A 110,866-nucleotide genomic window follows, 5' to 3' on the forward strand; every position below is an offset into this window, starting at 1 on the left:
TTTTACGCCGCCAATCGTTGTGCCCTGCCACCAGTCGAACTGCTGCACCTTGGCGGCCGGTACGCCCCATTGAATCAAGGTATCACCCACGCCCAGCGGCGCAATGAAGTGTTCGGTCTTGGCGGCCAGCTGCAGCACAGCGGCATGGTCGAGGTGATCGTAATGGTCGTGCGACAGGATGACGGCCTTGATCGGCGGCAAGTCCGCGATGCTGATCGGCGGCTGGTGAAAGCGCTTCGGCCCCGCCCACTGTACGGGCGAGGCGCGCTCGGAAAACACAGGGTCGGTGAGGAAGAATTCATTGTTCAGTTTCAGCAGCAGGGTCGAATGGCCGAGGCGAAACAGGCTGTTGTCCGGTGCGGCCAGCAGCTGCGCCCGGCTCAAGGCTTGCACGGGCACGGCAGCGGCAGGCACTGTGCTGTCCGGCTTGTCAAAGAAGAATGTCCACATCAGCTTGAGCGTTGCTGCCGTGCCCAGCTTGTGCATCTGCACGGGATTGCGGAACTTGCCTTCGAGGCGTTGTGGTGACGGGACAGGCGAAGAAACTGGCGCGGCGCGCAAGGTGCAAGAACTCATGATGATCAGGACTCCCAGAAAGAAGAGACGACGTGCGACTCGGTGCAAGTGCATAGGCGGCCCGGTAAAGAATGAACAAGGATTAAATTACACTACACAGTGTAGTTCCTATTTCTGGCAAAGTAAACCAAGAGGTGTAAAATATTGTTTTCAAAGGAGATTTCCCGCCATGGCCGCACCGCAACGCCTCACCGACCGCAAGCGCGTCGCCATCGTCGATGCCGCCATCGCCGAGTTCCGCGAGCACGGTTTTGACGCGACCAGCATGGACAGGATCGCCGCCACGGCCGCTGTTTCCAAGCGCACCGTGTACAACCATTTCCCCAGCAAGGACGAGTTGTTCGCGGAAATCCTGCAGCGCATGTGGGAAAGCAGCATGGCCCAGCCTGCCGTACCCTATGTCGCCGACCAGCCGCTGCGCCCGCAAGTGCTGGCCCTGGTCGAGCAGAAAATGGACTTGCTGTGCGACGCGGCCTTCATCGACCTGGCGCGCGTGATCTTTGGCGAAACCATCCACTCGCCCGAGCGCGCGCAAGCCATGGTGGCGCGCCTGAATGAAAAGGAAACGGGCCTGAATATCTGGATCCGCGCGGCGCAGCAAGATGGGCGCATCAAGGCGGGCGAGACGCTGGAAGTGGCGCACCTGCTGATGTCTCCACTGAAGACCTTTGCCTTCTGGCCGCAGATCACCATGGGTGAGCCCCTGCTGGGCCCGGCACGCCGACGCGAAGTGACGGAACTGGCCGTCGATATTTTCCTGTGCTATTACGACGTAGCAAAACAGACGGCATAAACGGGCGGCAAGTGGGCAGAGATGGTCTGCCAATGCTCACCTTCGTCGCCGGAATACCAGGCGCCACCCGTCGTCGACGCCATCAATAAACTGCGCCCATCGTCGGCCAGCGCCAGCCCATGGCGGTACACGAGGTCGTAGCAATGCTGCTGCGGCAATCCCGCGCGCAATACCTCAAACGTCTTGCCGCCATCGCGCGTGCGCGTCACGGCCAGCGCGCCGTCCAGCGGAATGCGCAGCACGTCCGCCTGCGCCGGCACGAACCAGGCCGTGTCGCCATCGCGCGGATGCACGGCCACGGCAAAACCGAAATGCGACAGCGGCGCCGTGCTCACTTCCTGCCAGTGCCAGCCCGCATCGCGCGAACGCTAGATGCCGTTATGGTGCTGGCACCACAGCGCGTCCGGCATGCCGGCGCTGCGCACGATGCGGTGCGGGTCTTGCACGGCTTCGTTTTCATCGAGCTCGGGCGGCATGTAGTCGGCGCGCATGCCCGTCGCGCTCAAGGCCCAGCTGGCGCCGCCATCGACCGTTTGCCAGACGCCGCCGCAGGACACGCCGACCAGCACTTTATTGCTGTCGCGCGGATCGACGCAAATGCTGTGGATGCCGGGCACGTCATAGCCACCGCCAAACCACTGCGCCCGCTGCGGCACGTTCCACAAGGATTCCACCAGTTGCCAGCTATCGCCACGGTCGCTGGAACGAAACAGGCCGCCTGGCAGGGTGCCCGCCCACAACACACCGGGCTGGTCCGCGCCACCGGCCGCCAGCGACCAGATTTGCCGCAAGGTCCAGTCCACCGTATCGGTGCTGTCTTCCGGCTTGGCGGGATAGGCGGGCACGGCGATCTCTTGCCACGCGCGACTGCCCACATCGAGGCGGTGCAGCTTGGCGCCGAAGTGCCCCAGGTTCAGGGCCGCGTACAAGCTGCCGTCGCGGCTATCGTGCAGCAGCATGGAAACGGGGTCGCCTGCAAACTGCACCAGCACCAGCTGCCAGGCGCCGGCCGCATCGACATCGAACTGGAACAAACCCTTGCGGGTGCCGAGATACGCGCGTTGAGCCATGCCTGGTGCCATGATTAACCTCCTGAAAGTGCGTGCAAGATATACACCTGGCTGTCGGGCTGCAAAGCATCGTCAAGCACGCGCCGTTCGCGGCAGCGCGCGCCATCGATGAAGATCACCACATTCGGGCGCAACCCCCCCTGCTCGTCGAGCACGTAGCCGCGCAGGCGCGGCTGCTGCGCAAATGCGGCATCCAAGGCGGCGCGCAGGCGTGGCGCTGCCACGACCACGGTGGGGACGTCGAGAAAACGTGCCAATTGTTGGGTAAAATGCAAGTGCGCCATGCTGCCTTCGACGTCATCGGCCTGGACTCATTCTAGTCCGCTTTGCGGACGATACAATGGCGCATGGCCTAAAATAGAGGCAAGCACACAAGGAGGCCAGGCATGACGATTACCCCGGAAGAACTAGCGGTGCTGATGCAGGAAGTGGAAGTGGCCGATCCCATCGATTTTGCCGATCTGCCTTTCGACGAGCAGGAATTGCGCGGACTGATCGCCAACCACTTGTGCGAGATGGCCGATGCCATGGAAAGTTTCAGCCCGGAAGACCGCAACCTTGCCCTGTTGGCTGTGGCGGCCAAGCTGGTGCTGGAAAACCTGGTATTGCACGTGCAGTTGCTGCGTCGCCACGGCTTGCCCGTGAGCGACAGCGTGGACGCGCTGCTGCAGCGCCTCAAGGGCGGCAAGCCGTCGTGAGAGCCTATTCCGGTAGGGAGCGTCTGCTGCTGGCAGTGTATTCGGGAGCGCGGACAAGGCGTGAGGAGGACGCGTGGCGAGCCACGCGACGACGAGCAACGCAGTCCCCGCTTCCGAGGCGCGCCAGCAGGAGATGTATTCATCTACCGGGACAGGCTCAAAGTCAGGCGCCCGTGCGCATGGCCCGCGCCTGCAGGGAAATATCGCTTTCGGCCACGGCCACGCAGGGCAGGATGTAGCCATCGAGCCGTTCATCGGGGCTGATGCCCGGCCAGTCCACCGTGTAGCGCGCTTTTCCCTCGGGCATGTGACAGATACAGGTGCGGCAAGTGCCGTTGCGGCAGGAACTGAGCAGGCGGATGCCGGCCAGTTCGGCGGCGGCCAGTATGGTGGTGCCGGCTTCGGCTGTGAATTGCCAGCCTTGGGGGACGATGGTGATAGTAAAAGGTGCGCTCATGCGCCCAGTTTAACAGTCAGCCAAGGTCGTCCACTGCGCGCCAGCCGCATGGCTGCGCAGCACGGCTTCGGCAAAGGCCAGGCCCGCCACGCCATCATTGACGGTAGGCAGCCAGCGCGCCGCCTCCGGTATGGGTGCCCCTGCCTGCAAGGCGCGAATGCTCAATGCGGCATCCAGATACAGCTGTGCGAATGCTTCCAGATAACCCTCAGGATGACCGGCCGGCACGCGCGTGGCGTGGCGCGCGGCCGCGCTATCGACCCGCCCCGGGCGCAGCAGCTGGCGGTTGCCGCCCTGCGGCGTAAACCACAGCGCATTCGGTTGTTCCTGGTCAAAGCCCAGCTGCGCCTTGCTGCCGAACAGGCGCAATCGCACCGTGTTTTCGCAGCCCGTCGCCACCTGGCTGGCCCACAGGGTGCCCCTGGCGCCATTCGCATAGCGCAGCATCACCTGCACATGGTCGTCCAGTGTGCGATTCGGAACGAAGGTCGACAATTCCGCCAGCACGGAGTGCGGCGTCAAGCCGCTGACAAACTGCGCCAGGTGATAGGCGTGCAGCCCCACGTCGAGCAAGGTACCGCCGGGTCCGGCCTTGTGCGGGTCGTTGTGCCAGTTGCCCTCGCTCATGCCGCCAGCCGCGATGGCGTCGGCCAGCCAGTCCTGCGAATACTCGACCTGCACGAGGCGCAGCTCGCCGATGTCGCCCGCCTCGACCATGGCTTTCGCATGGCGCAGCAGCGGGTAGCCGCTGTAGGTATGCGTGAGCGCAAACAGCAGATTTTTCTGCTGCGCCAGCGCCGCCAGCGCCTGGCCTTCCGCCAGCGAAATGCCCAGCGGTTTGTCGCAGATCACGTGGATGCCCGCTTCCAGGAACGCCATGGCGACGGGCGCGTGTAAATGGTTGGGCGTGACGATGGCCACCGCTTCGATACCGTCCGCCCTGGCAGCCTCCGCCTGCGCCATGGCGCGGTAGTCGCTGTAGCAGCGTTCGGGCGCCAGGTACAGCGCGGCGCCGCTGTCGCGCGCGCGGTCCGGGTCGGACGACAGGGCGCCCGCCACCAGCTCGTACTGGTCGTCGATGCGCGCCGCGATGCGGTGCACGGCGCCGATGAACGCGCCCTGCCCGCCCCCTACCATGCCCAGCCGTAAGCGTCGCTGCATGTTTTTTCCTTATTTCAAGCCAAGCAAGTGATGAATTTGATCCTGGTCAACCGCACTGCCCGCAAAATCATCGAAAGCGCGTTCAGCCACATGGATGATGTGTTCGCGGATGAAGCGCGCCCCTTCGGCCGCCCCATCTTCCGGGTGTTTCAGACAGCATTCCCATTCCAGCACGGCCCAGCCGGGGAAGTCGTACTGCGCCATCTTGGAAAAGATCGCCTTGAAATCGATCTGCCCGTCACCGAGCGAGCGGAAGCGCCCTGCCCGGTCTTGCCAGTCGCCATAGCCGCCATACACGCCCTGGCGCCCGTTGGGCCGGAATTCCGCATCCTTCACATGGAAGGCCTTGATGCGCGCATGATAAATGTCGATAAAGGCGAGATAGTCGAGCTGCTGCAACACGAAGTGACTGGGGTCGTACAAAATCGATGCACGCGGGTGATCGTTGACGGCGGCAAGAAAGCGCTCGAAAGTCACGCCGTCATGCAAATCCTCACCCGGATGCAGCTCATAGCACAGGTCCACGCCGGCCGCGTCAAACGCATCGAGGATGGGCAGCCAGCGCTTGGCCAGTTCCGCGAATGCCGTCTCCACCAGTCCCAGCGGGCGCTGCGGCCACGGGTACAGATACGGCCAGGCCAGCGCGCCGGAAAACGTCACGTGCGCCTTGAGACCCAGTCGTTGCGAAGCGGTGGCCGCCCACAGCAATTGCTGCGTGGCCCAGGCCGTGCGGGCCGCGCTATCGCCACGCACGTGTTCGGGCGCAAAACCGTCGAACAGGGCGTCGTAAGCGGGATGCACGGCGATCAGCTGGCCCTGCAAGTGCGTCGACAATTCCGTCACCTGCAAGCCATGGCGCGCCAGCAAGGCGACCACGTCGTCGCAATACTGCTGGCTGTTGGCCGCTTGTTCCAGGTCAAACAAGCGCGGCGCCGTGGGCAGCTGCAAGCCCTTGTAACCCAGGCCGGCCGCCCATTGCGCCAGGTGTTCGAGCGAATCGAACGGTGCTTCATCGCCGAGAAACTGGGCCAGGAAAATGGCCGGGCCCTGGATGGTGTTCATATCAATGTCCTGTTAGCTAAAGCCGGGGTCAGACCCTCAATGCCGCTAACGCGCAGTTCATTGCTAGCGGGCGAGGGGGTCTGACCCCAGAATTTAAAAAGGCGAGTTCGGAAAGTAGAACTGCTTGGCGTTCTCGCGCGTGATCAGCACCGAGGGAATGATCGTGTTGGCCGGCAATTTATCACCTTTCAGGCGCGCTTCCGTCGTCAGCTTGATGGCGTCGTACATGAACTTGGGCGAGTACGACACGTCAGCCACGATCAGCGGGTCGGAGCCATCCATGATCTTCTTCACGGCGCCCTTAGCACCCGCGCCGCCGAACACTTGCTTGATGTCCGTGCGCTTCGCTTGCGCGATGGCCTTCTGCACGCCGATGGCCATGTCGTCATCGGCTGCCCAGACAGCGTCGATGTGCTTGAAGCGCGTCAGATAATCCTGCATGACCTTGAAGGCATCGTCGCGGTTCCAGTTGCCATACTTGGCATCCAGGACCTTGATCTCGGGATGGCCCTTCATCACGCCAGAAAACGCATCGTAGCGTTCGTTATCGAGGGTGGTTGGCATGCCGCGCAGCACGACGATATTGCCCTTGCCGTTCAGGCTTTTCGCCAGATATTCGGCCGGCAGCTTGCCAAACGCCGTGTTGTCACCTGCAATATACGCATCCTGCGACTGCGTATTCGTCAAGCCACGGTCCACCACGGTCACATACACGCCCTTGTTTTTGACTTGCGCCACGGGCTGCGTCAGGGACGCCGACTCGATGGGGAAGATCACCAGGGTGTTGATCTTGTTCACCGTCAACATATCCTGCAACTGATTCGCCTGCTCGGGCGCCGTGGCGGCCGTCTTGACGATAATTTTCAGGCCCGGATGGGCTTTTTCCAGCTCCGCCTTGGCCTGGTTGGCCCACCACACGATGCCCGAGGTAAAACTGTGCGTGGCCGTGGGTATGGCTACGCCCACCACCAGCTTGTCTGCGGCCTGCGCACTCGGCAGCGCCCACGCCTGCATCACCAGTACTGCCATCCCTGCGACCCGTATAAAGCTCTTCATGCTGCTCTCCTCCAAGGTTGTGGGCGCCCGTTGGCTGCCCTTTCAGAACGCCGCTGTGTTTTTATTTGCGGCCTCGCTGCAGGAAGGCGACGGCGATGATCACCACGCCTTGCACTGCGGCATTCAGGTAGACACTGATGATGCTGGTCAAATTCAGGATATTGCTGATCACAGACAAAAGAATGGCGCCGATGACGGTGCCGACGATGCGCCCTTCCCCCCCTTTCAGGGCCGTGCCGCCCACGACGACGGCGGCAATCGCTTCCAGTTCCCACAGCAAGCCCGTGGTGGGCGTGGCCGAGCCCAGGCGCGGTACGTACAGCACGGTGGCGATGCCCACGCAGACGCCCAGCAGCATGTAGGTGGCGACCTTGACCCTGTCGACATTGATGGCCGCATAGCGTGCCACTTGCTCGTTGGAACCAATCGCCTGCACGTGGCGGCCAAACGTCGTGCGGTTGAGGATAATGGCGCCCGCCGCCGCGACGAACAGGAAAATCCAGATCGGTATCGGCGCGCCCAGCACGCTCGTGTAATAGACGGGGCTGTACAGCTCGGACAGGGTCGCGTCCAGGGTCAGCGCGCCGCCATCGGCCAGGTAAGTGAGCACGGCGCGGAAAATGCCCAGCGTTCCCAAGGTGACGATGAAGGGCTCGATATTGCCCTTGCTGATCAACAAGCCATGCATCAGGCCGAAGCCCGCGCCCAGCACCAGCGCCATGGCGATGCCCAGCACCAGCATGGTGATGGGCGCCAGGTTACCGCCCGCCCCTTGCGCCAGCGCATTCATGAAATAAATCATGCAGCCGGCGATCAGGGCGGCCATGGAGCCCACGGACAGGTCGATGCCGCCGGAAATGATGACAAAGGTCATGCCCACGGCGATGATGCCGATGAAGGCCGTGCGCGTCAGCACGTTCATCAGGTTGTCCAGGGTGGCGAAGTCGCCGTTGAGCAAGGTGCCCGCGATGCACAGGGCCAGCAGGCCCAGCACGGGGCCAAAGCCCTTGATGCGCGCGCCAAAGCTGGCAACGGCGGCGGCAATCGGGGATACGGTGGTGTCAGTGCGTGCCGGTTGCATGGGCAATCAACTCCTCTTCAGTCAGGTGGTCAGCAGCCAGGGTGGCTTGCAGGGTGCCGGCGCGCATCACCGCCACGCGGTGGCACAGGCCGATCAATTCGATCAGTTCGGACGAGATCACGATCACGGCGCGCCCTTCGGCGGCCAGGCGGTGGATCAGAAAGTAAATGTCGCGCTTGGCGCCCACGTCCACGCCACGGCTCGGCTCGTCCAAAACCACGACCCTGGGGTCCGAATGCAGGTATTTGGCCAGCGCCAGCTTTTGCTGGTTGCCCCCGGACAGCATGCGCGCTCGGCTGTCGAGGTCGCCCGTGCGGATATTGAAATCCTCGACGGCCGTGGCCAGCGCCTGCTTCTCCGCCTTGACATCGAGCCAGGGCCGCGCATAGCGTTCCATCGTCATCATGGTGAGGTTTTCGCGCAAGCCCAGGTTCACATGCAAGCCCTTGCCCTTGCGGTCTTCGCTCAGGTAGGTCATGCCATGCTGCATGGCTTGCCTGGGCGTGCGGATGTCCACGGGCTGGCCATTGAGAAAGATCTTGCCCGCGCTGCGCGGGCGCAAGCCCAGCAGTGCCTCGAACGATTCCGTGCGCCCCGCGCCCACCAGGCCCGCAAAGCCCAGCACTTCACCGGCGCGCACCTCGAACGACAGGTCTTTCGACCAGCCGGGAACGCACAGGCCGTCCACTTTCAGGAGCACAGGAGCTTCTTTCGCCAGCGCCACCTTGGCGGGGAACATGTCGGACAATTCGCGTCCCACCATCAGGTTCGCCATCTGCTGGCGCGTCAGGCTGGCCGTCGGCTCGCGCGTGACGAAACGCCCGTCGCGCATGACGATGACCTCGTCCGTGTTGCGCTCCACTTCGTCGAGCTTGTGGGAAATATACAAAATCGTGACACCATCCGCTTTCAGCTGGGCCATCACGGCGAACAGGCGCTGCGTCTCGGACGACGTCAGGGTGGCGGTCGGCTCGTCCATGATCAGGAAGCGGGCGCGGCGCGACAGGGCCTTGGCGATTTCCACCAGCTGCTTTTCAGCCACGATCAGGTCGCGGATTTTCGTGTCGGGCGACACGTCCAGGCCCACCTGCTTCAGATAGCGCGACGCTTCTTCGCGCATGGCGGCCTCGTCGAGCAACCAGCCGCGCGTCTTTTCGTGACCCAGGAACATGTTTTGCGCTACCGTCAGGTGCTCGGCCAGGTTGAATTCCTGATGGATCAGCACGATGCCGGCGCTCTCCGCCGCGCGCGAGCTGGCGAAGCGCCGGGGCTGGCCATCGATCAGCAGTTGCCCCTCGCTCACGCTTTCGTAGCCGGCGAGGATTTTCATCAGGGTCGACTTACCGGCGCCGTTTTCGCCCAGCAAGCCATACACGCGCCCGGGCGACAAGGTAAAACTGACGCCATGCAAGACGCGCACGGGGCCGAAATCCTTGCACACCCCCTCGAAACCGACGGCAACGCTCACTATGCACTCCCTCGCAGAATTAATCGGTGTTGCAGCAGCACGCCCGGCACGCTGGCCACAGGGTTGGCCAGGCGCTGCAGCAATAATCGGGCCGCCGTCTCGCCCAGTTCGCGCATTGGCTGCGCGATGGTGGTGAGACCGGGAGCTATCTGCGCGGCGATGGCAATATCGTCGAAGCCGATGACGGCCACGTCTTCCGGCACCCGCTTGTTCAGCTGGCGCAGTGCGCTCAGCACGCCAATGGCCAGGGTGTCGGAGACGGCAAAGATGGCCGTGGGCGCGTCGGGCTGCGCCATCATCCGCAAGGTGGCGGCCGTGCCCGCTTCGTAATCGAGGCTTTGCACCGTGTGCACCCAGTCTGACTGCACGGTCAGGCCGGCGGCCGCCAGAGTGTCCAGGTAGCCTTGCTGGCGTTGCCGCGCGTACAGATAGCGTTCATCGGAGTTGATCAGGCCGATGCGCGTGTGGCCGCGCGCCAGCAAATGCGCGACGGCGTCCGACGCGGCCCGGTGGTTATCGATGCCGACATAGGGCACGGCCACGGCAGGGTCGAACTCGCAGCACGCCACCCAGGGCAGGCTGATGGATTCATGCAACAGGGCATGCTGCACCGTGTCCGGGTCCAGGCAGATGGCGCCGTCGGCGCGGTGCATGCGCAGCAAGTCGAAATATGAGCGCTCGCGGCCCGCATCGGCGCCCGTGTCGCACAGCAGCACGAAGTAGCCGTGTTCGCGCGCCACCGTGTCGATGCCGCGCACGATCTGCGCATAGAAGGGATTGCCCACGTCGGGCACCATGGTCAGCAACATGCGGCTCTCGGCCGTGCGCAGGCTGCGCGCCAGATGGTTCATGCGGTAGCCCAGCGCGGCCACGGAAGCGAGCACCTTGTCGCGCGTGGGCGCCCGCACTCCGGCCTGCTCGTTCATCACGCGCGAAACGGTGGCCACCGACACCCCGGCATGCGCGGCAACGGCGCTGATGGAGACGGTTTCTGTCGGCAAAGGGGATGGAGCGACTGGCGGCATGGGGTTTTCAAATAAATGTAATCGATTACATTTATATGCCAGCACGCCGCCTGATGCAAACATTATCGATGCTGCAATGCGCAAAAAACAGGCAGGAAAGTCTACAAAAACGGCCCTGCGCGGGCCGTCGCAAGCTGCTATTTCTGGGCTTGCCCAGCGCTCTGCTGCACGGCAAAACCGGCACGCACGGCAGAAAGGGCCGCCACCCACAAGATCAGGCCGGCGCCCAGGCAGCCGACGGGATGGATGGGGCCGTGGCGCAAGGTGAGCGGATAGCCGATGGCCCACACGCACAGCGCCATGCCGATCGCCAGGTGGCGGCGTGCCTTGAACAGCCAGGCCAGCGGGAAGAAATGCAGACCCACGATCAAAATGACGGCGGGAATGAACCACGCCTGCAGCCCCAGGTTTTTCAAGACGTTGCCGACTATGAAGATGGCAATCCACTGCCCCGCATTCACGATATGGAACAGCCGGCCCACGCGTTTTGCCTCCGGCGACTGTTCCGCCGCCGCATGCGCGGCGCGGTGGCGGCGAAACTGGCGCCACGCCAGCATGAACAGCAAGACGGTGATGCCGGCAACCGGCAGCAACCTTAAGGGATGCGCGCCATACGTCTGCACGCACCAGGCGGCCACCCACAGGCCGCCAAACAGGGAAAAGAACATGGCGCCGATGGCGCTACGGGCAAGCGCGGCGGCACGGTCGGGCTGAGGCAGGATCAAGGCAGGGTCTCCCGGCACATAACGTGATTACTTCATCATCGCGCAAAACGTTTCTGGATTGCCGTCAAGAATGACGCCGCTGGGCCAGCGGTGGCTGCGCTGCTGGGCACGCAGCAAGGACGCGGCCAGGGCCGAGTCGCCATCGACGGCGTAGACGAAGACGGGCATGCTCAGGCTGGCCGCGTCGGCCAGCAAATTCGGATTGGCGTCGAGGCTGCGCGCATCCACGTGCACGCCGGCGGGCATGCCGATCTGCTGCTGCACACGCTGCAGCCACGGCTTGTCGAGCTTGGGCGGGCGGGCATTTTTCGCGATATAGCGGCTGACCCGGTTCGCGCCGGCCGCCTGCGCATTGCGCGCGTCAAACACGAGCAGGCCCAAGTAGCCCTGCGGATCGGCGCGGCGCGCGCAGGCGAGGTTGTTCGGCACGCCCGAAGTGAGAAACCAGTTGCCATGCTTGATGTTCGCACGCAACTGCCCCACCAGGGTGTTGATGGGCGCGCACGAGGAAACGACATCCTTGATTTCCGCATTCAGGGTCTTGTTCGGGAACGCCGTCGCCAGGTCGGCGATATCGCTGACGAAGGGCGGCGTTTCCGCCGTCAGCACGCCGCGGTTCTTCATGCTGGCGGCGCGCCAATCGTCGGTCGTCAATTGCTTCACGGTGCGCGGTGATCCCGTGTCGACGACTCTCCCCGTCAACAGATCGTGGTGCACCACCCAGCTGCCGTCGCCCAGCAGCTGCAAATCCGTCTCGACGCCGTCCCAAGTGCCGAAATACGTGTTGCGCAGCGCGCTCAGCGAGTTTTCCGGCGCATTGCCCGCGCCGCGGTGGGCGTGTACCTTCATGCCCAGGCAGTCGGCCTGTACAGCCGTGCTGGCCATGCAGAGCAGCAGCGCCAGTGCGGCCGCCTTATTTTTGTCCCGGATGATAACCATAATGAACTCCCTGCAAAACGTGGATGCGGATGGCTTCGTTGACGGGGTAGCTGTAACCCTGCCCCACCGCCACGACGTGCGTGATATTGGCCAGCAAGCCCTTGCCGGCGATTTGCCAGCGCGTGCTGTCGTCAGCCGCCTGGCGGTTCCAGTCCAGCATCTGGCGAAACAGCTCGCTCTTCGTGACATTATTGTCCGAGAGGCTGAAGATGCCCCAGGTTCCCAGGAAGGCGCCGGCCAGCACGCCCGTGGCGATCCAGGCGGAACGACGGCTCAGCTGGCCATCTGCGCCCGCCTGCTCGCCCCGGCGCGCCGCCAGCACCAGCAAGCCCACCGTGGCGATCAGGTACAGCAGTTTCGAGAAGTGGCCGATGGCGCCCAGCAAGGAGAAAAACAGGGCCACGGGCGGCACGATGGCCGCGCGCGCCGCTTCCTTGCCTTCGTCAAAGTACTTGCCGCCCACTTCAAAGTCATTGCGGCTGGCGCGGTACTCCACCAGCTTCTCCGCCGTCTGGCGCGCGGCGAACTGGTCGAACAACCGGCTGAACTCGGCAGGGCTCGCATACGCGTCTTGCACCACGGCGCCTTTGGGCAGCCGCAAACCCTTGCTCGCTTCGCTGCCGTCGCCGCCGTCCGGCCCGTCGCGCAAGACGGCCTGGATGCCGGGGCGCGCCACGAAGGCGGGGAAGGACAAGCCAGGCGGAATACGCTCGCCCTTGATGCTCAAGCCCTTGCTGGCCGCTTCCGACGCATAGCGGCGCTTGACTGCCAGGCGGAACGATATCTGGTCGGCCGGGTGCCAGTTGGCCGATACCGGCACTTTCTTTCGCACATTGTTGACCACGGCCGCGCGCCGGCGCGCCGGCACCGACTCCGGTTGCCAGCCATGGCGGGACAGGCTTTGCCGGTAATCGCTCCAGGCCGATTCCTGCTGCTGGCGCAAGCCCGCATCGTCGTCGGGAATCATGCCCGAATACAATTTCCACTTGTCGCGCACCTCGCCGATCGCCTGCTGGTACTTTTCGTAATACCCGGCCGCGCCGCCAGCGATCTTGCGGACGTTGAAATTGATCAACTGCTCCTTGGCGGGTTCCATGCGCTCGTCGAGATGGCCGACCGACACTGCCAGGAAGGGGAACAGGGCCAGGAAGGCCTTGCCTTCGGGCTTGGCAAACAGGGTGGGATCATCTACCAGACCCTGCAATTGCAAGCTGCCGCCCACCAGTGAGCGCTGCATCAGGGTGGTGTTGAAGGCCAGGCGGCGAAATTGCGCGTCGCGTGTTTCAACCAGCACCGTGACCGTGGTCTTCAAAATGCCGAACACGACCGCAGCTGTGGCGATGCAGCAAAAGATGATTTTTTTCCAGCTGGGGCCGCTTCCATTGTTCTTCAGGCGGCGGCGCCACATCAGCTGCAGCACCACCAGCGCGGCGGCGATGCCCGACAGGCTGCGGCCATAGAATTCCACGCCCTCCACGTCGTGCGGCTTGACGTCGCCGCCCACCACGTCGAGCAAACGGGCATTGAAGCCCAGCTCGAAGCACAGGTAAATGATCGTCAGGACGATCAGGATCAAGGTCTGCCGGATCTGCAGACTGCGCAAACTCGCGGCCATCTTATTTCCTCAAATCGATGACGACGGGCTTGATCTCTTCGGCCTGGAAGATCATCGGCGCCGCCGGCGCAGAAGTGGCGGTACGCGGCGCGGGCAGGCTGATGGCGGCGGGCGCCGCCACCCTGGCCTGGACCTCCTGGCGGCGCGGCTTGGCGCTGGCGCGGCTGCCCGCTTTCGGCGCGCCAGCGGGTGCCGGGGTGGCAGCCGGTGGCGCAGGGATCACGCGGCCGCTGTCGTTGCCCGGCACGGTGGCCAACGCCGGGCCTGTGGCGCGCAAGGCATCGTCGGCAAACGGCTGGGCGCGCGTATCGACGCCGGGCGGCACGGCCACGCTGGCGTTGAGCAGGCGGTTGTCCGTGTAAATCATGCGCGACAGGCGGTTGTAGTTGGGAAAATCGATATTCAGCGATTTCGCGTCCGCCGCCAGTTCCACGCGGGGGCGGTCCTTGCAATTGCCTACCGTCCACTGCAGCACGTCCGTCCCCTGGAAGGCCAGCACTTCATAGCGGTAGGCGCAGCCGCGCTCCTGCGTTTCCACGATCACCACGGTACGCTCGCCCACGTTTTCCACCCTCGCCACGCGGGCCGTGATGGCGTTGGCCAGCGGCACGACGCGAAACGCCTGCGACAGTTTGATCGAATACTTGCCTTGCGGGTCCTTGCGCAAGGTGCCTTCCATGCCGTCGCGCAGACGGAAGGTGGAAATCGGCGTGCCGAACAACTCGGCAGTATCCAGGCCCACCATCACGCCGCCACGGCCATTCGGCGTCATGGCGCAGCCCGTCAACAGGACGCCAGCAGCCAGACCCAGGGCCAGCTTGCGCCCATGAGTAGATAGAAAATTCTTATACGTTGTCATGCTGGATAACTTTCTCTAATTTCTGAATTCAGGGATTGATCACGGCCAGGGGATTGCCCGGGCCTGGCGGCGGCAAGACTTTCTGGCGGTCGCGCGACAGCAGGGTGTAGGCGCCCAGGGTGTCCGGGCCGGCAACGATTTCCAGTTGCTCGCGTTGCAGCCAGGTGCGGATTTCCGCCTCTGTTGCCTCGGCACGGAACAGCACGCGCGTGCGCACACCCGTCTCGACGCCACTGCCGCTGCGGAATTCCGCATTGCCGACGACAGCATTCTCTTTCGGCAGGAACAGCCACGCAGATTGCACCACCATCACGCTGGCGGCCACGGCCGTGACGAGCTTCAGCCAGCGGTTTGAATTTGCCGCCTTCACCGGGGTCTTTAGCTGTGGCGCGGTGGCATCGGCGGTAGCGATCTGCAACTGCTGCAGCCCCTGGCGGAGCAATTGCCGGTAAGCCACGCGGCCATCCTTGCCCAGCTCGCTCGACAAGGGCGTGCCCGTCAGAACATAGTCGTCGCCGGGCAAGGCCACGCGGGCGATCACGCCGGGCGCCGCCGTGGCGGCATTGGCGCGGCCATGCGTTTCCAGCCAGCGCGCCGCCTGCAGGCGCTCCTGGCTGAACACGCCCAGGCAGGCGCCCAGGTCCGTCAGGTCCAGGGTCACGGGCATGTCGCACAACACCAGCCCCGCCCGGGGGTCGGCGGGCGCGTCGCGCTCCTCGACCACCAGGCCGCAGGCATCCGCATACGCTGTGTCGGGCGTGACGAGCCAGGCTCGCCAGCGCTGCCGCGAGCTGTCCCAGGCATCGAGCAGCACGGCGCCAAAGCCGGGGCGGCGCGCCAGCAAGTGAATCTGTCCGCCCGCGATGGGCCGCGCGGCCAGCGGCGCGGCGTCGCTGCGGCGCGCGAAACGCTGCAGCAGGTATTCCGGCACGGCAATGCCGCGCCAGTCGGGAGTATCGCCGCCCACCTCCGCGTCCAGCATTTCGGCGGAAGATGGGGGAGATGGCAGGCGCGCGGCAACGATGGCCAGTGTGGGCGTCAATGCAGTCATGCCGGTGGCCTTTCATCAGTGCTCGGGTGGGTGGACGCGGGGTCCAGGTGCAGGGATAACGCGGCCACGCATAAGATATCCAAAACTATTTGCGCCGCCTGCATATCGCGCGCGGTCAAGGCATCACCCACGCGCAGCTTGAGCAGGGTCAAGACCCAGTTGCCCAGCAGGGTAGAGCGGTGGGCCGGTTCGACGATCTGGCGTCCCGCGCTGAGGCTATCGCCCTTCTGCCTGTGCACCAGGCCCAGCTTGCCGCCGTGGTAATGCGCGGAAGCGATCTGCTCGGCCAATTCCTTGACAGGCATGCCGCCGCAGCCACAATGGCGCAGCAGCAAGATCAAATCCTGCGGCAAGGTGGTGATAAAACCGTCGGCCGCTACGCGCACTTGCTGCGGCGTGAGCTGGTAGTCGCGCAGCGGTTCGGCATAGGCGTCGGGCGCGCGCAGCTCGCAGCCCTCTTGCGCATCGGCATCTTCGTCATCGCGCTGCTTGCGCAGCTGGTCGATGATGAAGCGCTTGAAGTATAAAAACAGAGCGCCCACGTGATGGGGCGCGGCGTCGCTATCGCTGTGCAGGACTTTTTCAATGAAAAACTGGTGGCGCAAATCAGCCAGGGAATCGCCCAGCGACGCCGCCTCGCGCGGGCGGCACGGCGTCAACGCGGCGATGACGCGCTGGTAAAACTCGCCCAGTTCGCCTTGCGTCAGCTGCGGGCGGCGGGTCCAGAAAGCATGAATCCGTTCAAATTGTTCCGAGTGCACAGCCGGTCCGATCGTGTGTTGGGCGGCACGCGCCACTGGCCGGCGGCGAAGCGCACCGGCAATCAAGCAATGCGCTGGCCAGACAAGAGAAACTTGTCAGTAAGGTAAAATGCATTTAAGCAATTTTCGCATATCACAGTAAAAATCGCTAACTTTTGTTACTTTCACGACAATTCCCGAGACGCCCATGCATCGCCTGATTCTCCTGTTCTTGAGCCTGTTCTTTTTGCTGGGCAGCAAGGTAGCGCACGCTGCCGTGCCAACGCCTGTGCAAGCGTCTCCCGGCAAGCGCATCGCCCTGGTGATCGGCAATGCGGCCTATCCGCAGCCGCTATTGAATCCCGTGAACGATGCGCGCGCCATGGCCGAACGCTTGCGCCGCCTGGGCTTTGAAGTACTGCTGCGCACGGACATCAATGCGGCGCAGCTGCAAAAAGCGTCGGCCGAGTTTTCCACGCAGGCGCGCGGCGCCGATATCGCCCTCGTGTTTTACGCGGGCCACGGCGCGCAGGCGGGCGAAGCCAATTACGTGCTGCCGCTGGGCGCCAACATGAATGCGCTCAGCGCCGCCGCGATTGCCGCACAGGGCGTGTCCGTTTCCAGCCTGGCGGGCGATTTGCAGCGCACGGGCGCGCGCGGCGCCGTGCTGATCCTCGACGCTTGCCGCCAGGAATATACGCGCGGCGGTGCAATGGTGCCCGTGCCCGGTGGCAGCAATGCGGCCAGCCACGGTTTTGCCGACACACAAGCACCACGGGGCGTGGTGATCGCCTATTCGGCGGGACCGGGCGCCCTGGCCCGCGATTTCTGGTCGCCCGATTCGCGCAACAGCCCCTACACGAGCGCCCTGCTCGACGCGCTCGATGCCCCGGGCTTGCCGATGGGCGATGTGTTCTCGCAAGTGGCGGCCAGGGTGGCGGCCATGACGCACGATGTGCAAAAGCCCCGCGTCTCGTTCGGCGAAACGTCGGCGCGCCTGGTGCTGAACATGGGCAGCGGCAAGGGTGTCAGCCCGCCGGTGCCAGGCGTGCAGGCTTCCGGCAACAGCGGCATGCGCGCTCCCCTCCCGGCGCCGGCGCCAGCCGCCGCCCAGCCAGCCGCGACCACTGCTTCGGGCGCGAAAGTGTGGCCAGGCAATGTATTACAGGACATCAACTATGAAATCCGCATGCAGATCGCGGCGCGGCCATTTCCCCGCCAGCAGCTGGAAAAACGCGCGCGGGGCGGCGACCTGGTGGCGCTGACGGCGCTCGGCTATGGCATCGGCGGGGGCGATGCCGGCATCAAACAGCCGAAGGCGGGCATGCAGTGGCTGGAAAAGGCAGCCGCGAAAGATTTTCCCATCGCCCAGACCTATCTGGCCGAATTGCTGATGGTCAAGGGCGACCCGGCATCCTTGAAACGGGCCGGCGCGCTGCTGGATGCCGCTTCGCAAGCGGGCTACAGCCCCGCCCACGCATATAAATTCGACCTGGCCCGGCGCACGGGCGCGCCGCCGCAGGAAGCGGCCCGCCATTTGCAGGACGCCTTCATGGGCTTGATGAAGGATTACCAGGGCGCCGCCAAGGACTTGATGCAGCCGCAAAAAAATAACTCAAAATAATTTTAGATTTCCCTGAACTGCCCCCGTTATCCGTGGGTACATGCAATACAGCATGACAGTGACCAGGGAAATCCCATGCAAACATCGATCCCAGCAGCAACCATGACCACCGGCCAACGGGGCCGCATCCTCGCCTACCAAACAAGCGGACAAGGTTCCGTCAGCGTGGCCGGCATTCAGCATGTTTTCGACGTGGCCACGCACTGGCGCTCGGACGTGGCGCCCGCCATCAACGCCGTCGTCGACGTGCGCTTCGATGACGCGGGCAGCCTCGTCACCGTCAGCGCCGTGGCGACGCAGCAACTGGCGCAGGAAGAGATGGCCGGCGCGGCGAAACTGGCGCGCGACAAGGGTCAGCAACTGTGGGGCCAGGCCGTCGCGGCCCTGGGCATCAAGGTGCTGGCCAGCCTGGGTGTATTGATCGCCGGCGCCTTTGTCTTCAACACCATCGGCATCCGTTTGTTCGCTTCCGTCTCGCGCACCTATTGGCAGTTGCTGGGCCTGTCCGCCGACAGCCTGGAAAGCTTCGCCCGCGATGGCGGCGGCGGTTTTACTTCCGCACAATTTTTCTTCCTGCTGGCCATTGCCGGCTGCTGCGCCACCATGGCCAGCAGCCACCCGAAAGCGGCGCTGGGCAAGTGCGCGCCGCTGCTGTTCGTCGTCATCCACAGCAGCTTGCTGTTCATCAAAATCAAGGGCGCCGTCAGCGATGCGGGCAACGCCATGGGCGGCATCATGGGTAGCCGCGCGGCCCGCATGGCCGAGCAGATGGCCAGCGAAATGCTGGGACAAGTGTGGCAAGGCTTGTCCTTCGGCATCGGTTTTTACCTGGTGCTGGCCTCTTCCATCGTCCTGGCCGCTTACGGCGTCGGCGAGTACAAACGCAAGACCATCGGCTAATCCCGACAACCTCCCGCACACTCATCCTGAAGGAAATATCATGCAAGCTACCCTGCGCACCCTGCCCGCCCTGCTCGCCATCGCCCTGATCCTGTCCGCCTGCGGCAAGACCGAGCACAATAACGCCACACCGACCGTCGCAGCACCCGCCACCAGCGTGGCCGACCTGGCCGCCAAGGCGCAAGTCAAGGCGGCTGCCGCCAGCCTGCCACAAGCGGACACTGCCACGCCAAGCGCCAGCTATGTCGACATCAGCAGCGGCAACCAGTTGATGTACAGCTACATCGCCCTGTCCGGCGTACCGCCCGACTATGCGGCCGTGGCGCAGCGCGTCTCGCGCGAATATGCGGGCAGCAACGACGCCTTCCGCAAGCAGGAAGTGCTCGACGCGCTGAAACCGCAGATCGACGCCAAGGTCAGCGAAGCGAAAACCAAACGCTACCTGCGCTACCAGATCAATGGCCAGGGCGCGCTGTCGCCGTATGCCATGGACAAGGCCGCCTTCCCCGCCAAATTCGCCGAAGCGGGCACGTATTACTACATGTACGACAACGGCGACTACAAGCTGGCGTTCACGAATGGCGACGGCTACTCGCTGCTGAAAGTGGACCAGGAGGCGGCGCGCAAGATCGAGGCGGCGCGCAGCGGCTACAAGGACTTCGCCATCATCGTGTATGCCTACGCCCAGGAAGCGGACATGGCCAGTAACCAGGTCAAGGCGCAGATCGTCAAGGTGGCGATCAAGCTGAACGGGCAGGAAATTCCTGTGCAGCAAGCGCTGTAAGCACCGGGGCCTTTGCGTTACACTGTTCGCCACATTGCATCGGGATCGGGACATGGGCGAACAGACACTGGCGGAACAACATCTGGCAAACGGGCAACGGCTGCACCAGGCGGGCAAGCTGATTGAAGCGATCAATGCCTACCAAGCCGCCTATAAACTGGACCAGGCCCTGGTGGAAGCCCAGCATTTCCAGGGCCTGGCCATGCTGGAACTGGGCCAAGCCACCATTGGCCTGGGCTTGCTGAAACTGTCGCTCAAGCAACAACCCGACAATGCCCTGTTCCACTACAACCTGGGCAATGTGTTGCGCGGTACGGATAGCGAAGCGGCGCTGGCCAGCTACGCCACGGCGGCGCGGCTGGCGCCGCACGAACACGATTTCGCCATCGTGCATTCCGAATTGCTGCTTTCCAAGCTGCGCCTGCCCGAAGCCATCGTGGAACTCGAACGCGCCCATGCCTTGCGTCCCGAACGCTGGCAAAACCTGCAGGGGCTGGCCGAGATGTATTACCGCACGGGCCAGCAGGAACTGGCGCTGGCCCGCTATGCGCAGGGTATCGCGCTGCACCCGGCGCTGGCGCAAATATGCAGCATCGGCTTTGCCAGTCCGCAAGCGGACCACGCGGAAACGTTGACACCGATCGATGCCGCGCCATCGCTGCAGGACTTCCTGCGCGAAACGGACTTGCACATCCTCGACGATTTCCTGCCTGATCCGGCCGCCTGGCGCGCGCAGGCGCTGGCTTTACCATTTGAGCAGCAGCGCTATGCGGGACAGAACTATCCGGGCAGCCAGACGGCGGGCCAGCCTTGCCAAGCCATCATGGAACGCATCGCCACGGCGCTGGACCGCCCCATCCGTTTCATTTCGCCCGACAATGGCTCCTACCGCCTCAGCTATGCGGACGCGATGGCGCGCACGGATATCCATGTGGACAACGAGACGGGGAATAATTTCAATTTCTATGCGGGCGTGCTGTATTTGAACCCGCCCGAGCAGTGCCAGGGCGGCACCACCTTCTGGCGCCACCAGCCCAGCGGCTGGTATCGGCGCTTGCCCGAGGCGGACGTCAAGGCGGGCGGCTACGCCAGCTTCAAGGATTTCCAGAAGCGCTGGCTGCCAAACAGTAAAGTGCAGAAATTCAACGACTTGCAGGAACAGCGCGACAGTTGGCAAGCGCTGCTGCAAATACCCATGCGCCACAACCGCCTGATCGTCTACAAGGGCCATTACTTTCACTCGATCAGCAATGTGTTTGGCGACACGCCGGAGAATGGGCGATTGGTGCAGCTGTTTTTCTTTGAAGTGCCGGAGTGAACACGCCGGGCTAGTGCCGGATGACGCAGCATAAATCCGGGGTCAGACCCGGCGGGTCTGACCCCAGCTCTTCAGCCGTCAAGTCAATACATGTCAGCGGCCGTGGCCCGCACAGCTTTTAAAAGCATATCCGCGCCCGGCGACAGCAGATGATCCTGCTGGCGGATGATGCCGAAGGCATCCATCTTGCACGGCAGCTCGATGGGCAGGATGCTCAGCACGTTCAACGATTCGTAGTAATGCGCCACTTCCGTCGGCATCACGTGCAGGGAATCCGTTTGCTGCAGCAAGGACGTGATCAAGAGCAAGGCGGTGGTGTCGACCACGTCGACGGGCGGTTCCAGGCTGGCGCGGCGGAACATCATGTCGAAGCGGTGGCGCAGGATGCTGCCCTGCGGCGGCAAGATCCACGGCTGGCCCGCCAAATCCTTCAATTGCAGATTCTTGCGCGACAGCAGCGGGTGGCCATTGCGCGCCACGGCGCTGGCCGGCTCTTCCGTCAACTCCTCGTAGATGAGGCCGGCGCTGCTTTCCTTTTCCAGGATGCGCCCGATCATGAAGTCCAGCGTGCCATGCTGCAGCATGTCCATCAGGGTGTTGCTGTGCTCCAGGTGCACGCCGATGCGCATCAGCGGCGCCTGCTGCTTGATGCGGGCAATGGCGCGCGGCAGCAAGGCCATGGCCGGCGTCATGATGACGCCCACTTCCACCTGGCCTGTCAAGCCCGACTTCAGGGCCACGATATCGTCATGCGCCAGTGACAGGCTGGTCAGGGCCATGCGCGCATGGCGTATCATCGTCTCACCGTAGATGGTCGGCTCCATGCCGCGCGGCAAGCGGTCAAACAGGCGCACGTCGAGCATCTCTTCCAGGTCCTTGATTTGCTTGGACGCGGCCGGCTGCGTCATGTGCAATTCTTCCGCCGCGCGGTGGATGTTGCGCTGCTCATCCAGGGCAATCAACAGCAGCAATTGCCGCGTCTTCAGGCGGGCTCGCAAGAACCAGTTGGGGTTGAGGGTATCCATCAATAAATCATATCATGATCGATATCAGTTTTAATTCAATATCGATACTACTGATATCAGTGTGTCTGGTGCATCGTCAGCAAGCGTTCAGGATGCCTTGCAGGCGGCGCCGGGATTAGCTGCGGGCCATCCGTTTGATGGATGAACTCGATGCCGCCGTCCGGCTTGTACGCAAGTGTGTGTTACTTCAACATAAAGCTTAACTCCCCTTGGTATTTTTCTGGCCCATGGCCATCAATCTCTGCACGACGCAAAAGACGAACAGCAGGCCGCCAATGACGATCTTGGTCCACCACGAGCTGAGCGTGCCGTCGAAGGCGATCAGGGTCTGGATGGTGCCCAGCACCAGCACGCCGGACAGGGCGCCCGCCACGTAGCCGTAGCCGCCGCTGAGCAGGGTGCCGCCGATGACGACGGCGGCAATCGCATCGAGCTCCGTGCCTTGCGCATGCAAGCCATAGCCGGACAGCATGTAAAACGAAAACAGCACACCGCCCAGCGAGGCGCAAAAGCCGCTGAAGGCGTATATCAGCACCTTGGTGCGGCCTACGGGCAAGCCCATCATCAGGGCCGACTGTTCATTGCCGCCTATCGCATACACGGCGCGCCCGAACGGCGTGGCGTGCGCCAGCCAGATGGCCAGCAGCAAAGTGATCACGGCAATCACCACGCCGGGCGAGACAAAGCCGCCCAAGAGCCCCAATTGCGTCTGCGACATGGCCACGAACAGCGGGTTATCGATGGTGATGGAATTGATGCTGATCAAATAGCACAGACCGCGCGCCAGAAACATGCCCGCCAGGGTGACGATGAAGGGCTGCAATTTGAAATAATGGATCAGCGCACCCATGCCGGCACCAAAGATGGTGCCCAGCGCCAGCACGGTGGCGATCACCAGCAGCGGCGGCCAGTGCGCCACGTGGAGCAGCCAGGCGGCGATCATGGTCGACAGGGCCAGCACGGACCCGACGGACAAGTCGATGCCGCCGGAAACGATGACGAAGGTCATGCCGACGGCGATCACCAGCAAAAAGGCGTTATCGATCAACAGGTTAAAGATCACTTGCGTCGACAGCAAGCCCGGATAGGCGGCGCCGCCCAGGCCCAGCATCACCACCAACAGCAGCACGGTGACGAGCGAAGTGAAATACGGGGTGTGCAGCAAGCCCTTCATGCTTTTCTCCGTTGTAGCAATTGCTTGAATTCCGACGATTGCGACAGGCAGACGAGGAACACGACGACCGACTTGACGACCATGTTCACTTCCGGCGGCACGCCCAGCGAATAGATGGTGTAGGTGAGGGTCTGGATGATGAGCGCGCCGATCATGCTGCCCACGAGACTGAACTTGCCGCCGGCCAGGGACGTCCCTCCCAGAGTGACGGCCAGGATGGCGTCAAGTTCCAGCATCAGGCCAGCATTGTTCGCGTCCGCGCTCTTGATGTTCGAGCTGATCATCAGCCCCGACAAGCCCGCGCAGGCGGCGCAAAACACGTAGACGAAAAAGATCAGGGTCGCCGTCTTGATGCCGGCCAGGCGGGCGGCGACAGGATTGATGCCGGCAGCCTGGATGAACAGGCCCAGCGCAGTCTTGCGCATCAGCACGGCCGTGATGAGGAAGACCGCCGCTACGAGGAACAGGGAAAAGGGCAAGCCGAACAGGTAACCGCTGCCGATGAAGAAGTACGGTTGATAGTAGACGGTGACGATTTGCCCATCCGTCAACAGCTGCGCCAGGCCCCGCCCCGCCACCATCAGAATCAGGGTAGCGACGATGGGCTGCAAGCCCAGGCCGGCTACCAGCACGCCATTCCAGGCGCCGCACAGCAAGGCCGCGCCCAGGGCCGCCGCCAGGGCCCAGCCCATGGGGATGTTGCTCACATACGTCGCCACGCCATTCTCCATCACCATGGTGCCGCCGATCAGCATGGCGGCCACGGTGCCGGACAGGGCCACGACGGCGCCCACGGAAATATCGATGCCGCGCGTGGCAATCACCAGGGTCATGCCCAGCGCGGCCAGCATCAAGGGTGCGGCGCGGTTGACGATGTCGATCACGCTGCCGTACAGGTGACCGTCACGGATTTCCAGATGAAAAAAGCCTGGGATGGCAAAGAAGTCGACCAGCAGCAGCAACAGCAACGCGGCCAGGGGGCGGCTCAAAGGGTGGTGCAAGACACTCTGCAACATGGAAGCATTCGTAAGGGAAGCCGCACGCGTCAATGCCGCGCTGGAGGGTGTGGATAAACTCATGTGGCATCTCCGGCGATCACTTGCAGCACGGAACTGTCGTCCAGTTCGCCACGCACATAGTCGCCGCAAGCCTTGCGATCGCGCATGACGACGATACGGTCGCTGCAGCGCAGCACTTCGGGCAGCTCGGACGAAATGAACAGAATCGCCATGCCCTTGCGACACAGCTTGCTCACATAAGTCATGATTTCCTGCTTGGCGCGCACGTCGATGCCGCGCGTCGGTTCGTCTAAAATCAGCATGGCGGGCGAGGTCAGCAGCCAGCGCGCCAGCAAGGCCTTTTGTTGATTGCCGCCCGACAAGCTGCCGATCGGCGTCTCGATGCTGGCCGTCTTGATGCCCAGCGCCTTCACATATTCGTCGGCCAGCGCCTGCTGGCGTTTGAACGGGATTGCGCGCAGCAAACCTGTGCGGGCTTGCAAAGCCAGGATGATGTTTTCGCGCACGGACAGCGACAAAATCGCCCCCTCGTGCTTGCGGTCTTCCGAGCAAAAGCCGATATCGTGGGCAATCGCGTCGCGCGGCACGCTGAACTGGCGCGGCTTGCCCTGCATGGTGATGCTGCCGGAATCGGCCTTGTCGGCGCCGAACAGCAATCGCGCCAGCTCCGTACGGCCCGAGCCCAGCAAGCCCGCCAGGCCCAGCAATTCGCCCTGGCGGATGTGGAAATCCATGGGCAGCAAGGCGCCCTTGCGGCCCAGTCCCTGTGCTTCCAGCACGGTGGGGCCAAAGCTGGCGGCGCCCGCGTCCTGCGCCAGATCCAGCGTTTGTTCCTGCGTGTCGGCCGCCACGCCGATCATTTTATTCACCAGTGCCAGGCGCGACAGCTCACTGCACCCGTATTCCCCTTCCCGCTCGCCGTTGCGCATCACCGTGATGCGGTCGGAAATGGCGTAAGTCTGGTCCAGAAAGTGGGTGACGAACAGAATCGCCATGCCCTGCTCGCGCAGGCGGCGCAGCACGGAAAACAGCAGACTGACTTCCGCCTCGTCCAGGCTGGACGTGGGTTCGTCGAGGATCAGCACGCGGGCCGAAATGTTCAACGCGCGCGAAATGGCCACCATTTGCTGGATGGCCAGCGGGAAGCTGGACAATTGCGCCGTGACGTCGATATCGATCTGCAATTGTTGCAGCAAGGCACGCGCCTGTTGCTGCATGGCACGCCAATCGATGATGCCAAAGCGGCGTGGATAACGGCCGATAAAAATGTTTTCCGCCACCGACAGGTTCGGGCACAGATTGACTTCCTGATACACGGTGCTGATGCCGAGCGCCTGCGCGTCCGACGTGGACGCTGGGGCGATGGCTTTGCCGTCGAGCAGGATCTGGCCGCTGTCGGGCGTATAGACGCCCGTCAGCACCTTGATCAGGGTCGACTTTCCGGCGCCGTTTTGCCCCATCAAGGTATGCACTTCACCCGGATACAGGCGCAGGGCAACATCGCTGAGGGCTTTGACGCCGGGAAAGGATTTGCTGATGCCGCGCAACTCCAGCAGGGGAGCTGGCGCGGCGTTGTGATGCGCTTGCGTCTTCATCATGCGGCAAGCTTAGTACTTACGGTTCGGGAATTCCTTGGCGGCCACCTCGGCAGGGAACACGCCTTCCACCGTCGTGATGCGCGCTGGCACGGGTTTACCGGCCACCACATCGCGGGCGATGGACATCAGTTGCGGGCCCAGCAGCGGGCTGCATTCCACGGTGACATTCAGCTTGCCGGCGATCATGGCTTCGAATGCGCCTTTCACGCCATCGATGGAGATGATGATGATGTCCTTGCCCGGCTTCATGCCCGCTTCTTCGATGGCCTGGATGGCGCCGATGGCCATGTCGTCATTGTGCGCATACAGCACGTTGATCTTCTTGCCTTCGGCCTTCAAGAAAGCTTCCATCACTTCCTTGCCCTTGGCGCGCGTAAAGTCGCCCGTTTGCGAACGGATGATCTTCAGCTTGGGATTCTTGCCGATGACTTCCTGGAAGCCTTCCTTGCGGTCGATGGCCGGGGCGGAACCCACCGTGCCCTGCAGTTCGACGATGTTCAAGGTGGCGTCCGGGGTTTTCTTGGCGTGCTCAAGCAGCCATTGTCCGGCGCGGCGGCCCTCTTCCACGAAGTCGGAACCGATGAAGGTCACGTACAGCGATTTGTCCGCCACATTGACGGCGCGGTCCGTCAGGATGACGGGAATCTTGGCGGCCTTGGCTTCGCGCAAGACCGTATCCCAGCCGGATTCAACGACAGGCGAGAAGGCGATCACGTCGACCTTTTGCGCGATGAAGGAGCGCAGGGCCTTGACCTGGTTTTCCTGCTTTTGCTGCGCGTCGGCAAATTTCAGGGTGACACCGTCTTTCTTGGCTGCATCCTTGATGGAGACGGTATTGGCGGTGCGCCACTCGCTCTCGGCACCTACCTGCGAAAAGCCCATGACCAGGGGCTTGGCGGCGAAGGCGGACGAGGTAGCGAAGGTGGTGGCGGAAAAGGCCAGCAGCATGGCGCTGGCGAGGAGTGTGCGGCGTGTCAATGTCATTCTTGTCTCCAGTTTTTTTTGGAATACCATCACAGCCGGATGCCGGATGGGCGGTTTTTTATGAAGCAATGGTAGGAGAAAGCAACATAGCCATCCAATCAATTCTTTTTCGCTTGCGATACCGATTTGCGTATCACCTGGCACATATCTCCTGCCCCCGTACCGTTTGGCGGCCGCTCATTGGCGGCTTTGATAGCGGTTCAAGCCGCGCGCATTGACTTGCGGCCCCATCCTTGTCCCACGTCATGGGCAGGACCTTGCGTTTCTGCATGTAGTTGTCCGCCGTCACGCACGCGTGCAGCACGTCGATTGCGTCAGCCCTTGGTGTTTGGAATGGAAGAGTCGGGCACCACCCACATGCCTTCGCAGATACCCGTGCCCAAGTGTTCGGCGAACTGGCCGTAGTCATTCTTGTTGATTAAGTGACCGGGCTTGGCCACGTCGATGGTGACATTGACGTGCGCCGAGAAGGCGCTACCGGCGGCCATGGCCAGGCGCAGGGTCGAAGGCAGTACGCTGGTACATCAGTACGATGACATCCGACCCTGCAACAATGCCCTGGAAGTTTTGTCAGACCCAGCCGGCGTCGACGATGAACTCTTGACTGGAGCACATCGCTCCGTCATCGGAAGCGAGGAACAGCACCATGGCGGCGATGTCCTGTGGCATCAGCTTGCTTGGCAAGCATTGGCTTTTCTTGATTTCTACTTCCGCCGCCTCGTCGACCCACAGGTCGATCTGGCGCTGCGTCATGACCCAGCCGGGCGTGACCGTGTTGACGCGGATATTGTGGGCGCCATAATCGCGCGCCAGGCCCCGCGTCAGACCCACGACAGCCGCCTTGGTGGTGGCATACACGGGATAGCCGCCCGACTTCATGTGCCAGGAAATCGAGCTGACATTGATGATGGAACCGCCGCCCTTGCGTTTCATGCCCTCGAAGACAGCCTGGCAAGTAAAGAACATGGGACGTTGATTGATCGCAATGCGCTCGTTCCAGTATTCCAGGGTCACGTCCTGCGCCTGGTGGCGCTGGTCGTTGGCCGCATTGTTGACGAGGATATCGAAGTCGCCCAATTGCTCGGCCAGTTCCGCCATGACGGCTTGCAAGGAGGCAATATCCGTAATGTCGCAATGACGGAACAAGGGCGCCATCATGCCCGCTTCGGCCATGCGGCGGCACAGGGCCTCGCTCGCTTCCACTGCGATATCGACAAACGCCACCAGCGCGCCCTGGGCGGCAAACTCGGCCACCAGAGATTCGCCGATGCCGCTGCCACCACCCGTGATGAACACGCGCTTGCCCTGCAAGCTGCCATATTTCGCCAATTGCTTCATCTTGTCTCCACCTGTTTATTTTTTATGTACAACGTGCAACAGCAGCGAACCGCAATCGCATGCGGCGCGCCGTGTTGTTACTCCTTGCCCAGCACGCCATCCTTGCGGCGCCATATCCCCAGCCGATTATCATCGCGCAGCGCTTCCGGCAGCAAGTCCTGCGGCAGGTTCTGGTACGACACGGGGCGCAGGAAGCGGTTGATGGCCGCCGTGCCCACGGACGTGCTGCGGCCGTCCGAGGTGGCGGGGAACGGGCCGCCGTGCACCATGGCCGTCGACACTTCCACGCCCGTCGGGAAACCGTTGGCCAGGATGCGGCCCACGCGGCGTTCCAGCACGGGCAGCAAACGGCGCGCGTCTTCCAGGTCGCCCGCCTCCATTTGCAAAGTGGCCGTCAGCTGGCCTTCCAGGCTTTCCGTAATCGCCAGCAATTGCTCCATGTCGCGGCAAGCCACCAGCAGGGAGGCCGGGCCGAAGACTTCGTCGCGCAAGTCATGCCTGGCCAAAAACGCCTCGCCCGAAGTGACGAACAGGGCGGCGGCACCCTTGCCTTCCTCGCCCACATTTTGCACCAGCGACGTCACGTCGGCGTGCTGCGCCAGCGCGGCCACGCCCTTGGCATAGCTGCTGGCGATGCCGGCTGTCAACATGGTGGCGGCCGGGGCCGGCGCCAGCGCTTCGGCGGCAGCAGCGGCAAACGCCGTAAAGTCAGCGCCGGCCAGGCCCAGCACCAGGCCGGGATTGGTGCAGAACTGGCCCACGCCCATCGTCAGCGAGGCGGCAAAGCCGCTGGCAATGGCCGCACCACGGGCGGCCAAGGCTTGCGGCAGCACAAACACGGGGTTGATGCTGCTCATTTCAGCATAGACAGGTATCGGTTGCGCACGTTCGGCCGCCACCTTCATCAGGGCGATGCCGCCCGAACGCGATCCCGTAAAACCCACGGCCTGGATGGCCGGATGGGCCACCAGCGCCTGGCCGATACCGTTGCCCGTGCCCGTCAGCAAGGCGAACACGCCGGCCGGCAGCTGGCAAACGGCAATCGCCTTGACGATGGCGCGCGCCACCAGCTCCGACGTGCCCGGATGCGCCGAGTGGGCCTTCAGCACGACGGGGCAACCAGCCGCCAGGGCCGAGGCCGTATCGCCGCCCGCGACCGAAAAGGCCAGCGGGAAATTGCTTGCTGCAAACACGGCGACGGGACCCAGGCCTATCATGCGCAAGCGCAAGTCTGGACGCGGCGGCACGCGCTCGGGCAAGGCCGAATCGATGCGCGCATCGGTCCACGAGCCTTCGCGCAGCAAGCCGGCAAACAATTTCAATTGACCCACCGTGCGGCCGCGTTCGCCTTCCAGGCGCGCGCGCGGCAAGCCGCTTTCCGTCATGGCGCGCACGATCAGCTCGTCGCCCAGTTCGAGGATTTGCGCGGCGATGGTATCCAGGAAATCGGCACGCTGCGCATCCGTGGTGGCGCGGAAAGGGTCGAACGCCGCTTGCGCCAGACGGCAAGCCTCGTCGATTTGCGCTACGTCCACCATGTGGAAGGCGGGCGCGATGTGTGCGCGCGCGGCCGGGTCCCACGCTTCGAAGGAGCCGCCATTGCCCTTGACGGCGACGCCGCCGATCAATGCATCACCGGTGATATTGAAACTCATAATGTGCTCACTTTCGCAAATTCGGTTGGGAAGACGTCGAGGCGGTTGCGCAGGGCGGGGCCAAAGGCAGGCGCTTCGATTTCAAAGGTTTCGCCCGGCGCCACGCTCACGCCATCGGCAAAGCTCAAGGTAGCCGTGCCGAAGAAGTGCACGTGCACGTCGCCAGGGCGCTTGAACAGCGGATACTTGAAATGATGGTGTTCCAGGTTGGCAATCGTGTGCGACATATTGTCTTCGCCGCTGACAAAGGCCTTTTCCCAGCGCACATTGCCGGCCGTGTCCAACACGCGCGAGGCGCCGGCGATGTGCGCGGGCAATTCGCCCACCAGCAGGGCCGGACCCACGCTGCACATGCGCAGCTTCGAGTGGGCCAGGTACAGATAATTCTGGCGTTCCGTGACGTGGTCCGAGAATTCATTGCCGATGGCATAGCCAACGCGGTAGGGCTGGCCATCGTCGCCAATCACGTACAGGCCGGCGATTTCCGGCTCTTCGCCGCCATCGAGGGCGAAATCCGGCATGCGCAGCGACTGGCCGCTGGCGCGCACGATGGAACCGTCGCCTTTATAAAACCACTCGGGCTGGGCGCCGGCCGTGCCGGCTTCAGGCTTGCCGCCTTCCACGCCCAGGCGGAACATTTTCATCGAATCGCTGAGCGACTCCGCGTCGCCGCCTATCTTCTTGTGCATGGCGTCGCGCGCACCGGCGCTACCCAAATGGGTCAGGCCCGTACCCGTCACGTAGCAGTGCGCTTCATCGGCGTGGTCCAGCGGCGGCAGCACACGTCCGGCAGCGGCCACGTCAGCATAGGAATGCATGCTGTTGCCGACGCTGGCGTTGACCAGTTCCGCCAGACTGACCTTTTTGCGGATGGCGTCTTGCGCCAGCGCATACGTCGTGTTGTAGCCTTCGATGACGCGGATCTGGTCGTCTTGCAGCAGGCCGACGAGGCGCCCGCGATGTTCATTCGTAAATTGCAGCAACAGCATGGGATTCTCCGCTTAGTGTGAGTGGCGCGGCACGGCTGAACCGCGATTGCCGACCAGGAAGTCGAAATCGCAGCCTTCGTCAGCCTGCAACACGTGTTCGATGTACAGCTGCTGGTAGCCGCTCTTCGGCCCGGGCGCGCTGCCCAGCTCGCGCTTCGCCAGGCGCTCGGCGATTTCCGCGTCGCTGATGTCGATATTCAGGCTGCCGGCGTGGCAATCGAGGGCGATCATGTCGCCATCCCTGACGATGCCCAGCGGGCCGCCCGCCATGGCTTCCGGCGCCACGTGCAAGACGACCGTGCCGTAGGCCGTGCCGCTCATGCGCGCGTCCGAGATGCGCACCATGTCGGTGATGCCTTGCGCCAGCAGCTTCGGCGGCAAGCCCATGTTGCCCACTTCGGCCATGCCAGGATAGCCTTTCGGGCCGCAATTTTTCATGACCAGCACGGAGTCGGCATCGACATCGAGGTCCGGATCAAGAATGCGCGATTTGTAATGTTCGAAATCCTCGAAGACGACGGCCTTGCCCCGGTGCTGCATCAAATGCGGCGAGGCGGCCGACGGTTTCAGGACGGCGCCGCGAGGCGCCAGATTGCCGCGCAGCACGCAAATGCCGCCATCGGCCAGCAGCGGGTTGTCCAAGGTGCGCACCACTTCATCGTTGTAGATCGGTGCTTCGACGCAATTGTCCCAGATCGACTTGCCGTTCACGGTCAAGGCATTCTTGTGCGGCAGCAAATCGCCTTCGCCCAGGCGGCGTATCACGGCGGGCAAGCCGCCTGCATAGTAAAACTCTTCCATCAGGAAACGGCCCGACGGCAGCAAGTCGACGATGGTCGGCGTGCCACGGCCCACACGGGTCCAGTCTTCCAGCTCCAGGGGCACGCCGATGCGTCCGGCAATCGCCTTCAGGTGGATCACGGCATTGGTCGAGCCACCGATGGCGGCGTTGACCTTGATGGCGTTTTCAAACGCTGCACGCGTCAGCACTTTCGACAGGCGCAGGTCTTCGTGCACCATTTCGACGATGCGGATGCCCGACATGTGCGCCAGCACGTAGCGGCGCGAGTCGACGGCGGGAATGGCCGCGTTGTGCGGCAGGGACGTGCCCAGTGCTTCGGCCATGCTGGCCATGGTCGAGGCCGTGCCCATGGTGTTGCAGGTACCGGCCGAGCGCGACATGCCGGACTCGGCCGACATGAACTGGTGCAGGGTGATGGAACCGGCCTTCATCTGCTCGTGCAACTGCCACACGGCCGTGCCGGAGCCGATGTCCTTGCCGTTGAGCTTGCCGTTCAGCATGGGGCCGCCGCTGACGACGATGGTGGGAATGTCGACACTGGCCGCGCCCATCAACAGCGCAGGCGTGGTCTTGTCGCAGCCCACCAGCAGCACGACGGCGTCCATCGGGTTGCCTCGGATCGATTCTTCCACGTCCATCGAGGCCAGGTTGCGCGTCAGCATGGCTGTCGGACGCAGATTCGACTCGCCATTCGAGAAGACAGGGAACTCCACGGGGAAACCGCCCGCTTCCAGGATGCCGCGCTTGACGTGTTCGGCCAGCTGGCGGAAATGCGCGTTGCAGGGGGTCAGTTCGGACCAGGTATTGCAGATGCCGATGATGGGCTTGCCATGGAATTCGTGGTCAGGTATGCCCTGGTTTTTCATCCAGCTGCGGTACATGAAGCCATTCTTGTCCTGCGAGCCAAACCACTCGGCCGAGCGCAGGGCAACCTTCTTTTTTGTCTCAGACATGCCATTCTCCTGGTTGTGCCATGCCGGATCTAAGGTCGTCGGCCCGGGCAGCGATGTTGGAATACTAAAGAATCCAGCCATGCCTTTCCAATCAATTTTTAATGCGTTCCGATATCGAAAACGGTATCGGCATGTCCCAATGAAAACGCCCTGCGGGCGCGTGGCGGCAGGGCGTGGAAGATATTTGGGGTCTGCCCCGCCGGGTCAGACCCCAGGGAGCTGCGACGATTATTCTGCAGAAAAACGGTACACGGTTTGCGTCCGATACACCTGACCCGGGCGCAAAATGGTGCTGGGGAAGTGGGGCTGGTTCGGCGCATCCGGGAAATGCTGGGTTTCCAAGCACAGCGCGCCGCGGTAGCGAATGGGGCCCTGCTTGCCGTGCTGGCTGCCGTCGAGGAAATTGCCGGAATAAAACTGGATGCCAGGCTCCTGCGTGTACACCTGCATCACGCGCCCCGACACGGGATCGCGCACGCTGGCGGCCAGGTTCAGCCCTTGATCTGCCTGTTGATTGAGCACAAAGTTATGGTCGTAGCCACGGCCGATGCGGATCTGCTCATGCGGCAAATCGATGCGGCCGCCGATGACGGTGCTCTGGCGCAAGTCGAACGGCGTGCCGGACACGTCCGCCAGTTCGCCCGTGGGGATAGACCCGGCATCGACGGGCAGGTAGCGGTCCGCGTTGATCGTCAGCGCGTGGCCGAGGATAGTGCCCTGCCCCGCCAGGTTGAAATAGCTATGGTTGGTCAGGTTGACGGGCGTGGCCTGGTCCGTCACGGCGTGGTAACGCAGGCTCAGCGCGTTGTCGTTGTCCAGTTCGTACACGACGGTGACGTCGAGCTTGCCCGGATAGCCATCTTCGCCGTGCGGGCTGCTGCGGGAAAACGTCACGCCCACCGCCTCATCCCTGGTGAACGGCTCCGCCTGCCACATGACCTGGTGAAAGCCCTGGTTGCCGCCATGCAAGTGATTCGGCGCGTTGTTGACGGCCAACTGGTAATCCTTGCCATCGAGATGGAAACGTCCTGCCGCGATGCGGTTACCGAAGCGCCCGATGACGGCGCCCAGGAAAGCGCTGTTGGCCAGGTAGGGCTCGATGCGCTCGAAACCCAGCACCACGTCGGCAAAGTTACCGTCGCGGTCGGGCACGTGGATTTCGCTGATGATGGCGCCAAAGTCGAGCACTTTGACTTGCATGCCGCGGAGGTTCGTCAGGGTAAAGACGGTTACCTGCTGGCCGTCGGGCAGGATGCCGAACGGCGCTTGCGTCACAGAAACAGAATTAACTGGGGTCATGGCGTAGGGTCCAGGTTTTACAGGGTCGATGAGCGGCCAAACACGGGCATGCCTTGCGCATCCCGGCGCCGCGGTTTGACAAACGTGTGGCGAACCGGATTCCACAGCGGGTCGCCGACGATGTCCGGGTAGGTGCGGGCATGGTACACCAGCAATACGTCGCCGCCGGCCTTGGTGCAGCTGTTGTGGCCGGGGCCATAGTTGCCGTGCTCGTAGCAGGTAGCAAACACGGGCTCGGGCGACTTGTTCCACGCAAACGGGTCGGGCAAGTCGGCGGACTCCTTGGCCCAGAAGCCGCGGATTTCAGGCGGATCGCATACATACGGTGCTGGAACAATTTATCTTTGATTTCGCGGCTCGGTGCGTCGGCCAGGCCGGCGATGCTGTCGGCGCGGCGCACCCCGCTGACAGTCTCGACTGACACTTCCGCCGCAGGCTCGCCACTGGCGTCCGCCACCACCGCGTCCTGCGCCCATGCCGAAGCCGTGCTCAGCAGGCCGATACCGGCCGATGCCGTAACGGCAGCCTTCAAGTTGAACGGACGACGAGGAGAAGTGGCCGCGAGCGGGCCGATGGTGTTGCGCATCATGCATCTCCAGAGACTGTATTGATATTGTCATGCTGCTTGCATGTCGTTCGCATGTTCGGCATTGATCTTAGGGGCTGGACGATAATCCCTCCAATCAATTTTTCCACAGTTTCGATATCAATTTTGATATCGGCGTCTGACGGATACTGGCGCTTGCAAAGCGACAACGGCAAGGGCGTCAGGGGCGTTTTCGGGTAAGCGACGCACAAAGAGTGGCATCCCTGGCAAGCAGCGATAGACCTTGTCAGGCTTGCGGAAGTAATAGTGGGAGTGGGGATACGGCATGCAGCCAGCATGGCAATGCTGACTGAATAAAACGGGAGTCTTGATTTGTCTGGTGCGGCTGGCGGGGATCGAACCCACGACCCTTGGCTTCGGAGGCCAATACTCTATCCACTGAGCTACAGCCGCGTAGGGGGAATTTCTGAAGTGATGCGAAGGATACCGTTTTTCTTTACCTACGTCTACGGAAACTGTCGTATCGCTGGCAATTGCATGTCACTGCTCAATTTTTGTGCCTATAATTGTGGGTTTCATAAAGGTTTACATACAAGCATGTAAAAATGCTACCTTACACGGCCATCAGTTTCAAATCTGGACTAAGGACATCATGAGCGACGCACATAACGAACAACAATCAGCGATCAAAACGCCTAAACAACTGCTTGCCGCCGTAGCTGGCTTCTTCCTCATCACCGTCATTGGCATCATCCTGCTGGTGCAGTTCGTCACGGCGCAAAAACTGACGGGTGCGGGGACGGACAGCCAGTCGCCGGAAGCCATTGCCGAACGCCTGAGCCCCGTGGCCAACGCCGGCTTTACCTTCAAGGATGCCAGCGGTCCGAAGGTGCTGCAAGGCGGCGAAGCCGTCTACACAGCCACCTGCGTGGCGTGCCATGGCGCCGGCGTGGCCGGTGCACCGAAGTTTGGCGACGCGGGCAGCTGGTCGGCCCGTCTGGCCCAGGGCTACGATACGGTCCTGAAGCACGCCATCGTAGGCTTGCGCGCGATGCCGGCCAAGGGCGGCAATCCCGACCTCGACGATGTGGAAGTGGCGCGCGCCGTGGTCTACATGGCCAACGCTTCGGGCGGCAAATTCAAGGAACCGGAAGTGCCGGCGCCGGCCGCAGCCGCTGACGGCGCTGCTCCTGCAGCCGAGCCTGCCAAATAATTCAGCCAGCGCGCTGGACCAGGAACCGCCCGGATGGGCGGTTTTTTTTCGCCCGCAGTTTGTGCCAGATCACCCGATGTAAAAAAGCCGCCCGGCTTGCGCGGGGCGGCTGGCAACTTATGCCTGGGACAACCGTCTTACCACATGATGACGCGGTCTTTCGGTGGCAGATACATCTTGTCGCCCGGTTTCACGTCGAAGGCTTGATAGAAGCCGGGCTGGTTGCGCATGGTACCGTTGGCACGGAACTGGCCTGGCGAGTGCGGGTCCGTTTTCAGCAAGACCAGCTGCTGCGCTTCGCGCATCTTCATGCGCCAGACCTGAGCAAAGCCCGCATAGAAGCGCTGCTCGCCCGTGAAACCGTCGATGACAGGGGCTTTCTTGCCATTCAGCGACAATTTATACGCTTTGTAGGCAATCGCCACGCCGGAATTGTCGGCGATGTTCTCGCCCAGGGTCAGTTCGCCGTTGACGAAGTGGCCCTTGACGGGGCTGAAACTGTTGTACTGCGCCACCAGCTGCTTGGTTTTCTTGGCGAAGTTTTTATGGTCGGCCTTGGTCCACCAGTCGCGCAGATTGCCGTCCCCATCGTACTGGGCGCCCTGGTCATCGAAGCCGTGGCTGATTTCATGACCGATCACGCCGCCGATGGCGCCATAGTTGACGGCATCGTCCGCATTGGCGTCGAAGAACGGCGCTTGCAGGATGGCGGCAGGGAAGACGATTTCGTTCAGTTCCGGGTTGTAATAAGCATTCACGGTTTGCGGCGTCATGCCCCACTCGTCGCGGTCGATAGGCTGGCCCAGCTTGTTCAATTCGCGGTTGTAGTTAAGCAAGTGCGAACGCTGGATGTTGCCGATCAAATCGTCCGGCGTTACCGTCAGGCCCGAGTAATCGCGCCATTTGTTCGGATAGCCGATCTTGGTGGTGAACTTGGCCAGCTTGATCTGCGCCTGTTTCTTGGTGACAGGGCTCATCCAGTCGAGCTTGTCGATGCTTTGCTTGTAGGCCGTCATCAGGTTTTTCACCAGCGCTTCCATACGCACCTTGCGCTCGGCCGGGAAATATTGCTCCACGTACAGCTGGCCCACGGCTTCGCCCAGCGCGCCTTCGACGGCGCCCACGCCGCGTTTCCAGCGCGGACGCATTTCCGTCACGCCCGTCAGGGTGGTGCCATAAAACGCGAAGTTTTCATCGACATACGCTTTCGGCAGGTAGCCGGCGTTGGCGTGCAGCAAGTGCCACTGGAAATACGCTTTCCATGTGTCCAGCGGCGTCTTGTTGGCGATCTCGGCAAAGCCTTTCAGGTAGCTGGGCTGGCTGACGATCACATAATTGACCTTGCCGGCAATGCCCGTGTCCTTCAGGTAGCGGGCCCAGTCGTAGCCTGGCGCCAGGGCGGCCAGTTTCGCCAACTCCACCTTGTTGTAGGTCTTGACGGGATCGCGGTTCTGCACATTGCTCCATTGCGCCTTCGCCAGTTCCGTTTCCAGCGCGAGGATAGCCTTGGCGTTGGCAGCAGCATTCGCATCGCCGGCCAGGCTGAGCATTTTTTCCACGTGGGCCAGGTACTTGGCGCGCGTATCGGCCTTGCCTTCTTCCAGGTAGTAATCGCGGTCAGGCAAGCCCAGGCCGCTTTGCACGATGTCGGCCACGTATTTGGTGGAATCCTTGGCGTCCTGGTGGATGCCGAAGTCGTAAGGCGAGGTCACGCCCAGCTTGCTGAAATGAGCGATGACGGCAGGCAACTCCGCCTTGTCCTGCAGCGCGGCGATCTTCGCCAGCTCCGCGTTCAAGGGGGTCAGGCCCAGGCTTTCCAGCTTGGCTTCATCCATGAAGCTGGTATAAAAATCACCGATTTTCTGGGCATTCGAGCCGGCCGCGCGGGCCTTGTCGGCGCTCGCACCTTCGACGATGCCGCGCAGCTGGGTTTGCGTATCGTCGGCCAGCTTGGCAAAGCTGCCCCAGCTCGACTTGTCGGCAGGAATGACAGTTTCCGCCAGCCATTTACCATTCAGGTGCTGGAACAGGTCGTCCTGCGCGCGCACGGCAGGGTCGACGTATTCGATGGCGATACCGGACGTCAGCGCCGCAGCGGCGACGGCCGTGGCGGGAGCGACAGCGGCTTTCTTGGCAGAATCAGCGGCGCCAGCCATGCCGGACACGCCAGCCAGCAAACTCAGGGTCAATGCACTTAACAAATAACGATTCACGGTTGTCCTCTATATTGTATTGTGTAAAATATAAGGGTCAGAAGGCCCAAGGCTTCTGGCCCGGTTTTTGACTGTAGCATACCGGCCGAAACGACAGAAAGAACTTTGTCCGGAATACAAAAAAGACCACGCGAGGTGGTCCTTTCTGTTGTTACAGTAGTACGTTTTTCACGACGACGCGTACGCGATTACCAGATGATCACGCGGTTTTCCGGGGCGACATACATCTTGTCGCCCGGTTTCACGCCAAACGCTTCATAGAAGCCAGGCTGGTTAACCATGGTGCCATTGGCGCGGTACTGGCCCGGCGAATGCGGGTCGGTCTTGATTTGCACGATCTGCTGCGCTTCGCGCATCTTGCTGCGCCATACCTGGCCAAAGCCCATGTAGAAGCGCTGGTCGCCCGTCAAGCCATCAAGCACAGGCGCCGGCTTGCCACCCAGCGAAATCTTGTACGCCTTGTACGCGATGGCCACGCCCGAGTTGTCGGCGATGTTCTCGCCCAGGGTCAGCGCGCCGTTGACGTTGTAGCCAGGCAATGGGCTGTAGCCATCGTACTGCTTGGTCAGCGCGTCGGCCTTGGCCGCAAAGTTCTTGCGGTCGGCCGGGGTCCACCAGTCGCGCAGGTTGCCGTCGCCATCGGACTGGCTGCCCTTGTCGTCGAAGCCGTGGCTGATTTCATGGCCGATAACAGCGCCAATGGCGCCATAGTTGACGGCGTCGTCCGCGTTGGCGTCAAAGAATGGCGGCTGCAGGATGGAGGCGGGGAAGACGATCTCATTCATCGTCGAGCTGTAATAGGCGTTCACCGTTTGCGGCGTCATGCCCCACTCTTCACGGTCGATCGGTTTGCCCAGCTTGGCCACCTGGCGCGCCGAAGCGAAATTGGCCGCACGCATGATGTTGCCCACCAAGTCGCCCTGGACGATTTGCAGCTTCGTGTAGTCGCGCCATTTGTTCGGATAGGCGATCTTCGGCGTGAACTTGGCCAGCTTGGCTTGCGCTTCCTTCTTGGTTTCCGGACTCATCCAGTCCAGCGTATCGATGCTGTCCTTGTAGGCGGCCAGCACGTTTTTCACCAGTTCCTGCATGTGCGCCTTGCGCTCAGCCGGGAAATATTGCGCCACGTACAGTTTGCCGACGGCTTCGCCCAGCACGCCTTCGACGGCGCCCACGCCACGCTTCCAGCGCGGCTGGTTTTCCGTCACGCCGCTGAGTACCGTGCCGTAGAAGGCAAAGCTTTCGTCGACGAAGTTTTTTGACAGGTAGCTGGCATAGCTGCGCAGCAACTGCCATTCAAAGTAGGCTTTCAAGGTGTCCAGGTCGGTGGCAGCGAGCACCTTGTTGTAGCCGGCCAGGTAGCTCGGCTGGTTGACGATGACGTAATCGACCTTGTTGGCGATGCCCAGGGCTGCCAGGCTGGCCTTCAGGTCGTAGCCGGGGGTCAGGTCGTTCAGCTTGTTAATGTCGGTCTTGTTGTAGCGTTTGACGGGGTCGCGGTTCTCGACTTTGGTCCATTGCACTTCGGCCAGCGATGTTTCCAGGGCAACTACGGCCTTGGCGCGGGCGGCGGCGTTCTTGTCGCCGGCCATGGCCAGCATTTTTTCTACGTGCGCCTGGTATTTTTCCTTCACGCCAGCCTGCTTGGCTTCCAGGTAGTAATCGCGGTCAGGCATGCCCAGGCCGCTTTGGCTGACATAGGCGGCGTATTTCGTCGAAGCACGCGCATCCTGGCCCACGTAGACGGCGTACGGGGTGGGCACGCCCGTCTGGCTCAGGTGGGCGATCAGGGCAGGCACGCCCTTCTTGTCGCGCAGCGAGCGGATACGGTTCAGTTCGCCGGCAAGCGGCTTCGTGCCCAGCGCATCGAGGCGGGCTTCATCCATGTAGCTGGCGTACAGGTCGCCAATTTTCTGCGCTTCGGAACCGGCCTTCTTGTGCTTGTCCTGTTGCGTGGACTCGATGATGCCGCGCAACTGTGGCGTGGTGTCATCGCGCAACTTGGCGAACGAACCCCAGCTCGACTTGTCGGCAGGAATCTCGGCCGTGGCCAGCCACTTGCCATTCAAGTGGGTGAAGAAATCGTCCTGCACGCGCACGGCAGGGTCGATGTACTGCACATCGATGCCGGAAACGACGCCAGCGGCGGCAGGCGCGGAAGGTGCGACACTGGGCGCCACGGTCGGTGCCGCCACGGAGGATGCGGCGGATACCGGTTCGGCGGCATGGGCAAACGCAGCCAACAGGGTCAGGGTCAGACTGCTCAAGAGATAGCGATTCACGGATTGTCCTTATGGGGCATGTCAAAAAGACCGGGCAGATAGCTGCGGGCGGATAGCCCGCCGCGCCAGGCGCTACGGGAATGTAGCACGCGACCATGCCATTTGGCCATCCTTTGCCCCTGGACTACCCCTGGATTGCCCCTCAGTTGGCGGGTATCGTCATGCCGGCGCCCCCATTGCCCATGCTCACGCCTCCCATGCCGCCCTTGCCCCCCTTGCGCCCGCCGTGTTCGCCACCGGGCGCACCGCGCGATTCACTGTGGGGTACGGCGGCGTCCATCACGCGCGCCATCTGCCCGGCGATGAACTGGGCCACCATCTGGCGCTGCTGCTCGTCCAGGGCATCGTTGACGCTGAGCCACCACTCGCGCACCTGCTTTTCTTCGGCCAGGCTCAGCGCGCTTTCATTGTCCAGGCCGGCGAGCAGGTCGCGCAACTCCAGCCGGGGCGCCTGCAAGCCCTGCGTCACCGCCGCTTGCAGGCGTTCGCGGCGCGCCTTGCGTTCGCGCAGGAGTTGACGGGTTTTTCCTTCCACCTGCTGCCACAAGGTGCTTTGATTCGCATTGAGTTTCAATTCCGTCCTGAAATCGGGGGCCATCGGCAGCAAGTCTTCCAGGCGCATCTCGGCGATCGGCACGGCCGAGGCGGCCAAGGCGGTGCTGCCCAGCAGGAAGGCCAGGCTGAGGCGGCGCAAGGTGCGAGAAAAGGTCGGCGATGTCATGGGGGCTCCGGATAAAAAAAAGCCTGCGTCCGCAGACGCAGGCAAAACCACTTCGGGTCGAGAATGCGAATCCACTATAGGGCCGCCGCACACGCTTTTTTTCGACTCTTACAAATGCTTACTCCCCTCAAGAGTAACTATACATCGCATACAAAACCGCAACATATGGCAAGCTGAAAGTCCCGTTTTCGCGCGTAGACTGCGGCCAGGTACGCTTTTTCCACGACCGGCCCACGCCGGCAGAGATTCAGGTCTATACTTTCAACAAAGCGCCGCTCCACGGGGACTGGCGCTTGTGCAAGACACGCTAGCTGCAAAGGTGCAATGATGGGCAAACTCAAAAATACCGGCTTGATCGGCCTGGGCGTGGTGGCCGGCGTCGCCGCGTCGCTGCAATTTTCGGCCATGGCGCAAAAAAACGTCGAGCCGCCCCTGCCGCTGGAAGAGCTGCGCCAGCTGGCTGATGTGTTTGGCCTGATCAAGTCCGATTACGTCGAGCCGGTGGAAGACAAAAAACTGCTGGAGGACGCCATTTCCGGCATGGTTGCCTCGCTCGACCCCCATTCCGCCTACCTGGACAAGAAAGCCTACGCCGAGCTGCGCGAAGGCTCCGAAGGCAAGTTTGTCGGCCTGGGTATTGAAATTGGCATGAGTGAAGACGGCTACATCAAGATCGTCTCGCCCATCGAGGATTCTCCCGCCTACCGTGCCGGCATCAAGGCCGGAGACCTGATCACCCGCCTCGATGGCCAGCCCGTCAAAGGCGTCAGCCTGGACGACAGCGTCAAGCGCATGCGCGGTGAACCGGGCACCAAGGTGTCGCTGACCATTGCCCGCAAGGATGAACCCCAGCCGCTGGCCTTCACCATCACGCGCGAGGAAATCCATCAAAAGAGCGTGAAGGCGAAGATGGTCGAGCCGGGCTACGCCTGGCTGCGCGTGTCGCAGTTCCAGGAACCGACCGTCGACGACATGGCCGCGCAGATCACGGCCCTGTATCAGCAAGACCCTAACCTCAAGGGCATGGTGCTCGACCTGCGCAACGATCCCGGCGGCGTGCTGCAAGGCGCCATCGGCGTCTCGGCCGCCTTCCTGCCGAAGGACTCGGCCATTGTCTCGACCAACGGCCAGTTACCGGATTCGAAACAGGTGTTCTACGGCCGCGCCGAATACTATTCCTTCCGCTCGGAAGGCGATGCGCTGGCGAAATTGCCGGCTGCTATCAAGAAGGTGCCGCTGGTGGTGCTGGTCAACACAGGCTCGGCCTCGGCGTCGGAAATCGTCGCCGGCGCCCTGCAGGATTACAAGCGCGCCACCATCATCGGCACGCAAACCTTCGGCAAGGGTTCCGTGCAAACCATACGCCAGTTGACCGCCGACACGGCCGTCAAGCTGACGACGGCCCGCTACTACACGCCGAATGGCCGCTCGATCCAGGCCAAGGGCATCGTACCCGACCTGCTGGTCGATGAAAATGCGGATGGCGACGGCTTGAACGGCTTGCGCATCCGCGAAGCGGACCTGACCAAGCACCTGAGCAACGACCGCGACCAGGAAAGTACCAAGGCCGCGCCCGTCAACGACGAGATGGAAGAGCAATTGCGCATCATCGCCCTGGAAAAAACCCGCAAGCCGCTGGAATTTGGCAGCAAGGACGATTTCCAGCTGCACCAGGCGCTGAATCACCTGAAAGGCTTGCCTGTCCAGCTGGCCAAGGCCGAACCGGTGGTGGTGCAGGCTGACGTCAAGAAAGAACAGAAAAAGTAGGCAGTTTGGGGTCAGACCCGCCGGGACTCGGCGCCCCCGTCTGCCCCCATCACACGCAATACCCCCTGCCACCGTCCACGCGACAAAAATCAATCTTCCGCCACACTTTCCCCTCCCCCGCAACACGAAACTCTCTACGGTCGAGTCTGTTTGTGTAAAATTTGCTTCACTTATCGGCAGCGCGTCGATTGCCAAATTTGAAAGTTTAACCATGAAACAAGTCGTCATCAGCGGTACCGGACTGTATACGCCGCCATTTTCGATCTCCAACGAAGAGCTGGTCACCTGCTTCAATGCCTACGCAGAAAAATTCAATGCCGATCACGCCGACGCGATCGCCGCAGGCGAGGTGACGGCGCTGGACCTGTCGAGCGTGGCCTTCATCGAAAAGGCGTCCGGCATCAAGTCGCGCTTCGTGATGGAAAAAGAAGGCATCCTCGATCCGACGCGCATGGTCTCGCGCATTGCGGAACGGGGCGATGACGAACTGTCCTTGCAGGCCGAGATGGCCGTCGCCGCCGCGCGTGACGCCCTGGCGCGCGCCGGCCGCACGCCGGCCGATATCGACATGGTGCTGGTGGCGTGCAGCAACATGCAGCGCGCCTACCCGGCCATGGCCGTGGAAGTGCAGGATGCGCTCGGCATCGATGGTTATGGTTTTGACATGAACGTGGCGTGTTCGTCCGCCACCTTCGGCATCCAGCAAGCCGTGGCCGCCGTGCAAAGCGGCCAGGCGCGCGCCGTGCTGGTCTTGAATCCCGAAATCACCAGCGGCCACCTGAACTGGCGCGACCGCGACAGCCACTTCATTTTCGGCGACGCCTGCACCGCCATCATCGTCGAAGCCAAGGACACGGCCGTGTCGCAGCACCAGTTCGAAATCATCGGCACGGAACTCAAAACGCGCTTCTCGAATGCCATCCGCAACAATTTCGGCTTCCTCAACCGTTTTGACGAATCCGGCGTGGGCAAGGCCGACAAATTGTTCCGCCAGCAAGGCCGCAAGGTCTTCAAGGAAGTGTGCCCGATGGCCGCCGAGATGATCAAGGCAACCCTGGCCAAGGCCGGCGTGGAAGTGGCGCAAGTGAGCCGCTACTGGCTGCACCAGGCCAACCTGAACATGAATCTGCTGATCGCGCGCCTGATCCTCGGCCGCGACGCCGAGGCCAACGAAGCGCCCGTGATCCTCGACACCTACGCCAACACCTCGTCGGCCGGTTCGATCATTGCCTTCCATAAATATCAAGATGACATGGCGGCAGGCGGCCTGGGCGTCATCTGTTCGTTCGGCGCCGGCTATTCCATCGGCTGCGTGGTCGTACGCAAGGTGTAAGCGTTAGCAGCGAGATGCGCCTGATTGCCTCAATTAGGCGCAGATCGCAGTGGATGGCATGCGTTCGTAGGCACCTGGACGAAGATATAGCGTAAAGTTTTTGTAAAAAAAGCGGCAGGAAAATTCCAGCCGCAGCTTTGTTGCGTTTATACTCAATCGCTGAATCCCCTCTTTTTCCATCCGCACGTCACCATAAGGAACCCACCACGCATGCCCCATGACATCAGTCTGATCACCACCATCGCCGCCGCCCTCGGGTTCGGCCTCATCTTCGGCTTCATCGCCGCCCGCCTGAAACTGCCGGCATTGGTCGGCTATCTGGCCGCCGGCATCATCATCGGACCGGCCACGCCCGGTTTTGTGGCAGATGCGGAAATAGCGGGGCAATTGGCGGAGATCGGGGTGATGCTGATGATGTTTGGCGTCGGCCTGCACTTTTCCATCGAAGATTTGTGGGACGTGCGCAAGATTGCGCTGCCCGGCGCCATCCTGCAGATCGGCGTCGCCACTGCGATGGGCATGGGCCTGGCCCACTGGTGGGGCTGGACTCTCGGTGGCGGACTGATCTTTGGCCTGGCGCTGTCCGTGGCCAGTACCGTGGTGCTGCTGCGCGCGCTGGAAGAACGGGGCATCCTCGACTCGCTCAACGGCCGCATCGCCGTCGGCTGGCTGGTGGTGGAAGATCTCGTCACTGTACTGGTGCTGGTGCTGCTGCCGGCGTTCGCCGGTGTGCTCGGTGGCAAAGTCGCGCCGGATGCCGAGGCCGTCAGCCTGTGGCAAACCCTGGCCGTGACGCTGGGGCAAGTGGCCGGTTTCATCGTCTTCATGCTGGTGGTGGGCCGCAAGCTGTTCCCATGGATTTTATGGCAAGTGGCGCGCACCGGTTCGCGTGAACTGTTTACCCTGTGCGTGATCGCCGCCGCCGTGGGCATCGCCTACGCTTCGACCAAGCTGTTTGGCGTGTCGTTCGCGCTGGGCGCCTTCTTCGCCGGCATGGTGCTGCGCGAATCAGAACTCAGCCACCGCGCTGCGGAAGAATCCTTGCCGCTGCGCGACGCCTTCGCCGTGCTGTTCTTCGTTTCCGTCGGCATGCTGTTCGAGCCGAATATTCTCATCGACAAGCCGCTGCAAGTGCTGGCCGTGTGCGCCATCATTATCTTCGGCAAGTCGATCGCCGCGTTTTTGCTGGTGATGGCCCTGCGCTATCCGCCGAAAACAGCCATCATCGTCTCGGCCAGCCTGGCGCAGATCGGCGAATTCTCGTTCATTCTGGCCGCCCTGGGCCTCTCCTTGGGCCTGATGCCGCAGGAAGGACAAAGCCTGATACTGGCCGGTGCCATCCTCTCCATTGCCCTCAACCCGCTCGTGTTCAGCATGGCCAAGCCGCTGCTGCGCGTGATCGGCAACAGCGATTTCGCGCGCAAGTTCGAACGCACGACCGACCCGCTGGCCGAGCTGCCGATGACGGTGCCGCACGAAAAGCTGTCGGGCCAGATCGTGCTGGTCGGCTACGGCCGCGTTGGCCGGCGCATCGCCGCCGCCCTGATGGAGCGGGGTATCCACTTCGTCGTGGCCGAGGAAAACCGGGAAATCGTCGACCAGTTGCGCAAGCAGGGCATTCCGGCCGTGGCCGGCAATGCGGGCGAACCGGCCGTGCTGATCCAGGCGCACATCACGCACGCCACCATGCTCGTCATCGCCACGCCGGACACCTTCCACGTGCGCGCCATGATAGAGACGGCGCGCGCGCTGAACCCCTCCATCATGACGGTGGTGCGCACGCACAGCGAGGAAGAGGCGGAATTGCTGCGCGCAGAAAACGCGGGCAAAGTCTTCATTGGCGAGCAAGAACTGGCGAATGGCATGGCCGAGCACGTGCTGCAGAGTTTTGAGGCGGTGAAAAAGGGGCATGGCCATTAATAACGGCACGTGCAGCGACATCCGGGGTCAGACCCGCCGGGTCTGACCCCAGCCCTCAATTTACAAACTCGCGGCCAGCTCCGCTCCTTCCCGTATCGCCCGCTTGGCGTCGAGTTCCGCCGCCAGCGCGGCGCCGCCGATTTTATGGAAACGCGGGCCGCCCGCATACAGGGGCTTGCCATCCTTGTCGACGGGCGGCATGAGTTCCGTCAAGCTGTCCTGGCCCGCGCAGATGACCACGTTGTCCACCGCCAGCAAGCGCTGCTCGCCGCCCACGGTGATGTGCAAGCCTTGCCCATCGATCTTGTCGTAGGTCACGCCCGCCAGCATGGCGACGCCGTTTCTCGCCAGCGCCGCACGGTGCACCCAGCCCGACGTCTTGCCCAGGCCCGCGCCCACCTTCGACGTCTTGCGCTGCAACAGGAAAATCTGCCGCACGGGCGCAGTGGCCACGGGCGCCACCAATCCGCCGCCGGTGGCCGCGTTCAGGTCCACGCCCCACTCCCCCGCCCAGGCCGATACGGGTTGCGGAAGCGGATGCGCCGGGTCGTGCAGCAGGTATTCCCCCACGTCAAAACCGATGCCGCCCGCGCCGATGATGGCCACGCGCGCGCCGACAGGTTTCTTGGCTTGCAGCACGTCCAGATACGACAGCACTTTCGGGTGCTCGATGCCGGGAATGGCCGGCAGACGCACCTTGATGCCGGTGGCGACAATGACGTCGTCATAGCCGCCGGCCAGCAATTGCTCGCGCGTGACGCGTTGGCCCAGGCGCAGCTTAATATTTGACAAGGCGATGCGGCGGGAAAAGTAGCGGATGGTTTCCGTAAACTCTTCCTTGCCCGGTATCTGCATGGCCACCTTGAACTGGCCGCCCAAGCTGTCGCTGCTGTCGAACAGGGTCACGTCGTGCCCGCATTCGGCAGCCACGGTGGCGGCCGACAGGCCAGCGGGGCCGGCGCCAACGACGGCCACCTTGCGCGGCACGGCCTTTTTCGCGTACACGAGTTCCGTTTCATGGCAGGCGCGCGGGTTGACGAGGCAACTGGCACGCTTGTTGGCGAACGTGTGGTCGAGACAGGCCTGGTTGCAGCCGATGCAGGTGTTGATCTCGTCGGCGCGGCCGGAAGCGGCCTTGGCGACAAAGTCAGGGTCGGCGAGGAAGGGGCGCGCCATCGACACCAGGTCGCAGTCGCCCCGCTCCAGGATGGCATTCGCTTCGTGCGGCATGTTGATGCGGTTCGATGCCACCACGGGAATGCTGACTTCGCGGCGCAGCCGACCCGCCACGGAGGCAAAGGCGGCGCGCGGCACCGAGGTGACGATGGTGGGGACCCTCGCCTCATGCCACCCGAAGCCCGTATTGAGTATCGTCACGCCGGCCTGCTCCAGCGCCCTGGCCACCGTCACCACGTCGTCCCAGGTATTGCCGCCCTCGACCAGGTCGAGCAGGGAGTGGCGGTACATGATGATGAAGTTGGGACCGACGGCGGCGCGGATACGGCGCACGATTTCCACGGGCAGGCGCATGCGGTTATCGATCGTGCCGCCCCAGCGGTCCTGGCGCAGATTCGTGCGTGCGCACAGGAACTGGTTCAATAAGTATCCTTCGCTGCCCATCACTTCGATGCCGTCGTAGCCCGCCTTTTGTGCCAGGCGCGCGCAACGTACGTAGTCGCAGATCGTGCGCTCGATGCCCCGCTCGCTCAAGGGACGGGGGCGGAATGGCGAAATCGGCGATTTTTTCGCCGACGCCGAAACGACGAACGGTTGATAACCATAGCGGCCCGCATGCAGAATCTGCATGACGATCTTGCCGCCCTCCTCGTGCACGGCGCGCGTCACCTTGCGGTGGTTCGGCACGTCGCCGAGAAAATTGAGGGTGCCGCCAAACGGCAGCAGCCAGCCCTGGCGGTTCGGCGAGATGCCGCCCGTGACGATCAGCCCCACCCCACCGCGCGCCCGCTCGCGGTAAAACGCGGCCAGCTTGCCATAATGATAAAACCGGTCTTCCAGGCCCGTGTGCATGGACCCCATGATGACGCGGTTACGCAAGGTGGTGAAGCCCAGGTCGAGCGGGGCCAGCAAATGGGGATAGGCAGTCATGGTCGGTCCGATAGAAGATGGTATGCAGGCCGTACGGTAACAAGCATTGCTGGCCGCCGCAGCGTATTTCTCTAGACCGGGAGTTCTAAATCGCCCGGCGCGCCCGCCGGCGATGGGTACAGCTTGTGCAGGGCGCAAGTTTCCCGTAGGCTAGGTAGCATGACACGACTCTTCCTCTGCCTGCTGATGCTGTGTACCGTTGCCACCCCGGCTGCAGCACAAGCGCAGATGCAGGCGCCACGTCTGGACAAGCTGAAGGTCGACGTCAAGCGCATCGAGGTCGACGGGCAGCGCATGTATGAAGTCGATGCCAGCGGCAGCGTGCAGGCGCCGCTGGCTTCCGTCTGGAAGACCCTGACCACCTACGAGCGCATGAATGAATTCGTGCCCGACCTCAGCTCCTGCCGCGTGCTGTCGCGCAACGGCAATGAAGTCATCATCGAGCAGCAGGGCGTGGCGCGCTTCCTGTTCATGAACCACGCCATCCACCTGGTGGTGCGGGCCACGGAAACGCCGTTCACGGCCATCGATATCGCCCTCATTTCGGGCGACATGCGGCATTACGAATCACGCTGGAATTTGTATCCCATCCCCGAGACGGGCGGCACGCGCATCGTCTTTTCCAGCAGGCTGATGCCGGGCTTCTATGTGCCCGGCATGCTGGGCACGACCATGATACGCGGCGATATCGAGCGCATGATGGCGGCCGTGCTCACCCGCATCGACAGCCAGTACGCCGATAAATCCGGATAAATCAGGCTAAATAGGTATCGCGGTCGCGGATTTCCGCAAAATTTTCCAGGCTGCCCAGTTTCACCGTGACGGGATTCAGGCTGGCCTGCGGCTGCATCGAGCGCCAGGCGAACAGCCATTCCTGCTCGGGCGCTTCGGCGCGCGTCTTGGTGAAGGCGGCGCCCAGGGCTGCGCGCTGGCCATACTCGACGAGGCCGTCGATGCCGGCCCAGCTGGGCAAAGTACGCTGCACGGCGCGGTGCAGGCGTTCGCCGAATTCTTCCGTATTGTGGATGATCAAACAGGCATCGGCCGGGGCGAACAGGTCGAATAGTTGCTTGTCCCATACTTGCGAAAAGCTGAGGGTCAAACAATTGCCCGCTGGCATCAGGCGGAACTGGCCCAGGCTCAGTGCCAGCTCAAGTTCGCTGCGCTGGCCGTAGCGGTGCAGGGTGGGGGGACGTTTGTAATCGTGCATGCTGGACTCGTTCTTCAATAGTAGGGTAAAACCGGCGCGGCCGCTTAACGGGGCGGACGGATATGGCGCCGGATGCGCTGGGCCCTGGCGGCCAGGTAAATTTCGCGCAGTAAATAGATAAAACAGCCGATCAGGCAAATCACGGCCAGCACAAAGAAGGCCGCGATGTATTTGTCCAGGGTCAGGTTCAAAATGTCGCCCAAAAACAGCATGGCGATGATGACGCAGACGAAAAAACCGCACGCCGTGCTGAGCGAAATCGAGTAATTGATCAGATGGGTACGCTGATACAAGGTATCTAGCTCATCCATATAGAAATCGTTGTAACCGATATCGAGCCGGTCTTCCAGCACGCGCGTGCGGTCGATGATGCGGCCCAGGCGGTTGGTCAGCACCACCAGCATGGTGCCGATACCGGTCAGCAGGAAAACCGGCGCAATCGCCAGCTGGATGATATGGCCGATGTCGCCGATCTGTATGTTCATGGATAAAAAGTCGTGGGTTCACACCGGCGCCCGACCCTGGCGCCAGCACAGGCCGTAGTGTAGCAGGTGGCGCACGCCGGCTGGCAGCTTTGCCAACCGGCATGTTTAAATGTCATGCGAAGCCGCGCCCCGGGACGAAGCGTTCGGTGGCGCGCACCAGCGCCGAAGCGATGCCGTGCTCGAGCGCGCCATGGCCCGCGTCCGGTATCATCTCCAGCTGGGCGCCAGGCCATGCCTGCTGCAGGCGGTAGGCTGACAGGGGCGGGCAGATGGCGTCGTAGCGTCCCTGCACGATGACGGCCGGCAAATGCGCGATGCGCCCCATGTTGCGAATCAGCTGGTCCTCCTCGAAGAAACCAAGATTGGCCATGTAATGCGATTCAAGCCGGCCCACGCCCAGGTCCAGCGCATCGTTCGGCGCATCTTCCGGCTGCGGCATCAGGTAGACGCGGCGGCCCTCGAAGCGGCTCCAGGCGCGTGCGGCCGGCCAGTACACGGCGGGATCGCTGCTGAGGATGCGTTTCACGTAGGCCGCCAGCAAGTCGCCCTGCTCCTCTGGCGGAATGGGCGCGGCAAATTCCGCGTACAGTTCCGGATAAAACCAGCGCACGCCTTCGATGAACCAGTCGATCTCCGCCTGCGTGCACAGGAAAATGCCACGCAGCACGAAACCGAGGCAAGCCTCCGGATGCGCCTGGCCATACGCCAGCGCCAGGGTCGAACCCCAGGAACCGCCAAACACCAGCCATTGAGCGATGCCGAACTGGGCGCGCAGTACTTCGATATCCTCGATCAGCAGTTGCGTCGTGTTGTTGCGCCATTCGCCCAGCGGCGTGGACTTGCCCGCGCCGCGCTGGTCGAACAGGATTACGCGGTAGCGCTGCGGATCGAAGAAACGGCGGTGCTGCGGCGACAGGCCAGCGCCGGGACCGCCATGCAGGAACAGCACGGGAATGCCGTCGGGATTGCCGCACTCTTCCCAATAAATGGTGTGCAGGTCATCGACCGCCAGCATGCCGTGCCGGTTCGGCGTCAGGACGGGAAACAGGGGCGACAGGGAATCAGGCATGGCGGTCCTCGCAGAAGGTCTGGAAGCCAGGCAGCGGATGCCTGGCAAAGACCCAATTATAGTGCCATAGTGCGCCCCCGGCGCCTCAGGCCAGCGGCAAGGGAAGGCGGTTCGACGACTTGATTTCGCGCATCGACAGGCTGGACTGGATTTCCGCCACGCCGGGCAGGCGGCGCAGCACGGTCGAGACGAATTCGCCATACGCTTCCAGGTCGCGCGCCACCACTTGCAGGAAATAATCGGCTTCGCCCGCCACATTGTGGCACGACAATATCTCGGGTATCGTCGCGATGGCTTGCTCAAACTGCGAGGGTTGCTCGCCGCCATGGTTGGCAAACACGACGCGCACGAACGCGACCAGGCCGATCCCCAACTTCTTGCGGTTGAGCAAAGCCTGGTAGCCGGTGATAAAGCCTTCCTCTTCCAGGCGGCGCAAGCGGCGCCAGACGGGGGTTTCACTGAGCTTCAAGCGCTCGGCCAGGCGCGCATTCGACAGCCGTCCTTCATCCTGCAACAGCCTGAGTATCTGCAAATCGGTGGCGTCGAGGCTAACTTCTGAAATTTTCATCTATTTTTTGTTTTTATAGGAGTGGAATCTACCCGAATACTAGGGTATGCAGGGCAGGAAAAGCAAGCACATTTCATCACGGCAAGAACATAATGGGGCCCGGCGAGCATGCGGCAAGCGGCCGTTGCTCCCGCCCTTACTTTTTGCCTGTGACCGAGCTGCGCCATGTCCGATTCTACCTTCCTGATGTACCTGCTGGCACTGGCCGGCGCCTTTTTATTACCAGGTCCCGACATGGCGCTGGTGCTGGCGACGGGCGCGGCGCGCGGCGTGGCCACGGCGCTGGTGACTGCAGTGGGTATCGCCGGTGCACGGGCCGTGCACGTGGCGCTGTCCGGCGCGGGCCTGGCGGCGCTGATGGTGACACATCCGCAAGCCTTGCAGTGGGTCAAATGGGCAGGTGCCGCCTATCTGCTGTACCTGGCGCTGCGCCTGTTACAGTCGGCCCTGTCGAAAAAAGCGGCGCAGGAAGAAGGCGCCCCCGCCACGGCGCACGGCGCCCGCGCCAGCCTGGTGCGCGGCTTCCTGACCAATCTGCTCAATCCGAAGGCACTGCTGTTTTGCAGCATGTTCCTGCCGCAATTCGTCGTCGGCAGCGAGCATGTCGGCATGCAATACCTGCGCCTGGGCGCTGTCCTGGTGCTGATGGGCCTATTGTTTGATGCCATGTACGCCGTGCTGGCCGCGCGCCTGGCGCACCGCTTGCGCGGCAAACCTTCGCCTTACGGCAAGTTCGTGCTGCCCACCGTCTTCGTGCTGCTGGCCGGACGGCTGGTGCTGGGCTGAACTGTCGGCTGCACCGGCGCCCCGCCTGCAAAGAAGGCGGGGTACTCCTTCAGCAGGCTACGTTCAAGCTCGTTAGCCTTGCGAAATTGCCGCAGCGACGGCGCCATGACCCGCCCCGCATCCCAGCTGCGCCAGGCATTCGGCGCATCGAACTGCGCCAGCAAGGCGTCGCCCAGGTCCTGGTACACGGCCGCCATCTGCGGTTTTGCCTGCAGCACTTGCAGATACAGCGCGGTCGCTTCCGGCCATTGCCCCAGCTTGGCGCGCAAATTCCCTTCGAACAAGGCCAGTACGGGCTGCTCCAGTCCCGTTTTTTCTCTTAATTCCTGCACGGTGGCCAGCGCGGCCGCGATGCCCGCCGGGTCCTTGGCCAGCAGCCCCCGCGTCAAGTCGTGAATGGGCTCGCACTCCTGCATGGCCAGTTGCTGCCGGGGCGTGAGTTTTTCGACCAGCGCGCCCGTGGAAAAATGGTCTTCCAGCATGCTCAGGAAGGCCTCAAAGGGTTTCTCTTCCGCAAACAGACGCTCCGCTTCAGCCCGCAGCGCGGGATGGGCCTGGGATCCCAGCGGCGGCAACCGCGCCGCCTGCGCCAGCACTCTTTCGAGCGCCGGCGCGTCGGCTGCCAGCGGACGTGGCCGGTAAGCTGCCAGCGTATACGTGGCGGGCGCACCCGCCGTCATGGCGCTGATGCGGAAATGGCGCGTGACCGTGCCGCCCACCTCCTGGTAATGCAAGGTGAAGTCGGCGGGAATGCGCTTGCCATCGGCCAGCATCTTCAGCAACAACGGGTGACCGCCCCAGGTATAGCGCAGGTACTGGGCGAACGCCGTGGCGTCGTCGCCGCTGACGGGGCTGCCGGCTATCCCCAAACGCAGCAGAGGCTGCTCGTCGAGCGACCACAGCACGGCGCCGTCCTGCACCTGGGGCTGCAGTGCATTGCGCCGCCTTGCCGCCGGCACGGACAGCGCTTGCTCCTCATATACGGGCGGCGTGATGTGGGGCGGCGTGATGTGGGGCGGCGTGACGTGGGCCTGCAAGCCGCCAGCCTGGAGCGCGCCGGCCATGCCCTTGCGGTGTCCGATCTCGATACGCCGATAAGCCGCCACGTCGAACAGCGAATACGCGTCGTAGGTGGATGCCGCCAAATCGATGACGTAGCGGCGGCGCGAGGCAAAATCGAGCACGGACAGGCTCTTGCCATCACGCACGCTCAGGTAATGCGGGCCCAGCACGACATCGCTGTCCTGCTTCTCCTGCCGTGGCAGCGACTTTTTCGCGCCGGGCTGGTCGGTGCGCTGCGTGGTGACGCTGACGTGAAACGCGACGCTGGCCTGGACAGCGGTAGTGCCCAGGAGAAGGAAGGCAAGCACGCTGGCACGGCGCAAGGCTGGAAAGAGGGTCATGGAGATGATGCAGTGGAGAAATACTGATTCTAAGGCAAAGCACGCGCTTGTCCCGTTTTGCTCGCCAGCATAAAAAAAAGACAGCCGCAGCTGTCTCTCTGTTTTACCTCAACAACGATTACGACATGTGCTGGCCGCCGTTGATCGAGATATTCGCGCCCGTGACGAACGCTGCCTCATCGGAGGCCAGATAAGCGACCAGACCGGCCACTTCTTCCGGCTTGCCCAGGCGCGCCATCGGAATTTGCGGGATGATTTTGCTGTCGAGCACTTCCTGTGGAATCGCCATGACCATCTTGGTGCCGATGTAGCCTGGCGAAATGGTGTTGACGGTAACGTTCTTGCGCGCCACTTCCAGCGCCAGCGACTTGGTGAAACCATGCATGCCGGCTTTCGCGGCCGAATAGTTGGTCTGGCCGAAGGCGCCCTTCTGGCCATTCACGGACGAGATGTTGATGATGCGGCCCCAGCCGCGTTCCACCATGCCGTCGCAAACGGGCTTGGTCATGTTGAAGACGGAATCGAGGTTGGTGCCCATCACGGCATCCCAGTTCGGCTTGTCCATCTTCTTGAACGTCATGTCGCGCGTGATGCCGGCGTTATTCACCAGCACGTCGACAGGACCGATGTCCTTTTCCACGGCAGCCACGCAGGCGGCCGCCGAATCGTAGTCGGCCACATCGCACGGATACGCCTTGAAGTCATAGCCCATGTCCTTGGTTGTTGCCAGCCATTCCGCGACCTTCGGATTGCCTGGAGAATAGGTTGTGACCACGCGATAGCCGAGCGCCGCCAGCTTGAAACAGACCGCTTCTCCCAGACCACCCATGCCACCAGTTACCAATGCAACTCTTGCCATTTTCATCCCCTCAGTGTCGTTCTGTTGCTAAAAAGTTAATTATTTAATTAAAGCTATCCTGTCCCGCCGATCCGATCCAACGGCGGATTACATCGAACCTAACCGTAGCGAGCGGCAGCGAGTTGTGGCTAAGAAGCGCAACCGTGCTCTAGCACGGTGAGCATCGCAGGCCGCAAATCGCGACGCGCAGTAGCTTAGGTTCGATGTCCACCATTAGTCGCGCTCGATCGCCAGAGCAACGCCCATGCCGCCGCCGATGCACAACGCGGCCAGGCCTTTCTTGGCGTCGCGGCGTATCATTTCGTGGATCAGGGTGACCAGGATGCGCGCGCCGGAGGCGCCGATCGGGTGGCCGATAGCAATCGCGCCACCGTTCACATTGATCTTGCTGGTATCCCAGCCCATTTCCTTGTTGACGGCAATCGCTTGCGCGGCAAACGCTTCATTGATTTCCATCAAGTCCAGCTCTTCATGCGTCCAGCCGGCTTTTTTCAGGCACAAGCGCGAAGCGGAGACGGGGCCCATGCCCATGACGGCCGGGTCCAGGCCCGACGAAGCGTAGGCCTTGATGCGTGCCAGCGGCTTCAAGCCCAGTTCTTTCGCTTGCGAGGCCGACATCATGATGACGGCGGCGGCGCCATCGTTCAGGCCGGAAGCATTGCCGGCGGTGACAGTGCCGTCCTTGGCGAACGCGGGGCGCAGGCCGGTCAGCGATTCCAGGGTCGAGCCGGGCTTGATGTATTCATCGCTATCGAAGACGACAGTGCCTTTTTTGTTGGCGATTTCCAGCGGCAGGATTTCATCCTTGAACTTGCCCGCTTTTTGCGCCGCTTCCGCCTTCAGTTGCGACTGCAGCGCGAATTCATCCTGCTCGGCGCGCGTCACTTCGTATTTCTTGGCGACGTTTTCCGCCGTGATGCCCATGTGGTACTGGTTGTACACGTCCCACAGGCCGTCGACGATCATGGTGTCGACCATCTTGAAGTCGCCCATGCGGAAACCGTCGCGCGAGCCGTTCATGGCGTGCGGCGACGCACTCATGTTTTCCTGGCCACCGGCGATGATGATGTTGGCGTCACCACATTTGATCGCTTGCGCCGCCAGGTGCGTGGCCTTCAGGCCGCTGCCGCATACCTTGTTGATGGTGAATGCCGGGATGGAGCTGGGCAGGCCAGCCTTGATGACGGCCTGGCGCGCGGCGTTCTGGCCGACGGCGGCCGTCAGTACCTGGCCCAGGATCGCTTCGCCGATCAGGTTCGGGTCGATGCCGGTTTGTGCCAGCAAGCCCTTGATTACATGTGCGCCCAGTTCGGACGCGGGAATCTTGGCCAGACTGCCACCGAATTTGCCGACTGCGGTACGGCCGGCGGCCACGATTACGACATCATCCATTTATTTCTCCGATATGCAGGCCACGAGGGCCAAGGTCAAGGTGCTAATACAATCCAATGAATCCGGGAAGACACAGCAAGCTGTGTTTCATTCTAGCGCGGCATGCGCCGCAGTTCCAGCGCCGCACCGCAGGCGGCGGCGATCACAGCCTGCTTGCGGTGGCGGCCACAGGCCGGGCGCGGCGGATAGCCGCTGCCGGGCCGCAACGCGCCTACGTTTGACGAGCAGGGCGCGTGTTTTTATTTTTATCATACCCTTCATCGGCGCCGCCGAAAGTGGTTTTTAGAAAATTATTGAAGGGAATAGTCAGGGGCACGGGCGTTTGCTTTACCACCTGCAACAGCTCGCCAAATTTTTGACGCGATGCAGCAAACTCACCCTTTGTCACAGTATCGAATTTCTCCTGGTTTTCTTGAGCAACATCCTTTGCCTGGCGGTTATATGCACCGATGCGTTCGATGGCCAGTTGCGACTGTGTACGTGACAGTTCCAGCAGCGCTTGCGGATCCTTCGCGGACAGCAGCTGATTGCCCGCTACCGTAGCGGCGGCCAACGCCGCGCGGGCCGCATCGAGCTGCAAGTCCAGCACGCTGGCACCGCTGTCGACGGCAGCCTGGACATACGCTTGCGCACTGATCAATTGTGCTTCCATCACGGCCTTGCCGGCGCGTGCCCATTGTTCGGAAAATGAAAACATGTCGTTCCTCTCCAAAGAGTAGACGGCGCCATGTTGCGCCGCACAGTGCTCAACTGTAAGCGGTCGTTCATTACTAAACCTTGATATTTATCAATGTTCCCTGTTGGTTTGTTTCCAATACAACGCTAATCAGGACAACAATTTGATACCGTCGAGCGAGGCCGCGCACTGCTCGCGTATCACACTGACGAAATCGCGCACATACGCCTTGTCTTGCAACTGCTCCGGCACCGAGACATACAGGTCGCTCCACAAGCCGTGTTCGCCCACCGGGCGCGCCACCACATAATCGTAATCGACGTAATTCTTGATGGCCCAGTTCGGCAAGGCGGCGATGCCGCGCCGGCTCGCCACCAGTTGCAGCACGGCCACCGTCAGTTCCGCCGTGCGGCGTTCAAACTGGATGCCGGCCGGCCGCAGCACTTCGCGGATCAGATCGATGCGCTCTTCGGGCACCGGATAGGTGATCAGGGTCTCGCCCGTAAAGTCGGCCGCCACGAGCCGGCGCTGCGCCTGCAGGCGATGCTTCTGCGCCATCACCACCAGCATTTCAAAGCGGAACAGGGGAAACACGGTGAAATCGGGGCCATACGGCGAGCCGATCACGAGGTCCGCCTCGCCCGAGCGCAGCAAATCCGCCGGTTCGCTGTGAAAGCCCGACACCAGGTCGATCTCCACTTCCGGCCAGCGCTGGCGGAACGCATCCATCACCGGCATGAGCCAGTCGAAGCAGGTATGGCATTCGAGCGCCACGCGCAACTGCCCCTGGTCGCCCTGCGACAGGCGCGCCACCTCGCGCTCGGCCAGCTCGATCTCGGGCAGCAGCTTGTCGGCCAGCTCCAGCAGCCGGCTGCCCGTGGCCGTAAACGCGATCGGCATCGACTTGCGCTCGAACAAGGGCGCCTTGTAGCGCTCTTCCAGCAAACGGATCTGGTGCGACAGGGCCGACTGGGTCAGATTGAGCAGTTGCGCGGCGCGCACCAGGCTGCCGGACGAACGCAAGGCACTCAGGGTGCGCAGGTGGCGGATTTCTAGCATCGGGAAATTGGGGGATGTACGTGAATTATTTTCATGTTATTCGGCAAAATGTTTCGTTTTGATTATAGATCAAGTTGCCGCACACTCTAGCGCATTCACATTAAATCTCGATGACATCATGACCATTTGTACCCACATCCTTGGCTTTCCCCATATCGGTGCCGCGTGTGAACTGAAACTGGCGCTGGAAAGCCACTGGCGTGGCGAGGTATCCGAGGCCGCCCTGGAAGCCACGGGCCAGCAACTGCGCGCGGCCCACTGGGCGCAACAAAGGGACGCCGGACTCGACTACGTCACCGTAGGCGACTTCGCCTTTTACGACCACATGGCCAACCATATCCAGCTACTGGGCTGCGAACCGGCCCGTTTCAATTTCGCGCCAGAGCAGTCATCGCTGTCGCGCTATTTCACAATGGCGCGCGGCAACGACAATCATGCCGAACCCGCCGCTTGCAACCATGGCCATGCCCGCCACGAACACAGCGCTGGCAATCCCGCGCTGGAAATGACCAAGTGGTTTGACAGCAATTACCATTACCTGGTGCCCGAATTGTCGCCGCAGACCCGCTTCTCGCTGGCTTGCGAGCGCCTGCTGGCGGAAGTGGCCGAGGCGCAAGCGCTCGGCCACCAGGTCAAGGCGGCCCTGATCGGCCCCCTCACCTTCCTCTGGCTGGGCAAGGAAAAGACACCGGGTTTCGAGCGCCTGGCCCTGCTGGAACAGTTGCTGCCCGTCTACAGCGCCCTGCTCGACCGCCTGAAGCAGCAAGGCGTGACGTGGGTGCAGGTCGACGAACCGATCCTGGGCCTGGATTTGCCCAACGCCTGGCGCAGCGCCTTCGAAAGCACGTATTGGCAGTTGAACCAGGTGGGCGTGAATATCTTGCTGGCCACGTATTTCTCGCCGCTGGAAGAAAACCTCAGCCTGACGTGCCGCCTGCCCGTGGCCGGCCTGCATGTCGACGGCATCCGCGCGCCGCATGAATTGATCAGCGTGACGGACTGGCTGCCCGCGCATAAGGTCTTGTCGATCGGCATCGTCGACGGGCGCAACATCTGGCGCACCGACCTCGACGCGGCCCTCGCCGTGCTGCAGCCACTGGCAGCCAAACGCAACGGCAACCTGTGGCTGGCGCCGTCATGCTCCCTGCTGCACGTACCATTCAGCCTGGAAGCCGAGACGGAGCTCGACGGTGAAATCCGGACCTGGCTGGCGTTTGCCACGGAAAAGCTGTCGGAGATCGCCGTCCTCAAGGGCGCGCTCGAAGGCCATCCCGATGACGCCGCGCTGGCCGCATTGGCCATGTCTCGCCTGGCCATTGCCTGCCGCCGTACCAGCCCCCGCGTGCACCGTCCGCAAGTGACGCAGCGCCTGCAACTGCCCGACTTCCCGACAACGACCATCGGCTCCTTCCCGCCAACGACGGCCATCCGCCAGGAAGCGCTGGGCCTGGACGTACTCGTGCATGGCGAAGCGGAACGCAACGACATGATCGAATACTTCGGAGGGCAATTGGACGGTTTCGCCTTCACGCGCCTGGGCTGGGTGCAATCGTACGGCTCGCGCTGCGTCAAGCCTCCCATCATCTACGGCGACGTGCAGCGCCCGGCCGCCATGACCGTCGAATGGACGGTGCACGCGCAAAGCCTGACGCATAAACCGGTGAAGGGCATGCTGACGGGGCCGGTGACGATCTTGCAATGCTCGTTCGTGCGCGACGACCAGTCGCGCGCCACCACGGCGCTGCAACTGGCCCTGGCCATCCGCGACGAGGTGGCAGACCTGGAAACGGCCGGCATCGGCAGCATCCAGATCGACGAGCCGGCCATCCGCGACGGCTTGCCGCTGCGCCGCGGCCAGTGGGACGCCTACCTGGACTGGGCCACGCGCGCCTACCGCATCGCCGTGATTCCACCAGCCCATTTACGGGTCAACCCGGACTGCGGCTTGAAGACGCGTGGCTGGCTGGAAACGGAAGCGGCTTTAAAAAATATGGTTGCGGCGGCACGGCAGATGCGCGCGGCTTGATACAGGACAGCGCCGTCAGGGCGCATTCTCGGCGGCTTGCGGGGCGGCGCACCGGTTTTCCGGGGCACCGCCCACTTTTTTTGACATGAAGTAGGTGTTGCCCTGCGGAATAGCACGCGCCAGGCCCCTGATGCTGATTTTTTTGCAGTAGAATGCAAGAAATTTACTGCTCCCATTGTTGCCGTACGGAACATCTGGCCTGCCGCAGTTTCACTTTGATAAATGTTTATGTCCAAAAGCCCGTCGCAGAAGCCTATCGAAATCAAGATTTCCACCGTCGTTGCCGTCTCCGCCATTATGCATAGCGCCGATACGCAGGCACTCGATGCCGCCTTGCGTGACATGACGGGAGGCGTGGCGGACTTTTTCGAAGACGACCTGGCCGTACTGGACGTGGCCGCCTTGCCGCCCGGCAGCGTACCCATCGACTGGGCCGCCCTCGTGGCACTGCTGAAAAAATACCGTTTGAATGCCGTGGCTGTGCGCAATGCGCCGGCCGAGATGCATGACGCCATCCTGGCGCAAGGCTTGAGCCTCGACAGCGGCAAGACGCGCGACGATGCCCCGCCCAAGGATGGCCCCAAGGATACCGCCACGGCGGCCGCCCAGTCGGGCGCCGAAGCGCAAGTGATGGTGATCGACACGCCCGTGCGTGCCGGCCAGCGCATTTACGCGCGCGGCTGCGACCTGATCATCACCGCTGTCGTCAACAATGGCGCCGAAATCATCGCCGACGGCAGCATCCACGTGTATTCGTCGCTGTACGGCCGCGCGCTGGCCGGCGCCTCGGGCAATGCCCAGGCGCGCATCTTCGCACTGTCCATGGAACCGGAACTGGTCTCGATCGCCGGCGTGTACCGCACGTTCGAGGATGGTTTCCCTGCGGAAATGGCGCGTGGACCCGCGCAAATTCGTTTGGCTGGAGACAGAATCGATATACACTCTGTCAATCCGGTCACTCCCGTGAACCGCTCTTAAGCTGCACAATTCAAGAGATATCTGAAAAGGATTATTTGTGGCAAGAATTATTGTTGTGACGTCCGGCAAGGGCGGTGTCGGCAAGACGACCTCTAGCGCCAGTTTTTCCACTGGTCTGGCCATGCGCGGCCACAAGACAGCCGTGCTCGACTTCGACGTGGGCCTGCGCAACCTCGACCTGATCATGGGTTGCGAGCGCCGCGTCGTGTATGACTTGATCAATGTGATCAACAAAGAGGCGACCCTGAACCAGGCCTTGATCAAGGACAAGCACTGCGACAACCTGTTCATTCTGCCTGCCTCGCAGACGCGCGACAAAGATGCCTTGTCGGAAGAAGGCGTGGAACGCGTGTTGAACGACCTGATCAACATGGGTTTCGAATTCATCATCTGCGATTCGCCGGCCGGTATCGAGCATGGCGCGCTGATGGCGCTGACGTTCGCCGACGAAGCCATCATCGTCACCAACCCGGAAGTGTCGTCGGTGCGCGATTCGGACCGCATCCTCGGCATCTTGCAAGCCAAGTCGCGCCGCGCGCAGACGGGCGGCGAGCCGGTCAAGGAACATTTGCTGATTACCCGCTACTCGCCGAAACGCGTGGAATCGGATGAAATGCTGTCCTACCAGGACGTGCAGGAAATCCTGCGCATCCCGCTGGTGGGCATCATTCCGGAATCGGAACAAGTGCTGGCCGCCTCGAACCAGGGCAATCCTGCCATCCATTTCAAGGGGACGGATGTGGCGCAAGCCTATGAAGACGTGGTCTCGCGTTTCCTCGGCGAAGATGTCGAGTTGCGCTTTACCAACTATGAAAAGCCTGGATTACTCCAGCGCATTTTTGGGGCGAAGTGATATGGCCTTGCTTTCTTTCCTGTTCCCCCCCAAGCCGAAGACGGCCACCGCGGCAAAGGAACGCCTGCAGATCATCATCGCCCGCGAACGTAGCGGACGCGACGGTCCGGACTTCCTGCCCGCCCTGCACAAGGAATTGATCGCCGTCATTTCCAAGTACACCAAGGTCAATGCCGACGACATCAAGATTTCGCTGGACCGCCAGGGCAACCTGGAAGTACTCGACGTCAACGTGGTACTGCCGGACGCATAGAGCCTGTCCCAATAGATGCCGCTCCCCACTGGGATAGGCTCTAGGTCTGATCCGGCCTGACCGTGAGCAATTCCTGCGCCACCGCGGCGCAGGCGTTCACGTGATGGTTGCCGATCTGGCGGAACACCGCGTAACCGATGGCTGCCGCCACCGCCTGCCCGGCGAACGGCACGAAGCGCGCCACCTGCTTGGTGGCTATCTTGACGCCACTGCGCTTGAGCAGCTGGAGGATCAATTCGCGCGACACCAGCTTCCCTACCAGCATGCCGCCCATGCCCACCGCCGCGCGGTAGGCCATCATCTTGAACTGCGGGTTGAGGCGCTCGATCTGTTCGGGCGTCAGGCCGAATTCGTGGTTGATATCGTTAATCAGCATGGAAAACAGTCCGACATCCGACATCAGGTCGATGCCAGGAATGGGAATGGCCGAGGCACCCGCCGACATCACGGCACGCCGCTGCACCAGGCGCCGGCAACGCTCGCGCACTTGCTCGATTTCGGCACGACTGGCCGGTATCAGGGTCCAATCCGTGCTGCTATTGTCTGTCATTGCCGTTCCTCCGCAGTAAGGGGTAGATGAACAAGTGTAACGTAAAGGTCCAAGCTGCCGATTTCACTGGACACAGTTGCAATCTCTGTTATATTTCACTTGAGCATTCCTTAACATTACGATAAGCAGAGCGGACCGTCTGTTTGTTGTTACACATTCCAGCCCATTATGCGAATTGCCGTACTCGATAGCGACCATAGCCAGGCAGAACTGATCTGCCAGGTGCTCACCGCCGCCGGCCACGCTTGCCACGAGTTTCAGAGTGGCAAGGAAATGCTGGGGCAATTGCGCAAGGACAGTTGCGACATGCTCATCCTCGACTGGCATGTGAGCGACCTGGATGGTGCGGAAGTCTTGCGCCGCGCCCGGGAAAAACTGGCGCCAAAGGCACCCGTGTTGTTTATGACCAACAGCTCGGGCGAGGACGATGTGGTGGCCGGCATGACGGCGGGTGCCGATGACTACATGATCAAGCCCTTGCGGCGCAGCGAACTGACTTTGCGCACCCAGGCGCTGTTGCGCGTGGCTTACCCGGCCCAGAATGGCGCCGAATATTTGCAATTTGGTCATTACACGTTTGAAACCCGCCCCGGCCGCCTGCTGAAGGATGGCGAAGTGCTGGACGTGACGCACAAGGAATTCGCCCTGGCGCTGCTTTTTTTCCGCAACCTGGGCCGCCCCCTGTCGCGCGCCTATATCCACGAAGCCGTGTGGCAGCGCGACACGGCCCTGCCCTCGCGCACCATGGATACTCACGTCTCGCGCGTGCGCAACAAGCTGCAGCTGAAACCGGAACACGGCTACCGCCTGGTGCCCGTCTACAGTTATGGTTATCGCCTTGAAAAACTGGGCGGGTGACGCCCACGCATCCGGACCAAAACAGGCGAACTGCTCAAAGCGCGGGCACAAGGCGTTATAATGTCGGCATAAGAATTCCCAACAGCCCTGAAATGCAACTGCTCGCCGTCGGCCTCAACCATACCACCGCCCCAGTGTCGCTCCGCGAACAGCTGGCGTTTGCGCCTGAGCATCTGGGTCAGGCGGTGATGGCGGCGCGGACCTGGTTCCAGCGCATCGACCTGCGCGACAACGACGAAGCGGCCATACTCTCGACGTGCAACCGCACCGAGCTGTATGCGGCCAGCCATGTGCCGAACCCGCTCGACGCGGGCGCGCATTTCCTGGCCGATTATCACAAGCTCAACTACAGCGAGCTGCGCCCCCATTTATATATGCTGCCGCAGCACGATGCCGTGCGCCACACCTTCCGCGTCGCCTCCGGGCTGGACTCGATGGTGCTGGGTGAAACGCAGATCCTGGGGCAGATCAAGGATGCCATCCGCACGGCCGACGAGGCGGGCGGCCTGGGCACGTATCTGCACCAGTTGTTCCAGCGCAGCTTTTCCGTCGCCAAGGAAGTGCGCAGCAGCACGGAAATCGGCGCCCACAGCGTTTCCATGGCGGCCGCCGCCGTGCGCCTGTCGCAACGCATCTTCGATAAAATTGCCGAGCAGAACGTGCTGTTCATCGGCGCCGGCGAAATGATCGAATTGTGCGCCACGCACTTTGCCGCGCAGAACCCGAAAAGCATCACCATTGCCAACCGCACCATGGAACGGGGCGAGGAACTGGCGCACCGCTTCAATGGCAAGGCCATCCGCCTGGCCGACCTGCCGGAGCAACTGCACCAGTTCGACATCGTCATCTCGTGCACGGCGTCGTCCTTGCCGCTGCTGGGTCTGGGCCTGGTCGAGCGCGCCATCAAGGCGCGCCGCCACAAACCCATGTTCATGGTCGACCTGGCCGTGCCGCGCGACATCGAATCGGAAGTGGGCCGCCTGAACGACGTCTTCCTGTACACGGTCGACGACCTGGGCAAGGTCGTGCAGACGGGCCTGGAAAGCCGGCAAGCGGCCGTGGCGCAAGCCGAGGCCATCATCGAGACGCGCGTGCAATCGTTCATGAGCTGGGTCGACGACCGCGCCATGGTACCCGTCATCCAGCATTTGCATGAAAACAGCGAAGCGCTGCGCCTGATCGAAGTGGAACGGGCGCGCAAGATGCTGGCCAAGGGCGCCGACATCGATGCCGTGCTGGAAGCGCTGTCGAAAGGCTTGACGGCCAAGTTCCTGCACGGTCCGCAGCAGGCGCTGCACCATGCGCAGGGCGACGAGCGCAAGCAACTGGTCACCCTGCTGCCGAAATTGTTCCGCCCCCGCCGTTAGCGCAGCCCCGCTGGCCGCCCGCGCGGTCGCCCCCTGCCCGCCTGCCGGGCGTGCCGGACCCGCACCCCCCTACACTCTTTTACCGCGAATCGCTATGAAACCATCCATGCTGGCCAAACTCGATCAACTGGCGAACCGCCTGGTCGAACTCGACGAACTGTTGATGCACCCGGACGCCACGTCGAACATGGACAGCTACCGCAAGATGACGCGCGAGCACGCCGAACTGGGCCCTCTGGTGGCCTTATACCGCTCCTACCAGGAAGCGGGCAACGATATTGCGGCAGCGCAAGAGATGCTGGGCGACCCGGACATGAAGGAATTCGCGCAAGAAGAGATCGAGGCGGCGAAGGCCACCATGGCGCGCCTGGAACGCGAATTGCAAACCATGCTGCTGCCGAAGGACGTCAATGACGAGCGCAATATCTTCCTGGAAATTCGCGCCGGCACGGGCGGCGACGAATCGGCCCTGTTCGCGGGCGATTTGTTACGCATGTACTCGCGCTTTGCCGAACGCAACCGCTGGCAGGTGGAACTGGTATCGTCGTCCGACTCCGACCTGGGCGGCTACCGCGAAGTGATCGTGCGCGTGGTCGGCAACGGCGCGTATTCAAAGCTGAAATTCGAGTCGGGCGGCCACCGCGTGCAGCGCGTACCGGCCACGGAAACCCAGGGCCGCATCCACACGTCCGCCTGCACGGTGGCCGTGATGCCGGAAGCGGACGAAGTGGAAGACGTCAACATCAACCCGGCCGACCTGCGCATCGATACCTACCGCGCCTCGGGCGCGGGCGGACAGCACATCAACAAGACGGATTCCGCTGTACGCATCACCCACTTGCCCACCGGCATCGTGGTCGAATGCCAGGATGACCGCAGCCAGCACAAGAACAAGGCGCAAGCGATGAAAGTACTGGCCGCGCGCATCAAGGACGTGCAATTGCGCGAACAGCAGTCGAAGGAAGCGGCCACCCGCAAGAGCCTGATCGGTTCGGGCGACCGCAGCGAGCGCATCCGCACTTATAATTTTCCGCAAGGCCGCCTGACGGACCACCGCATCAATTTGACCTTGTACAAGCTCGATTTCATCATGGATGGGGATTTGACGGAACTGACGAATGCTTTGGCGGCTGAGCACCAGGCCGAGCTGTTGGCAGCGCTGGGCGATTAAACGCTGGCGCCGTTGTGTCGGCTTACGCTGCGCTAAGCCGACCTACGAAGCTGCGGCGATGCGCCTTGCCCTGAACACTTTTTAAAGCGCCCAGCCAGTTGTAGGTCGGCTTAGCGCGCAGCGTGTAGGCCGACAGCTTTAAGTAGCGGCTAAGCAATAAAAATCCAGCCTTGTGCGAAAATGACCAGCTCGCTTCCATCCACCTCACCGTGTCGCCCATGAAAAATTCACGCACCGTCCTCCTGTTGATCTCTGCCCTGTGTTTCCTGATGCTGGGCGTGGCCATGTATTTGCAGCATGCCATGAACATGGCACCGTGCCCGCTGTGCGTGATCCAGCGCTACCTGTTCCTTGCCATCGGCATCGCCTGCCTGGCAGGCGCCGCGGCCAACCGGCCGAAAATCGGCGCCGGCATCGGCGTTCTGGCGGCCCTGGGTGGCCTGGGCGTGGGCGCCAAGCATTTGTACGTGCTGGCCAACCCCGGCTTCTCGTGCGGCATCGACCCCGTGGAAACGGTGCTGAACAAGATTTTCACGGCGCAAGTCATGCCCTTCATGTTTGAATCGTATGGCGCCTGCGAAAACGCCGGCGAGCCGTTCTTCGGCCTGTCGATCCCGCAATGGGCGTTCGCCTGGTTCGCCATTTTCGCCCTCACCTTGCTGTGGACTTTGCTACGCCGCAAACAATAACCATCTATTTATGCCAGAAACACTGATTCCCGCCGGCAGCACTGTCGGCGCCCTGCAAATCCGCCCGCTGCTCGACCCGCTCGACAACCGCATCCTGCTGGGCCACGCGCTGGGTCTGTCGCGCGTGAGCCTGATCACACAATCGGAGCGTGTGCTCACGCCCGATGAAGCCGAACGTCTGTCTGGTTTGCTGGCGCGCCGCCTGCGCGGCGAACCGATCGCCTACATCGTCGGCCAGCGCGAATTTTTCGGCTTGCCGTTCGAAGTCAACGACGCCGTGCTGATTCCCCGCCCCGACACGGAAGTACTGGTGGAACTGGCGCTCGAGCGCCTGCCACCGGGCGGGCGCGTGCTCGACATGGGCACGGGCAGCGGCGCCATCGCCGTCGCGCTGGCATACACGCGGCCCGACGCCGTGGTCACGGCTCTGGATGTCAGCAGCACGGCGCTGGCCGTGGCGCGCCGCAACGCCAGCGCCAACGGCGTCAACATCACCTTCATGGCCAGCGACTGGTTCGAAGCGCTGGGCACGGAAAAGTTTGACCTGATCGTCTCCAATCCCCCCTACATCGCCAGCGGCGACCGCCACCTGGCCGAAGGCGATTTGCGCTTTGAACCGACGGGCGCGCTGACCGACCATGCGGACGGCCTGTCGGCCCTGCGCATCATCGTCTCCGGCGCCGCGCGCCACCTGGCGTCAGGCGCCTGGCTGCTGATGGAGCACGGCTATGACCAGGCGGCCCAGGTGCGCGAGCTGCTGGCCGCTGCCGGCTACAACAAAGTGCAAAGCTGGCGCGACCTGGCCGGCATCGAAAGAGTCAGCGGCGCCCGCCTCGGCTAAGCACGACAAGCTGCGCAAAGCTTGACCCGGCGCGCGCCAGATCCCCCCGCAGTTTGTTAAAATATCAAGCGAATTCCTGACCGAAGCGCCGTCCCCGTTCCTCGGGGCGGACGCTGGCGACGCGGCGTTTTTTGGGCCGGCGCCGACGCATTTGCCAAAATTCGGTTAATCTCAGCACAAATTATTTATATGCTGCACAAGAAAGGAAGCTCAAATTGCCCAACCTGTTGACTCGCCGCCTGGCATTGCTGACCGAAGATGCCAACCGCGCGCTGCTGGGCGGCTTGCGCGGCATCGAGCGTGAAACCCTGCGCGTCGACCATGCCGGCCATCTGGCTTCCACGCCCCACCCCATCGCCCTGGGCTCGGCGCTGACGCACCCTGAAATCACCACCGACTACGCCGAAGCGCTGCTCGAATTCATCACGCCGGCTGAAAGCGACATCGCCGTCACGCTGGACAAGCTCGATACCGTGCACCGCCACGCCTACAGCCGCCTCGGCGACGAATTGCTGTGGAGCCAGTCAATGCCCTGCCAGCTGCCGCCCGAAGCGGACATCGCGATCGCCAATTACGGGACGTCGAACATGGGCATGCTCAAGCACGTCTACCGGCGCGGCCTGGCCTTGCGTTACGGCAAAGCCATGCAATGCATCGCCGGCATCCACTACAACTACTCGCTCGACGAGCAGTTGTGGCAAGTGCTGGCCAGCCATCCGGACACCAGCGCCAGCCCACACCACGCGGCCGCGACACCGAAGGACGTGCAGTCGGAAAGCTACCTGGCGACGATCCGCAATTTCCGCCGTTACAGCTGGCTGCTGATGTACCTGTTCGGCGCTTCGCCGGCCCTGTCCGCCGGTTTCCTGCGCGGCCGCGCGCACAAGCTCGATACCTTGTCCGACGACACGCTGTTTCTGCCCTACGCCACCAGCCTGCGCATGAGCGACCTCGGTTACCAGAACGATGCCCAGTCCGGCCTGCGCCCGCACGAAAACAGCCTGGAAGACTACGTCAACGCGCTCACGCACGCCGTCAACGACCCGTATCCGCCGTATGCGGCGCTGGGCACCAAGAAGGATGGCGAATGGATCCAGCTGTCCACCAACGTGCTGCAGATCGAAAATGAATACTATTCGACCATCCGCCCCAAGCGCGTGATCCGCACGGGCGAACGCCCGATCCAGGCCCTGTGCCTGCGCGGCGTGCAGTACATCGAAGTGCGCTGCATGGATGTCGACCCGTTCGAACCGGTCGGCATCAGCCTGGAAACGGGCCGTTTCCTCGATGCGTTTTTGCTGTTCTGCGCGCTCGACGACAGCGGCCCCATCTCGGCCGAGCAAAGCGCCTGCTACACGAACAATTTTGCCCGCACCGTCAAGGAAGGCCGCAAGCCAGGCTTGACCCTGCGCCGCGACGGCGAGGAAATCACCCTGCAGGCGTGGGGCGAGCAATTGCTGGCCCGTATCGCCCCCGTGGCGGCCTTGCTCGACTCTCGCAACGCGGCGCGCCAAGGCGGCACGTCGCATGCGGACAGCCTGGCGGTACAGGCGGCCAAGCTGGCCGACCCGGACATGACGCCATCGGCAAAGGTATTGGCCGAGCTGCGCGCCAACGGCGGCTCGTTTGCCGCCTTTGGCCTGCGCCAGAGCGAACGCCACGCCGCCTACTTCCGCGCGCATCCGGCAACAAAGGAACAAAGCGCGTATTTCGATGAGATGGCCGCCAGCTCGCTGGCCGAGCAGCGCGCCATGGAAGCGGCGCCCGCCGGCAGCTTCGACGATTTCGTCGCCGCCTACCGCGCCAGTACCCTGTGTTCGCACACCTGATCCTGCCTGACTTTCTGCCTGGCGCCCCATGCTGACCTTCTACAATGAATTGCACAGCCAGCACCGGGGCCGCTTCGAGATGTTTCGCGGCACCATGGTGCCCTGCTTCGAGACACCCGAGCGGGCCGACATGGTGGTGGCCGAACTGGGACGGCGCAACCTGGGCCGCATCGTCACGCCGCACGGCGTGCCGCTGACGTCGCTCGAACGCATCCACACGCCGCGCTACCTGCATTTTTTGCGCCACGCCTGGCAAGACTGGCTGGCGCTCGACCCCGCCAATGCGGGCAAGGACGCACTGCCATCCGTGTGGCCCGTTCGCACCTTGCGCAGCGACATCGAACCGGACGACTTCACGGCCAGGCTGGGCCTGTATTCGATGGACAATGGCACGCCGCTGACGGCCGGCACGTGGACGGCGGCCAAGACGGGCGCCGACTGCGCCGTCAACGCGGCCCACGCGCTGCGCCTGGGAGAGCGGGCCACGTTTGCCCTGACGCGCCCGCCGGGCCACCACGCTGGCAGCGATTTCTTTGGCGGCTACTGTTTTCTGAACAACGCTGCCCTGGCCGCGCAGCATTTGCTCGACGACGGCGCCCGCAAGGTCGCCATCCTCGATATCGATTACCACCACGGCAACGGCACGCAAAGCATTTTCTATGCGCGCGACGACGTGCTGTTCGCCTCCCTGCACGCCGACCCGCGCAGCGAATATCCGTTTTACCTGGGCCACGCCGATGAAACGGGCAGCGGTGCGGGGCTCGGCTACAACGTCAACCTGCCGCTGCCGGCCGGCACGTCCACAGCCAGCTGGTTCGCCGCGCTGGAAACGGCCTGCCTGCGCATCAATATGTACGCGCCCGACGCGCTGGTGGTCTCGCTCGGTGTGGATACTTTCGCCGGCGACCCGCTGTCGCACTTCTCCCTGCAAAGCGGCGACTACCTGCGCGTGGGCGAGCGCCTCGCGCATTTGAATTTGCCCACCGCCTTCATCCTCGAAGGCGGCTATGCGGTCAAGGAAATCGGCATCAATGTGGTGAACGTCCTCGAAGGTTTCGAGACGGCTGAATAGAGGCGACGCTCAAACCGGCAAGCCCTGCTTCAGCAGAAGTCTTACGGCGGCGTACCCGTGCAAGGCACATGAGTGCCAGGCCGGCGGGCAGCATCAACGCGACCGTTGGCTCAGGAACGGGTGCCGGGGAAATCGTAAAGGTCGTCTGGTCGGACCAGTCATAACGATTTTCCCATCGTGTTCCCGGCCTACTCCCACCTCTGAGGAAGTAACTGCCGATAACGGCCTGGCTATACCAGGAGTGCGGACCATCATAGCCATAAGTCTTGGTTGCATAATTCAGTTCACCGTCCAGCGTATAACTGAAATTTTTGATTTCACACCGGAGGAAGGAGGAAGTATTGCATCCATAATCGCCTTTCCGGATAGGCAACAACAGTTGACCCAGGGTGAGGAAATAGCTCAGCTCATCAACTGTAATCACGCTGTCCGCATTTCTGTCCTCCCCGCTAAAGCTACCGTGGAAAGTCGCATCGGAATCGAATACGCCAGTAGCCGCGTTGACAAAGCCTTGATAGGTAAACTCCCACGTCGTCGGCTGCGCATGGGCAGCAGATATTCCAGCGACAAGTAGCATGGCGCACAACAGCTTCTTTTTCATGGTTTCCTCATATTTTTGCAAAGCGCCATAAAGGCGCATCAGGTAGATGTGCCAATCACATCTGACGGCATGCCGCCACGTTAATATTATCATAATTAAATATAAATATGATAATAAGCGCTGGGCGAAGAAAGTATGAAAAAGCGTGCGCTACGGTTTTGAAAACGGCGCAATAGCGGCTACATATTGCGGAACAATGCCATGAACGGCTGGCTCACGGCCAGGGTTTCCGGCCGCGTTTTCAGACGCAAGGCGCCGCGTCCCACCTCGTCGCGCGTGACGGATGCCACCATCTTCATGTTGACGATGGTGGAGCGGTGGATCTGCTTGAAAATGGCCGGGTCAAGCACGTCGAGCAGTTCACGGATCGGCTTGCGCAGCAGCGCCTCGCCGTCCGCCGTCATGACGGCCGTGTACTTGGTGTCGGACTGAAAATAAACGATGTCTTCCACCATGATTAGCCGCGTATCCTTGCCGCTGCTGGCCGTCAGCCACACCAGCGGCGGCGACTTGGCGGCCGGCGGCAAGGCGCTGCTCAATTGCTGCAGCAAGCCGGCCAGCGCACCGTCATCCACTTGGGTCTTGCCGGCCCGTGCCTGCACGCGCTGCAAGGTCGCTTGCAGGCGCTCGCGGGCTATGGGTTTTAATAAATAATCGACGGCGCCGTTATCAAAGGCATCGATCGCGTACTGGTCGTAGGCGGTGACGAACACCACCTGCGTGGCGGGACTCGCATCGAGCGCGCCGGCTGCCACTTCCAGCCCCGTCAGGCCAGGCATGCGGATATCGAGGAAGGCGACGTCGGGTTGCAGGGTGGCGATGGCGTCGAGCGCCGTGCCGCCGTCGTCGCAGGAGGCGACGATACGCAGTGCCGGCCACTCTTCGGCCAGCAGGGCCACGAGCGCCTCGCGCAACAGGGTTTCGTCTTCGGCGATGACGCAAGTCATCTCAGGCTTATGCATAGGAGACTCCTTGCGCCGTGCTGTCGGGCACCGTGATGGTGGCCGTCACGCCATCGGGGAAATTGGCGAGGATGGAAAACGACGCGGCCGCACCATAAGTCAGGCGCAGGCGTTCGCGCACATTGCGCAAACCGATGCCCGTGCCGGCGCCGTCGTCGCTGAAACCCTTGCCATCGTCGGCCACCGTGACGATCACCGTGCCGTTGCCGCTGCGTGCCATGATCCAGATGGTGCCGCCGCCGCTTTTCGGCTCCAGGCCATGCTTGATGGCGTTTTCCACCAGGGTTTGCAGCATCATCGGCGGCAGCTCCGTCTGGCGCAGGTATTGCGGTACCTCGATCTGCAGGTTCAGGCGCGCGCCCATGCGGATTTTCAAAATATCGAGGTAGGCGCGCGCCCGTTCCAGTTCCGTGCCCAGGGTCGACATGGCTTGCTCCGTGCGCGGCAGCGAGTGGCGCAAATACAAAATCAGGTTACCCAGCATCTCGTCGGCGCGCACGGGATCGCTGCGCGTGAGCAGCTGCGCGCTGGCCAGGGTGTTGTACAGGAAGTGCGGCTCGACCTGCGCATGCAGCAGGCTCAGTTTGGCCACCGTGAGTTCCTTTTCCGTCACCGTCTGGCGCGCCTCGGCCTGCTCGCCGCGCCGACGCTGCGCCACCCGGCGTGTCATCGCCCGCGTCACCGCTTCCGCGTTTTCCAGGTTGCTGCCATGGTCGACGAGGAACCAGTCGGTCCAGGCATTGCGCGCCGGCTCGCAGATCAGAGTCACGCTGCCCGCCTCGCCATTCGGCGTGACGGTGGCGAGGATCTGGTTCGGCCGCGGCTCCAGGAATCCCAGCAGGCGCATGCGGGGCAAACCCGTGTGCGTGTAAGGCGCCGCCCGGCGCACGCGAGCCTGCACCTGGAGGCTGTCCCGCGCGCTTTCAACCACTTCGCTGCCCGGCAGTTCGCGGATGGCCGCGTCGATCATGTCGAACACCTCGCCCGCCTCAAACGGGATCTCGATCTGGCGCCGCTGGCGGCTCGACAGGGTGCCGGGGTTGACGGCGTCGGCGATCAGGCGCACGCGGCGCACGTGCGAAAACGCATTCGTGATGACGGCGCTGGCCAGCAACGCGCCGACGATGACAAAGAAGCTTTCCGTGTGTCCGAAAATGTGGCGCAGAAAGGTCTCGACCAGGAGGGAGGTGGCGATGATGTAGGTGAGCATCGTGGCCAGGGTGAGGCGGAAAATAAAAAAGAGGCTGGTCATGATTTTTCCTTGGTATAGAAATGGGCCAAGCATAACCATAGCCCCCGGGGACGGTGGCCATTATGCGATGGAAGGGCAATACTGGCGACAAAGGCAAGAAAATAAAGCACAAATGGGCGTCGCCCGAAAATAAAATCGCTTGCAATTAAATAGTGCGCGATATATATTGCATGCATGGACGCCGTAAATCGCTTCTTCAGACGGGCATCCTGGGGCAGCAGCCCACGAAACAAGTAGCACACTATTTAGTAGTCACCTATTTATCTATCTAAAGGAAACCATCATGTCGATCAAACAAGTCCTGTACCGCGCACAAGCTACCGCCACCGGAGGCCGCGAAGGCCGTGCCGTGTCGTCCGACAATGTGCTGGACGTCAAGCTGACCACGCCAAAAGAACTGGGCGGCAATGGCGCCGTGGGCACCAATCCGGAACAACTGTTCGCCGCTGGCTACTCGGCCTGCTTCATCGGCGCCATGAAATTCGTCGGCGGCCGTGACAAGATCGCCCTGCCGCCAGACCTGTCCATCGAAGGCAACGTCGGCATCGGCGCCATCGACACGGGCTTCGGCATCGAAGTGGAACTGAAAATTTCACTGCCAGGCATGGAACGCGCCGCCGCCGAAGCGCTGGTCGCCGCCGCCCACATCGTGTGCCCTTACTCGAACGCCACGCGCGGCAACATCGACGTCACCCTGACGATCGTGTAATAGAGGCAACACGCCCTGCACATCCCCGGCCGCGCCCCCAGGCGCCGCCGGGGATTTTCGCCTTAGCGCAGCGCCTGCAGCAGCTTGTCTGCCAGCGCTGGCGCCGAGGCCGGATTCTGTCCCGTGATCAATTCGCGGTCGGCCACCACGTTGCTGGTCCACGGCGCCTGGTTCTGCACATACTGCGCGCCCGCCGCCTGCAAGCCCGACTGCGGATAGAACTTCATCGTCCCGCCGCCGAGCGCGCCCTGCGCCGCCGCCTCTTCCTGGTTGCTGATCACCGTCATGCGGTAGCCGCTGTAAATCCAGTCTGCCGGCGTGGGCGGCGTCCGGCCCGCTTCCAGCGCGGCCGCAAATGCCGCCGCCTGCGGCAAGGCCGACAGCAAGGCGATGGGACCGTGGCACAGCAGCGCCGTCGGCTTGCCGTCCGCGTGGAACTGCCGCAGCAAGGCGCCCAGACTGGCATCCTTCAACAGATCCTGCATGGGTGCGTGGCCGCCCGGCACCAGCACGGCTGCGTAGTGGCCATAGCCGATCTGCGCCACCCGTTTCAGGCTGATCACGGGCGAGCGGCCCGGCACGGTCAGTGCCAGCTGGTCCAGCAAGGCCTTGTGCGCCGCGTGGGCGGCCGTGTCGCCGCCAAAGTAGGCGGCCGTATCCGAACTGGCGTCCAGGGTCGGCGCCTGGCCCTGCGGCGTGGCGAACGTCACCGTGTGGCCCGCATCGAGCAGCTTTTTCACGGGCTGCATCAGTTCATTCAGGTAAAAGCCCGTCGAAAAGACCTTGCCATCGCGCAGCTCAAGGTGATTCGCGTCCGACAGCACGACGAGCACCTCGGCCGCCTGGGCAGTGGAAAAGGTCGCCAGCAACAGACTGCTGATCAGTAATTTTTTCATGGTGTGGCCTTTCTGTAGAGAGGTCACCAGCATATTCCGAATAAAAATACAAAAAAATGATGAATAATGCACAGCACTGATGCGCAATACGACTGAATAGAAACGCTGAATAGGAATGACATGGATAAATTACAGGCGATGCAACTGTTTCGCCGCGTGGCCGAGCTGGGCAGCTTTCGCCGCGCGGCCGACGAACTGGATCTGTCGGCCTCGTATGTGAGCCGGCGCATCGGCCAGCTGGAGCAGGAACTGGGCGGGCGCCTGATGACGCGCACCACGCGCCAGCTGGCCCTGACGGAAACGGGCGCCGCCTTCCTTGAGCACTGCCGCAAGCTGCTCGACGAACTGGCGCAGGCCGAGGACATGGTGGCCCACTCCACGGCGCACGTGACGGGCCGCTTGCGCATCAATGCGCCATTATCTCTGGGCGTGGGCGAACTGGCCGAGGGGCTGGCCGATTTCATGGCCGAGTGGCCTGCCTTGCGCCTGGACGTGGACCTGAAGGACGAATACGTGGACCTGGCGGCCGCCAACTACGACCTGGGCTTTCGCGTGACCACGGCGCTCACCGATTCGAGCTATGTGGCGCGCCATATCCACGATTACCGCCTGCACATCTGCTGCGCGCCCGCCTACCTGGCACGCCACGGCCCCCTGCTGGAACCCACGGACCTGACGCGCCAGCGCTGCTTCATCTACAGCCACGCCCTGTTCGGCAGCCGCTGGCCGCTGCGCCATGCGGGGCCGCACAGCGATATCGAAGTGCCGAACTGGGTACGCACCAACAACACGCTGTTCATGCGCAGCCTGATCCTGCGCGGCCTGGGCATCGGCATCCTGCCCACCTTTATCTGCCGCGAGGAGCTGGCCAGCGGCGCCCTGGTCGAGCTGTTCCCCGACGTCGAGCGCCCCAGCCTGGCACTGTTTGCCATCTACCCGTCGCGCCAGCTGGTGGCGCCCCGCGTGACGCGCTGCATCGAGCACCTGAAGCAGTGGTATGCGCAGCGCTATCCCGCGCCGGCCGCGTGAAGCCGGTAAAATCATGGCCACTCTCAATCAAGGATGACCCATGATCAGCTGGCAATGGAACACGTTCGACGAACTCGGCCCCCACGATTTGTACCAGGTGCTGGCCTTGCGCCAGCGCGTGTTCGTCATCGAACAACAATGTATTTACCCGGACCTCGATGGCCATGACCAGCAAGCCATGCACTTGCTGGGCTGGCAAACGGTCAATGGCCAGCGCCGGCTGGCTGCATATCTGCGCGTGCTGGCGCCTGGCGCCAAATACGTGGAAATGTCGCTGGGCCGCGTGCTGACGGCGCCCGAAGCGCGCACCACGGGCGCCGGCAAGCAGCTGCTGCTTGAGGGCATCTCGCGCGCCGAACGCCAGCACCCTGGCCACGCCATTCGCATCGGTGCGCAGCAGTACCTGGAGCGCTTCTACCAGTCGTTCGGTTTTGTTACCGTCAGCGCCCCCTACGACGAAGACGGCATACAGCACATCGACATGCTGCGCGCGGCACAGCCGGGAGCGGCAGCATGACGACGGCCCTCATCTCCTGGAGCGGCGGCAAGGATTCCTGCCTGGCCCTGTGGCGCGCACGCAACGCCGGCATGCGCGTGCCGCTGCTGATCACGGCCATGGATGAAGATGGCCGCAAATCGCGCTCGCACGGCGTGCCGCCGGAACTGCTCGAAGCGCAGGCGGCCAGCCTGGGGGCGCGCCTGCAGCGCTATCACGCCAGCTGGGCCAGCTACGAGGAGAAATTCATCGCCATGCTGCGCGCGGCGAAGGACGAGGGCATAGACCACGCCCTGTTTGGCGACATCGACCTGCAGCCGCACCGCGACTGGGAAGAAAAAGTCTGCGCCGCGGCCGGCCTGAAGGCCCACCTGCCCTTGTGGGGCGAAGCACGGCGCGCGCTGGTCGACGAATTTCTCGCCGCCGGCTTCAAGGCCATCGTCGTCTGCATCAATGGCCGGCATCTGCCACGCGAATTTTGTGGGCGCGAGTTCGACGCGTCTTTCCTCGCCGACCTGCCGCCTGGCGTCGACGCCTGCGGCGAGAACGGCGAATTTCACACCTTCGTCTACGACGGTCCCGCCTTCAGCGCCCCAGTGGCGCTGCGCCGCACGCAGGTGCTGCAATATGATGCACCAGCCGATCTGGGCGGCGCTACGTATTACTTCCAGGAACTAGCCCCGCCTGAGGCGTAAACGGGCCGCCTAAGCAAAAAAGGGCGATTCCGTGGAATCGCCCTTTGTCCATGCGCCCTGCACGTGCTTATTTTTTTGTCACGGCGACAAGCTTAATTTCAAACAGCAAGCCGGCGTAGCCAGGAATCTTCGGCAGGCTACCCACCTTGCCATAGCCCAGGTCATACGGAATAGCCAGCACGCGCGTGCCACCGACCTGCATGCCGACCAGGCCGCGGTCCCAGCCCAGGATGACCCGGCCGATACCCAGAGGGAAGGTAAATCCGGTGCCCGCCTGGGTCGCATCGAACTGCGCGCCCTTGTTGTCCGGCTTGCTTGCGTCATACAGCCAGCCCGTGTAAAGCACGGTCAGGGTATCGCCAGCTGCCGCTGCCGTGCCGGTGCCGACCACCGGATTGGTAATGACCAGTTCTTTCACTTGCGTATTCGGGTCGAGCACGACTGGCTTCTCGGTGTTGGCAGCAGCACCGCAGGCGGTCAGGGCCACGGCGCAAGCGAGCGTGGCGATCAATTGAAATACCGATTTCATCGTTTCCCTTTAAAAATTGGTGTGTGACTGAGGCCCGTACGGTGTGGACCGGTACGGGCTGCAGTTTAACAGGAGTCGCCCGCCCTATTTGTAAGCAGACGTAAGCAAGCCCTTAAATTTATGCGCCAATGCAACATTGACACAATTATCACATTGTTCAGATTTCCACTTGCGTGCCCAGTTCGATCACCCGGTTGCTCGGGATCTGATAGTAATCGGCCGCCGTGCGTGCATTGCGCGACATGGTGACGAACAGGTGCTCGCGCCACGGCATCATGCCGGCACCCGGCGTCGAGATGATGGTCTGGCGCGCGATGAAGAACGACGTTTCCATCATTTCGAAATCGAGCCCCTGATCCGCGCAGCGGGCCAGGGCCTCCGGAATGTCCGGTTCATCCTTGAAGCCGTAATGCACGTTCACCTGGAAACACTGGTGGCCCAGGTCCACCACGCGCACCTGCTCGGACGGCGCCACCCACGGCTCTTCATGCATGAAGACGGTGAGGAAAATGACACGCTCATGCAGCACCTTGTTGTGCAGCAAGTTATGCAACAGCGCATGCGGCACGCCATCCGTCTCGCCGCGCAGGAAGATGGCCGTGCCGGGCACGCGCAGCGGCGGCGCAATGAATAGCGACGAAAGGAATTCGTTGAGCGGGATCGCGTGTTTTTCCAGGTTCTGGAACACCAGCTGGCGGCCCCGTTTCCAGGTCAGCATGATGGTGAACAGGATGGCGCCCAGCAGCAGCGGGAACCAGCCGCCGTGGAACAGCTTCAGGGAGCTGGCTGCGAACAAGTTCACATCGATGATCAGGAAGAAGCCCGTGGCAGCCCAGCACAGCAGCAAATTCATCTTCCAGCGGTAGCGGATGACGAAGAAGGTCAGGATCGTTGTCGCCAGCATGGTGGCCGTGACGGCGATGCCGTAGGCAGCGGCAAGCTTTTCAGACGAACCGAAACCGACCACGGCCATCAGTACGACGGCCAGCTGCAGCCAGTTGACGGCGGGGATGTAGATCTGGCCGATTTCGCTTTCCGACGTGTGGCGCACGCGCATGCGCGGCAAAAAGCCCAGCGCGATGGCTTGCTTGGTCATCGAGAAGGTGCCGGAAATGGTTGCCTGCGAGGCGATCACGGTGGCCATGGTCGACAAAATCACCAGCGGGTACACGCTCCAGGCGCCCAGCTGCTGGTAGAACGGATTGGAAATGGCTTCCGGGTGCGCCAGCAGCAGCCCGCCCTGGCCCAGGTAGTTCAGCGCCAGCGCAGGAAAGGCGATCAGGAACCAGGCCATGCGGATCGGCTTCTTGCCGAAGTGGCCCATGTCGGCGTACAGCGCCTCGGCGCCCGTCAGTGCCAGCACTACGGCGCCCAGCGACAGGAAGGCGATGCGGCCATTGTCCAGCAGGAAAGCCACCGCGTGCAGGGGATTGACGGCGGCCAGGATGGCTGGCGACTTGATGATATTGACCACGCCCATGCAGGCGAGCGCGACAAACCATATCAGCATGATGGGCGCGAAGAAGCGGCCGATGCCAGCCGTACCATGCGACTGCACCGAATACAGTGCCACCAGGACGGCGATCGTCAGCCACACCACATACGGGCTGAAGGCGGGCGTGGCCACTTCCAGGCCTTCGATGGCCGACAGCACGGAAATGGCGGGCGTGATCACGCTGTCGCCATAGAACAGGGTGGCGCCAAAGACACCGATCACCATCAGCGGCACATGCCAGCGCGACGACTTGCTGACGGATGACAGCACCAGTGCCATCAGGGCCATGATGCCGCCCTCGCCGCGGTTGTCGGCACGCAGCACCAGGGTCACGTACTTGAGCGAGACGATCAGGGTCAGGCCCCAGAAGATCAGCGAGACGATGCCCAGCAGGTTGTTATGCGTGACCGCCAGGCCGTGGGCAGGGTCGAAGACCGTCTTCAGGGTATACAGCGGACTGGTGCCAATATCGCCGTAAACGATGCCGACGGCAGCCAGTGTCAAGCCGACCAGGCTGCTTTTTTTGTGTTCCGACGTCAAGATTGCACCCGTTTTTGTTTTGTTGCATCGCACAATATGATAGGTATTAGCAAATAGCAAGAGTATTTTTGCATGGTTCTGCAGCTGCCCCAAAGTCGTGGTTTTGTGCCGCTCCGCCTTGCTGCGCGGGCTTGCGGCCATTGATTTGTTGCCATTCTACGCCTCGTCAGCGGCGCCGGGCAGCCCCAGATGTTTTCAGCCATAATGACAGACTGTCTACTCTCCAGCGAAGACCATCATGAATCCAGGCATGTTGTACGCCTCCCTCGCCTTCCTGTGCTGGGGCCTGTTCCCCCTGTATTTCCATGCCATCGATGAAATCGCGCCGCAGGAAATCCTGGCGCACCGCATGGTCTGGTCACTGTTGTTCCTGGGCATCGTGCTGACCGTGCGCCGCCAGTGGCGCTGGCTAGGCAGCCTGAGAGCGCAGCCGAAGGTCGTGGCCAGTTTCGTCGCCAGTGCGTTTTTGCTGTCCGCTAACTGGTTCATCTATATCTGGGCCGTCAACAACGGCCACGTGGTCGACGCCAGCCTCGGCTACTTTATAACGCCCCTGATCAATGTCATGCTGGGCTTTTTGCTGCTGCACGAGCGCTTGCGCCGCCTGCAGTGGCTGGCCATCGGCCTGGCCGCCTGCGGCGTGGCCTGGCTGACTTGGCAGGCGGGGCAAGTGCCGTGGATCGCCCTGCTGCTGGCGGCCAGCTTCGGCGGCTATGGCTTGCTGCGCAAGACGGCCGCGCTCGGCGCGCTGGAAGGCCTGTCATTCGAAACATTGATTTTGTTTCCCCTGGCGCTGGCCTACATGCTGTGGCTGGCATGGCATGGCCAGAGCGGCTTCGTCAATACTGACTCGTCCGCCACGCGCGCCCTGCTGCTGGCGTCCGGCCCCATCACGGCCATTCCCCTGCTGCTGTTTGCCGCCGGTGCGCGCCGCCTGCCGCTGGCCGTGCTGGGCTTACTGCAATACATCGCCCCCACGGGCCAGCTGCTGATCGGCGTGTGGATCTTCCACGAGTCGTTCACGCCCGAGCGCATGCTGGGCTTCCTCATCATCTGGACGGCGCTCGCCCTGTACGCGGCCGAAGGGCTGTGGACAACCCGCAAGGCACGCGCCAGCGCCTAGACTTGCCCCAGGCGTCCGTTTTCGCAGCGCGCAGCGCTGGCCGGAAGCGGGCGTTTACCGTATCCTGTCCGTCTTTGTATATCACCCGAGATTTCTAATGGCAAATTACGTCTACACCATGAATCGCGTGGGCAAAATCGTCCCGCCCAAGCGCCAGATTCTGAAAGATATTTCCCTCTCCTTCTTCCCAGGCGCGAAGATCGGCGTGCTGGGCCTGAATGGTTCCGGCAAATCGACCCTGCTGAAAATCATGGCAGGCATCGACACCGACATCCAGGGCGAAGCCGTGCCGATGCCGGGCCTGAACATCGGCTACCTGCCGCAGGAACCGCAACTGGATCCGGAAAAAACCGTGCGCCAGGAAGTCGAATCGGGCCTGGGTGAAGTGTTTGAAGCGCAAGCCAAGCTGGAAGCCGTGTACGCCGCGTATGCCGAGGAAGACGCCGATTTCGACGCCCTGGCCACGGAACAGGCACGCCTGGAAGCGATCATCTCGACGTCGGACGGCGGCAATTTGAATTTGCAGCTGGAAATGGCCGCCGACGCGCTGCGCCTGCCGCCATGGGACGCCAAGGTCGGCGTGCTGTCCGGCGGTGAAAAGCGCCGCGTGGCGCTGTGCAAGCTGTTGCTGTCCAAGCCCGACATGCTGCTGCTCGACGAGCCGACCAACCATCTGGATGCGGAATCGGTGGACTGGCTGGAACAATTCCTGTTGCGCTTCCCTGGCACCGTGGTGGCCATCACCCATGACCGCTACTTCCTCGACAACGCGGCCGAGTGGATCCTGGAGCTGGACCGCGGCAGCGGCATTCCATGGAAAGGCAATTACTCGACCTGGCTGGAGCAGAAGCAAGCCCGCCTGAAGCAGGAGGAATCGACGGAATCGGCACGCCAGAAGGCGCTGCAGAAGGAATTGGAATGGTCGCGCCAAAACCCGAAAGCGCGCCAGGCCAAGTCGAAAGCCCGCCTGGCCCGCTTCAACGAGCTGTCCGAGCACGAATACCAGAAACGCAACGAAACGCAGGAGATCTTCATTCCCGTGGCCGAACGCCTGGGCAATGACGTCATCGAGTTCAAGAACGTGTCGAAAGCGTTCGGCGACCGTTTGCTGATCGATAACCTGAGCTTCACCGTGCCGCCAGGCGCCATCGTCGGCATCATCGGCCCCAACGGCGCCGGTAAGTCGACCTTGTTCAAGATGATTACAGGCAAGGAACAGCCGGACAGCGGCGAAGTGGCCATCGGCCAGACGGCGCGCGTGTCCATCGTCGACCAGAACCGCGATTCGCTGGCAGACAACAAGTCCGTCTTTGAAGATGTGTCCGGCGGCGCCGACATGCTGACCGTGGGCCGCTTCGAAATGCCGTCGCGCGCCTACCTGGGCCGCTTCAACTTCAAGGGTTCGGACCAGCAGAAAATGGTCGGCAACCTGTCCGGCGGTGAACGGGGACGTCTGCACCTGGCCAAAACCCTGCTGATGGGCGGCAACGTCCTCCTGCTCGATGAACCGTCGAACGATCTGGACGTGGAAACCTTGCGCGCGCTGGAAGATGCCTTGCTGGAATTTGCCGGAAGCGTCATGGTCATTTCGCATGATCGCTGGTTCCTCGACCGTATCGCCACGCACATCCTGGCGTTCGAAGGCAATTCGCAGGTCACCTTCTTTGACGGCAACTATCAGGAATACGAAGCCGACAAGAAAAAACGCCTGGGTGAAGAAGGCGCGAAGCCGAAGCGCATCCGCTACAAACCGCTGACGACGTAAGTTTCACGTCGGATCACGCAAAAAGGCAGTTACCTCGCGGTAACTGCCTTTTTTTTCAGCAAACGTCTAAACCATTAGAAGTTGTAGCGTGCGCCTAAAGCGAGCCCCGTAGCCTTGCGGCCCTGGTCGGCGCTCTTGCCGAAGTGTTCCACTTCCGCCGTCAGCGAGACTTTCTCGTTGATCGCGTACTGGGCACCGACGGAAGCGTACACGCCCGTCTTGTCGTTGCCGCTGATGCCGGTCGACAGGCCCGTGCCGCTCAAGCTATTCTTGACCTTGGCCACACCGAGCTTGCCGAACACGCCGACCTTGTCGGTCACCGGCATGGTGGCCTTGCCGGCCAGGTAGTAGCCGTGCGAGTCGCTTTTCACGGAACCGTTGCCGGCACCGGTGACATAGCTGTAATCCTTGCTGCCGAAATCGGCATAGCCGCCCTCGACCGCCCAGGTCTTATCGAAATCGTAACCGGCGAAGATCTTGGCGCCTGCCTTGTAGCCGCTGTGGTTATCAGCGCTGGTGGCGCCAGGAATATCGAAGTTATAACGGTTGCCCGTGACGCCAGCACCCACATAGGCGCCTTCGGCGTGCGCGGCGCTCATGCCGGTCAGTGCGGTAACAGAAGCGATCATTGCAAACAGGATTTTCTTCTTCATCATGTTCTCTCTCTCAATTAGTTGACATGCCTGGATTCGCAGTTCAGCGAAGTGCGATGACTACACATTAACAGCCGGAAAAAGCTACGTCTTTCTCGATCCCGTAAGAACTGTGACAAGATGTAAGTGAACATTCCAAACTGACAATAACCATAAAATACGCACCGTTGAGCGAACTTAAGATAGACTTAAGAGCATTAGCGTTTTTCAGTCAAGAGGAGAGGTGCATGCACAAACGCCAGTTTCTCGCCGCCGGCATGGCCGCTGCGGCCCTGCCCGCCATCGCCCGGTCGGCGCCCGCCGGCCCGCGCGGTCCTGCCCTGCTGACCATCACAGGCAGCATAGACAAGCCCAACCGTGGCCCCTTCGACGCCGTGCGCGACCAGATGATGCACAAGCAAAAGATCAGTTTTGAACGGGCGCGGGCCTTCGACTTCGCGGCGCTGGCGAACTTGCCGGCGCGCACCATCCACCCCACCCTGGAATACGACGGCAAGGCGCATGCCCTGCGTGGGCCGCTGCTGGTCGATGTCTTGAAGGAGGCGGGCGCCCCGGAGGGAGATAATGTACGCCTGCTGCTGCGCGCCGTGGATGGCTATGCGGCGGCGCTAACCGTGGTACAGGCGCGCACCCAGCGCTTTATTGTCGCCACCCACCTGGACGGGCAGGCGATGGCGCTGGGCGGCCTGGGGCCGCTATGGGCCATCCATGATGCCGACCGCATCGCAGCCGTGGCGGCGCTGCCCCTGGCCCAGCGTTTCGCCAGTTGCCCGTGGGCGCTGTATCACATCGGCGTGGAGGTGGGTTGAAACTATCGACAACGCCAATCAGGCGTAGGCTTCGGCCATCGACATGACACGCGGCGCGATAGTGATGCCGTGCTCCTCGAACAGGGCAGTGATGGCTGCCAGGTTATGCGTGCATTCTTCGGTTTTCCAGCCCTTGAAGATATCCGTGCCATCCTTCTGGAAATGCAGGTCCAGCACCTTGCCCGCATCCTTGTGCAGGTAGGGCGAACTATAGGTGTTCTCGTAGCCGAGCGCCTTCAATTGTCCCAGCAAGGCATGCGGTGGATGATCGGGATCGGTGGCGAGGAAAACACCAAAGGTCTTGCCAGGTGGTTTGGCGGCGATGTCGACTTCATAAATGCCGGGGGCCTTGCTGACAGACGTACTCTTTAAAAATAACATACAACACTCCCTGCGCGTGATGTCCTGCGCCGAAAACGGGCGGCAAGACAGGGGCGGTGCGCAATGATTCCCCTCGTCAAATCTTATTGCTAATTTGCATCTTTGTCGACAAATCGGCACTTTTATTTGGTAAGTCGTGGTTATCTTGTTGCATACACAAGCGTAAATTATCAATAAAGCCAGTTATCATTGCGCCAATACCCGGCCTGCTGCATACTTTTGGCTAGCGTAAAGATTGCCTTCCCGCCTGCCACTTCCTCGTCTCCATGCGCCTTCTGTCGATCAAGTACCGCTTGCTCATCCTCCTGACCCTGATCCTGGGCGCGGGCTTCATGGCCACCAGCCTGGCCAGCTATCTGGCCTCGCGCCAGGCCATCGAACATGGCATCGCCGACCAGACCTTGCCTCTGACGGGCGACAATATTTATTCCGAAATCCAGAAGGACATGCTGCGCCCCGTCTTCATCTCGTCGCTGATGGCGCACGACACCTTCGTGCGCGACTGGATACTCGCCGGCGAAAGCAAGCCGGCGCAGATCGTGCGCTACCTGGCCGAAGTCAAGAAGAAGTACGGCGCCATCACCAGCTTTCTCGTCTCGGACAAGAGCAGCAAATACTATTATGCGGAAGGCACCCTGAAATCCGTCAGCCCGGAAGCAACGCGCGACATCTGGTACTACCGCGTGCGCGCCATGGACAGCACCGATTATGAAACCAATGTCGATGTGGACATGGCCAACCGTGACAGCATGACCATCTTCATCAACCATCGCGTGGTCGATTACAACGGCCAGTTCATCGGCGCCACCGGCATTGGCCTGACCCTGGACACCATGAGCCACATCATCGACCGCTACCAGGTACGCTTCCACCGCAACATCTATTTTGTCGACGGCGCAGGCACCCTGGTGCTATCGGGCAAGACCATGCGCGAAGGTCACGGCAACATCCGCAAATTGCCAGGCGTAAACGCCATTGCAGACCAGATCATCAACCACCAGAGCGCACCGACGCATCTGTCGTACCAGCTGGGCCACGCGCAAATCCTCGTCAACTCGCGTTTCATTCCCGAACTGGGCTGGTACCTGGTGGTCGAGCAGAATGTCAGCGACGAAGTCAAGTCGCTGCAGGGCGTGTTCATCCTGAATCTGGCCATCAGCTTTGGCGTGACCCTGCTGGTACTGGTGCTGACCTTGCTGACGGTGAACCGCTACCAGCGCCGCATCGAACGCATCGCCTCGACGGATGCGCTGACGGGCTTGCTGAACCGCCAATCGCTGGAATTGCTGTTCCAGCGCGCCATGCTCTTGTCCAAGCGCACGGCGCAACCGATGTCGGCCATCCTGTTCGACATCGATTTTTTCAAGCGCGTCAACGATACCCACGGCCACCTGTGGGGCGACAAGGTCATCCGTGGCGTGGCCGACGTGGCGCGCGCCACCGTACGCGAAAGCGATGTCATCACGCGCTGGGGCGGCGAGGAATACCTGGTGCTGCTGAATAACTGCAGCCTGGCCAAAGCGGTGGAAGTGGCGGAAAGCCTGCGCGCCGCCGTCGAGGAGCACGATTTCGGCCTGCCCGAGCCGCAGCTACCCGTGACGATCAGCCTGGGCGTGGCCGAATACCGGCCCGACGAAAGCGAGTCAGCTTTCTTTTCACGCGCCGACAGCGCGCTGTATCAGGCAAAACAGCAGGGACGCAACGGCGTGCACGCCGCCTGATTCATCCCTCGCGCTTGCGCCTTGCCAGATCTTGCGTGGGCGCCACCAGCGCGCGGTACAACTCGCCCGTGGCGGCATCCCAGCTTTGCACTGCCATCTGCTGGCGTTGCACGGTGGCCGAGTCCCCTCGTGCGATGGGGCCGGACAGCGCGGGCGCGGCGCCCAGGCGAAATACATTGGCCACCGCTTCCGTCACCAGGGGCTGCGCCAGTTCGCGCGCCACCGGTTCCGGGATGCCGGCCGCCTGGTAGGCGCGCAGCGCGGCATCGAGCACGGTCACCAGGTAATTGCTGGCGAAGACGGCAGCGGCGTGATACAGGGTCTTGGCGGCCGGATCGATGGGCACGGGACGCGCTCCGATGGCGATCAAGGCTGGCGTGAGGAAGGCCAGCGCCAGCGGATCGCCTTCAACGCCGCAAAACGTGCCGTCAAAGGTGGCGGCCACCTGCTGCGGGTCGGCAAAGCTGCGGATCGGGTGCGCGCTGGCCACCGATGCACCGGCCTGCGTGGCCGCCAGCAGCACGCTGGAGGCCAGCGCACCGCTGCAGTGGAACACGATGGCGCCCGCCTGGCGTCCCTCGGCCACCAGCGCCGCGCAGGCCGGGCCGATCTGGTCGTCCGCCACAGCCAGCATGGTGACGTCGGCGCGCCGCAAGGCCGCATAGCTGGCGACGGCGGTGCCGGCGTCCATGAAATCCACGGCCGCCTGCGCCGACGTCAACGAGCGCGTCAGCACGTCCTGCACCAGGATTTTTCCGCCGTTCGTACTTTCCACGCCGGCGAACAGGCGGCCCAGCACGCGGCCCACATGGCCGGCGCCGATGATATTCAGGGTGACGTTCATGACTACCTAAAAGCTGGAACCGGGCTGGCGCAGGAACTCCACTTCTTCCGGCGTGGAGGGCCGGCCGAGAATGGCGTTACGGTGGGGGAAGCGGCCAAAGCGGGCGATCACTTCCTGGTGACGCTGCGCATAATCGAGCATGCTTTCAAAACCGGGCTGCGCCTGCGACAGCAGCTGGAACAGCTCGACGGCGCGCGCCTGCATGGCCAGGTCTTCCGCGTGTTCGAACGGCAGGTAGGCGAAGGCGCGCAGCATCGGCGGCAGCTGCTGGTCCTGCCCTGCTTGCGTCAAGGCGAGGGCCAGCGCCAGCGCCTGGCTATCGCCGGCAAAGGCGCGCGGCGTGCCACGGTACACATTGCGCGTGAACTGATCGAGCACGATAAGGTGCGCCAGCGCGCCGAGCGGCGTCGCGTTCCACGCGCGCAAGCCGCCCTCGACGGCCGCATCGATCAGCGCGCCGAAACGCGCACCTATCCGCGCGTCGAAGGCGTCATCCTTGCGAAACCATTCCATGCGCGACTGGCCGTAGCCAGGGTTATCCGGCGGCAGGAACCAGAAATCGAGTACGTCTTGGGCCTGTGCGTCCATGTCCATCCTTTTCAGTTGCGTGCGTGCGACAGCTGGAAGCCGGCGATGCCTTCGAAGGCGGCCAGTTCGGCCGACATGGCCGACAGGCTGGCGCCGGTATTCTTGCCATGCGCGATGGCGACAAAGCGCCATTCCTGCATGCCGTCGGTGCTGCCGATCGTCAGCGAACCGCCGGCAATGTCATAACCGCGCTTGGCGGCCATGCGCCGCAACGCATCTTCGCGCGGAACAAAACCTTGCTTGAAGCGCATGGTGATGGCCACTGCGTGGCGCGACGGCAGCCAGTTCTCCAATTTTGACAGAAAAATCATCGCCATCGCGCACAGGAAGGCCAGCCCCATGGCCGACAGATAAAAGCCGATCCCGACCATGATGCCGATCACGGACGAGGCCCAGATCGAGGCAGCCGTCGTCAGGCCGCTGATATTGAAGCCCTCGCGCATGATGACGCCCGCGCCCAGAAAGCCCACGCCCGTGACGATACCCTGGATGACACGTGTGGGGTCGCTGCCGACGATGGCGCCATGGCCTCCGTACCAGAACTCGGGATAGCCGCCCAGCACCGTCAGCGCCGCCGAGGCCATGCAGACCAGGCTGTAGGTGCGCATGCCCGCCGCGCGCCCGTGATATGAACGCTCGTAACCCACAAGCAAGCCCAGCAGCAGCGCGCCAAGCAGGTTCAGCAGGATCACGCCATTCGTCGCCAGCTCGGCCGGCGACCAGTAGGCGCGCAGGAAGTCGATGGTCGGCATCTAGGGCTTTTTGGTCAGCTGCTTTTCAAACGCCACGTCGAGCTTGCTGACGCGGCGCGCCTTTTGCGGTCCCAGCCCATTCACGAAGGCGACAAAGGCATCCAGCTCCAGCGGCGGGCACAGGGGCGGCAAGCCCGGGCCTTCGGTGAGGAAAAACAGTTCATCGCCCGTGCGCGCCATCGTGTAGAGGCGGTGGCCGGTGCGTTCCTTGAGCCGCTCGATGGCGGAAGTGGCGCGGGTCGAGCGCATCAGATGGCTCCCGTGCGCTGTTCCAGCCATGCCAGCGCGTCGCCCGCCAAGTGCGGCGACAGGCGCGCGCGCACGGTGGCGTGGTAGTCGTTGAGCCAGGCCGCCTCGTCGTCGCGCAGCAGCGACCGTTCCACGCAGCGCGTGTCGATCGGGCACAGGGTCAACGTTTCAAAACGCAGGAAGTCGCCGAACTGCGAAGACGCAGCGGGGACGTTGAGCACCAGGTTTTCGATGCGGATGCCCCACTGGCCGGGACGGTAGATGCCCGGTTCGATGGAGGTGATCATGCCTGTCTCCATGGCTGTCTGCGGCTCCGGCATGGCAGACTGGGAAATCGATTGCGGGCCTTCATGGACATTCAGGAAAAAGCCCACGCCGTGCCCTGTGCCATGGCCAAAGTCGATGCCCTCGGCCCACAGCGGTGCGCGCGCAATCGCATCGAGCATGGGCGACTTCACGCCGCGCGGAAACTGCGCGCGCGACAGGGCGATCATGCTGCGCAAGACCAGGGTGAAATCGCGCCTGTGCTCGGCCGTGATCGTGCCGACGGGGACCACCCGTGTGATATCCGTGGTGCCGCCCCAATACTGGCCGCCCGAGTCGATCAGCAGCAAGCCGTCGCCTTCGATTGTCGCTTCCGTGCCCGCATGCGCGTGGTAATGCATGATGGCGCCATGCGCATTGAAGCCGGCGATGGTGCCGAAGCTGGGGCTGACAAAACCGGTGCGGCGGGCGCGGGCGGCCGTCAGGTGTTCGTCGATGCCGATCTCCGTCAACGGTGCACGCTGCGGGTCGGCCAGAGTGGCATCGAGCCAGCTGAAAAACTCGCACAGGGCTGCGCCGTCCTGTTCCATGGTGGCGCGCACGTGCGCCGCTTCGGCATCCGTCTTGCGCGACTTGGCCAGGGTGGTCGGGTTGATGGCCTCGACCACCCGCACGCCCTCGGGCACGGCCTGGCGCGTGCCGAACGTGATGCGGCGCGGATCGAGCAGCAAGGTAGCGCTATCAGGCAGGGCGGCCAGCGCGGCCGCTGTGCGGTCATACGCGGCCACGTCCACACCTTGGTTCTCCAGCGTGGCGCGCAGCGCGGCGGGCAGCTTGCCGTCGGCGACGAACAGGGTGGCGCGCTCGGGACCCACCAGCGCATGCGCGAGGAAGACGGGGTTGTAGTTCACGTCCGCGCCGCGCAGATTGAACAGCCAGGCGATATCGTCGAGGGTGGAAATCACATGGTGGCTGGCGCCGTGTGCCGCCATGCCGGCGCGCAGGGCCGCCAGTTTTTCCGTGCGCGACAGCGATGGATACCCGGCCGCATGCTCGACCACAGGCGCGGCGGGCATGGCCGGGCGCTCTGGCCACACGGCTTGCAGCACATCGGTGTCCGTGCGCAGGGTCACTTGCGCGCCCAGCGCCTGCTGCAGCAGGCGCGCATTGGCCAGGCCCAGCACGGCGCCGTCGACGGCCACCGTCTGCCCCGGCTGCATGGTCTCGCCCAGCCAGTCGATATACAGCACGCTGGCGCCCGAGGGGATTTTTTTCAGGACGATGCCGCTGCCGGCCAGTTCGTCTTCCGCCTGTTCCCAGTAGCGGCCATCGGTCCACACGCCGGCAAAATCCTGCGTCACGACCAGGGTGCCGACGGAACCCGTGAAGCCGGACAGCCACTCGCGGCCCTGCCAGCGGGCCGGCAGGTACTCGGACAGATGCGGGTCAGCCGATGGCACGATGCAGGCGTCGATGCGCTGCGCGTGCATGGCGCTGCGCAGTTGCGACAAACGGGAGGCGGGAGTGGCTTGGTCAGGTGTCTGCATGGGGACGAAAAGAGCGGTGCTGGGAAGCGCCTATGATACCCCGATTAGCCCGGGTAAGGCACTGCGCACCCGCAACGCCTTTTCAGCCGGTTTCAGGTTGCGTTCGAGTTTTTTCCTGATGCCCGCGTGGCGCACCTGCTCCAGCGCTGTGCGCAGGGCTTGCACACTGGCCTGCGTCGGGATGGTTTCCACGCCATGGCCCAGGGCCATGGCCAGCGACTGCGACGGCGCGCTTTTGGCCGTGCCGGGCGCCACGCACACCTGCGGCAGCAAGGTGGCGATGACGGGCGCGAACCAGCCCTCGTCGCGGTAGGCAGCCACTCGCGCGGCGCGCGCCAGCACGCCGGAATCGGCCGTAGCGAAGGCCGCATCGGCCACATACGGCAGCTGGCCGGCATGGATGGCCGCGATGTGCGCAGCCGCTTCTTCCAGGATGGCGCGCGAAAAATCCGCATACGCCGCGTCGTCGGCCAATACCTGCGCGGGATCCGTGGCGCCGATGTCGTCGCGGCTCCAGTGAACGCTGTGCGGCGAGCTGGCAAGCGCCAGCAAGGAGGCGTCGCGCAACTGCGGCAGCAAGGCCAGTTCGCTCAGGGTAATCGGCATGGGCAGCAGGGCATGGCGTGCCTGCATCGCCGCATCCAGCCGCGCCAGCGCCTTTGCGCCGGCCAGGCGCGCCTGCAGGAACGATTGATAGTGCTGTTCCGTCAGGTGCCGCACGTCGTCGAGCGAGACCTCATTCGCCATCATCGGCCTCGTAGCGGCGCAAGCCTTCCAGGTCCAGCACGCGGATGCCGCCATAATCGAGGCGCAGCAAGCCTTTCTTTTCCAGCACCTGCAAGGCCTGGTTGGCGCGCTGGCGCGAGGACCCCGACAACAGGCCAATCTCTTCCTGCGACAACTGCACCAGCGTATCGACGCCAGGGTACAGGTGCGAGTTGAACATCGAGGCCAGGCAGCGCGCCACGCGCGTGTTCAGGTCAAGCAAGCGCTCGTTTTCCACCATGCCGATGAACTGGCCCAGGCGCTCGTTCAGCTGCATCAACAGGAAACGCGTGAATGGCAGACTCGTTTCCAGTAGCCAGTGGAAAGTGGCGCCGGGCAGGCGCGCCACGCGCGTGTCGCGCAGGGCCATGGTGTCGTATTTGCGGATTTCATTCTTCAGCAATGAACCTTCGCCAAACCAGCTGCCGGGCGGCACGCCGATGAAGGTCATGGCCTTGCCGGAGGCGGAAAAATTATTCATCTTGACCATGCCGCTGATGACGCCGATCCAGTTATCCACCGGCTCGCCCTTGCGGCAGACAAAACCGCCTTTCGGCACGAAGGTTTCAAACACATCCGCCTCGACCCGGGCCATTTGCACGCGATCGAGCAGCTGCGCCCAGTTGGCCGCGCGCACGGCATCCTTCAAACTGATATCAGGGTAGGTCATTGTGCGATGCACCATCGAAAAGTGGGTAAATGTCCCCGAAAAGACAACTTGGCAAACTAACGCAAGCTACTATCATTGCACAAACGCCTTACACATAAAAACACAGAGCGCCATCCAACGAGATGGAGCCTGAGACAAGCAACAGGGAGACACTGGTGCAAACGACTACCACAGCAACGATGCCGACTTTTCCGCGGCGCTTATTGCAACACGGGACAGTACGATCCGACAAGCCCGCATTTCGCGAAAAACATCTGGGTATCTGGCAAACCTGGACCTGGCTGGAGGTTAACGACGAGGTGCGCGCCCTGGCCTGCGGCCTGGCTGCCATCGGCTTCCGGCGCGGCATGAACCTGGCCATCATCGGCGACAACCGTCCCCGCCTGTACTGGGCCATGCTGGCCGCGCAAAGCCTGGGCGGCGTGCCCGTGCCCCTGTACCAGGACGCGCCGGCCGCCGACATGGCCTACGTACTGCAGGACGCGGAAATCCGCTACGCCATCGTCGAAGACCAGGAGCAGGTCGACAAGCTGCTCGAACTGAAAGCGCTGTACCCGCACATTGCCCACATCGCCTACGACGATGAACGGGGCATGCGCCATTACCGCCAGCCGGAGCTAACGTCCTTTGCCGCCCTGCAGGTGCTCGGCAGGGCCTACGACCGCGAACATCCCGGCTTCTATGAGGCCCAGGTGGAAGCCGGCGCTGGCCACGATTCGGCCGTCATCCTGTACACCTCGGGCACCACGGGCAAGCCGAAGGGCGTATGCCAGAGCCATACAGCGCTGCTGGCCGCCGGCGAAGGCGGCGTGGCCTTCGACAAGCTCACAGACGACGAAGACATCCTGTCCTACCTGCCCATGGCGTGGGTGGGCGACTGCCTGTTTTCGCTGGCGCAAGCCATGGTTGCCGGCTTCACCGTCAACTGCCCCGAATCGGGCGACACAGTGATGATCGACATGCGCGAAATCGGCCCCACCTGCTACTTTGCCCCGCCGCGCGTGTTCGAGAACATGCTCACCAGCGTGATGATACGCATGGAAGACGCCAGCAGCATCAAGCGACACATGTTCAGCCATTTCATGGACGTGGCCAAGCGCTGCGGCGCGCAGATTTTGGATGGCAAGCCCGTGTCGCTGGCGGACCGCCTCAGCTACAAGCTGGGCGAACTGCTGGTCTACGGCCCCCTGAAAAACGTGCTGGGACTGTCGCGCGTGCGCGTCGCCTATACGGCCGGCGCCGCCATCGGCCCCGACCTGTTCCGCTTCTACCGTTCCATCGGCGTCAATCTCAAGCAGTTGTACGGTTCCACCGAAACCTGCGCCTATGTGTGTCTGCAGCCGGATGGCAATATCAAGTTCGACAGCGTGGGCTTGCCAGCACCGGGCGTGGAAGTCAAACTGGCGGCCAATGGCGAAGTGCTGGTGAAGTCGCCGGCCACCATGAGCGGCTACTTCAAGCGTCCCGATGCCACTGCCGAAGTGATCGATGCCGACGGCTACTTCCATACGGGAGACGCTGGCGTGTTTGATAGCGAAGGCCACCTGAAAATCATCGACCGCGCGGCCGACGTCGGCAAGCTGACGTGCGGCGCCATCTTCGCGCCCAACTACATCGAAAACAAGCTCAAGTTTTTCCCCTTCATCAAGGAAGTGGTGGCCTTCGGCCATGCGCGCGACCAGGTGTGCGCCTTCATCAACATCGACATCGAAGCGGTGGGCAACTGGTCCGAGCGGCGCGGCATCGCGTATGCCGGCTACACCGATCTGGCGGCGCGCGCCGAAACCTACGGCTTGATCCGCGACTGCATCGAGCAAGTCAACGCGGAACTGGCGGCCGACCCCTTGATGGACCGCACGCAGGTGCACCGCTTCCTGGTGCTGCACAAGGAACTCGACCCGGACGACGACGAACTGACGCGCACGCGCAAGGTGCGCCGCAAATTCATCGCTGAAAAGTACGCGGTGCTCATTTCCGCCCTGTATGAAGGCAAGGCAACGCAATACATCGAGACCCAGGTGAAATTCGAGGACGGCCGCACCGGTTCGACCAGCGCCGACCTGCAGATCTGGGACAGCAAAACGTATCGGCCCCAGGGCCTGGCCGCATGATGGAGCACAGCACGATGCAAATGAACGAACCCGACGCCCATTTCGGCACGGCCCGCAAGACGGGGCCCGTGATCCTCGACCTGAAGAACATCTCGCTGTCGTTTGGCGGCGTGAAAGCGCTGACCGACATCTCGTTTGACGTGAAACAGCATGAAATCCGCGCCATCATCGGCCCGAACGGCGCCGGCAAGAGCTCGATGCTGAACGTGATCAACGGCGTGTACCGCCCGCAGCAGGGCGAGATCATTTACCGGGGCGAGCACCGGCGCGGCATGGATTGCTACGCGGCCGCCAAGTCCGGCATCGCGCGCACCTTCCAGAACATCGCCCTGTTCAAGGGCATGACGGTGCTCGATAACATCATGACGGGGCGTAACCTGAAGATGAAGTCGAATTTCCTCTTGCAAGCCCTGTACTGGGGTCCGGCGCGGCGCGAGGAAATCGAGCACCGCAAAAAGGCCGAGGAGATCATCGACTTCCTGGAAATCCAGGCCATCCGCAAGACGCCCGTGGGGCGCCTGCCCTATGGCCTGCAAAAGCGGGTGGAGCTGGGCCGCGCGCTGGTGGCCGAACCGGAAATCCTGCTGCTGGATGAACCGATGGCCGGCATGAACGTGGAAGAAAAGCAGGACATGTGCCGCTTCATCCTCGACGTCAACGACCAGCTGGGCACGACCATCGTACTGATCGAGCACGACATGGGCGTGGTGATGGATATCTCTGACCGCGTGGTGGTGCTCGACTACGGCAAGAAGATCGGCGACGGCACGCCCGACGAGGTGCGCAGCAATCAGGATGTCATCAACGCCTATCTCGGCGTGGCCCACTAAGACGCATTGGACACCGTATGAATATCAATTTTTTCTTTGAAGTGCTGATCGGCGGCCTGCTGTCGGGCGTCATGTACGCGCTGGTGGCGATTGGTTTTGTCCTGATCTACAAGGCCTCGGGCGTGTTCAATTTTGCGCAGGGGGCGATGGTATTTTTCGCCGCCCTCACCTGCGTCGGCATCATGGACAAGTTCGGCCTGTCGCTATGGCTGGCCATCCCGCTGACGATGCTCACCATGATCGTGTTGGGCATGGCGATTGAAAGGGTGGTCTTGCGGCCCCTCGTCAACCAGCCGGAAATCACGCTGTTCATGGCCACCATCGGCCTGACCTTTTTCATCGAGGGTCTGGCGCAGCTGATGTGGGGCTCGCAAGTGCACAAGCTGGACTTGCCCATCGAAGACGTGCCAATGCAGTTCCTGATGGACCGCTTCGACATCAACATTTCGCAGTTCGACCTGATGGCGGCCGGCATTTGCGCACTGCTGGTGATCTGCCTGGCCCTGCTGTTTTCGAAAACCAAGGTGGGCCGCGCCCTGCGCGCCGTCGCCGACGACCACCAGGCAGCACTGGCGGTCGGCATCCCGCTGCAGCGCATCTGGGCCGTGGTGTGGGGCGTGGCGGGCCTGGTGGCCATGGTGGCAGGCTTGCTGTGGGGCGCGCGCAACGGCGTGCAGTTCGCCCTCACCTTCATCGCCTTGAAAGCGCTGCCGGTGCTGATCCTCGGCGGCTTTACCTCGGTGCCGGGCGCCATCGTCGGTGGCCTGATCATCGGCGCATCGGAAAAGCTGGCCGAAGTCTACCTGGGCCCCATGGTGGGCGGCGGCATCGAAGGCTGGTTCCCGTATGTGCTGGCCCTGCTGTTCCTGCTGGTGCGCCCGGAAGGCCTGTTTGGCGAGAAGATCATCCGGCGCATCTGACGCCGCACCGCCGCACCATGCACACGACGCACAACGCTACCGCTCCATCGCAAAGGACTCGCCATGATTTACCGTGAAGCAGGACAATTCAAGACCAGCTACCAGGCTGACAACCAGATTTTCCCGATCCGCCAGGACCGCCTGGCGCTGACGGCCACGCTGCTTGTCGCCGTCTTCCTCCTGCCGTATTTTGCCTCGCCCTACATGTTGTCGGCGATCCTGATTCCCTTCCTGATCTTCGCGCTGGCGGCACTGGGCCTGAACATCCTGACCGGCTACGCAGGCCAGCTGTCGCTGGGCACGGCCGCCTTCATGGCCGTGGGGGCATTTGCCTCGTATAACTTCATGGCCCGCCTGCCTGGATTACCACTTCTGGTGTCGTTCATCCTGGGCGGCCTGTGCGCGGCCATGGTGGGCATCGCCTTCGGCCTGCCCTCCCTGCGCATCCGCGGCTTTTATCTGGCCGCCTCCACGCTGGCGACGCAGTTTTTCGTCGTCTGGTGCCTGACCAAGATCCCGTACCTGACCAACTACAGCTCCTCGGGTGTGATCACGGTACAGAAAATGACCATCCTCGGCTACCAGTTCGATACGCCGCAAAGCAAATACCTGCTGGTACTGGCTATCGTGGCCGGCATGGCGCTGCTGGCCAAGAACATGATCCGTTCGAACGTGGGCCGCTCGTGGATGGCCGTACGCGACATGGACATGGCCGCCGAGGTGATCGGTTTCAGATTGATGCGCACCAAGCTGCTGGCTTTCGCCGTCAGCTCGTTTTACTGCGGCGTGGCGGGCGCCCTGTATGCGTATGCATACCTGGGCACGGTGGAACCGGAAGCATACAACCTGGATCTGTCCTTCCGCATCCTGTTCATGATCATCATCGGCGGCGTCGGCTCCATTCTCGGCTCCTTCCTGGGCGCGGCTTTCATCGTACTGCTGCCCGTCTTCCTGAACACCATCGCGCATGGTCTGGCACTACCGACCAGCGTGGCCTCGAACCTGGAACTGATGGTGTTCGGCGCGCTGATCATCTTCTTCCTGATCGTCGAACCGCACGGCCTGGCCAGGCTGTGGCAGATCGCGAAGGAGAAATTGCGCCTCTGGCCTTTCCCGCACTAAGAATTTGTACCTTGCAGTCTGATGTCGGTTGACTTGAAATCAAATAAAACAAGAGGAGACACACAATGAAACACATCAAATCGCTCATGCTGGCCGCCGCCATCGCCAGTGCAGCACTCACCATGGCCGGCAGCGCGCAGGCGCAGGACAAGGAACAGTACATCGCCCTGCCGTCCTACCGCGTAGGTCCTTACGCGGCCGGCGGTTCCGGTTTCTACGGCGGCATCATCGATTACTTCAACCTGGTCAACCAGGCCGGCGGCGTCAATGGCGTCAAGATCAGCTGGGAAGAATGCGAAACCGAATACAACCCTTCGCGCGGCGTCGAATGCTATGAACGCCTGAAAACCAAGCAGGGCGGCGCCACTTTGGTCGAAACCCTGTCCACGGGCGTCGCCTACGGCATTCTGGACCGCGTGGCGCAAGACAAGATCCCCATGACGATGATCGGCTACGGCCGCTCGGACGCCGCCAACGGCAAGGTCTTCCCCTACGTCTATCCGCTGATCTCCAGCTACTGGAGCCAGGCCGCTGCCATGATCAAATACCTGGGCGACAAGGATGGCGGCATGGACAAGCTGAAAGGGAAAAAAATCGTCCACCTGTACCACGATTCGGCCTTTGGCAAGGAGCCGCTGCCTGTGCTCGAAGCCCTGTCGAAACAGTACGGCTTCGAGCTGGTGAAAATTCCCGTCGCGCCGCCAGGCAGCGAACAGCAATCGCAATGGCTGCAAATCCGCCAGGCCAAGCCGGACCACGTGATCCTGTGGGGCTGGGGCGTGATGAACTCCGTTGCCATCAAGACGGCGCAGCGCAACGGCTTCCCGCGCGACAAGATGCTGGGCGTCTGGTGGGCCGGCTCCGAGGAAGACACGATTCCATCGGGTGACGCGGCCAAGGGCTACACGGCGATGACATTCAATACGCCAGGCAACTACCCCGTGCTCGACGACATCCGCAAAAAACTCTACGCGTCCGGCAAGGGCAACCTGTCCGACCAGTCGCGCATCGGCTCCGTCTACCACATGCGCGGCGTGACGGCCGGCATCCTGTGGGTGGAAGCGATCCGCGTGGCGCAGGAAAAATTCGGCAAGGGCAAGCCGGTCACGGGCGAGCAAATGCGCTGGGGCCTGGAAAACCTGAACGTCGACGACGCGCGCCAGAAGGCCGTCGGCGCGCTGGGCATGTTCCCCACCGTGAAGACCAGCTGCGACGATCATGAAGGTTCGGGCGCCGTGAAGGTGCAGCAGTGGGATGGCAAGAAATGGACTGCCATCACGCCAAAGTGGATCGTCGGCGACAAGGCCCTGGTGCGCAAGCTGGTCGAGGAATCGTCAGGCAAGTATGCCGAAGAGAAGAAGATCACGCCGGCGTGCATGAAGTAAGCGGCTTTCGGGGTGGTGTCGGATTACGGCCTGCGGCCTGATCCGACCTACGCCGCATCCACGTAGGTCGGATTAGCGTAGCGTAATCCGACAAGCACCAACATCACATGAAAACGAAGCAGCCATGACACCCACTGCCACGCAAACACCAGACACCCCACCGCCCTACCTGTCGGTGAACAATATCGAAGTCATCTACGACCACGTGATCCTGGTCCTGAAGGGCGTGTCACTGCAAGTGCCGCAAGGCAAGATCGTGGCGCTATTGGGCGCCAACGGCGCCGGCAAGTCGACCACCCTGAAAACCATCTCGACCCTGCTGCGCGGCGAACGCGGCGACGTCACCAAGGGCGAGGTCCAGTTCAAGGGCGAACGCGTGGATCAATTGACGCCGAATGAACTGGTCAAGCGGGGCCTGTCGCAAGTGATGGAAGGACGCCACTGTTTCGGCCACCTGACCATCGAGGAAAACCTCTTGACCGGCGCCTACACGCGCAGCCTGTCGCGCGGCGAGCTGAAAGACGCGCTGGAGAAGGTGTACCACTATTTCCCGCGCCTGAAAACACGGCGCAGCAGCCAGGCCGGCTATACCTCGGGCGGCGAGCAGCAGATGTGCGCCATTGGCCGCGCACTGATGGCCAAGCCGTCGATGATTTTATTGGACGAACCCTCGATGGGCATCGCACCCCAGATCGTCGAAGAGATCTTCGGCATCGTCAAGGACCTGAACCACAAGGAAAACGTGTCGTTCCTGCTGGCCGAGCAGAACACCAACGTGGCGCTGCGCTACGCCGACTTCGGCTACATCCTGGAAAACGGACGGGTCGTGATGGAGGGACAAGCACAGGAACTGGCCAGCAACGAAGACGTCAAGGAATTTTATCTGGGCGTCTCCAGCGCCGGACGCAAGAGCTTCCGCGACATGAAGTTCTACCGCCGCCGCAAGCGCTGGCTGGCCTGACACGGGAGCGGCCGTCATGGACCTGGAACGAGCGAAGCAGGTTTGCCGCGCCTTTCCCGGCGCGACAGAAGACATCAAATGGAAGAACGTGCTGGCGTTTTCCGTCGGTGGCCGACTGTTCGCGCTGTGCGGCGCAGAAGCACACAGCACGCGCGGCATGAGCTTCAAGGTCGATGCGGAACGCTTCCTGGAATTGACGGACCGCCCCGGCATCCGCCCGGCGCCGTACCTGGCGCGGGCCAAGTGGGTGCATATCGCCAGCCCCGACGCACTCGACGACGGGGAAATGGCGGCCCTGCTGCAGCGCTCATACAGCCTGATTTTTACGGGGCTGACAAAAAAAATGCAACGTGACATTGGAGAATCAGCAACATGACCGATACGCTCGACAGTCTGGAAGCACGCGCCCCCGAAGCGCGCGAACGCGAATTGATGGCCGGCCTGCCGCAGCTGATCGCGCGCGCGCAAAAGGCGCCGGGCTGGGCCCGCATCCTCGATGGCGTCAACGCGGCCGACATCACCAGCCGTACCGCATTGGCGCAACTGCCCGTCACGCGCAAGTCCGACCTCAAGCAGTTGCAGCAAGATGCCTTGCCGTTCGGCGGCTTGAATACGACGCCGAAGAACGCCCTGGCACGCGTGTTTGTCTCGCCCGGTCCCATCTTTGATCCGGAAGGCCCAGGCCCGGACTGGTGGCGCTTCGCGCGGCCCATGTATGCGGCCGGCGTGCGCGCCGGCGGCCTGCTGCAGAACTGTTTTTCGTATCATTTCACACCGGCCGCCTTTATGGTCGAAGGGGGCGCCGCACGCATCGGCTGTACCGTCATCCCGGCCGGCATCGGCCAGACGGAAATGCAGGTGCAGGCGATGGTCGACTTGAAGCCGGACACCTACATCGGCACGCCGTCATTCCTGAAACTGATCATCGAAAAGGCGCGCGAGATGGGCGCCGACATCAGCAGTGTCACCAAGGCCCTGATGGGAGCGGAAGCCTTGCCCGAATCCTTGCGCAGCTGGTTTGCCGAGAACGGCGTGCCGCACGTGTTCCAGACCTATGCCTCGGCCGATATCGGCAGCATCGCCTATGAAACGGCCAGCAATGGCAAGCTCAATCCGGGCATGGTCGTTGACGAAAACGTGCTGCTTGAAATCGTCCATCCGGGCAGCGGCTTTCCCGTCGGGCCGGGTGAAGTGGGTGAAGTCGTCGTCACCGTCTTCAATGCCGACTATCCGCTGATCCGCTTCGCCACGGGCGATCTGTCGGCCGTGCTGATGGACGCGCCGGATTCGCCGTGCGGGCGCACGAATACGCGCATCAAAGGCTGGATGGGACGCGCCGACCAGACCACCAAGGTGCGCGCCATGTTCGTACATCCGTCGCAGGTACATGAAATCGCGCGCCGCCATCCGCAAATCAGAAAAGCGCGGCTGGTAGTGTCAGGCCGCATGGCCAACGACGAGATGGCTTTGCATTGCGAAGTCGACGATCCGCTTGACGCCAGCGGCGTGGAAGCCATCATCGGATCGATACGCGAACTGACCAAGCTGCGCGGCGATGTGGTGCTGGTGGCCGTGGGCAGCCTGGCGCAGGATGGCAAGGTCATTGACGACATGCGCGATTACAAATAAGGCCAATTTGCGGGATAATACCGGCATTGACCATCAGCCCCATTCATCGCCATGCAAGAGTCCATGCAAGAATTTCATCACAACCGTGCCCGTGACCTGATCAAGAACGCGGAATTGCTGTTCGACCAAGATACCGTGCAGGCGTCGATCACGCGCATGGCCGATGTACTCAACACGCGCTTCAACGCGGAGGATTCCAAGGAATTCCCTCTGGTGCTGGGCGTGATGGGCGGCGCCGTCGTCTTCACGGGCAACCTGCTGCCGCAACTGAGCTTCCCGCTCGAATTCGACTACATCCATGTGAGCCGCTACGGCGACGACGACAAGGGTGGCGAAGTGGTGTGGAAAGTCATCCCCCGTTCGAACGTGGCGGGCCGCACCGTCATCGTGCTCGACGATATTCTCGACGAAGGCGAAACCCTGGCGCACGTCAAGCAGCGTTTGCTGGACATGGGCGCCTCGGAAGTCATCCTGGCCGTGTTTGCAGACAAAGCCATCGGCAAGAAAAAGCCCGTGCAGGCGGACATCGTCGGCCTCGTGATCCCGAACCGCTTCGTCGTCGGCTTCGGCATGGATGCATACGGCTACTGGCGCAACCTGCCAGGCCTGTGGGCCATCAAGCCCGAGGATTTGAAGCAGGAGTGATGTAACGGTGGTTATCGGATGACGCTGAGCTAATCCGACCGACCAGTGCCTGGTGGCGTAGGTCGGATTAGGCCAAAGGCCGTAATCCCACAACTACCACCAGCGTTACAGCTTCAGCCGCGCGCGCGCCGCATCGTATTCGGCCTTCAGGCGCGCCACCATCTCTTCTACGCTAGGCACGTCATCCATCAAGCCCACGCCTTGGCCCGCGCCCCAGATGTCGCGCCAGGCCTTGGCGCTGCCGGAGCCAAAATTCATCGAACTCTTGTCCGCTTCGGGCAAGGCTTCCGGATCGAGTCCGGCCGCGACAATCGATTTTTTCAGATAATTCCCATGCACGCCCGTAAACAGGTTCGTGTAGACGATATCCGATGCGGCGGATTCAACGATGGCGTCGCGGTAACCGTCGCTCACGTTCGATTCCTTGGTCGCCAGCCAGCGCGAGCCGATGTAGGCAAAATCAGCACCCATGGCTTGTGCGGCCAGCACGGCGTCGCCCGTGGCAATGGAGCCCGACAGCGCCAGCGGACCGTCAAAGAATTTGCGCACTTCGCCCACCAGCGCGAACGGCGACAGGGTGCCAGCATGGCCGCCAGCGCCGCTGGCCACCAGTATCAAGCCGTCGACACCCGCCTCCAGCGCCTTTTTCGCATGGCGGATCGAGATCACATCGTGCAGCACGATGCCGCCATAGCTGTGGATGGCGTCGAGCATTTCCTTGGGCGGCGCGCGCAGCGAGGAAATGATGATGGGTATCCGGTGTTTCACGCACACTTCCACGTCATGCGCCAAGCGGTCGTTCGACTGGTGCACGATCTGGTTGACGGCGATCGGTCCCACTTTTTTATCCGGATTGGCGGCCTGGAAGGCGGCCAGTTCGGCTTGCAAATCCGTGAGCCAGGTGTCGAGCAATTCGGCGGGACGCGCGTTCAGCGCAGGAAAGGAACCGACGATGCCGGCCTTGCACTGCGCCGCGACGAGGGCCGGGCCGCTGGCGATGAACATCGGCGAAGCGATAACGGGTAAGGAGAGGTTTTGCAACGCAACAGGCAATGCCATGGCGGACTCGCTGGAAAGTTGATCGGGATGAGAAACACACTGAACGTTGATTATAGTGCAGAAAAAGTACGGTCGTGCTGAATTTATCGCCTATCCGTTTCAGCCCTCGTTAAGCAAGTACTCACCCTCAACACGCGCCGCTGCGGCTCTACATAGCTGCGCGACGGCCCACTCGGCCAGCGCGACCGCCTCCTGGCGCAGGAAGCGCCGGTTGGCCTCTACGAAGATGGGCATGTCGCGCAACAGCGCTGGTATTGCGGCGATGGCGATGCGCTGACGCTCCAGCAGCAAAAATTTCAGCAGCACCTTGACGGCATTCTGCGCATTGCGCACGGGATCGGAGGACAGGTAGTCGAGGCGCGAATAGGCGCGCTGCAGGGCGCCGGCGGCGTCCTGGAACGGTCGTCCGTGGCCGGGAATGACGACGCGCACGTCCAGGCTAGCGATCAGATCCAGGGTGGCGCGCGCCTCGCTGAAGCCGGAGCGGCCGTCGAGTTCAGGGAAGATCACGCCGAAGCCGTTTTCCCACAGAGCGTCGGCGGAAATGAGGATGCCCTCGTCGGCACAATAAAAGATCAATGAATGCGGATCATGGCCGGGCGCGCCCAGTGCCTGCCAGCGCAGGTCGGCCAGGGTCAAGATGTCGCCGGGCGAAACGGTAGCGTCAAAGCCGAAGCGCGGACATTGCTGGCCCGTGGCCTGGAAACTGAGGGCATCGACATCCCAGCTGCGTACCTTGTCCGCTTCCGAGACGGGAATCGCCGTCTGGCAGCCGTATGCGGCTTGCAGCAGCGCGTTGCCGCCACAATGGTCGGAGTGCAGATGGGTGTTGAACAGGCGGTCCAGCGGTCGCCCTTGCAAGCTATGGCGCAGCAAGGCCAGTGTTTGCGGCGCATGCGTGACATAGCCGCTGTCGATCAGGGCCGTGTCATCCCGGCCCTTGAACAGGATGTTGTTTGACGACAGCCAGCCGCGTTCGAACACCTGAATGGAATCGGGGAACAGCGCTGGCGATCGCGGCATGGGCTTCCTCAGTAGTCGGGCTCGAAATCGAGCAAAGATTCGCGTCCCGGCAATTCGGCCCATACGGCGCGCTTGAAGTCGTCGTCCGCCTTGCTCCAGGCGATGATCTCGTCGAGCGTACGCATGCAGCCTTCGCACAAGCCGCTGTTGCGATTCATCTTGCACAGGCTGACACAGGGCGACGGTACCGGTGACGGCAGGGGGAGCGGAACGGCTGGCAGGGTATCGACCATCATGGAGCGGCATCGGTGTATGTACAGGCTTGCATTATGCCGCGAAACCATGCCGGCGAGTCGCTGCATCTCCATGCAATGGCTTTATCACCATATTTTTCACCATAAAACATAGTTAAAAAATCACCGTCGCACATTTATTTTAAGCCTCGTTTTCACTCTGAGCGGGCCTTGTCCTACACCCCGACCAGGCCAGATCCTGCTTGACTTGAGCTATTTCACAACTATACTACCATCCATACAGATGGCAAATGGATGCCACATGGAGTTTTTGGAGACTTATGGCCAAGCAAGACAGCAAGCCCAAAATTGGGGAATCCGAGAAAATCACGATCAATCTCGGTCTAATCGACCTGGGGCAGATCGATCTGCTGGTCCAGGAGGGATTTTATTCCAACCGCACGGATCTGATCCGTACGGCCATACGCAACCAGCTGGGTATCCACGCCGACGTGGTGAGACAAACCGTCGCCCGTAAAAGCCTGGTATTGGGCATGCAGCATTATTCGCGCGCCGACCTGGAAGCGATCCAGGCAGCCGGCCAGCGCCTGCAGATACAGGTGCTGGGACTGGCCAGCATCGCCAGCGACGTCTCCGTGGAATTGGCACTGGCCACCATCGAGTCGATCTTCGTATTAGGTGCCCTGCATGCCAGCACCGTCGTCAAGACGGCGCTCGCAGGGCGAATTCACTAGCGTATTGGTTTGCGGCGATGACCCGGCCGATGCGCGGCACCGTTAAGGATGGTCATGAAACTACCTCTCAACATGTTGGCGCACATGCGCGCCGCAACCCGCAATCTGATGGGCCAAGGTCCCGCCGCCGCCACCGAAGCCATCCAGCAGGCGCTGTCTGCCGCCGGTCTGGCGCCGACGGCAGCGTCCACGCAAGCGCCTCCCATGCGTGATATCAATCCCCCGCCGACACCAGCGCAGGCCAGGGCCGAGCAGCCGCAAGCTGCCGCCGGGCCAGAGACGCCTGCCGCGCCACCCACGCCCGCGCAGGCGGCGCAGGACTTCGCGCAGGATTTCATGGCGCGCCTGGGCGTGCCCGCCGGCCTGGGCCAGCACGGCTTCGACATGCCCAGCTTCGAACTGCCGAATTTCCACACGCCCGGTTTCAACGCGCCGGGCACCGCGCCGGTGGAAATACCCGCTGGCGCGCAGTTCATCGACGGTGTGTACCGCAACCATGCGGGCACGCGTTCGTACAAACTGTACATCCCCAGCAGCTACCACGGCCAGGCCATGCCGCTGATCGTCATGCTGCACGGCTGTACGCAAAATCCCGACGATTTCGCCGCCGGTACACAGATGAACGCGCTGGCCGAAGAAAAGGAATGTTTTGTCGTCTACCCGGCGCAAACGCAGGGCGCCAACAGTTCACGCTGCTGGAACTGGTTCAATGCCATCGACCAGCAGCGCGACCAGGGCGAACCATCGCTGATCGCCGGCATCGCCCAGCAAGTCATCGACGACTACCCGGTGAATGAACGCGAAGTGTTCGTCGCCGGCTTGTCGGCGGGGGGCGCCATGGCCGTCATCGTCGGCACCCTGTACCCGGACTTGTTCGCCGCCGTCGGCGTGCATTCGGGCCTGCCCTTCGCCTCGGCGCAGGACTTGCCGTCGGCGCTGGCAGCCATGAAGGGCGGCGCCATGCCCAATGCCCAGCGCAAGGCGCCGGCGGGGGGCGTGCCCATCATCGTCTTCCATGGCGACCGCGACACCACCGTCAACCCGCGCAACGGCGATGAACTGATCGCCCAGGGCGTGCGCAGCCAGGCGGGCGGCAAGGCCGCCAGGGCCGACTCCATCGATGGCAGCGTGCCGAATGGCCACCGCTACACGCGCACCACGCACAGCCAGGCGGACGGCTCACCGCTGGGTGAACACTGGGTCATCCACGGCGCCGGCCATGCCTGGTCCGGCGGCAGCGGCAGCGGAAGTTATACCGACGGCAAAGGCCCGGACGCCAGCCGAGAGATGCTGCGCTTTTTCAAAACCGTCAGCTGATGTTTTCGGCGAAGGGCGCGATCTGCCGCTGCTTGTCGGCGATCTCGCACACGCCGTCGGCATAGCGGTCGGAGATGGCGATGAACTGCTCCTGGATTTCCAGGAAGGCGTCGACGATCTCGGCGTCAAAGTGCGAGCCGCGCCCATCGACGATGATCTGCACGGCCTGCGCATGCTCCATGCCCTGCTTGTAGATGCGACGGCTGATCAGGGCGTCATACACGTCGGCCAGCGCCATCAGGCGCGCCGAAATCGGGATGGCTTCGCCAGCCAGCCCCTGCGGGTAGCCGCTGCCATCCCATTTCTCGTGGTGGCTGTAGGCGATCTCCTTTGCATACTTGAGGAAATCGACTTCGATGCCCAGCTCGTGTTCGGCCGCCAGGATGGCGTCGCGTCCCAGCGTGGTGTGCGTCTTCATGATGGCCATTTCGTGCGGCTCGAAACGCCCCGGCTTGAGCAGGATATGATCGGGGATGCCCACCTTGCCGATATCGTGCAGCGGCGCCGTCTTGAACAGCAGTTCGATATTCTTGTCCGTCAAAAAATCGCGGAAACGCGGCAAGCCGCGCACTTTCTCGGCCAGTGCCTTCAGGTAGTGCGAGGTGCGGCGGATATGGTTGCCCGTCTCGCTGTCGCGCGTCTCGGCCAGCGAGGCCATGGCGTGGATGGTGACGTCCTGCAACGCCTTGACCTCCTGCACGCGGCGCTCCACTTCCGTTTCCAGGTACTGGTTCTGGTCGCGCAAAAAATCCTGCATCTGCTTCATCGCCAGCTGCGTCCTGATGCGCGCCAGCACGATGGGCGCCGAAATCGGCTTGGTGATGTAGTCGACGGCGCCCAGGGCCAGGCCCAGCTGCTCGTCGGCCACTTCGCTCATGGCGGTCACGAAAATCACGGGTATGCCGGCCGTGGCGGGATTGGCTTTCAGCGCGCGGCACACATCGTAGCCGCTCATGCCCGGCATCATGATGTCGAGCAGGATCAGGTCGGGCTGGTCGCCGCCGGCGGCGATCTTCAGGGCGCGCTCGCCATTGACGGCGATCTTGGTGCGATAATCGTCTTCCAGCACCGCGCGCAGCAGGTCGATATTGTCTGGCGTGTCGTCGACCACCAGGATGGTTGGCTTGCTTGCCGGCGCTCTCATGCCCGTCCTTCGTTCTGCATATCTGTCCTTGTCACAGTGTCAGCTCCAGCGCTTCGGCCACCTCGCCCAGCTGCGCCAGCGCACCTTCGAAATCGTATTGTCCCAGCATGCGCTTCAATTGGCGCGCATGTTCCGCCTGCCCCGCCGCAACCAGTACGGGACCGATGCCGTCGAGGTGTTTGACGGCCTGCGCATCGTCCTGCAGCAGCAGTTGCGACAGTTCGCGCAAACCCGCTTCCAGGTGCGCCCGGTCGACCGGGGCCACTTGCGCCCCCGCCGCGCTGCCCGCCTCGGCCGCATTGCCGCGCGACTGCATGGCCAGCACGATCTTCGGCACCAGTTCGTCGAGCACCAGGGTGCAGGCAGCCAGGGCCTGCGGCAAGCCGTCGTGCGAACCCAGGCTGAGCAGGTGCTCGACCCGCGCGGCGCTGTCGGCCAGGCCGCCGGCGCCGATATTGCCGGCCAGGCCCTTCAGGGTATGCGCTTCGCGGATCGCCGTCTCGAGCTGGTTGTTCTCGATGGCGGCGACGATGCGCTGCATGGCATCGAACTGGGTTTCCACAAAACGATCCAGCAATTTTCGCATCAAAGTGGCATTGCCTCCCACGCGCCGCATGGCTTCAGCCATTTTCAAGCCGGCGATCACGGGCAGCTCCGCTTCCGGCTGTGCCACCACCGCCGTCATTTCCTGCGGCGTGGCCGGCGCGATCCAGCGCGCCAGGGTACCGAACAGCTGCGCCACGTCGATCGGCTTGGCGATAAAATCGTTCATGCCGGCGTCCAGGCATTTTTCCTTGTCGCCCACCATGGCATTGGCCGTCATGGCGATCACGGGCAAATTCGAATAGCGGGGATCCTGGCGCAGTTTTCGCGTCGCCTGGTAGCCATCCATCACTGGCATCTGGCAATCCATCAATACGCCGTCATAGGCGTTTTCCTCGATCTTCGCCAGCGCGATGGCACCATTGCTGGCGATGTCGACACGGATGCCCGCGTCGTTGAGAATATGCTGAGCCACTTCCTGGTTCACCTCATTATCCTCCACCAGCAGCAGCCAGGCACCGCGCAGGGCGCGTTCGTCGTCGCGGTAGCTGCTCTGGCGCTGCGTTTTGCGACTCTGCCCTGTCACGCCGCCAAACACGAACGATATCTGGTCGAGCAGGGTCGAGGCGCTGACCGGCTTGTTCAATACGCCATCGAGCGGCAACTCCCGCTGGCGCGCCGCCTCCAGCAGCGCTTCGCGATGGAAGGCCGTGACCATGATGCAGGCCGGCGTAGCATCGGTGCCGGCGGCATCGGCACGGATGCCGGCCAGGGTATCGAGGCCGTTCATGCCCGGCATTTTCCAGTCCATCAGCACTAGCCCGTAGGGGCGCCCCTCAGCGCGTGCCTGCGCCACGGCGCCGATGGCCAGCACGCCGCCAAACACGGCACGCGCCTCGAAGCCCAGCGCCGTCAGCATGCTGACGAAGATTTCGCGCGCACTGGGGTTGTCGTCGACCACCAGCACGCGCAGGCCATCAAACTGCTGTGGTACTGGCAAGCTATCGCGCGGCACGGCGGCCAGGCCGAAGCGGGCGGTGAAGAAAAAGGTGCTGCCCACACCCGCTTCGCTGACCAGGTCGATCTCGCCTTCCATCATTTCCACAAGGCGCTTGCTGATCGTCAGTCCCAGGCCCGTGCCGCCATGGTGGCGCGTTGTGGACGTGTCGGCCTGGGTAAATGCCTGGAACAACTTGCTGCGCTGGGGCGGCGTCAGGCCGATGCCCGTGTCGCGCACATCGACACGCAGCACCGCCGCATGTTCTTCCAGCTGCTGCAGGCGGATGCTGACGACGATCTCGCCCTTGTCTGTAAATTTGATGGCATTGTTGGTCAGATTGATGAGTACCTGGCCCAGGCGCAGCGGATCGCCCTGCAATGCGTTCGGCACATCGTGGCCGATGTCGAACAGCAGTTCGAGTCCCTTGTCCTGGGCCCGCATCACGGAAAGGTCAGCGATCTGCGCCAGCACGTCCTCGAGGAAAAAATCGACTTTTTCAAAGGCCATCTTGCCCGCCTCGATCTTCGAGAAATCGAGGATGTCGTCGATGATGGCCAGCAGGTTCTTCGAAGCCGACTCCACCTTTTCCAGGTAATTGCGCTGGGTCGATGTGAGCTCCGTCTGCAGCGCCAGGTGGGTCATGCCGATGATACCGTTCATCGGCGTGCGGATCTCGTGCGACATATTGGCCAGGAAGTCCGACTTCATCTTGGTCGCATCCTCGGCCACTTCGACGGCATGGCGCAGGTCCTGCTCGACGGCCAGGCTGGTACTCATGTTTTTCAGCGCCTGCAGCAATTCGCCCGTCTCATCGCGCGACGTCACTTCGATGACGGAACTGAAGTCGCCGTTGGCCACGCGCGTAGCGATTGCCACCGCCTCGCCCAGCGGACGCGTGATCGAGCGCGCCGACCAGGCAAAGGCCAGGCCGATCAACAGGGCTGCCAGCCCGATGCCGCCCATCAGGATCAGCGATGTATCGATATCGTTGCGTATCCTGGCCGCGCTGTCGCGTATCAATTGCTGATGCAACTCATCGAGCTGCCCCACATACAGCAACACCTTTTCCAGCACCGGCAAGGTCTGCGTCTGCATGGCCTGCTCGGCGCGGGCATCCTCGCCGCGCTCGATCAGTTCAAACATCGCCTTGAGCGAAACATAGTAGTCGGCGCGTGCAAGATGCATTTGCTCCAGCAGGCGCCGTTCCTCGGGCCGCGCATCGAGACCATCGAGGATGCGCACCTGCTCATCGATGCCTTGCTTGATCGCTTCCAGGCGCGCCTGATTCTCCTGGCACCGTGCCAGCTCGTGCTGGTTCGGCAGGTTGCCGATGCGCGTGGCCGCCTCGCGCGCCAGCCCATGGATCTTGCTGGTGGCCTTGGCGGCGACCCAGTCGCGCTGCAGGATATCGTCGGTCTCGGCGCGGATGGCATAGATGCGGCTGCCCGCCAGGACAATGACGACCAGCATCAACATGATCAAGATGGCATAACCGGCATTGATGCGCACGCCGATGCGGATATCCCTGAAGCGCATGACTTTCCTGTCAGAAATTCTTTAGAATCGAAGTCTGACCGTATTCCCCTACGGAAAGCAAGGTTTATTGCAAAGCAATTTGTACCGAAGCGCTTAATTGGTCGACGTGACCGCTTTTAGAGGCGGTGTCAGGGTGGCAATATGCGCTTGAAGGCAGGCCGGGCACCAGCAGCCGATGGCGCGACTACCGGGCACGGGCATGGCGGGCGGCAAGGCCGTGCACCAGCATGGTTCGCTGGTCTGCGGGGCAGTCTGGCCACACTGGAAGGTGGCGCCGCAGAGAGTGCACTGGCTCATGGCTGTGTTTGAATTGGCAAGTGTGTGTCATGCTGCACCGGGGTGCGACGCAGATGTAACTGGCAGTAAAAGGGCTGGCTGGCGAACATATCGGACCAGACTATAGGATCATCAGGGAAAATACAACAAGATCGCCCTATAATGCCTCCAAGATTTTCTTCTTCCCTGTAAAATCTCACAAATCTATTTTCCGGACTCGCCATGAATCAACTAGCTAACTTGAACCTGGACATGAATGACGACTTGACGGCGGTGTCGCCGCAAATCAAGGCGCAGATTCTGGCCGAGGCCCTTCCCTACATTCGCAATTTCCATGGCAAGACCATCGTCATCAAATACGGTGGCAATGCCATGACGGACGAACGCCTGAAGCACGGCTTCGCGCGCGACGTCATTCTGCTCAAGCTCGTCGGCATGAACCCGGTCGTGGTACACGGCGGCGGACCGCAGATCGACAACGCGCTGAAAAAGATCGGCAAGCAAGGCACCTTCGTGCAAGGCATGCGCATCACCGATGAAGAAACCATGGAAGTGGTGGAGTGGGTGCTGGGCGGCGAAGTACAGCAGGATATCGTCATGCTGATCAACCATTACGGTGGCCAGGCGGTCGGCCTGACGGGCAAGGATGGCGGCTTGATCCGCGCGCGCAAGATGCAGATGCCGGACCGCGAACATCCGGGCGAATTCCTCGACATCGGCTTTGTGGGCGAGATCGACGCGATCAACCCGGCGGTCGTCAAAGCGCTGCAGGACGACGCCTTCATCCCCATCATCTCGCCGATCGGTTTCGGCCAGGACGGCCAGGCCTACAACATCAACGCCGACGTCGTGGCGGGAAAAATCGCGGAAATCCTGAAAGCGGAAAAGCTGATCATGATGACCAACATCGCCGGCGTCCAGGACAAGCAGGGCAACTTGGTGACCGATCTGTCGGCGCGTGAAATCGACGAGATGTTCGCCGATGGCACGATCTCGGGCGGCATGCTGCCAAAGATCTCGTCCGCGCTCGACGCCGCCAAGTCCGGCGTGAACACGGTGCACATCATCGATGGCCGCATCGAACACTCATTATTGCTGGAAGTGTTGACCGAACAGGCTTTTGGTACTATGATCCGTTCGCACTAAAAAAATCGCAATGCATCACAGC

106 protein-coding genes, 1 tRNA gene and 1 pseudogene (1 of these 108 cut by a window edge) are annotated in these 110,866 nt (G+C 62.4%); 43 read left to right on the plus strand and 65 right to left on the minus strand.

Annotation, left to right across the window (positions count from 1 at the left end; genetic code table 11):
• Nucleotides 1–576, minus strand: the 5' portion of a protein-coding gene (locus tag ACQ4WZ_RS21745; protein WP_133988894.1) for an MBL fold metallo-hydrolase. Its footprint begins 471 nt before the window's first position; the window shows 576 of its 1,047 coding nt (coding positions 1–576); the start codon lies at nucleotides 574–576; its stop codon lies off the left edge, out of view.
• A 169-nt stretch (nucleotides 577–745) separates the two neighbouring features.
• Between ACQ4WZ_RS21745 and ACQ4WZ_RS21750 the strand changes: the two genes are divergently transcribed.
• Nucleotides 746–1,369, plus strand: a complete 624-nt coding sequence (locus ACQ4WZ_RS21750; RefSeq protein ID WP_436574510.1) for a TetR/AcrR family transcriptional regulator — start codon at nucleotides 746–748, stop codon at nucleotides 1,367–1,369.
• On the opposite strand, the pseudogene ACQ4WZ_RS21755 reads toward ACQ4WZ_RS21750, so the two are convergent.
• Nucleotides 1,342–2,439 (minus strand): annotated as a pseudogene (locus ACQ4WZ_RS21755) (WD40/YVTN/BNR-like repeat-containing protein). The gene ACQ4WZ_RS21750 and the pseudogene ACQ4WZ_RS21755 sit on opposite strands and share 28 nt — an antisense overlap.
• Before the next feature lie 14 nt (nucleotides 2,440–2,453).
• Nucleotides 2,454–2,723: a MoaD/ThiS family protein gene (locus ACQ4WZ_RS21760; RefSeq protein WP_436574511.1), complete on the minus strand. Its 270-nt coding sequence runs from the start codon at nucleotides 2,721–2,723 to the stop codon at nucleotides 2,454–2,456.
• Between the two features lie 102 nt (nucleotides 2,724–2,825).
• Between ACQ4WZ_RS21760 and ACQ4WZ_RS21765 the strand changes: the two genes are divergently transcribed.
• Complete coding sequence (locus ACQ4WZ_RS21765) at nucleotides 2,826–3,137, plus strand: hypothetical protein (protein WP_070258491.1); 312 nt, start codon at nucleotides 2,826–2,828, stop codon at nucleotides 3,135–3,137.
• Between the two features lie 163 nt (nucleotides 3,138–3,300).
• On the opposite strand, the gene ACQ4WZ_RS21770 is transcribed toward ACQ4WZ_RS21765, so the two are convergent.
• From ACQ4WZ_RS21770 to ACQ4WZ_RS21830, 13 genes are all read right to left on the minus strand, one after another.
• Nucleotides 3,301–3,594 (minus strand): 2Fe-2S iron-sulfur cluster-binding protein, encoded by a 294-nt coding sequence (locus ACQ4WZ_RS21770; protein ID WP_436574512.1) that lies wholly within the window; start codon nucleotides 3,592–3,594, stop codon nucleotides 3,301–3,303.
• Nucleotides 3,595–3,603: 9 nt separating this feature from the next.
• Nucleotides 3,604–4,755: a Gfo/Idh/MocA family protein gene (locus ACQ4WZ_RS21775; RefSeq protein ID WP_436574513.1), complete on the minus strand. Its 1,152-nt coding sequence runs from the start codon at nucleotides 4,753–4,755 to the stop codon at nucleotides 3,604–3,606.
• A gap of 9 nt (nucleotides 4,756–4,764) precedes the next feature.
• Entirely contained in the window at nucleotides 4,765–5,817 is a 1,053-nt protein-coding gene (locus ACQ4WZ_RS21780) for a sugar phosphate isomerase/epimerase family protein (protein ID WP_133988898.1), read from the minus strand.
• A 93-nt stretch (nucleotides 5,818–5,910) separates the two neighbouring features.
• On the minus strand, nucleotides 5,911–6,873 hold the full coding sequence (locus ACQ4WZ_RS21785) for a substrate-binding domain-containing protein (protein ID WP_436574514.1): 963 nt from the start codon (nucleotides 6,871–6,873) through the stop codon (nucleotides 5,911–5,913).
• Between the two features lie 61 nt (nucleotides 6,874–6,934).
• Complete coding sequence (locus ACQ4WZ_RS21790; protein WP_133988900.1) at nucleotides 6,935–7,954, minus strand: ABC transporter permease; 1,020 nt, start codon at nucleotides 7,952–7,954, stop codon at nucleotides 6,935–6,937.
• Nucleotides 7,935–9,422, minus strand: coding sequence for a sugar ABC transporter ATP-binding protein (locus ACQ4WZ_RS21795; RefSeq protein ID WP_133988901.1), 1,488 nt, complete (start codon nucleotides 9,420–9,422; stop codon nucleotides 7,935–7,937). The genes ACQ4WZ_RS21790 and ACQ4WZ_RS21795 overlap by 20 nt, the downstream gene beginning before the upstream one ends.
• The gene (locus ACQ4WZ_RS21800) at nucleotides 9,422–10,447 is read right to left on the minus strand and encodes a LacI family DNA-binding transcriptional regulator (protein ID WP_436574515.1); all 1,026 of its coding nucleotides are present in this window, start codon (nucleotides 10,445–10,447) and stop codon (nucleotides 9,422–9,424) included. Before ACQ4WZ_RS21800 ends, ACQ4WZ_RS21795 begins: the two co-directional genes overlap by 1 nt.
• 137 nt (nucleotides 10,448–10,584) lie before the next feature.
• Complete coding sequence (locus tag ACQ4WZ_RS21805; protein ID WP_101483467.1) at nucleotides 10,585–11,172, minus strand: hypothetical protein; 588 nt, start codon at nucleotides 11,170–11,172, stop codon at nucleotides 10,585–10,587.
• Nucleotides 11,173–11,199: 27 nt separating this feature from the next.
• Nucleotides 11,200–12,111: a glycerophosphodiester phosphodiesterase gene (locus ACQ4WZ_RS21810; RefSeq protein ID WP_436574516.1), complete on the minus strand. Its 912-nt coding sequence runs from the start codon at nucleotides 12,109–12,111 to the stop codon at nucleotides 11,200–11,202.
• Nucleotides 12,086–13,726 (minus strand): hypothetical protein, encoded by a 1,641-nt coding sequence (locus ACQ4WZ_RS21815; protein ID WP_243857887.1) that lies wholly within the window; start codon nucleotides 13,724–13,726, stop codon nucleotides 12,086–12,088. Before ACQ4WZ_RS21815 ends, ACQ4WZ_RS21810 begins: the two co-directional genes overlap by 26 nt.
• 1 nt (nucleotide 13,727) lies before the next feature.
• Nucleotides 13,728–14,585 carry a hypothetical protein gene (locus tag ACQ4WZ_RS21820; protein ID WP_436574517.1) on the minus strand — a complete coding sequence of 286 codons (858 nt, stop codon included), beginning with the start codon at nucleotides 14,583–14,585 and terminating at the stop codon, nucleotides 13,728–13,730.
• Nucleotides 14,586–14,613: 28 nt separating this feature from the next.
• Entirely contained in the window at nucleotides 14,614–15,636 is a 1,023-nt protein-coding gene (locus ACQ4WZ_RS21825) for a hypothetical protein (RefSeq protein WP_436574518.1), read from the minus strand.
• Complete coding sequence (locus ACQ4WZ_RS21830) at nucleotides 15,633–16,397, minus strand: hypothetical protein (protein WP_436574519.1); 765 nt, start codon at nucleotides 16,395–16,397, stop codon at nucleotides 15,633–15,635. Before ACQ4WZ_RS21830 ends, ACQ4WZ_RS21825 begins: the two co-directional genes overlap by 4 nt.
• A gap of 187 nt (nucleotides 16,398–16,584) precedes the next feature.
• Here ACQ4WZ_RS21830 and ACQ4WZ_RS21835 point away from each other — a divergent pair, with 187 nt between their 5' ends.
• The 4 genes from ACQ4WZ_RS21835 (at nucleotide 16,585) to ACQ4WZ_RS21850 (ending at nucleotide 21,002) form a co-directional block, all read left to right on the plus strand.
• Nucleotides 16,585–18,000, plus strand: coding sequence for a caspase family protein (locus tag ACQ4WZ_RS21835; protein ID WP_436574520.1), 1,416 nt, complete (start codon nucleotides 16,585–16,587; stop codon nucleotides 17,998–18,000).
• A 75-nt stretch (nucleotides 18,001–18,075) separates the two neighbouring features.
• Nucleotides 18,076–18,900 (plus strand): hypothetical protein, encoded by an 825-nt coding sequence (locus ACQ4WZ_RS21840; RefSeq protein WP_143452633.1) that lies wholly within the window; start codon nucleotides 18,076–18,078, stop codon nucleotides 18,898–18,900.
• A 40-nt stretch (nucleotides 18,901–18,940) separates the two neighbouring features.
• Complete coding sequence (locus ACQ4WZ_RS21845; RefSeq protein ID WP_436574521.1) at nucleotides 18,941–19,684, plus strand: hypothetical protein; 744 nt, start codon at nucleotides 18,941–18,943, stop codon at nucleotides 19,682–19,684.
• 52 nt (nucleotides 19,685–19,736) lie between these two features.
• The gene (locus ACQ4WZ_RS21850; RefSeq protein ID WP_436574522.1) at nucleotides 19,737–21,002 is read left to right on the plus strand and encodes a DUF6445 family protein; all 1,266 of its coding nucleotides are present in this window, start codon (nucleotides 19,737–19,739) and stop codon (nucleotides 21,000–21,002) included.
• Nucleotides 21,003–21,085: 83 nt separating this feature from the next.
• Here the strand turns inward: ACQ4WZ_RS21850 and ACQ4WZ_RS21855 are convergent, their stop codons facing one another.
• The 13 genes from ACQ4WZ_RS21855 to ACQ4WZ_RS21915 form a co-directional block, all read right to left on the minus strand.
• Nucleotides 21,086–22,027, minus strand: a complete 942-nt coding sequence (locus tag ACQ4WZ_RS21855) for a LysR family transcriptional regulator (protein WP_035823672.1) — start codon at nucleotides 22,025–22,027, stop codon at nucleotides 21,086–21,088.
• 199 nt (nucleotides 22,028–22,226) lie between these two features.
• Nucleotides 22,227–23,201 carry a galactofuranose ABC transporter, permease protein YjfF gene (gene yjfF / locus ACQ4WZ_RS21860; protein ID WP_101483458.1) on the minus strand — a complete coding sequence of 325 codons (975 nt, stop codon included), beginning with the start codon at nucleotides 23,199–23,201 and terminating at the stop codon, nucleotides 22,227–22,229.
• On the minus strand, nucleotides 23,198–24,280 hold the full coding sequence (locus ACQ4WZ_RS21865; protein ID WP_133988911.1) for an ABC transporter permease: 1,083 nt from the start codon (nucleotides 24,278–24,280) through the stop codon (nucleotides 23,198–23,200). Before ACQ4WZ_RS21865 ends, yjfF begins: the two co-directional genes overlap by 4 nt.
• Entirely contained in the window at nucleotides 24,277–25,818 is a 1,542-nt protein-coding gene (locus ACQ4WZ_RS21870) for a sugar ABC transporter ATP-binding protein (protein WP_436574523.1), read from the minus strand. Before ACQ4WZ_RS21870 ends, ACQ4WZ_RS21865 begins: the two co-directional genes overlap by 4 nt.
• Nucleotides 25,819–25,827: 9 nt before the next feature.
• The gene (locus ACQ4WZ_RS21875; RefSeq protein WP_071079903.1) at nucleotides 25,828–26,802 is read right to left on the minus strand and encodes an ABC transporter substrate-binding protein; all 975 of its coding nucleotides are present in this window, start codon (nucleotides 26,800–26,802) and stop codon (nucleotides 25,828–25,830) included.
• 314 nt (nucleotides 26,803–27,116) lie between these two features.
• Entirely contained in the window at nucleotides 27,117–27,290 is a 174-nt protein-coding gene (locus tag ACQ4WZ_RS21880; protein ID WP_436574524.1) for a hypothetical protein, read from the minus strand.
• 82 nt (nucleotides 27,291–27,372) lie between these two features.
• Nucleotides 27,373–28,140 (minus strand): SDR family NAD(P)-dependent oxidoreductase, encoded by a 768-nt coding sequence (locus ACQ4WZ_RS21885; RefSeq protein WP_436574525.1) that lies wholly within the window; start codon nucleotides 28,138–28,140, stop codon nucleotides 27,373–27,375.
• A 77-nt stretch (nucleotides 28,141–28,217) separates the two neighbouring features.
• Nucleotides 28,218–29,795: an aldehyde dehydrogenase (NADP(+)) gene (locus ACQ4WZ_RS21890; RefSeq protein WP_133988912.1), complete on the minus strand. Its 1,578-nt coding sequence runs from the start codon at nucleotides 29,793–29,795 to the stop codon at nucleotides 28,218–28,220.
• Nucleotides 29,792–30,784 carry an AraD1 family protein gene (araD1, locus tag ACQ4WZ_RS21895; protein ID WP_133988913.1) on the minus strand — a complete coding sequence of 331 codons (993 nt, stop codon included), beginning with the start codon at nucleotides 30,782–30,784 and terminating at the stop codon, nucleotides 29,792–29,794. Before araD1 ends, ACQ4WZ_RS21890 begins: the two co-directional genes overlap by 4 nt.
• Nucleotides 30,785–30,796: 12 nt before the next feature.
• Nucleotides 30,797–32,539 (minus strand): IlvD/Edd family dehydratase, encoded by a 1,743-nt coding sequence (locus ACQ4WZ_RS21900; protein WP_101483453.1) that lies wholly within the window; start codon nucleotides 32,537–32,539, stop codon nucleotides 30,797–30,799.
• A 228-nt stretch (nucleotides 32,540–32,767) separates the two neighbouring features.
• Nucleotides 32,768–33,838 carry an aldose epimerase family protein gene (locus ACQ4WZ_RS21905; protein WP_436574526.1) on the minus strand — a complete coding sequence of 357 codons (1,071 nt, stop codon included), beginning with the start codon at nucleotides 33,836–33,838 and terminating at the stop codon, nucleotides 32,768–32,770.
• A gap of 17 nt (nucleotides 33,839–33,855) precedes the next feature.
• Nucleotides 33,856–34,176 (minus strand): family 43 glycosylhydrolase, encoded by a 321-nt coding sequence (locus ACQ4WZ_RS21910; protein ID WP_436574613.1) that lies wholly within the window; start codon nucleotides 34,174–34,176, stop codon nucleotides 33,856–33,858.
• A 586-nt stretch (nucleotides 34,177–34,762) separates the two neighbouring features.
• A tRNA-Arg gene (locus ACQ4WZ_RS21915) sits at nucleotides 34,763–34,838 on the minus strand.
• 199 nt (nucleotides 34,839–35,037) lie between these two features.
• Here ACQ4WZ_RS21915 and ACQ4WZ_RS21920 point away from each other — a divergent pair.
• Nucleotides 35,038–35,598, plus strand: a complete 561-nt coding sequence (locus ACQ4WZ_RS21920) for a c-type cytochrome (protein WP_133988916.1) — start codon at nucleotides 35,038–35,040, stop codon at nucleotides 35,596–35,598.
• Nucleotides 35,599–35,735: 137 nt separating this feature from the next.
• Here ACQ4WZ_RS21920 and ACQ4WZ_RS21925 read toward each other — a convergent pair whose 3' ends face one another.
• The 3 genes from ACQ4WZ_RS21925 to ACQ4WZ_RS21935 all read right to left on the minus strand — a co-directional run bounded on the left by ACQ4WZ_RS21925 (nucleotide 35,736) and on the right by ACQ4WZ_RS21935 (nucleotide 40,814).
• On the minus strand, nucleotides 35,736–37,811 hold the full coding sequence (locus ACQ4WZ_RS21925; protein WP_133988917.1) for a M13 family metallopeptidase: 2,076 nt from the start codon (nucleotides 37,809–37,811) through the stop codon (nucleotides 35,736–35,738).
• 188 nt (nucleotides 37,812–37,999) lie between these two features.
• Complete coding sequence (locus ACQ4WZ_RS21930) at nucleotides 38,000–40,093, minus strand: M13 family metallopeptidase (protein WP_436574527.1); 2,094 nt, start codon at nucleotides 40,091–40,093, stop codon at nucleotides 38,000–38,002.
• Between the two features lie 142 nt (nucleotides 40,094–40,235).
• Nucleotides 40,236–40,814 carry a hypothetical protein gene (locus ACQ4WZ_RS21935; protein WP_436574528.1) on the minus strand — a complete coding sequence of 193 codons (579 nt, stop codon included), beginning with the start codon at nucleotides 40,812–40,814 and terminating at the stop codon, nucleotides 40,236–40,238.
• 324 nt (nucleotides 40,815–41,138) lie between these two features.
• Between ACQ4WZ_RS21935 and ACQ4WZ_RS21940 the strand changes: the two genes are divergently transcribed.
• The 3 genes from ACQ4WZ_RS21940 (at nucleotide 41,139) to ACQ4WZ_RS21950 (ending at nucleotide 45,834) form a co-directional block, all read left to right on the plus strand.
• Nucleotides 41,139–42,581 (plus strand): S41 family peptidase, encoded by a 1,443-nt coding sequence (locus tag ACQ4WZ_RS21940; protein WP_436574529.1) that lies wholly within the window; start codon nucleotides 41,139–41,141, stop codon nucleotides 42,579–42,581.
• Between the two features lie 211 nt (nucleotides 42,582–42,792).
• Nucleotides 42,793–43,914 carry a beta-ketoacyl-ACP synthase III gene (locus ACQ4WZ_RS21945; protein ID WP_436574530.1) on the plus strand — a complete coding sequence of 374 codons (1,122 nt, stop codon included), beginning with the start codon at nucleotides 42,793–42,795 and terminating at the stop codon, nucleotides 43,912–43,914.
• A gap of 210 nt (nucleotides 43,915–44,124) precedes the next feature.
• Entirely contained in the window at nucleotides 44,125–45,834 is a 1,710-nt protein-coding gene (locus ACQ4WZ_RS21950) for a cation:proton antiporter domain-containing protein (protein WP_133988922.1), read from the plus strand.
• Between the two features lie 60 nt (nucleotides 45,835–45,894).
• Here the strand turns inward: ACQ4WZ_RS21950 and ACQ4WZ_RS21955 are convergent, their stop codons facing one another.
• Nucleotides 45,895–47,940, minus strand: a complete 2,046-nt coding sequence (locus ACQ4WZ_RS21955) for an oxidoreductase (RefSeq protein WP_436574531.1) — start codon at nucleotides 47,938–47,940, stop codon at nucleotides 45,895–45,897.
• A 159-nt stretch (nucleotides 47,941–48,099) separates the two neighbouring features.
• Here ACQ4WZ_RS21955 and ACQ4WZ_RS21960 point away from each other — a divergent pair, with 159 nt between their 5' ends.
• Nucleotides 48,100–48,693, plus strand: a complete 594-nt coding sequence (locus tag ACQ4WZ_RS21960; protein ID WP_436574532.1) for an SRPBCC family protein — start codon at nucleotides 48,100–48,102, stop codon at nucleotides 48,691–48,693.
• Nucleotide 48,694: 1 nt separating this feature from the next.
• Here ACQ4WZ_RS21960 and ACQ4WZ_RS21965 read toward each other — a convergent pair whose 3' ends face one another.
• The 4 genes from ACQ4WZ_RS21965 to ACQ4WZ_RS21980 all read right to left on the minus strand — a co-directional run bounded on the left by ACQ4WZ_RS21965 (nucleotide 48,695) and on the right by ACQ4WZ_RS21980 (nucleotide 51,272).
• On the minus strand, nucleotides 48,695–49,150 hold the full coding sequence (locus ACQ4WZ_RS21965) for a hypothetical protein (protein ID WP_099408108.1): 456 nt from the start codon (nucleotides 49,148–49,150) through the stop codon (nucleotides 48,695–48,697).
• Nucleotides 49,151–49,194: 44 nt separating this feature from the next.
• Nucleotides 49,195–49,635 carry a DUF2721 domain-containing protein gene (locus ACQ4WZ_RS21970; protein WP_101483434.1) on the minus strand — a complete coding sequence of 147 codons (441 nt, stop codon included), beginning with the start codon at nucleotides 49,633–49,635 and terminating at the stop codon, nucleotides 49,195–49,197.
• Nucleotides 49,636–49,747: 112 nt separating this feature from the next.
• Nucleotides 49,748–50,704 carry a prolyl aminopeptidase gene (pip, locus tag ACQ4WZ_RS21975; protein WP_133988924.1) on the minus strand — a complete coding sequence of 319 codons (957 nt, stop codon included), beginning with the start codon at nucleotides 50,702–50,704 and terminating at the stop codon, nucleotides 49,748–49,750.
• Nucleotides 50,705–50,789: 85 nt separating this feature from the next.
• The gene (locus ACQ4WZ_RS21980) at nucleotides 50,790–51,272 is read right to left on the minus strand and encodes an Lrp/AsnC family transcriptional regulator (RefSeq protein ID WP_010393611.1); all 483 of its coding nucleotides are present in this window, start codon (nucleotides 51,270–51,272) and stop codon (nucleotides 50,790–50,792) included.
• A 165-nt stretch (nucleotides 51,273–51,437) separates the two neighbouring features.
• On the opposite strand from ACQ4WZ_RS21980, the gene ACQ4WZ_RS21985 reads away from it, so the two are divergent.
• The gene (locus ACQ4WZ_RS21985; protein ID WP_243857890.1) at nucleotides 51,438–52,058 is read left to right on the plus strand and encodes a LysE family translocator; all 621 of its coding nucleotides are present in this window, start codon (nucleotides 51,438–51,440) and stop codon (nucleotides 52,056–52,058) included.
• On the opposite strand, the gene ACQ4WZ_RS21990 is transcribed toward ACQ4WZ_RS21985, so the two are convergent.
• The 5 genes from ACQ4WZ_RS21990 to ACQ4WZ_RS22010 form a co-directional block, all read right to left on the minus strand.
• A complete protein-coding gene (locus ACQ4WZ_RS21990; protein ID WP_436574533.1) occupies nucleotides 51,995–53,461 on the minus strand; it encodes a tetratricopeptide repeat protein in 1,467 nt (488 codons plus the stop codon). The genes ACQ4WZ_RS21985 and ACQ4WZ_RS21990 overlap by 64 nt on opposite strands.
• 118 nt (nucleotides 53,462–53,579) lie before the next feature.
• The gene (gene phbB, locus ACQ4WZ_RS21995; RefSeq protein WP_071325827.1) at nucleotides 53,580–54,320 is read right to left on the minus strand and encodes an acetoacetyl-CoA reductase; all 741 of its coding nucleotides are present in this window, start codon (nucleotides 54,318–54,320) and stop codon (nucleotides 53,580–53,582) included.
• Nucleotides 54,321–54,533: 213 nt separating this feature from the next.
• A complete protein-coding gene (locus ACQ4WZ_RS22000; protein WP_099761085.1) occupies nucleotides 54,534–55,712 on the minus strand; it encodes an acetyl-CoA C-acetyltransferase in 1,179 nt (392 codons plus the stop codon).
• A 211-nt stretch (nucleotides 55,713–55,923) separates the two neighbouring features.
• Entirely contained in the window at nucleotides 55,924–56,409 is a 486-nt protein-coding gene (locus ACQ4WZ_RS22005; protein ID WP_133988926.1) for a phasin family protein, read from the minus strand.
• Nucleotides 56,410–56,538: 129 nt separating this feature from the next.
• Nucleotides 56,539–57,447 carry a LysR family transcriptional regulator gene (locus ACQ4WZ_RS22010; protein ID WP_436574534.1) on the minus strand — a complete coding sequence of 303 codons (909 nt, stop codon included), beginning with the start codon at nucleotides 57,445–57,447 and terminating at the stop codon, nucleotides 56,539–56,541.
• A 118-nt stretch (nucleotides 57,448–57,565) separates the two neighbouring features.
• Between ACQ4WZ_RS22010 and ACQ4WZ_RS22015 the strand changes: the two genes are divergently transcribed.
• From ACQ4WZ_RS22015 to minE, 4 genes are all read left to right on the plus strand, one after another.
• Nucleotides 57,566–59,473, plus strand: coding sequence for a 5-methyltetrahydropteroyltriglutamate--homocysteine S-methyltransferase (locus ACQ4WZ_RS22015; RefSeq protein WP_436574535.1), 1,908 nt, complete (start codon nucleotides 57,566–57,568; stop codon nucleotides 59,471–59,473).
• A gap of 228 nt (nucleotides 59,474–59,701) precedes the next feature.
• Nucleotides 59,702–60,451, plus strand: coding sequence for a septum site-determining protein MinC (gene minC / locus ACQ4WZ_RS22020; RefSeq protein WP_101483428.1), 750 nt, complete (start codon nucleotides 59,702–59,704; stop codon nucleotides 60,449–60,451).
• A gap of 37 nt (nucleotides 60,452–60,488) precedes the next feature.
• The gene (minD, locus tag ACQ4WZ_RS22025; RefSeq protein ID WP_071325832.1) at nucleotides 60,489–61,304 is read left to right on the plus strand and encodes a septum site-determining protein MinD; all 816 of its coding nucleotides are present in this window, start codon (nucleotides 60,489–60,491) and stop codon (nucleotides 61,302–61,304) included.
• A 1-nt stretch (nucleotide 61,305) separates the two neighbouring features.
• Nucleotides 61,306–61,557, plus strand: coding sequence for a cell division topological specificity factor MinE (gene minE, locus ACQ4WZ_RS22030; protein ID WP_034752886.1), 252 nt, complete (start codon nucleotides 61,306–61,308; stop codon nucleotides 61,555–61,557).
• Between the two features lie 40 nt (nucleotides 61,558–61,597).
• On the opposite strand, the gene ACQ4WZ_RS22035 is transcribed toward minE, so the two are convergent.
• Nucleotides 61,598–62,107, minus strand: a complete 510-nt coding sequence (locus ACQ4WZ_RS22035) for a hypothetical protein (protein ID WP_101483427.1) — start codon at nucleotides 62,105–62,107, stop codon at nucleotides 61,598–61,600.
• A gap of 168 nt (nucleotides 62,108–62,275) precedes the next feature.
• Here ACQ4WZ_RS22035 and ACQ4WZ_RS22040 point away from each other — a divergent pair, with 168 nt between their 5' ends.
• The 3 genes from ACQ4WZ_RS22040 to prfA all read left to right on the plus strand — a co-directional run bounded on the left by ACQ4WZ_RS22040 (nucleotide 62,276) and on the right by prfA (nucleotide 65,503).
• On the plus strand, nucleotides 62,276–62,965 hold the full coding sequence (locus tag ACQ4WZ_RS22040) for a response regulator transcription factor (RefSeq protein WP_101483426.1): 690 nt from the start codon (nucleotides 62,276–62,278) through the stop codon (nucleotides 62,963–62,965).
• 92 nt (nucleotides 62,966–63,057) lie between these two features.
• A complete protein-coding gene (gene hemA, locus ACQ4WZ_RS22045; RefSeq protein WP_133988929.1) occupies nucleotides 63,058–64,332 on the plus strand; it encodes a glutamyl-tRNA reductase in 1,275 nt (424 codons plus the stop codon).
• Nucleotides 64,333–64,426: 94 nt separating this feature from the next.
• The gene (gene prfA / locus ACQ4WZ_RS22050) at nucleotides 64,427–65,503 is read left to right on the plus strand and encodes a peptide chain release factor 1 (RefSeq protein WP_101483424.1); all 1,077 of its coding nucleotides are present in this window, start codon (nucleotides 64,427–64,429) and stop codon (nucleotides 65,501–65,503) included.
• 22 nt (nucleotides 65,504–65,525) lie between these two features.
• Here the strand turns inward: prfA and ACQ4WZ_RS22055 are convergent, their stop codons facing one another.
• Nucleotides 65,526–65,738, minus strand: coding sequence for a hypothetical protein (locus ACQ4WZ_RS22055; RefSeq protein WP_436574536.1), 213 nt, complete (start codon nucleotides 65,736–65,738; stop codon nucleotides 65,526–65,528).
• Between ACQ4WZ_RS22055 and ACQ4WZ_RS22060 the strand changes: the two genes are divergently transcribed.
• The 4 genes from ACQ4WZ_RS22060 (at nucleotide 65,722) to ACQ4WZ_RS22075 (ending at nucleotide 69,934) form a co-directional block, all read left to right on the plus strand.
• Entirely contained in the window at nucleotides 65,722–66,192 is a 471-nt protein-coding gene (locus ACQ4WZ_RS22060) for a disulfide bond formation protein B (protein ID WP_133988930.1), read from the plus strand. The two genes, ACQ4WZ_RS22055 and ACQ4WZ_RS22060, sit on opposite strands and share 17 nt — an antisense overlap.
• Nucleotides 66,193–66,202: 10 nt before the next feature.
• Entirely contained in the window at nucleotides 66,203–67,033 is an 831-nt protein-coding gene (prmC, locus tag ACQ4WZ_RS22065) for a peptide chain release factor N(5)-glutamine methyltransferase (RefSeq protein ID WP_101483422.1), read from the plus strand.
• A gap of 215 nt (nucleotides 67,034–67,248) precedes the next feature.
• Nucleotides 67,249–68,862, plus strand: a complete 1,614-nt coding sequence (gshA, locus tag ACQ4WZ_RS22070; protein WP_101483421.1) for a glutamate--cysteine ligase — start codon at nucleotides 67,249–67,251, stop codon at nucleotides 68,860–68,862.
• Between the two features lie 28 nt (nucleotides 68,863–68,890).
• Nucleotides 68,891–69,934 (plus strand): histone deacetylase family protein, encoded by a 1,044-nt coding sequence (locus ACQ4WZ_RS22075; protein ID WP_436574537.1) that lies wholly within the window; start codon nucleotides 68,891–68,893, stop codon nucleotides 69,932–69,934.
• Here ACQ4WZ_RS22075 and ACQ4WZ_RS22080 read toward each other — a convergent pair.
• The 3 genes from ACQ4WZ_RS22080 to ACQ4WZ_RS22090 form a co-directional block, all read right to left on the minus strand.
• Complete coding sequence (locus ACQ4WZ_RS22080; RefSeq protein ID WP_166674669.1) at nucleotides 69,891–70,535, minus strand: PEP-CTERM sorting domain-containing protein; 645 nt, start codon at nucleotides 70,533–70,535, stop codon at nucleotides 69,891–69,893. The two genes, ACQ4WZ_RS22075 and ACQ4WZ_RS22080, sit on opposite strands and share 44 nt — an antisense overlap.
• Nucleotides 70,536–70,714: 179 nt before the next feature.
• Nucleotides 70,715–71,497: a LytR/AlgR family response regulator transcription factor gene (locus ACQ4WZ_RS22085; RefSeq protein WP_436574538.1), complete on the minus strand. Its 783-nt coding sequence runs from the start codon at nucleotides 71,495–71,497 to the stop codon at nucleotides 70,715–70,717.
• Entirely contained in the window at nucleotides 71,490–72,749 is a 1,260-nt protein-coding gene (locus ACQ4WZ_RS22090) for a histidine kinase (RefSeq protein WP_436574539.1), read from the minus strand. Before ACQ4WZ_RS22090 ends, ACQ4WZ_RS22085 begins: the two co-directional genes overlap by 8 nt.
• A gap of 283 nt (nucleotides 72,750–73,032) precedes the next feature.
• Between ACQ4WZ_RS22090 and ACQ4WZ_RS22095 the strand changes: the two genes are divergently transcribed.
• Entirely contained in the window at nucleotides 73,033–73,458 is a 426-nt protein-coding gene (locus tag ACQ4WZ_RS22095) for an organic hydroperoxide resistance protein (protein ID WP_436574540.1), read from the plus strand.
• Nucleotides 73,459–73,520: 62 nt separating this feature from the next.
• Here ACQ4WZ_RS22095 and ACQ4WZ_RS22100 read toward each other — a convergent pair whose 3' ends face one another.
• Entirely contained in the window at nucleotides 73,521–74,354 is an 834-nt protein-coding gene (locus tag ACQ4WZ_RS22100; protein WP_133988936.1) for a type 1 glutamine amidotransferase domain-containing protein, read from the minus strand.
• Nucleotides 74,355–74,474: 120 nt separating this feature from the next.
• On the opposite strand from ACQ4WZ_RS22100, the gene ACQ4WZ_RS22105 reads away from it, so the two are divergent.
• From ACQ4WZ_RS22105 to ACQ4WZ_RS22115, 3 genes are read left to right on the plus strand one after another with little or no spacing between them, the layout of a single operon-like run.
• Nucleotides 74,475–75,383 (plus strand): LysR family transcriptional regulator, encoded by a 909-nt coding sequence (locus ACQ4WZ_RS22105; RefSeq protein ID WP_101483416.1) that lies wholly within the window; start codon nucleotides 74,475–74,477, stop codon nucleotides 75,381–75,383.
• Nucleotides 75,384–75,423: 40 nt separating this feature from the next.
• Nucleotides 75,424–75,900, plus strand: a complete 477-nt coding sequence (locus ACQ4WZ_RS22110) for a GNAT family N-acetyltransferase (protein ID WP_133988937.1) — start codon at nucleotides 75,424–75,426, stop codon at nucleotides 75,898–75,900.
• Nucleotides 75,897–76,574 carry a Dph6-related ATP pyrophosphatase gene (locus tag ACQ4WZ_RS22115; RefSeq protein WP_133988938.1) on the plus strand — a complete coding sequence of 226 codons (678 nt, stop codon included), beginning with the start codon at nucleotides 75,897–75,899 and terminating at the stop codon, nucleotides 76,572–76,574. Before ACQ4WZ_RS22110 ends, ACQ4WZ_RS22115 begins: the two co-directional genes overlap by 4 nt.
• A gap of 67 nt (nucleotides 76,575–76,641) precedes the next feature.
• On the opposite strand, the gene ACQ4WZ_RS22120 is transcribed toward ACQ4WZ_RS22115, so the two are convergent.
• Complete coding sequence (locus ACQ4WZ_RS22120; RefSeq protein ID WP_101483413.1) at nucleotides 76,642–77,103, minus strand: FKBP-type peptidyl-prolyl cis-trans isomerase; 462 nt, start codon at nucleotides 77,101–77,103, stop codon at nucleotides 76,642–76,644.
• Between the two features lie 157 nt (nucleotides 77,104–77,260).
• Nucleotides 77,261–79,138 (minus strand): potassium transporter Kup, encoded by a 1,878-nt coding sequence (locus tag ACQ4WZ_RS22125; RefSeq protein ID WP_101484802.1) that lies wholly within the window; start codon nucleotides 79,136–79,138, stop codon nucleotides 77,261–77,263.
• A 238-nt stretch (nucleotides 79,139–79,376) separates the two neighbouring features.
• On the opposite strand from ACQ4WZ_RS22125, the gene rarD reads away from it, so the two are divergent.
• Entirely contained in the window at nucleotides 79,377–80,261 is an 885-nt protein-coding gene (gene rarD, locus ACQ4WZ_RS22130; protein ID WP_436574541.1) for an EamA family transporter RarD, read from the plus strand.
• Nucleotides 80,262–80,358: 97 nt separating this feature from the next.
• Complete coding sequence (gene ettA / locus ACQ4WZ_RS22135; protein WP_034783756.1) at nucleotides 80,359–82,026, plus strand: energy-dependent translational throttle protein EttA; 1,668 nt, start codon at nucleotides 80,359–80,361, stop codon at nucleotides 82,024–82,026.
• Nucleotides 82,027–82,100: 74 nt separating this feature from the next.
• Here ettA and ACQ4WZ_RS22140 read toward each other — a convergent pair whose 3' ends face one another.
• Nucleotides 82,101–82,682, minus strand: coding sequence for a porin family protein (locus tag ACQ4WZ_RS22140; protein ID WP_034752848.1), 582 nt, complete (start codon nucleotides 82,680–82,682; stop codon nucleotides 82,101–82,103).
• Between the two features lie 224 nt (nucleotides 82,683–82,906).
• Between ACQ4WZ_RS22140 and ACQ4WZ_RS22145 the strand changes: the two genes are divergently transcribed.
• Nucleotides 82,907–83,488, plus strand: a complete 582-nt coding sequence (locus ACQ4WZ_RS22145; protein WP_133988940.1) for a putative pterin-binding protein — start codon at nucleotides 82,907–82,909, stop codon at nucleotides 83,486–83,488.
• A gap of 18 nt (nucleotides 83,489–83,506) precedes the next feature.
• Here ACQ4WZ_RS22145 and ACQ4WZ_RS22150 read toward each other — a convergent pair whose 3' ends face one another.
• Nucleotides 83,507–83,869, minus strand: coding sequence for a hypothetical protein (locus ACQ4WZ_RS22150; protein ID WP_101483410.1), 363 nt, complete (start codon nucleotides 83,867–83,869; stop codon nucleotides 83,507–83,509).
• A gap of 266 nt (nucleotides 83,870–84,135) precedes the next feature.
• Here ACQ4WZ_RS22150 and ACQ4WZ_RS22155 point away from each other — a divergent pair, with 266 nt between their 5' ends.
• Complete coding sequence (locus ACQ4WZ_RS22155; RefSeq protein WP_436574542.1) at nucleotides 84,136–85,590, plus strand: sensor domain-containing diguanylate cyclase; 1,455 nt, start codon at nucleotides 84,136–84,138, stop codon at nucleotides 85,588–85,590.
• A 1-nt stretch (nucleotide 85,591) separates the two neighbouring features.
• Here the strand turns inward: ACQ4WZ_RS22155 and ACQ4WZ_RS22160 are convergent, their stop codons facing one another.
• From ACQ4WZ_RS22160 to ACQ4WZ_RS22190, 7 genes are read right to left on the minus strand one after another with little or no spacing between them, the layout of a single operon-like run.
• On the minus strand, nucleotides 85,592–86,434 hold the full coding sequence (locus tag ACQ4WZ_RS22160; protein ID WP_436574543.1) for a Rossmann-like and DUF2520 domain-containing protein: 843 nt from the start codon (nucleotides 86,432–86,434) through the stop codon (nucleotides 85,592–85,594).
• A gap of 6 nt (nucleotides 86,435–86,440) precedes the next feature.
• The gene (locus ACQ4WZ_RS22165; protein WP_436574544.1) at nucleotides 86,441–87,028 is read right to left on the minus strand and encodes a DUF924 family protein; all 588 of its coding nucleotides are present in this window, start codon (nucleotides 87,026–87,028) and stop codon (nucleotides 86,441–86,443) included.
• Nucleotides 87,029–87,033: 5 nt separating this feature from the next.
• The gene (locus ACQ4WZ_RS22170) at nucleotides 87,034–87,774 is read right to left on the minus strand and encodes an MgtC/SapB family protein (RefSeq protein ID WP_101483406.1); all 741 of its coding nucleotides are present in this window, start codon (nucleotides 87,772–87,774) and stop codon (nucleotides 87,034–87,036) included.
• Nucleotides 87,775–88,023 carry a hypothetical protein gene (locus ACQ4WZ_RS22175; RefSeq protein WP_071079957.1) on the minus strand — a complete coding sequence of 83 codons (249 nt, stop codon included), beginning with the start codon at nucleotides 88,021–88,023 and terminating at the stop codon, nucleotides 87,775–87,777.
• Nucleotides 88,023–89,834 carry an aminopeptidase P family protein gene (locus ACQ4WZ_RS22180; RefSeq protein ID WP_101483405.1) on the minus strand — a complete coding sequence of 604 codons (1,812 nt, stop codon included), beginning with the start codon at nucleotides 89,832–89,834 and terminating at the stop codon, nucleotides 88,023–88,025. The genes ACQ4WZ_RS22175 and ACQ4WZ_RS22180 overlap by 1 nt, the downstream gene beginning before the upstream one ends.
• A gap of 30 nt (nucleotides 89,835–89,864) precedes the next feature.
• The gene (locus tag ACQ4WZ_RS22185; protein ID WP_436574545.1) at nucleotides 89,865–90,584 is read right to left on the minus strand and encodes a hypothetical protein; all 720 of its coding nucleotides are present in this window, start codon (nucleotides 90,582–90,584) and stop codon (nucleotides 89,865–89,867) included.
• Nucleotides 90,571–91,269, minus strand: coding sequence for a Crp/Fnr family transcriptional regulator (locus tag ACQ4WZ_RS22190; RefSeq protein ID WP_133988946.1), 699 nt, complete (start codon nucleotides 91,267–91,269; stop codon nucleotides 90,571–90,573). The genes ACQ4WZ_RS22185 and ACQ4WZ_RS22190 overlap by 14 nt, the downstream gene beginning before the upstream one ends.
• Before the next feature lie 179 nt (nucleotides 91,270–91,448).
• Here ACQ4WZ_RS22190 and ACQ4WZ_RS22195 point away from each other — a divergent pair, with 179 nt between their 5' ends.
• The 9 genes from ACQ4WZ_RS22195 to ACQ4WZ_RS22235 all read left to right on the plus strand — a co-directional run bounded on the left by ACQ4WZ_RS22195 (nucleotide 91,449) and on the right by ACQ4WZ_RS22235 (nucleotide 100,872).
• The gene (locus tag ACQ4WZ_RS22195; protein WP_133993127.1) at nucleotides 91,449–93,380 is read left to right on the plus strand and encodes an AMP-binding protein; all 1,932 of its coding nucleotides are present in this window, start codon (nucleotides 91,449–91,451) and stop codon (nucleotides 93,378–93,380) included.
• Between the two features lie 14 nt (nucleotides 93,381–93,394).
• Nucleotides 93,395–94,210 carry an ABC transporter ATP-binding protein gene (locus ACQ4WZ_RS22200; RefSeq protein WP_029496076.1) on the plus strand — a complete coding sequence of 272 codons (816 nt, stop codon included), beginning with the start codon at nucleotides 93,395–93,397 and terminating at the stop codon, nucleotides 94,208–94,210.
• Nucleotides 94,211–94,233: 23 nt separating this feature from the next.
• Nucleotides 94,234–95,130, plus strand: a complete 897-nt coding sequence (locus tag ACQ4WZ_RS22205) for a branched-chain amino acid ABC transporter permease (RefSeq protein WP_198521486.1) — start codon at nucleotides 94,234–94,236, stop codon at nucleotides 95,128–95,130.
• Between the two features lie 63 nt (nucleotides 95,131–95,193).
• The gene (locus tag ACQ4WZ_RS22210) at nucleotides 95,194–96,252 is read left to right on the plus strand and encodes a branched-chain amino acid ABC transporter permease (protein ID WP_034752817.1); all 1,059 of its coding nucleotides are present in this window, start codon (nucleotides 95,194–95,196) and stop codon (nucleotides 96,250–96,252) included.
• A gap of 65 nt (nucleotides 96,253–96,317) precedes the next feature.
• Nucleotides 96,318–97,637 (plus strand): ABC transporter substrate-binding protein, encoded by a 1,320-nt coding sequence (locus ACQ4WZ_RS22215; RefSeq protein ID WP_133988947.1) that lies wholly within the window; start codon nucleotides 96,318–96,320, stop codon nucleotides 97,635–97,637.
• Nucleotides 97,638–97,761: 124 nt separating this feature from the next.
• Nucleotides 97,762–98,598: an ABC transporter ATP-binding protein gene (locus ACQ4WZ_RS22220; RefSeq protein ID WP_071079964.1), complete on the plus strand. Its 837-nt coding sequence runs from the start codon at nucleotides 97,762–97,764 to the stop codon at nucleotides 98,596–98,598.
• 16 nt (nucleotides 98,599–98,614) lie between these two features.
• Complete coding sequence (locus tag ACQ4WZ_RS22225) at nucleotides 98,615–98,974, plus strand: MmcQ/YjbR family DNA-binding protein (protein WP_133988948.1); 360 nt, start codon at nucleotides 98,615–98,617, stop codon at nucleotides 98,972–98,974.
• A complete protein-coding gene (locus ACQ4WZ_RS22230; RefSeq protein WP_436574546.1) occupies nucleotides 98,971–100,227 on the plus strand; it encodes a phenylacetate--CoA ligase family protein in 1,257 nt (418 codons plus the stop codon). Before ACQ4WZ_RS22225 ends, ACQ4WZ_RS22230 begins: the two co-directional genes overlap by 4 nt.
• A 63-nt stretch (nucleotides 100,228–100,290) precedes the next feature.
• On the plus strand, nucleotides 100,291–100,872 hold the full coding sequence (locus tag ACQ4WZ_RS22235; protein ID WP_035823544.1) for a hypoxanthine-guanine phosphoribosyltransferase: 582 nt from the start codon (nucleotides 100,291–100,293) through the stop codon (nucleotides 100,870–100,872).
• A 105-nt stretch (nucleotides 100,873–100,977) separates the two neighbouring features.
• On the opposite strand, the gene ACQ4WZ_RS22240 is transcribed toward ACQ4WZ_RS22235, so the two are convergent.
• The 3 genes from ACQ4WZ_RS22240 to ACQ4WZ_RS22250 all read right to left on the minus strand — a co-directional run bounded on the left by ACQ4WZ_RS22240 (nucleotide 100,978) and on the right by ACQ4WZ_RS22250 (nucleotide 103,190).
• Nucleotides 100,978–101,931, minus strand: coding sequence for an NAD(P)H-dependent flavin oxidoreductase (locus ACQ4WZ_RS22240; protein WP_101483398.1), 954 nt, complete (start codon nucleotides 101,929–101,931; stop codon nucleotides 100,978–100,980).
• Between the two features lie 99 nt (nucleotides 101,932–102,030).
• Nucleotides 102,031–102,954, minus strand: coding sequence for an MBL fold metallo-hydrolase (locus tag ACQ4WZ_RS22245; RefSeq protein ID WP_133988950.1), 924 nt, complete (start codon nucleotides 102,952–102,954; stop codon nucleotides 102,031–102,033).
• A gap of 8 nt (nucleotides 102,955–102,962) precedes the next feature.
• Nucleotides 102,963–103,190 (minus strand): DUF1289 domain-containing protein, encoded by a 228-nt coding sequence (locus ACQ4WZ_RS22250; RefSeq protein WP_133988951.1) that lies wholly within the window; start codon nucleotides 103,188–103,190, stop codon nucleotides 102,963–102,965.
• A 278-nt stretch (nucleotides 103,191–103,468) separates the two neighbouring features.
• On the opposite strand from ACQ4WZ_RS22250, the gene ACQ4WZ_RS22255 reads away from it, so the two are divergent.
• On the plus strand, nucleotides 103,469–103,882 hold the full coding sequence (locus tag ACQ4WZ_RS22255) for a CopG family transcriptional regulator (RefSeq protein ID WP_101483396.1): 414 nt from the start codon (nucleotides 103,469–103,471) through the stop codon (nucleotides 103,880–103,882).
• 54 nt (nucleotides 103,883–103,936) lie between these two features.
• The gene (locus ACQ4WZ_RS22260) at nucleotides 103,937–105,199 is read left to right on the plus strand and encodes an extracellular catalytic domain type 1 short-chain-length polyhydroxyalkanoate depolymerase (RefSeq protein ID WP_243857892.1); all 1,263 of its coding nucleotides are present in this window, start codon (nucleotides 103,937–103,939) and stop codon (nucleotides 105,197–105,199) included.
• On the opposite strand, the gene ACQ4WZ_RS22265 is transcribed toward ACQ4WZ_RS22260, so the two are convergent.
• The 3 genes from ACQ4WZ_RS22265 to ACQ4WZ_RS22275 all read right to left on the minus strand — a co-directional run bounded on the left by ACQ4WZ_RS22265 (nucleotide 105,192) and on the right by ACQ4WZ_RS22275 (nucleotide 109,719).
• A complete protein-coding gene (locus ACQ4WZ_RS22265) occupies nucleotides 105,192–106,343 on the minus strand; it encodes a response regulator (protein ID WP_436574547.1) in 1,152 nt (383 codons plus the stop codon). The two genes, ACQ4WZ_RS22260 and ACQ4WZ_RS22265, sit on opposite strands and share 8 nt — an antisense overlap.
• A gap of 31 nt (nucleotides 106,344–106,374) precedes the next feature.
• Nucleotides 106,375–109,422 (minus strand): response regulator, encoded by a 3,048-nt coding sequence (locus ACQ4WZ_RS22270; RefSeq protein ID WP_436574548.1) that lies wholly within the window; start codon nucleotides 109,420–109,422, stop codon nucleotides 106,375–106,377.
• 93 nt (nucleotides 109,423–109,515) lie between these two features.
• The gene (locus ACQ4WZ_RS22275) at nucleotides 109,516–109,719 is read right to left on the minus strand and encodes a cysteine-rich CWC family protein (protein ID WP_101483392.1); all 204 of its coding nucleotides are present in this window, start codon (nucleotides 109,717–109,719) and stop codon (nucleotides 109,516–109,518) included.
• Between the two features lie 231 nt (nucleotides 109,720–109,950).
• Here ACQ4WZ_RS22275 and argB point away from each other — a divergent pair, with 231 nt between their 5' ends.
• Nucleotides 109,951–110,844, plus strand: a complete 894-nt coding sequence (gene argB / locus ACQ4WZ_RS22280; protein WP_010393729.1) for an acetylglutamate kinase — start codon at nucleotides 109,951–109,953, stop codon at nucleotides 110,842–110,844.
• Nucleotides 110,845–110,866: the final 22 nt, after the last annotated feature.

It is taken from the genome of Janthinobacterium darwini (assembly GCF_051380905.1).
GTDB lineage: Bacteria > Pseudomonadota > Gammaproteobacteria > Burkholderiales > Burkholderiaceae_D > Janthinobacterium.

Excerpts from the sequence above, each read along its gene's own strand:
- ACQ4WZ_RS21750 (WP_436574510.1), top strand. The coding sequence starts at position 746 with ATGGCCGCACCGCAACGCCTCACCGACCGCAAGCGCGTCGCCATCGTC.
- ACQ4WZ_RS21760 (WP_436574511.1), bottom strand. The coding sequence starts at position 2,723 with ATGGCGCACTTGCATTTTACCCAACAATTGGCACGTTTTCTCGACGTC.
- ACQ4WZ_RS21765 (WP_070258491.1), top strand. The coding sequence starts at position 2,826 with ATGACGATTACCCCGGAAGAACTAGCGGTGCTGATGCAGGAAGTGGAA.
- ACQ4WZ_RS21770 (WP_436574512.1), bottom strand. The coding sequence starts at position 3,594 with ATGAGCGCACCTTTTACTATCACCATCGTCCCCCAAGGCTGGCAATTC.
- ACQ4WZ_RS21775 (WP_436574513.1), bottom strand. The coding sequence starts at position 4,755 with ATGCAGCGACGCTTACGGCTGGGCATGGTAGGGGGCGGGCAGGGCGCG.
- ACQ4WZ_RS21780 (WP_133988898.1), bottom strand. The coding sequence starts at position 5,817 with ATGAACACCATCCAGGGCCCGGCCATTTTCCTGGCCCAGTTTCTCGGC.
- ACQ4WZ_RS21785 (WP_436574514.1), bottom strand. The coding sequence starts at position 6,873 with ATGAAGAGCTTTATACGGGTCGCAGGGATGGCAGTACTGGTGATGCAG.
- ACQ4WZ_RS21790 (WP_133988900.1), bottom strand. The coding sequence starts at position 7,954 with ATGCAACCGGCACGCACTGACACCACCGTATCCCCGATTGCCGCCGCC.
- ACQ4WZ_RS21800 (WP_436574515.1), bottom strand. The coding sequence starts at position 10,447 with ATGCCGCCAGTCGCTCCATCCCCTTTGCCGACAGAAACCGTCTCCATC.
- ACQ4WZ_RS21810 (WP_436574516.1), bottom strand. The coding sequence starts at position 12,111 with ATGGTTATCATCCGGGACAAAAATAAGGCGGCCGCACTGGCGCTGCTG.
- ACQ4WZ_RS21815 (WP_243857887.1), bottom strand. The coding sequence starts at position 13,726 with ATGGCCGCGAGTTTGCGCAGTCTGCAGATCCGGCAGACCTTGATCCTG.
- ACQ4WZ_RS21820 (WP_436574517.1), bottom strand. The coding sequence starts at position 14,585 with ATGACAACGTATAAGAATTTTCTATCTACTCATGGGCGCAAGCTGGCC.
- ACQ4WZ_RS21825 (WP_436574518.1), bottom strand. The coding sequence starts at position 15,636 with ATGACTGCATTGACGCCCACACTGGCCATCGTTGCCGCGCGCCTGCCA.
- ACQ4WZ_RS21835 (WP_436574520.1), top strand. The coding sequence starts at position 16,585 with ATGCATCGCCTGATTCTCCTGTTCTTGAGCCTGTTCTTTTTGCTGGGC.
- ACQ4WZ_RS21840 (WP_143452633.1), top strand. The coding sequence starts at position 18,076 with ATGCAAACATCGATCCCAGCAGCAACCATGACCACCGGCCAACGGGGC.
- ACQ4WZ_RS21845 (WP_436574521.1), top strand. The coding sequence starts at position 18,941 with ATGCAAGCTACCCTGCGCACCCTGCCCGCCCTGCTCGCCATCGCCCTG.
- ACQ4WZ_RS21850 (WP_436574522.1), top strand. The coding sequence starts at position 19,737 with ATGGGCGAACAGACACTGGCGGAACAACATCTGGCAAACGGGCAACGG.
- ACQ4WZ_RS21855 (WP_035823672.1), bottom strand. The coding sequence starts at position 22,027 with ATGGATACCCTCAACCCCAACTGGTTCTTGCGAGCCCGCCTGAAGACG.
- yjfF (WP_101483458.1), bottom strand. The coding sequence starts at position 23,201 with ATGAAGGGCTTGCTGCACACCCCGTATTTCACTTCGCTCGTCACCGTG.
- ACQ4WZ_RS21865 (WP_133988911.1), bottom strand. The coding sequence starts at position 24,280 with ATGAGTTTATCCACACCCTCCAGCGCGGCATTGACGCGTGCGGCTTCC.
- ACQ4WZ_RS21870 (WP_436574523.1), bottom strand. The coding sequence starts at position 25,818 with ATGATGAAGACGCAAGCGCATCACAACGCCGCGCCAGCTCCCCTGCTG.
- ACQ4WZ_RS21875 (WP_071079903.1), bottom strand. The coding sequence starts at position 26,802 with ATGACATTGACACGCCGCACACTCCTCGCCAGCGCCATGCTGCTGGCC.
- ACQ4WZ_RS21880 (WP_436574524.1), bottom strand. The coding sequence starts at position 27,290 with ATGGCCGCCGGTAGCGCCTTCTCGGCGCACGTCAATGTCACCATCGAC.
- ACQ4WZ_RS21885 (WP_436574525.1), bottom strand. The coding sequence starts at position 28,140 with ATGAAGCAATTGGCGAAATATGGCAGCTTGCAGGGCAAGCGCGTGTTC.
- ACQ4WZ_RS21890 (WP_133988912.1), bottom strand. The coding sequence starts at position 29,795 with ATGAGTTTCAATATCACCGGTGATGCATTGATCGGCGGCGTCGCCGTC.
- araD1 (WP_133988913.1), bottom strand. The coding sequence starts at position 30,784 with ATGCTGTTGCTGCAATTTACGAATGAACATCGCGGGCGCCTCGTCGGC.
- ACQ4WZ_RS21900 (WP_101483453.1), bottom strand. The coding sequence starts at position 32,539 with ATGTCTGAGACAAAAAAGAAGGTTGCCCTGCGCTCGGCCGAGTGGTTT.
- ACQ4WZ_RS21905 (WP_436574526.1), bottom strand. The coding sequence starts at position 33,838 with ATGACCCCAGTTAATTCTGTTTCTGTGACGCAAGCGCCGTTCGGCATC.
- ACQ4WZ_RS21920 (WP_133988916.1), top strand. The coding sequence starts at position 35,038 with ATGAGCGACGCACATAACGAACAACAATCAGCGATCAAAACGCCTAAA.
- ACQ4WZ_RS21935 (WP_436574528.1), bottom strand. The coding sequence starts at position 40,814 with ATGACATCGCCGACCTTTTCTCGCACCTTGCGCCGCCTCAGCCTGGCC.
- ACQ4WZ_RS21940 (WP_436574529.1), top strand. The coding sequence starts at position 41,139 with ATGATGGGCAAACTCAAAAATACCGGCTTGATCGGCCTGGGCGTGGTG.
- ACQ4WZ_RS21945 (WP_436574530.1), top strand. The coding sequence starts at position 42,793 with ATGAAACAAGTCGTCATCAGCGGTACCGGACTGTATACGCCGCCATTT.
- ACQ4WZ_RS21950 (WP_133988922.1), top strand. The coding sequence starts at position 44,125 with ATGCCCCATGACATCAGTCTGATCACCACCATCGCCGCCGCCCTCGGG.
- ACQ4WZ_RS21955 (WP_436574531.1), bottom strand. The coding sequence starts at position 47,940 with ATGACTGCCTATCCCCATTTGCTGGCCCCGCTCGACCTGGGCTTCACC.
- ACQ4WZ_RS21960 (WP_436574532.1), top strand. The coding sequence starts at position 48,100 with ATGACACGACTCTTCCTCTGCCTGCTGATGCTGTGTACCGTTGCCACC.
- ACQ4WZ_RS21965 (WP_099408108.1), bottom strand. The coding sequence starts at position 49,150 with ATGCACGATTACAAACGTCCCCCCACCCTGCACCGCTACGGCCAGCGC.
- ACQ4WZ_RS21970 (WP_101483434.1), bottom strand. The coding sequence starts at position 49,635 with ATGAACATACAGATCGGCGACATCGGCCATATCATCCAGCTGGCGATT.
- pip (WP_133988924.1), bottom strand. The coding sequence starts at position 50,704 with ATGCCTGATTCCCTGTCGCCCCTGTTTCCCGTCCTGACGCCGAACCGG.
- ACQ4WZ_RS21980 (WP_010393611.1), bottom strand. The coding sequence starts at position 51,272 with ATGAAAATTTCAGAAGTTAGCCTCGACGCCACCGATTTGCAGATACTC.
- ACQ4WZ_RS21985 (WP_243857890.1), top strand. The coding sequence starts at position 51,438 with ATGTCCGATTCTACCTTCCTGATGTACCTGCTGGCACTGGCCGGCGCC.
- ACQ4WZ_RS21990 (WP_436574533.1), bottom strand. The coding sequence starts at position 53,461 with ATGACCCTCTTTCCAGCCTTGCGCCGTGCCAGCGTGCTTGCCTTCCTT.
- phbB (WP_071325827.1), bottom strand. The coding sequence starts at position 54,320 with ATGGCAAGAGTTGCATTGGTAACTGGTGGCATGGGTGGTCTGGGAGAA.
- ACQ4WZ_RS22000 (WP_099761085.1), bottom strand. The coding sequence starts at position 55,712 with ATGGATGATGTCGTAATCGTGGCCGCCGGCCGTACCGCAGTCGGCAAA.
- ACQ4WZ_RS22005 (WP_133988926.1), bottom strand. The coding sequence starts at position 56,409 with ATGTTTTCATTTTCCGAACAATGGGCACGCGCCGGCAAGGCCGTGATG.
- ACQ4WZ_RS22010 (WP_436574534.1), bottom strand. The coding sequence starts at position 57,447 with ATGCTAGAAATCCGCCACCTGCGCACCCTGAGTGCCTTGCGTTCGTCC.
- ACQ4WZ_RS22015 (WP_436574535.1), top strand. The coding sequence starts at position 57,566 with ATGACCATTTGTACCCACATCCTTGGCTTTCCCCATATCGGTGCCGCG.
- minC (WP_101483428.1), top strand. The coding sequence starts at position 59,702 with ATGTCCAAAAGCCCGTCGCAGAAGCCTATCGAAATCAAGATTTCCACC.
- minE (WP_034752886.1), top strand. The coding sequence starts at position 61,306 with ATGGCCTTGCTTTCTTTCCTGTTCCCCCCCAAGCCGAAGACGGCCACC.
- ACQ4WZ_RS22035 (WP_101483427.1), bottom strand. The coding sequence starts at position 62,107 with ATGACAGACAATAGCAGCACGGATTGGACCCTGATACCGGCCAGTCGT.
- ACQ4WZ_RS22040 (WP_101483426.1), top strand. The coding sequence starts at position 62,276 with ATGCGAATTGCCGTACTCGATAGCGACCATAGCCAGGCAGAACTGATC.
- hemA (WP_133988929.1), top strand. The coding sequence starts at position 63,058 with ATGCAACTGCTCGCCGTCGGCCTCAACCATACCACCGCCCCAGTGTCG.
- prfA (WP_101483424.1), top strand. The coding sequence starts at position 64,427 with ATGAAACCATCCATGCTGGCCAAACTCGATCAACTGGCGAACCGCCTG.
- ACQ4WZ_RS22060 (WP_133988930.1), top strand. The coding sequence starts at position 65,722 with ATGAAAAATTCACGCACCGTCCTCCTGTTGATCTCTGCCCTGTGTTTC.
- prmC (WP_101483422.1), top strand. The coding sequence starts at position 66,203 with ATGCCAGAAACACTGATTCCCGCCGGCAGCACTGTCGGCGCCCTGCAA.
- ACQ4WZ_RS22075 (WP_436574537.1), top strand. The coding sequence starts at position 68,891 with ATGCTGACCTTCTACAATGAATTGCACAGCCAGCACCGGGGCCGCTTC.
- ACQ4WZ_RS22080 (WP_166674669.1), bottom strand. The coding sequence starts at position 70,535 with ATGAAAAAGAAGCTGTTGTGCGCCATGCTACTTGTCGCTGGAATATCT.
- ACQ4WZ_RS22085 (WP_436574538.1), bottom strand. The coding sequence starts at position 71,497 with ATGCATAAGCCTGAGATGACTTGCGTCATCGCCGAAGACGAAACCCTG.
- ACQ4WZ_RS22090 (WP_436574539.1), bottom strand. The coding sequence starts at position 72,749 with ATGACCAGCCTCTTTTTTATTTTCCGCCTCACCCTGGCCACGATGCTC.
- ACQ4WZ_RS22095 (WP_436574540.1), top strand. The coding sequence starts at position 73,033 with ATGTCGATCAAACAAGTCCTGTACCGCGCACAAGCTACCGCCACCGGA.
- ACQ4WZ_RS22100 (WP_133988936.1), bottom strand. The coding sequence starts at position 74,354 with ATGAAAAAATTACTGATCAGCAGTCTGTTGCTGGCGACCTTTTCCACT.
- ACQ4WZ_RS22105 (WP_101483416.1), top strand. The coding sequence starts at position 74,475 with ATGGATAAATTACAGGCGATGCAACTGTTTCGCCGCGTGGCCGAGCTG.
- ACQ4WZ_RS22110 (WP_133988937.1), top strand. The coding sequence starts at position 75,424 with ATGATCAGCTGGCAATGGAACACGTTCGACGAACTCGGCCCCCACGAT.
- ACQ4WZ_RS22115 (WP_133988938.1), top strand. The coding sequence starts at position 75,897 with ATGACGACGGCCCTCATCTCCTGGAGCGGCGGCAAGGATTCCTGCCTG.
- ACQ4WZ_RS22120 (WP_101483413.1), bottom strand. The coding sequence starts at position 77,103 with ATGAAATCGGTATTTCAATTGATCGCCACGCTCGCTTGCGCCGTGGCC.
- rarD (WP_436574541.1), top strand. The coding sequence starts at position 79,377 with ATGAATCCAGGCATGTTGTACGCCTCCCTCGCCTTCCTGTGCTGGGGC.
- ettA (WP_034783756.1), top strand. The coding sequence starts at position 80,359 with ATGGCAAATTACGTCTACACCATGAATCGCGTGGGCAAAATCGTCCCG.
- ACQ4WZ_RS22140 (WP_034752848.1), bottom strand. The coding sequence starts at position 82,682 with ATGATGAAGAAGAAAATCCTGTTTGCAATGATCGCTTCTGTTACCGCA.
- ACQ4WZ_RS22145 (WP_133988940.1), top strand. The coding sequence starts at position 82,907 with ATGCACAAACGCCAGTTTCTCGCCGCCGGCATGGCCGCTGCGGCCCTG.
- ACQ4WZ_RS22150 (WP_101483410.1), bottom strand. The coding sequence starts at position 83,869 with ATGTTATTTTTAAAGAGTACGTCTGTCAGCAAGGCCCCCGGCATTTAT.
- ACQ4WZ_RS22155 (WP_436574542.1), top strand. The coding sequence starts at position 84,136 with ATGCGCCTTCTGTCGATCAAGTACCGCTTGCTCATCCTCCTGACCCTG.
- ACQ4WZ_RS22160 (WP_436574543.1), bottom strand. The coding sequence starts at position 86,434 with ATGAACGTCACCCTGAATATCATCGGCGCCGGCCATGTGGGCCGCGTG.
- ACQ4WZ_RS22165 (WP_436574544.1), bottom strand. The coding sequence starts at position 87,028 with ATGGACATGGACGCACAGGCCCAAGACGTACTCGATTTCTGGTTCCTG.
- ACQ4WZ_RS22170 (WP_101483406.1), bottom strand. The coding sequence starts at position 87,774 with ATGCCGACCATCGACTTCCTGCGCGCCTACTGGTCGCCGGCCGAGCTG.
- ACQ4WZ_RS22175 (WP_071079957.1), bottom strand. The coding sequence starts at position 88,023 with ATGCGCTCGACCCGCGCCACTTCCGCCATCGAGCGGCTCAAGGAACGC.
- ACQ4WZ_RS22180 (WP_101483405.1), bottom strand. The coding sequence starts at position 89,834 with ATGCAGACACCTGACCAAGCCACTCCCGCCTCCCGTTTGTCGCAACTG.
- ACQ4WZ_RS22185 (WP_436574545.1), bottom strand. The coding sequence starts at position 90,584 with ATGATGGCGAATGAGGTCTCGCTCGACGACGTGCGGCACCTGACGGAA.
- ACQ4WZ_RS22190 (WP_133988946.1), bottom strand. The coding sequence starts at position 91,269 with ATGACCTACCCTGATATCAGTTTGAAGGATGCCGTGCGCGCGGCCAAC.
- ACQ4WZ_RS22195 (WP_133993127.1), top strand. The coding sequence starts at position 91,449 with ATGCCGACTTTTCCGCGGCGCTTATTGCAACACGGGACAGTACGATCC.
- ACQ4WZ_RS22200 (WP_029496076.1), top strand. The coding sequence starts at position 93,395 with ATGCAAATGAACGAACCCGACGCCCATTTCGGCACGGCCCGCAAGACG.
- ACQ4WZ_RS22210 (WP_034752817.1), top strand. The coding sequence starts at position 95,194 with ATGATTTACCGTGAAGCAGGACAATTCAAGACCAGCTACCAGGCTGAC.
- ACQ4WZ_RS22215 (WP_133988947.1), top strand. The coding sequence starts at position 96,318 with ATGAAACACATCAAATCGCTCATGCTGGCCGCCGCCATCGCCAGTGCA.
- ACQ4WZ_RS22220 (WP_071079964.1), top strand. The coding sequence starts at position 97,762 with ATGACACCCACTGCCACGCAAACACCAGACACCCCACCGCCCTACCTG.
- ACQ4WZ_RS22225 (WP_133988948.1), top strand. The coding sequence starts at position 98,615 with ATGGACCTGGAACGAGCGAAGCAGGTTTGCCGCGCCTTTCCCGGCGCG.
- ACQ4WZ_RS22230 (WP_436574546.1), top strand. The coding sequence starts at position 98,971 with ATGACCGATACGCTCGACAGTCTGGAAGCACGCGCCCCCGAAGCGCGC.
- ACQ4WZ_RS22235 (WP_035823544.1), top strand. The coding sequence starts at position 100,291 with ATGCAAGAATTTCATCACAACCGTGCCCGTGACCTGATCAAGAACGCG.
- ACQ4WZ_RS22240 (WP_101483398.1), bottom strand. The coding sequence starts at position 101,931 with ATGGCATTGCCTGTTGCGTTGCAAAACCTCTCCTTACCCGTTATCGCT.
- ACQ4WZ_RS22245 (WP_133988950.1), bottom strand. The coding sequence starts at position 102,954 with ATGCCGCGATCGCCAGCGCTGTTCCCCGATTCCATTCAGGTGTTCGAA.
- ACQ4WZ_RS22250 (WP_133988951.1), bottom strand. The coding sequence starts at position 103,190 with ATGATGGTCGATACCCTGCCAGCCGTTCCGCTCCCCCTGCCGTCACCG.
- ACQ4WZ_RS22255 (WP_101483396.1), top strand. The coding sequence starts at position 103,469 with ATGGCCAAGCAAGACAGCAAGCCCAAAATTGGGGAATCCGAGAAAATC.
- ACQ4WZ_RS22260 (WP_243857892.1), top strand. The coding sequence starts at position 103,937 with ATGAAACTACCTCTCAACATGTTGGCGCACATGCGCGCCGCAACCCGC.
- ACQ4WZ_RS22265 (WP_436574547.1), bottom strand. The coding sequence starts at position 106,343 with ATGAGAGCGCCGGCAAGCAAGCCAACCATCCTGGTGGTCGACGACACG.
- ACQ4WZ_RS22270 (WP_436574548.1), bottom strand. The coding sequence starts at position 109,422 with ATGCGCTTCAGGGATATCCGCATCGGCGTGCGCATCAATGCCGGTTAT.
- ACQ4WZ_RS22275 (WP_101483392.1), bottom strand. The coding sequence starts at position 109,719 with ATGAGCCAGTGCACTCTCTGCGGCGCCACCTTCCAGTGTGGCCAGACT.
- argB (WP_010393729.1), top strand. The coding sequence starts at position 109,951 with ATGAATGACGACTTGACGGCGGTGTCGCCGCAAATCAAGGCGCAGATT.